Source organism: Azospirillum humicireducens (genome assembly GCF_001639105.2).
GTDB classification, from domain to species: Bacteria; Pseudomonadota; Alphaproteobacteria; order Azospirillales; family Azospirillaceae; genus Azospirillum; species Azospirillum humicireducens.
Genome location: NZ_CP028902.1, coordinates 508,956 through 618,542, shown reverse-complemented (window position 1 = coordinate 618,542; position 109,587 = coordinate 508,956). Strand labels below are relative to the sequence as shown.

114 protein-coding genes, 1 pseudogene and 2 riboswitches (2 of these 117 running past the window's edge) are annotated in these 109,587 nt (G+C 68.6%); of the genes and pseudogenes, 43 read left to right on the top strand and 72 right to left on the bottom strand.

Annotated elements, in window-relative coordinates; all coding sequences use genetic code 11:
• On the bottom strand, positions 1-351 hold the 5' portion of the coding sequence (locus A6A40_RS17365) for a superoxide dismutase (RefSeq protein WP_108547147.1). The gene continues 279 nt to the left of window position 1, outside the view; 351 of the gene's 630 nt are visible here — the first part of the coding sequence; the start codon lies at positions 349-351; its stop codon lies beyond the left edge, outside the window.
• Between the two features lie 97 nt (positions 352-448).
• On the opposite strand from A6A40_RS17365, the gene A6A40_RS17360 reads away from it, so the two are divergent.
• Positions 449-1,147: a helix-turn-helix transcriptional regulator gene (locus A6A40_RS17360; protein ID WP_108547146.1), complete on the top strand. Its 699-nt coding sequence runs from the start codon at positions 449-451 to the stop codon at positions 1,145-1,147.
• 177 nt (positions 1,148-1,324) lie between these two features.
• Here A6A40_RS17360 and A6A40_RS17355 read toward each other — a convergent pair whose 3' ends face one another.
• The 3 genes from A6A40_RS17355 to maiA all read right to left on the bottom strand — a co-directional run bounded on the left by A6A40_RS17355 (position 1,325) and on the right by maiA (position 3,718).
• A complete protein-coding gene (locus A6A40_RS17355) occupies positions 1,325-1,996 on the bottom strand; it encodes a TerC family protein (RefSeq protein ID WP_108547145.1) in 672 nt (223 codons plus the stop codon).
• A 355-nt stretch (positions 1,997-2,351) separates the two neighbouring features.
• Positions 2,352-3,050, bottom strand: a complete 699-nt coding sequence (locus A6A40_RS17350; RefSeq protein WP_108547144.1) for a fumarylacetoacetate hydrolase family protein — start codon at positions 3,048-3,050, stop codon at positions 2,352-2,354.
• A gap of 29 nt (positions 3,051-3,079) precedes the next feature.
• Positions 3,080-3,718 (bottom strand): maleylacetoacetate isomerase, encoded by a 639-nt coding sequence (gene maiA / locus A6A40_RS17345; RefSeq protein WP_108547143.1) that lies wholly within the window; start codon positions 3,716-3,718, stop codon positions 3,080-3,082.
• Positions 3,719-3,840: 122 nt separating this feature from the next.
• On the opposite strand from maiA, the gene A6A40_RS17340 reads away from it, so the two are divergent.
• Entirely contained in the window at positions 3,841-4,608 is a 768-nt protein-coding gene (locus A6A40_RS17340; RefSeq protein ID WP_108547142.1) for an IclR family transcriptional regulator, read from the top strand.
• On the opposite strand, the gene A6A40_RS17335 is transcribed toward A6A40_RS17340, so the two are convergent.
• A complete protein-coding gene (locus tag A6A40_RS17335) occupies positions 4,568-5,848 on the bottom strand; it encodes an NAD(P)/FAD-dependent oxidoreductase (RefSeq protein WP_108547141.1) in 1,281 nt (426 codons plus the stop codon). The genes A6A40_RS17340 and A6A40_RS17335 overlap by 41 nt on opposite strands.
• Before the next feature lie 175 nt (positions 5,849-6,023).
• Here A6A40_RS17335 and A6A40_RS17330 point away from each other — a divergent pair, with 175 nt between their 5' ends.
• The 5 genes from A6A40_RS17330 (at position 6,024) to A6A40_RS17310 (ending at position 10,717) form a co-directional block, all read left to right on the top strand.
• Entirely contained in the window at positions 6,024-7,295 is a 1,272-nt protein-coding gene (locus A6A40_RS17330) for an aromatic ring-hydroxylating dioxygenase subunit alpha (protein ID WP_108547140.1), read from the top strand.
• The gene (locus A6A40_RS17325) at positions 7,292-7,810 is read left to right on the top strand and encodes an aromatic-ring-hydroxylating dioxygenase subunit beta (protein ID WP_108547139.1); all 519 of its coding nucleotides are present in this window, start codon (positions 7,292-7,294) and stop codon (positions 7,808-7,810) included. Before A6A40_RS17330 ends, A6A40_RS17325 begins: the two co-directional genes overlap by 4 nt.
• Before the next feature lie 13 nt (positions 7,811-7,823).
• Complete coding sequence (locus tag A6A40_RS17320; protein ID WP_014189174.1) at positions 7,824-8,162, top strand: non-heme iron oxygenase ferredoxin subunit; 339 nt, start codon at positions 7,824-7,826, stop codon at positions 8,160-8,162.
• Between the two features lie 4 nt (positions 8,163-8,166).
• Complete coding sequence (gene gtdA / locus A6A40_RS17315) at positions 8,167-9,231, top strand: gentisate 1,2-dioxygenase (RefSeq protein WP_108547138.1); 1,065 nt, start codon at positions 8,167-8,169, stop codon at positions 9,229-9,231.
• Positions 9,232-9,352: 121 nt separating this feature from the next.
• Positions 9,353-10,717, top strand: a complete 1,365-nt coding sequence (locus tag A6A40_RS17310) for an MFS transporter (RefSeq protein ID WP_108547137.1) — start codon at positions 9,353-9,355, stop codon at positions 10,715-10,717.
• Positions 10,718-11,382: 665 nt separating this feature from the next.
• Here the strand turns inward: A6A40_RS17310 and A6A40_RS32315 are convergent.
• From A6A40_RS32315 to deoC, 9 genes are all read right to left on the bottom strand, one after another.
• Positions 11,383-12,050, bottom strand: a 668-nt coding sequence (locus A6A40_RS32315) for a HAMP domain-containing protein (RefSeq protein WP_335645194.1), incomplete at its 3' end; no start/stop codon positions are given.
• 935 nt (positions 12,051-12,985) lie between these two features.
• Entirely contained in the window at positions 12,986-14,626 is a 1,641-nt protein-coding gene (locus A6A40_RS17300; RefSeq protein WP_108547135.1) for an FGGY-family carbohydrate kinase, read from the bottom strand.
• 22 nt (positions 14,627-14,648) lie between these two features.
• Positions 14,649-15,572 (bottom strand): ribokinase, encoded by a 924-nt coding sequence (rbsK, locus tag A6A40_RS17295; protein WP_108547134.1) that lies wholly within the window; start codon positions 15,570-15,572, stop codon positions 14,649-14,651.
• Positions 15,573-15,587: 15 nt separating this feature from the next.
• On the bottom strand, positions 15,588-16,673 hold the full coding sequence (locus A6A40_RS17290; protein ID WP_108547133.1) for an aldose 1-epimerase family protein: 1,086 nt from the start codon (positions 16,671-16,673) through the stop codon (positions 15,588-15,590).
• A 23-nt stretch (positions 16,674-16,696) separates the two neighbouring features.
• A complete protein-coding gene (locus A6A40_RS17285; protein ID WP_108547132.1) occupies positions 16,697-17,689 on the bottom strand; it encodes an ABC transporter permease in 993 nt (330 codons plus the stop codon).
• 12 nt (positions 17,690-17,701) lie between these two features.
• Positions 17,702-18,679, bottom strand: coding sequence for an ABC transporter permease (locus A6A40_RS17280; RefSeq protein WP_108547131.1), 978 nt, complete (start codon positions 18,677-18,679; stop codon positions 17,702-17,704).
• Positions 18,680-18,690: 11 nt separating this feature from the next.
• Positions 18,691-20,193: a sugar ABC transporter ATP-binding protein gene (locus A6A40_RS17275; RefSeq protein ID WP_108547130.1), complete on the bottom strand. Its 1,503-nt coding sequence runs from the start codon at positions 20,191-20,193 to the stop codon at positions 18,691-18,693.
• Between the two features lie 85 nt (positions 20,194-20,278).
• Positions 20,279-21,325 (bottom strand): autoinducer 2 ABC transporter substrate-binding protein, encoded by a 1,047-nt coding sequence (locus A6A40_RS17270; protein ID WP_108547129.1) that lies wholly within the window; start codon positions 21,323-21,325, stop codon positions 20,279-20,281.
• Between the two features lie 183 nt (positions 21,326-21,508).
• Positions 21,509-22,180 carry a deoxyribose-phosphate aldolase gene (deoC, locus tag A6A40_RS17265; RefSeq protein ID WP_108547128.1) on the bottom strand — a complete coding sequence of 224 codons (672 nt, stop codon included), beginning with the start codon at positions 22,178-22,180 and terminating at the stop codon, positions 21,509-21,511.
• Positions 22,181-22,471: 291 nt separating this feature from the next.
• Between deoC and A6A40_RS17260 the strand changes: the two genes are divergently transcribed.
• Positions 22,472-23,239, top strand: a complete 768-nt coding sequence (locus A6A40_RS17260) for a DeoR/GlpR family DNA-binding transcription regulator (protein ID WP_108547127.1) — start codon at positions 22,472-22,474, stop codon at positions 23,237-23,239.
• 15 nt (positions 23,240-23,254) lie between these two features.
• On the opposite strand, the gene A6A40_RS17255 is transcribed toward A6A40_RS17260, so the two are convergent.
• A complete protein-coding gene (locus A6A40_RS17255; protein WP_236783852.1) occupies positions 23,255-24,151 on the bottom strand; it encodes an EamA family transporter in 897 nt (298 codons plus the stop codon).
• Positions 24,152-24,262: 111 nt separating this feature from the next.
• On the opposite strand from A6A40_RS17255, the pseudogene A6A40_RS17250 reads away from it, so the two are divergent.
• A pseudogene (locus tag A6A40_RS17250) lies at positions 24,263-24,705 on the top strand (Lrp/AsnC family transcriptional regulator); the annotation flags it as partial.
• An 82-nt stretch (positions 24,706-24,787) separates the two neighbouring features.
• On the opposite strand, the gene A6A40_RS17245 reads toward A6A40_RS17250, so the two are convergent.
• The 17 genes from A6A40_RS17245 to A6A40_RS17175 form a co-directional block, all read right to left on the bottom strand.
• Positions 24,788-25,282: a DUF4376 domain-containing protein gene (locus A6A40_RS17245; RefSeq protein ID WP_108547125.1), complete on the bottom strand. Its 495-nt coding sequence runs from the start codon at positions 25,280-25,282 to the stop codon at positions 24,788-24,790.
• A gap of 9 nt (positions 25,283-25,291) precedes the next feature.
• Entirely contained in the window at positions 25,292-27,217 is a 1,926-nt protein-coding gene (locus A6A40_RS17240; protein ID WP_108547124.1) for an SPRY domain-containing protein, read from the bottom strand.
• Positions 27,214-28,083, bottom strand: a complete 870-nt coding sequence (locus A6A40_RS17235) for a hypothetical protein (protein ID WP_108547123.1) — start codon at positions 28,081-28,083, stop codon at positions 27,214-27,216. The genes A6A40_RS17240 and A6A40_RS17235 overlap by 4 nt, the downstream gene beginning before the upstream one ends.
• Before the next feature lie 4 nt (positions 28,084-28,087).
• On the bottom strand, positions 28,088-29,629 hold the full coding sequence (locus tag A6A40_RS17230) for a hypothetical protein (protein ID WP_108547122.1): 1,542 nt from the start codon (positions 29,627-29,629) through the stop codon (positions 28,088-28,090).
• Positions 29,626-36,252 carry a tape measure protein gene (locus A6A40_RS17225; RefSeq protein WP_108547121.1) on the bottom strand — a complete coding sequence of 2,209 codons (6,627 nt, stop codon included), beginning with the start codon at positions 36,250-36,252 and terminating at the stop codon, positions 29,626-29,628. The genes A6A40_RS17230 and A6A40_RS17225 overlap by 4 nt, the downstream gene beginning before the upstream one ends.
• A gap of 54 nt (positions 36,253-36,306) precedes the next feature.
• Entirely contained in the window at positions 36,307-36,537 is a 231-nt protein-coding gene (locus tag A6A40_RS30745; RefSeq protein WP_158279308.1) for a hypothetical protein, read from the bottom strand.
• A gap of 164 nt (positions 36,538-36,701) precedes the next feature.
• On the bottom strand, positions 36,702-37,208 hold the full coding sequence (locus A6A40_RS30445; protein ID WP_146191580.1) for a hypothetical protein: 507 nt from the start codon (positions 37,206-37,208) through the stop codon (positions 36,702-36,704).
• A gap of 27 nt (positions 37,209-37,235) precedes the next feature.
• Positions 37,236-38,537, bottom strand: coding sequence for a hypothetical protein (locus tag A6A40_RS17215; protein WP_108547119.1), 1,302 nt, complete (start codon positions 38,535-38,537; stop codon positions 37,236-37,238).
• Between the two features lie 6 nt (positions 38,538-38,543).
• Positions 38,544-38,717 carry a hypothetical protein gene (locus A6A40_RS30740; RefSeq protein ID WP_158279307.1) on the bottom strand — a complete coding sequence of 58 codons (174 nt, stop codon included), beginning with the start codon at positions 38,715-38,717 and terminating at the stop codon, positions 38,544-38,546.
• Positions 38,714-39,187 carry a phage tail terminator protein gene (locus A6A40_RS17210; RefSeq protein ID WP_108547118.1) on the bottom strand — a complete coding sequence of 158 codons (474 nt, stop codon included), beginning with the start codon at positions 39,185-39,187 and terminating at the stop codon, positions 38,714-38,716. Before A6A40_RS17210 ends, A6A40_RS30740 begins: the two co-directional genes overlap by 4 nt.
• Positions 39,184-39,783 carry a phage virion morphogenesis protein gene (locus A6A40_RS17205; RefSeq protein WP_108547117.1) on the bottom strand — a complete coding sequence of 200 codons (600 nt, stop codon included), beginning with the start codon at positions 39,781-39,783 and terminating at the stop codon, positions 39,184-39,186. Before A6A40_RS17205 ends, A6A40_RS17210 begins: the two co-directional genes overlap by 4 nt.
• Positions 39,783-40,208, bottom strand: a complete 426-nt coding sequence (locus A6A40_RS17200) for a gp436 family protein (RefSeq protein ID WP_108547116.1) — start codon at positions 40,206-40,208, stop codon at positions 39,783-39,785. Before A6A40_RS17200 ends, A6A40_RS17205 begins: the two co-directional genes overlap by 1 nt.
• Positions 40,209-40,273: 65 nt before the next feature.
• Entirely contained in the window at positions 40,274-40,540 is a 267-nt protein-coding gene (locus A6A40_RS17195; RefSeq protein WP_108547115.1) for an HI1506-related protein, read from the bottom strand.
• Between the two features lie 14 nt (positions 40,541-40,554).
• Positions 40,555-41,448, bottom strand: a complete 894-nt coding sequence (locus A6A40_RS17190; protein WP_108547114.1) for a Mu-like prophage major head subunit gpT family protein — start codon at positions 41,446-41,448, stop codon at positions 40,555-40,557.
• A gap of 10 nt (positions 41,449-41,458) precedes the next feature.
• Complete coding sequence (locus tag A6A40_RS17185) at positions 41,459-41,875, bottom strand: hypothetical protein (protein WP_108547113.1); 417 nt, start codon at positions 41,873-41,875, stop codon at positions 41,459-41,461.
• A gap of 3 nt (positions 41,876-41,878) precedes the next feature.
• Positions 41,879-43,066 (bottom strand): phage protease, encoded by a 1,188-nt coding sequence (locus A6A40_RS17180; RefSeq protein ID WP_108547112.1) that lies wholly within the window; start codon positions 43,064-43,066, stop codon positions 41,879-41,881.
• A 354-nt stretch (positions 43,067-43,420) separates the two neighbouring features.
• Positions 43,421-44,722 carry a phage minor head protein gene (locus tag A6A40_RS17175; RefSeq protein ID WP_108547277.1) on the bottom strand — a complete coding sequence of 434 codons (1,302 nt, stop codon included), beginning with the start codon at positions 44,720-44,722 and terminating at the stop codon, positions 43,421-43,423.
• A gap of 51 nt (positions 44,723-44,773) precedes the next feature.
• Between A6A40_RS17175 and A6A40_RS17170 the strand changes: the two genes are divergently transcribed.
• Positions 44,774-45,022, top strand: a complete 249-nt coding sequence (locus A6A40_RS17170) for a hypothetical protein (RefSeq protein WP_108547111.1) — start codon at positions 44,774-44,776, stop codon at positions 45,020-45,022.
• Between the two features lie 6 nt (positions 45,023-45,028).
• Here A6A40_RS17170 and A6A40_RS17165 read toward each other — a convergent pair whose 3' ends face one another.
• The 30 genes from A6A40_RS17165 to A6A40_RS30435 all read right to left on the bottom strand — a co-directional run bounded on the left by A6A40_RS17165 (position 45,029) and on the right by A6A40_RS30435 (position 61,603).
• A complete protein-coding gene (locus A6A40_RS17165) occupies positions 45,029-46,606 on the bottom strand; it encodes a DUF935 domain-containing protein (protein ID WP_108547110.1) in 1,578 nt (525 codons plus the stop codon).
• Positions 46,607-46,614: 8 nt separating this feature from the next.
• Positions 46,615-48,225: a terminase large subunit domain-containing protein gene (locus A6A40_RS17160; protein ID WP_236783851.1), complete on the bottom strand. Its 1,611-nt coding sequence runs from the start codon at positions 48,223-48,225 to the stop codon at positions 46,615-46,617.
• Positions 48,222-48,800: a DUF3486 family protein gene (locus A6A40_RS17155; RefSeq protein WP_108547109.1), complete on the bottom strand. Its 579-nt coding sequence runs from the start codon at positions 48,798-48,800 to the stop codon at positions 48,222-48,224. The genes A6A40_RS17160 and A6A40_RS17155 overlap by 4 nt, the downstream gene beginning before the upstream one ends.
• 3 nt (positions 48,801-48,803) lie before the next feature.
• A complete protein-coding gene (locus tag A6A40_RS17150) occupies positions 48,804-49,100 on the bottom strand; it encodes a VpaChn25_0724 family phage protein (RefSeq protein WP_108547108.1) in 297 nt (98 codons plus the stop codon).
• Positions 49,097-49,399, bottom strand: coding sequence for a DUF2730 family protein (locus A6A40_RS17145; protein WP_108547107.1), 303 nt, complete (start codon positions 49,397-49,399; stop codon positions 49,097-49,099). The genes A6A40_RS17150 and A6A40_RS17145 overlap by 4 nt, the downstream gene beginning before the upstream one ends.
• Positions 49,399-49,521: a TraR/DksA family transcriptional regulator gene (locus A6A40_RS17140; RefSeq protein WP_108547276.1), complete on the bottom strand. Its 123-nt coding sequence runs from the start codon at positions 49,519-49,521 to the stop codon at positions 49,399-49,401. Before A6A40_RS17140 ends, A6A40_RS17145 begins: the two co-directional genes overlap by 1 nt.
• Positions 49,522-49,608: 87 nt before the next feature.
• Entirely contained in the window at positions 49,609-50,112 is a 504-nt protein-coding gene (locus tag A6A40_RS17135) for a hypothetical protein (protein WP_108547106.1), read from the bottom strand.
• Positions 50,113-50,122: 10 nt separating this feature from the next.
• Entirely contained in the window at positions 50,123-50,659 is a 537-nt protein-coding gene (locus A6A40_RS17130) for a hypothetical protein (protein ID WP_108547105.1), read from the bottom strand.
• Positions 50,660-50,767: 108 nt separating this feature from the next.
• Positions 50,768-51,340 carry a hypothetical protein gene (locus tag A6A40_RS17125; RefSeq protein WP_108547104.1) on the bottom strand — a complete coding sequence of 191 codons (573 nt, stop codon included), beginning with the start codon at positions 51,338-51,340 and terminating at the stop codon, positions 50,768-50,770.
• Positions 51,337-51,786, bottom strand: a complete 450-nt coding sequence (locus A6A40_RS17120) for a regulatory protein GemA (protein WP_108547103.1) — start codon at positions 51,784-51,786, stop codon at positions 51,337-51,339. The genes A6A40_RS17125 and A6A40_RS17120 overlap by 4 nt, the downstream gene beginning before the upstream one ends.
• Positions 51,783-52,049 (bottom strand): SIR2 family protein, encoded by a 267-nt coding sequence (locus A6A40_RS17115; RefSeq protein ID WP_108547102.1) that lies wholly within the window; start codon positions 52,047-52,049, stop codon positions 51,783-51,785. The genes A6A40_RS17120 and A6A40_RS17115 overlap by 4 nt, the downstream gene beginning before the upstream one ends.
• The gene (locus tag A6A40_RS17110) at positions 52,049-52,324 is read right to left on the bottom strand and encodes a hypothetical protein (protein ID WP_108547101.1); all 276 of its coding nucleotides are present in this window, start codon (positions 52,322-52,324) and stop codon (positions 52,049-52,051) included. Before A6A40_RS17110 ends, A6A40_RS17115 begins: the two co-directional genes overlap by 1 nt.
• A complete protein-coding gene (locus A6A40_RS17105) occupies positions 52,324-52,770 on the bottom strand; it encodes a hypothetical protein (RefSeq protein WP_108547100.1) in 447 nt (148 codons plus the stop codon). The genes A6A40_RS17110 and A6A40_RS17105 overlap by 1 nt, the downstream gene beginning before the upstream one ends.
• Positions 52,771-52,773: 3 nt before the next feature.
• Positions 52,774-53,019: a hypothetical protein gene (locus A6A40_RS17100; RefSeq protein ID WP_108547099.1), complete on the bottom strand. Its 246-nt coding sequence runs from the start codon at positions 53,017-53,019 to the stop codon at positions 52,774-52,776.
• The gene (locus A6A40_RS17095; protein ID WP_108547098.1) at positions 53,016-53,429 is read right to left on the bottom strand and encodes a hypothetical protein; all 414 of its coding nucleotides are present in this window, start codon (positions 53,427-53,429) and stop codon (positions 53,016-53,018) included. Before A6A40_RS17095 ends, A6A40_RS17100 begins: the two co-directional genes overlap by 4 nt.
• On the bottom strand, positions 53,426-53,797 hold the full coding sequence (locus A6A40_RS17090) for a hypothetical protein (RefSeq protein WP_108547097.1): 372 nt from the start codon (positions 53,795-53,797) through the stop codon (positions 53,426-53,428). The genes A6A40_RS17095 and A6A40_RS17090 overlap by 4 nt, the downstream gene beginning before the upstream one ends.
• Before the next feature lie 4 nt (positions 53,798-53,801).
• Complete coding sequence (locus A6A40_RS17085) at positions 53,802-54,014, bottom strand: hypothetical protein (RefSeq protein WP_108547096.1); 213 nt, start codon at positions 54,012-54,014, stop codon at positions 53,802-53,804.
• The gene (locus A6A40_RS17080) at positions 54,011-54,343 is read right to left on the bottom strand and encodes a hypothetical protein (protein WP_108547095.1); all 333 of its coding nucleotides are present in this window, start codon (positions 54,341-54,343) and stop codon (positions 54,011-54,013) included. Before A6A40_RS17080 ends, A6A40_RS17085 begins: the two co-directional genes overlap by 4 nt.
• On the bottom strand, positions 54,340-54,720 hold the full coding sequence (locus tag A6A40_RS17075) for a hypothetical protein (protein WP_108547094.1): 381 nt from the start codon (positions 54,718-54,720) through the stop codon (positions 54,340-54,342). Before A6A40_RS17075 ends, A6A40_RS17080 begins: the two co-directional genes overlap by 4 nt.
• Positions 54,710-55,114, bottom strand: coding sequence for a hypothetical protein (locus A6A40_RS17070; protein WP_108547093.1), 405 nt, complete (start codon positions 55,112-55,114; stop codon positions 54,710-54,712). The genes A6A40_RS17075 and A6A40_RS17070 overlap by 11 nt, the downstream gene beginning before the upstream one ends.
• A gap of 9 nt (positions 55,115-55,123) precedes the next feature.
• The gene (locus tag A6A40_RS17065) at positions 55,124-55,759 is read right to left on the bottom strand and encodes a DUF3164 family protein (protein WP_108547092.1); all 636 of its coding nucleotides are present in this window, start codon (positions 55,757-55,759) and stop codon (positions 55,124-55,126) included.
• Between the two features lie 7 nt (positions 55,760-55,766).
• On the bottom strand, positions 55,767-55,940 hold the full coding sequence (locus A6A40_RS30735; RefSeq protein WP_158279306.1) for a hypothetical protein: 174 nt from the start codon (positions 55,938-55,940) through the stop codon (positions 55,767-55,769).
• Positions 55,940-56,332, bottom strand: a complete 393-nt coding sequence (locus tag A6A40_RS17060; RefSeq protein WP_108547091.1) for a hypothetical protein — start codon at positions 56,330-56,332, stop codon at positions 55,940-55,942. The genes A6A40_RS30735 and A6A40_RS17060 overlap by 1 nt, the downstream gene beginning before the upstream one ends.
• On the bottom strand, positions 56,329-56,799 hold the full coding sequence (locus tag A6A40_RS17055) for a helix-turn-helix domain-containing protein (RefSeq protein WP_108547090.1): 471 nt from the start codon (positions 56,797-56,799) through the stop codon (positions 56,329-56,331). Before A6A40_RS17055 ends, A6A40_RS17060 begins: the two co-directional genes overlap by 4 nt.
• Positions 56,796-57,155: a hypothetical protein gene (locus A6A40_RS17050; RefSeq protein ID WP_108547089.1), complete on the bottom strand. Its 360-nt coding sequence runs from the start codon at positions 57,153-57,155 to the stop codon at positions 56,796-56,798. Before A6A40_RS17050 ends, A6A40_RS17055 begins: the two co-directional genes overlap by 4 nt.
• Positions 57,152-57,505, bottom strand: coding sequence for a hypothetical protein (locus A6A40_RS17045; RefSeq protein ID WP_108547088.1), 354 nt, complete (start codon positions 57,503-57,505; stop codon positions 57,152-57,154). Before A6A40_RS17045 ends, A6A40_RS17050 begins: the two co-directional genes overlap by 4 nt.
• On the bottom strand, positions 57,502-58,098 hold the full coding sequence (locus A6A40_RS30440) for a hypothetical protein (protein ID WP_146191579.1): 597 nt from the start codon (positions 58,096-58,098) through the stop codon (positions 57,502-57,504). The genes A6A40_RS17045 and A6A40_RS30440 overlap by 4 nt, the downstream gene beginning before the upstream one ends.
• Positions 58,098-58,859 (bottom strand): AAA family ATPase, encoded by a 762-nt coding sequence (locus A6A40_RS17040; RefSeq protein ID WP_108547087.1) that lies wholly within the window; start codon positions 58,857-58,859, stop codon positions 58,098-58,100. The genes A6A40_RS30440 and A6A40_RS17040 overlap by 1 nt, the downstream gene beginning before the upstream one ends.
• A gap of 75 nt (positions 58,860-58,934) precedes the next feature.
• Positions 58,935-61,124 carry a DDE-type integrase/transposase/recombinase gene (locus A6A40_RS17035; RefSeq protein ID WP_108547086.1) on the bottom strand — a complete coding sequence of 730 codons (2,190 nt, stop codon included), beginning with the start codon at positions 61,122-61,124 and terminating at the stop codon, positions 58,935-58,937.
• Between the two features lie 5 nt (positions 61,125-61,129).
• Positions 61,130-61,603, bottom strand: coding sequence for a phage regulatory CII family protein (locus A6A40_RS30435; RefSeq protein WP_146191578.1), 474 nt, complete (start codon positions 61,601-61,603; stop codon positions 61,130-61,132).
• Between the two features lie 68 nt (positions 61,604-61,671).
• On the opposite strand from A6A40_RS30435, the gene A6A40_RS17025 reads away from it, so the two are divergent.
• Positions 61,672-61,863, top strand: coding sequence for a hypothetical protein (locus A6A40_RS17025; protein WP_108547084.1), 192 nt, complete (start codon positions 61,672-61,674; stop codon positions 61,861-61,863).
• On the opposite strand, the gene A6A40_RS17020 is transcribed toward A6A40_RS17025, so the two are convergent.
• Positions 61,860-62,135, bottom strand: a complete 276-nt coding sequence (locus tag A6A40_RS17020) for a helix-turn-helix domain-containing protein (protein ID WP_108547083.1) — start codon at positions 62,133-62,135, stop codon at positions 61,860-61,862. The two genes, A6A40_RS17025 and A6A40_RS17020, sit on opposite strands and share 4 nt — an antisense overlap.
• 176 nt (positions 62,136-62,311) lie before the next feature.
• On the opposite strand from A6A40_RS17020, the gene A6A40_RS30430 reads away from it, so the two are divergent.
• The 5 genes from A6A40_RS30430 to A6A40_RS17010 all read left to right on the top strand — a co-directional run bounded on the left by A6A40_RS30430 (position 62,312) and on the right by A6A40_RS17010 (position 66,939).
• Positions 62,312-62,830: a helix-turn-helix domain-containing protein gene (locus A6A40_RS30430; protein ID WP_211112038.1), complete on the top strand. Its 519-nt coding sequence runs from the start codon at positions 62,312-62,314 to the stop codon at positions 62,828-62,830.
• A gap of 267 nt (positions 62,831-63,097) precedes the next feature.
• Positions 63,098-63,304, top strand: a complete 207-nt coding sequence (locus A6A40_RS30425; protein ID WP_146191576.1) for a hypothetical protein — start codon at positions 63,098-63,100, stop codon at positions 63,302-63,304.
• A gap of 56 nt (positions 63,305-63,360) precedes the next feature.
• The gene (locus tag A6A40_RS30420) at positions 63,361-63,648 is read left to right on the top strand and encodes a hypothetical protein (RefSeq protein WP_146191575.1); all 288 of its coding nucleotides are present in this window, start codon (positions 63,361-63,363) and stop codon (positions 63,646-63,648) included.
• A 297-nt stretch (positions 63,649-63,945) separates the two neighbouring features.
• Positions 63,946-65,832 carry a diguanylate cyclase gene (locus tag A6A40_RS17015; RefSeq protein WP_108547082.1) on the top strand — a complete coding sequence of 629 codons (1,887 nt, stop codon included), beginning with the start codon at positions 63,946-63,948 and terminating at the stop codon, positions 65,830-65,832.
• Between the two features lie 120 nt (positions 65,833-65,952).
• A complete protein-coding gene (locus tag A6A40_RS17010) occupies positions 65,953-66,939 on the top strand; it encodes an aldo/keto reductase (protein WP_108547081.1) in 987 nt (328 codons plus the stop codon).
• A gap of 43 nt (positions 66,940-66,982) precedes the next feature.
• Here A6A40_RS17010 and A6A40_RS17005 read toward each other — a convergent pair whose 3' ends face one another.
• Positions 66,983-67,957 carry an MBL fold metallo-hydrolase gene (locus A6A40_RS17005; protein ID WP_108547080.1) on the bottom strand — a complete coding sequence of 325 codons (975 nt, stop codon included), beginning with the start codon at positions 67,955-67,957 and terminating at the stop codon, positions 66,983-66,985.
• Positions 67,958-68,134: 177 nt separating this feature from the next.
• On the opposite strand from A6A40_RS17005, the gene A6A40_RS17000 reads away from it, so the two are divergent.
• From A6A40_RS17000 to A6A40_RS16970, 7 genes are all read left to right on the top strand, one after another.
• Positions 68,135-69,352: an ATP-dependent DNA helicase gene (locus tag A6A40_RS17000; RefSeq protein WP_108547079.1), complete on the top strand. Its 1,218-nt coding sequence runs from the start codon at positions 68,135-68,137 to the stop codon at positions 69,350-69,352.
• Between the two features lie 178 nt (positions 69,353-69,530).
• Entirely contained in the window at positions 69,531-70,559 is a 1,029-nt protein-coding gene (locus A6A40_RS16995) for a YeiH family protein (protein WP_108547078.1), read from the top strand.
• 197 nt (positions 70,560-70,756) lie between these two features.
• Positions 70,757-71,125, top strand: coding sequence for an HPF/RaiA family ribosome-associated protein (locus tag A6A40_RS16990; RefSeq protein ID WP_108547077.1), 369 nt, complete (start codon positions 70,757-70,759; stop codon positions 71,123-71,125).
• 263 nt (positions 71,126-71,388) lie between these two features.
• Complete coding sequence (locus A6A40_RS16985) at positions 71,389-72,033, top strand: helix-turn-helix domain-containing protein (protein WP_108547076.1); 645 nt, start codon at positions 71,389-71,391, stop codon at positions 72,031-72,033.
• A gap of 17 nt (positions 72,034-72,050) precedes the next feature.
• Positions 72,051-73,025 (top strand): alpha/beta hydrolase, encoded by a 975-nt coding sequence (locus A6A40_RS16980; protein ID WP_108547075.1) that lies wholly within the window; start codon positions 72,051-72,053, stop codon positions 73,023-73,025.
• Between the two features lie 77 nt (positions 73,026-73,102).
• Complete coding sequence (copM, locus tag A6A40_RS16975) at positions 73,103-73,585, top strand: CopM family metallochaperone (protein ID WP_108547074.1); 483 nt, start codon at positions 73,103-73,105, stop codon at positions 73,583-73,585.
• Between the two features lie 90 nt (positions 73,586-73,675).
• Entirely contained in the window at positions 73,676-74,482 is an 807-nt protein-coding gene (locus A6A40_RS16970) for an alpha/beta fold hydrolase (protein WP_108547073.1), read from the top strand.
• A 19-nt stretch (positions 74,483-74,501) separates the two neighbouring features.
• On the opposite strand, the gene A6A40_RS16965 is transcribed toward A6A40_RS16970, so the two are convergent.
• Positions 74,502-79,508 carry a trifunctional serine/threonine-protein kinase/ATP-binding protein/sensor histidine kinase gene (locus A6A40_RS16965; RefSeq protein ID WP_158279303.1) on the bottom strand — a complete coding sequence of 1,669 codons (5,007 nt, stop codon included), beginning with the start codon at positions 79,506-79,508 and terminating at the stop codon, positions 74,502-74,504.
• A 215-nt stretch (positions 79,509-79,723) separates the two neighbouring features.
• Positions 79,724-80,110: a response regulator transcription factor gene (locus tag A6A40_RS16960; protein ID WP_108547071.1), complete on the bottom strand. Its 387-nt coding sequence runs from the start codon at positions 80,108-80,110 to the stop codon at positions 79,724-79,726.
• Positions 80,111-80,426: 316 nt separating this feature from the next.
• On the opposite strand from A6A40_RS16960, the gene A6A40_RS16955 reads away from it, so the two are divergent.
• The 4 genes from A6A40_RS16955 to A6A40_RS16940 all read left to right on the top strand — a co-directional run bounded on the left by A6A40_RS16955 (position 80,427) and on the right by A6A40_RS16940 (position 84,849).
• A complete protein-coding gene (locus A6A40_RS16955) occupies positions 80,427-81,083 on the top strand; it encodes a response regulator transcription factor (RefSeq protein ID WP_108547070.1) in 657 nt (218 codons plus the stop codon).
• Positions 81,084-81,378: 295 nt separating this feature from the next.
• On the top strand, positions 81,379-82,335 hold the full coding sequence (locus A6A40_RS16950; RefSeq protein ID WP_108547069.1) for a helix-turn-helix transcriptional regulator: 957 nt from the start codon (positions 81,379-81,381) through the stop codon (positions 82,333-82,335).
• A gap of 184 nt (positions 82,336-82,519) precedes the next feature.
• On the top strand, positions 82,520-84,190 hold the full coding sequence (locus A6A40_RS16945) for a sensor histidine kinase (protein ID WP_236783849.1): 1,671 nt from the start codon (positions 82,520-82,522) through the stop codon (positions 84,188-84,190).
• Between the two features lie 5 nt (positions 84,191-84,195).
• Complete coding sequence (locus tag A6A40_RS16940) at positions 84,196-84,849, top strand: response regulator transcription factor (RefSeq protein WP_108547067.1); 654 nt, start codon at positions 84,196-84,198, stop codon at positions 84,847-84,849.
• Between the two features lie 16 nt (positions 84,850-84,865).
• Here A6A40_RS16940 and A6A40_RS16935 read toward each other — a convergent pair whose 3' ends face one another.
• The 5 genes from A6A40_RS16935 to A6A40_RS16915 form a co-directional block, all read right to left on the bottom strand.
• Positions 84,866-87,025, bottom strand: a complete 2,160-nt coding sequence (locus A6A40_RS16935; protein ID WP_108547066.1) for a TonB-dependent receptor — start codon at positions 87,023-87,025, stop codon at positions 84,866-84,868.
• A gap of 127 nt (positions 87,026-87,152) precedes the next feature.
• Positions 87,153-87,938 carry a (2Fe-2S) ferredoxin domain-containing protein gene (locus A6A40_RS16930; protein ID WP_108547065.1) on the bottom strand — a complete coding sequence of 262 codons (786 nt, stop codon included), beginning with the start codon at positions 87,936-87,938 and terminating at the stop codon, positions 87,153-87,155.
• Positions 87,939-87,954: 16 nt separating this feature from the next.
• Positions 87,955-88,983 carry a FecCD family ABC transporter permease gene (locus tag A6A40_RS16925; RefSeq protein WP_108547064.1) on the bottom strand — a complete coding sequence of 343 codons (1,029 nt, stop codon included), beginning with the start codon at positions 88,981-88,983 and terminating at the stop codon, positions 87,955-87,957.
• Positions 88,980-89,966, bottom strand: a complete 987-nt coding sequence (locus A6A40_RS16920) for an ABC transporter substrate-binding protein (protein ID WP_108547063.1) — start codon at positions 89,964-89,966, stop codon at positions 88,980-88,982. Before A6A40_RS16920 ends, A6A40_RS16925 begins: the two co-directional genes overlap by 4 nt.
• The gene (locus A6A40_RS16915; RefSeq protein ID WP_108547062.1) at positions 89,963-90,802 is read right to left on the bottom strand and encodes an ABC transporter ATP-binding protein; all 840 of its coding nucleotides are present in this window, start codon (positions 90,800-90,802) and stop codon (positions 89,963-89,965) included. Before A6A40_RS16915 ends, A6A40_RS16920 begins: the two co-directional genes overlap by 4 nt.
• Before the next feature lie 123 nt (positions 90,803-90,925).
• Positions 90,926-91,144, bottom strand: a riboswitch (cobalamin riboswitch).
• A 428-nt stretch (positions 91,145-91,572) separates the two neighbouring features.
• Here A6A40_RS16915 and A6A40_RS16910 point away from each other — a divergent pair.
• The 4 genes from A6A40_RS16910 to A6A40_RS16895 all read left to right on the top strand — a co-directional run bounded on the left by A6A40_RS16910 (position 91,573) and on the right by A6A40_RS16895 (position 93,552).
• Positions 91,573-91,791 carry a hypothetical protein gene (locus A6A40_RS16910; RefSeq protein WP_108547061.1) on the top strand — a complete coding sequence of 73 codons (219 nt, stop codon included), beginning with the start codon at positions 91,573-91,575 and terminating at the stop codon, positions 91,789-91,791.
• Positions 91,792-91,806: 15 nt separating this feature from the next.
• Positions 91,807-92,142 carry a hypothetical protein gene (locus A6A40_RS16905; protein WP_108547060.1) on the top strand — a complete coding sequence of 112 codons (336 nt, stop codon included), beginning with the start codon at positions 91,807-91,809 and terminating at the stop codon, positions 92,140-92,142.
• An 81-nt stretch (positions 92,143-92,223) separates the two neighbouring features.
• The gene (locus A6A40_RS16900; RefSeq protein WP_108547059.1) at positions 92,224-92,757 is read left to right on the top strand and encodes a sigma-70 family RNA polymerase sigma factor; all 534 of its coding nucleotides are present in this window, start codon (positions 92,224-92,226) and stop codon (positions 92,755-92,757) included.
• Positions 92,758-92,760: 3 nt separating this feature from the next.
• Complete coding sequence (locus A6A40_RS16895) at positions 92,761-93,552, top strand: anti-sigma factor family protein (protein WP_236783848.1); 792 nt, start codon at positions 92,761-92,763, stop codon at positions 93,550-93,552.
• A gap of 69 nt (positions 93,553-93,621) precedes the next feature.
• Here the strand turns inward: A6A40_RS16895 and A6A40_RS30730 are convergent, their stop codons facing one another.
• A complete protein-coding gene (locus tag A6A40_RS30730; RefSeq protein WP_158279302.1) occupies positions 93,622-93,786 on the bottom strand; it encodes a cyclic nucleotide-binding domain-containing protein in 165 nt (54 codons plus the stop codon).
• 203 nt (positions 93,787-93,989) lie between these two features.
• Positions 93,990-94,122, top strand: a riboswitch (TPP riboswitch).
• A 152-nt stretch (positions 94,123-94,274) separates the two neighbouring features.
• On the opposite strand from A6A40_RS30730, the gene A6A40_RS16890 reads away from it, so the two are divergent.
• The 12 genes from A6A40_RS16890 to A6A40_RS16835 form a co-directional block, all read left to right on the top strand.
• Positions 94,275-95,327 carry a LuxE/PaaK family acyltransferase gene (locus A6A40_RS16890; RefSeq protein ID WP_167562493.1) on the top strand — a complete coding sequence of 351 codons (1,053 nt, stop codon included), beginning with the start codon at positions 94,275-94,277 and terminating at the stop codon, positions 95,325-95,327.
• Between the two features lie 14 nt (positions 95,328-95,341).
• The gene (locus A6A40_RS16885) at positions 95,342-96,808 is read left to right on the top strand and encodes an acyl-CoA reductase (RefSeq protein ID WP_236783847.1); all 1,467 of its coding nucleotides are present in this window, start codon (positions 95,342-95,344) and stop codon (positions 96,806-96,808) included.
• A complete protein-coding gene (locus A6A40_RS16880; RefSeq protein WP_108547057.1) occupies positions 96,798-97,580 on the top strand; it encodes an ABC transporter ATP-binding protein in 783 nt (260 codons plus the stop codon). The genes A6A40_RS16885 and A6A40_RS16880 overlap by 11 nt, the downstream gene beginning before the upstream one ends.
• On the top strand, positions 97,577-98,326 hold the full coding sequence (locus A6A40_RS16875; RefSeq protein ID WP_108547056.1) for an ABC transporter permease: 750 nt from the start codon (positions 97,577-97,579) through the stop codon (positions 98,324-98,326). The genes A6A40_RS16880 and A6A40_RS16875 overlap by 4 nt, the downstream gene beginning before the upstream one ends.
• 6 nt (positions 98,327-98,332) lie before the next feature.
• Entirely contained in the window at positions 98,333-99,331 is a 999-nt protein-coding gene (locus A6A40_RS16870) for an ABC transporter substrate-binding protein (protein WP_108547055.1), read from the top strand.
• Between the two features lie 10 nt (positions 99,332-99,341).
• Positions 99,342-100,115 (top strand): 3-oxoacyl-ACP reductase, encoded by a 774-nt coding sequence (locus A6A40_RS16865; RefSeq protein ID WP_108547054.1) that lies wholly within the window; start codon positions 99,342-99,344, stop codon positions 100,113-100,115.
• A gap of 76 nt (positions 100,116-100,191) precedes the next feature.
• Positions 100,192-101,589 carry an ABC transporter substrate-binding protein gene (locus A6A40_RS16860; protein WP_108547053.1) on the top strand — a complete coding sequence of 466 codons (1,398 nt, stop codon included), beginning with the start codon at positions 100,192-100,194 and terminating at the stop codon, positions 101,587-101,589.
• Positions 101,586-104,072 (top strand): ATP-binding protein, encoded by a 2,487-nt coding sequence (locus A6A40_RS16855; RefSeq protein ID WP_108547052.1) that lies wholly within the window; start codon positions 101,586-101,588, stop codon positions 104,070-104,072. Before A6A40_RS16860 ends, A6A40_RS16855 begins: the two co-directional genes overlap by 4 nt.
• An 11-nt stretch (positions 104,073-104,083) precedes the next feature.
• Entirely contained in the window at positions 104,084-105,439 is a 1,356-nt protein-coding gene (locus A6A40_RS16850; RefSeq protein ID WP_108547051.1) for a sigma-54-dependent transcriptional regulator, read from the top strand.
• 165 nt (positions 105,440-105,604) lie between these two features.
• Complete coding sequence (locus tag A6A40_RS16845) at positions 105,605-106,972, top strand: extracellular solute-binding protein (protein ID WP_108547050.1); 1,368 nt, start codon at positions 105,605-105,607, stop codon at positions 106,970-106,972.
• An 87-nt stretch (positions 106,973-107,059) separates the two neighbouring features.
• Positions 107,060-108,772 carry an ABC transporter permease gene (locus tag A6A40_RS16840; protein ID WP_108547049.1) on the top strand — a complete coding sequence of 571 codons (1,713 nt, stop codon included), beginning with the start codon at positions 107,060-107,062 and terminating at the stop codon, positions 108,770-108,772.
• Between the two features lie 14 nt (positions 108,773-108,786).
• Positions 108,787-109,587, top strand: partial view of an ABC transporter ATP-binding protein gene (locus tag A6A40_RS16835; RefSeq protein ID WP_108547048.1) — the 5' portion only. The gene runs 336 nt beyond the window's last position; only the first 801 of its 1,137 coding nucleotides appear in the window; it begins with the start codon at positions 108,787-108,789; its stop codon lies off the right edge, out of view.

The window sequence follows — 109,587 nt, the reverse complement described above, 5'->3', positions numbered from 1 at the left end:
GCCGTTCCGGAATGCCTCGACCGAGCCGAAGCTGTCGATCAGGCGGCGTTCCAGTGTGCCGGGAACCGCCCCGCCGCCGCCCGGCTTCATCCAGGACCAGAAATGGATGTGGTTCCAATGCTGGCCGGCATTGTTGAAAATCGCCTGGGCCTGCGGATCGGCGAAGGACTTCCGCACGACCTCTTCCAGCGGCAAGCCGGCGAATGCCGATCCCGGAACCAGCTCGTTCAGCTTGGCGACATAGGCGGCATGGTGCTTGCCGTGGTGGAGATTCATGGTTTCCAGCGACATCGCCGGTCCGAGCGCATCGGGAGCATAGGGCAGATCGGGCAGAACGAACGCAGCGGTCATCGGTTCCTCCTTCGCCAAGGCCGCCCGGCCATTGCGTTGGCAGTGCCGAGCGGCTAAAAATCAAAGTACGAACTTGGTTTATTGGGTGGCGGGTAATATGTCAAGCCGCAGCTTGGAAAATCATGCGTGGTCGCCGAGGACCGTGACCGACAAGCTGTTGACGGTCTTGAAGACGCAAGGCCCGCAAACCACGGCGGATCTGGGGCAGGCGCTCGGCACGACGGCGGAGAACATGCGCCAACAGTTGAGCCGGCTCGCGGCCGAAGGGCTGGTCGAGGCCCGTTCCCGCCCGCGCGGGGTTGGGCGGCCGGCCCAGGTCTGGCAGTTGACGGCGGCCGGTCACGCCCGCTTTCCGGATTCCCATGCCGATCTGGCGGCACAGCTGATCCGGAGCATCGCCGAAAGGCTGGGGCAGGAGGCGCTCGACAGTCTGATCGCGGCGCGCCGGGCCGACACCGAGGCCAATTACCTGGCCGAGTTGAAGGATGTGGTGCAGGTGAGGGACCGCGTTGCCCGGCTCGCCGCCATCCGCAGCCGGGAAGGCTATATGGCCGACTGGTGGGAGGAGGCGGACGGCTCGCTCCTCCTCGTCGAGAACCATTGCCCGATCTGTGCCGCCGCCAGTGCCGACCAGGGCTTTTGCCGGTCCGAACTGGCTGTCTTCCAGCAGGTGGTCGGATCCGATGCCCCGGTGCGGCGGGTGGAGCATATCCTGGCCGACGCCCGGCGCTGCGCCTACCGGATCGGGCCGGTTGCGGTTCAGGTTGCGGTTCCGGGGGATGCGGAGGACCGCTGACGGCGCGAAGAAAAGGCGCCAAAGAAAAAGGCCGCAGCCAAGACGGCGCGGCCTTCAGGTTTGGTTCAGGAGGAAGCGGATGAACCTATGGCCACTCTGGACCCGGCGGATTAACGCGGGGTGAATGGCCGATCAGGTCCGGTCCTGAACCGATGTCTTCATGCTCCCGTGCCGGCGTCACGCCAACTGGCGGAGAACCTCGTTGCTGCCGCGCCAGATCATGTCGAGGGCGACGTAGGTGATGATGACGAGGCCGACCCAGCCGATCCAGCGGTGCTTGTGCAGCGCATGGGCGATCATGTTGGCCGCCGCACCCATCAGCACGACCGACAGCACCAGCCCGATCACCAGGATGGTCGGGTGCTCCTTGGCGGCGCCGGCCACCGCCAGCACATTGTCCAGCGACATCGACACGTCGGCGACCACGATCTGCCAGATGGCCGCACCGACCGTGGTGGCGCCTGCCGCCGCGACGGCCGCGCCGCCGGCCGTACCGGCGACGCCGATGCCGCCGGATTCGGGCATGCTCATGGCTTCGTCCGGCGCCACCTCGTCCTCACCATGGCTGCGCAGTTCGCGGAACATCTTCCAGCACACCCACAGCAGCAGCACGCCGCCGGCCAGGGTCAGGCCGATGATGGCGAGAAGCTGCGTGGTGATGAGGGCGAAGAAGATGCGCAACGCGATGGCCGCGGCGATTCCCCAGAAGATGACTTTGCGGCGCTGGGCCAGCGGCACCGCGGCGGCGGCCATGCCGACGACGATGGCATTGTCGCCGGCCAGCACGAGATCGATGGCGATAACCTGAAGCAACGCCGCGAGGGCGTCGGCCGTGAACAGATCGGTCATAGATGCAGTCCTCTCACATCGGGCAAGAGAGTGGCATCCACGGGCCGATCCGGACATACGGTAAGGAACGCTGCCGGCAGGCACGGGGCGGGGCCACTCTGATCGTCTTTCCAGTCCGACATCACAGTTCTGAGAACTGTCAGAGGGGCCCGGCCTGGCAGGGCCGACCTTTAGACGAACGCTCCCGACATCGCAACTTCGGTTTCGCGGCAACTGGCATGCAGTGGACGGGGGCAGCGGACGGGGGCCGGCGCATGCCTGCCGGTCGTCGGTGTGGAGGACGGCGTGACAGCGGGGACGGGTCGGCGGGAAGCGGCTTTTTCCGCCCGATCCCGCCCCTGCTTCGGGTCCGCCGTCAGGCCGGCTCGCCGACGGTGAGGGCGATGCCGCCCAGCCCGGCGATGCTGCCCTCGATGCGGTCGCCCGGCTTGACGGCGCCGACGCCCTCCGGCGTGCCGGTGTAGATCAGGTCGCCCGGCTGCAGGTGGTAGAGGGTGGACAGGTGGGCGATCAGCTCCGGCACCGACCAGATCAGCAGGGTCAGGTCGGTGGACTGCTTCGTCTCGCCATTGACCCGCAGCTCCAGCCTGCCGCTGGCCGGATGGCCGCACTGCGCCACCGGGACGATCTCTGCCAGGACGGCCGATTCCTCGAAATCCTTGCCGATGTCCCAGGGCCGCTGCTTGGCGCGGGCGGCGAGCTGCAGGTCGCGCCGGGTCATGTCGAGGCCGCAGCCATAGCCATAGACCACGTCCAGCGCCTCGTCCCGCGCGATGCGGAAGGCCGGCTTCCCGATGGCGACGACCAGCTCCATCTCGTAATGATAATTCTCGGTCGCCGGCGGATAGGCGACGGTCGCGCCGCTCGGCACATAGGTGCTGGGGGACTTGGTGAAGTAGAAGGGCGCCTCGCGGTCGACCTCCACGCCCATTTCGCGCGCATGGGCCTCGTAATTGCGGCCGACGCAGAAGATGCGGTTGATCGGGAAACGGGCGTCGGTGCCGCGGACCGGTGCGGCGGGGATGGCGGCGGGGGCGAAGACGTAATCGGTCATCTCTGGATTTCCTCCGGTTTCGAAGACGGTCATTCGGCGTCGGGCTGGCGGCCGGGTTCGGCGGCCTGGAAGGCGGGCAGGGCTCGGGCCGCCGCGGCGATGCGGCGGATGGTGGGATAGTCGTCGAGCGGGCAGTTCATCCGTTCGGCGTTGAAGACCTGCGGGGCGAGGCAGATGTCGGCGATGGTCGGCGCGTCGCCGAAGCAGAAGGCGCCGACGCGGTCGTCGCCGGCCAGCATCGCCTCCAGCCCGCGGAATCCCTCCGCCACCCAATGGGCGTACCAGCCGTTGCGGGCCGCCTCGTCCTGGCCCAGCGCGTCGCGCAGGTGGTTGAGGATGCGCAGGTTGTTGACCGGATGGATGTCGCAGGCGACGGCGAGCGCCAGCGAGCGCACCCAGGCGCGGTCGAGCGGATCGCGCGGCAGCAGCGCCGGGTCGGGGTGGGTCTCGTCGAGATACTCGATGATGGCGAGCGACTGGGTCAGCGTCCGGCTGCCGGTCTCCAGCGCCGGCACGAGGCCCATCGGGTTGACGGCGAGATAGTCCGGCGCGCTCTGCTCCCTGCGGCGCAGGTGGATGAAGTGCCGCTCGGCGCTCAACCCCTTCAGGTTGAGGGCGATCCGCAGCCGGTAGGCCGCCGAGGACCGGAAATAATCGTAGATCTTCATGCTGGTTCCCTCCTCGATGATCGGTTCCTGGTCCGGAATGGGTGTTCCGCCGCCCGCCGGCGCGCTATGGTGCCGGCCCCCCGGCGGACGGGACGCCAGGGATTTCGGATGGGGCGGGCGGCATGACGACGAAGCGCAAGGGCATCCAATCGGTGGAGATCGGCATGGGCGTGCTCGACGCCGTGGTCCGGCTGGGCCGGCCGAGCAGCCTGACCGAGATCGCCAAGGCCAGCGAGATGTCGGTCAGCCAGGCCCACCGCTATCTCGCCAGCTTCGTGAACACCGGCTTCCTGCGGCAGGACCCGGCGACCACGCTCTACGATATGCACAGCGGCGCCCTGCGGCTCGGGCTGGCGGCGATGGCGCGGCTCGACGTGTTCGAACAGGCCGCCCTGATCGCGCAGGAGCTGGTGGCGGAGACCGGCCGCACCCTGCAGCTTGCGGTGTGGGCCGATCTGGGGCCGACCATCGTGCGCTGGTTTCCCGGATCGCCGCCGATCTACACCACGCTGACCATCGGCTCGCGCCTGCCGCTGACCCAGTCGGCGACGGGCAAGGTCTTCCTCGCCTTCCAGAACGAGAGTTTCGTCTCCGACGTTCTCCAGCGCGAGCTGGTGCGCGACCGCACCGACGGCCCGATCGACATCGACGCCATCCGCCGGCAGGTGCGGCGCGACCTGATCGCCGGGGTCGACGGCACCACCGTGCCGGGGCTGCGCGCCTTCGCCGGGCCGGTCTTCAACCTGCAGGGCCAGCTGGTGATGGTTGTCTCGGTCATCGCCTCGCAGACCTTCAAGACCGACGAGGACCCGGCGGTGAGGGAGCGGCTGATCGCCGCCTGCCGCGAGATCACGCATCGACTGGGCGGGCGCTGGCCGGAGCCGGCGTGAGCAGGGCGCGGGCCGCCCGCGCGTCGAACAGCTCGGCCCCGATCATCGTGGCCGGCAGCCTGACCCCGGCGGCGACCAGACGGCGGCAGACGCTCATGTCGCGGCCGGCATTGATCGCCGCCGCGCCGACCAGCCGGTCGTCGCCGTCCAGCATCAGGTAGAGCCGCCCGCCGGGCACCGCGGAGCGCTGCTCCACCACCCGGCCGGCCCCGCCAATCATCGTGTTGCCGATCATGGTGTCGCCGGTCAGCTGCACGTTCAGATCGTACTGGTCGGTCCAGAACCAGCCTGCCTCTCCCGGCGGGATCGCCTCGCCCAGGATGGTGGCCACGGCCCGCTCGGCGGTGACGTTGGCGTTCTGCCAGGTCTCGCAGCGCATCGGCCGTCCGTCCGGTCCCGGAATCGCCGCCATGTCGCCGACCGCCAGGATGTCGGGGTCGGAGCTGCGCATCCCGGCGTCCACCACCACCCCGTCGTCGGTGACCAGTCCGCAGTCCTGCGCCAGCGCCGTGTCGGGGGTGATGCCGATGCCGGCGACCGCGAAGTCGGCGCTGATCGTGCTGCCGTCGGACAGGGTGGCGTGCAGCCCGCCGGCATCCTCGCTCACCGTGCGCACGCGCACCCCGGTGCGGACCACCACCCCTTCCGCCGCGTGGCGTTCGGCGATGGCGGCGGCGACCGGTTCCGGGAAATTGCGGCCGAGCAGGCGTGACCCGACCTCCACCACCGTCACCGCCAGCCCACGCCGGCGCAGGGTCGCCGCCACCTCCAGCCCGATGACGCCGCCGCCGATCACCAGCACGCCGGCCGCCTTTTCCGCCCGCGCCGCGATGGCGCGGACATCCTCGACCGTGCGCAGCACCTGCAGGCGCTCCAGCGCGAAGGGCAGCTGTCGCGGCCGTCCGCCGGTGGCCAGCACCAGCCGCCCGTAAGGCAGGCTCCGGCCGTCGTCCAGCGCAACCACCCGGCGGGCGCGGTCGATGGCGGTGACCCGGCGGCCCAGCCGCAGCGCGATCCCCAGCCGCTCATACTCCTCCGCCGGGACCAGCAGCGGCAGCGGATGCTGTGGATCGGCCAGCATCTCCTTCGACAGCGGCGGCCGCTCGTAGGGAGGCAGCGTTTCCGCGCCCACCAGCGTCACCGGACCGGGAAAGCCGCGCTGGGCCAGCAGCAGCGCCACCCGTCCGCCGGCCTGGCCCGCCCCGACGATGACCACGCCCGCATCCATGCCTGCACTCATGCCCGTCTTCCTCCTTCGTGCTGTGAACCCCGCCTCCGCAGGCGGCTGGAGCCCTTCGTGGACGAACTGTCGCTGTCGCTGATGGTTCGCCCTTGACGCATCGTTCGTGTTGCGCAATATACAATTCATCGCACGATATGCAATACGCTTTGCCAACAAGATGCGCGGAGGAGCGATGAGCACGGCCAGCAGTCCCGCCAGCCGGGACTCCACACAGCAGGACCGCCCGGCACCCCGGCGCTGGGCCACCGATGGAGCCTCGCAGGTTCCCTATTGGGTCTATTCGGACGAGGAGACCTACCGGCGCGAGTTGGAGCGGATCTGGTACGGCCCGCACTGGCTCTACTGCGCCCTTGAAGCCGAGATCCCGAAGGTCGGCGACTTCAAGACCACCACGCTGGGCGAAAAGCCGGTGATCGTGGTGCGCAGCGCCGAGGACGAGATCAGCGTGGTGGAAAACCGCTGCGCCCACCGCGGGGTGAAGTTCTGCCAAAGCCGGTCCGGCCACGCCAAGGACCTGCTCTGCCCCTATCACCAGTGGGCCTACGACCTGCGTGGCGAGCTGATCGGCGTTCCCTTCCGCCGCGGCGTGCGGCGCCAGGGCGGCATGCCGGCCGATTTCGATCCGTCGAAGCACGGCCTGCGCCGCCTGCGGGTCGAGGTGGTCAACGGCGTGGTGTGGGCCACCTTCTCCGACGACACGCCGCCCTTCCGCGAGTATCTCGGCGAAAAATTCTGGAAGCATTACACGCGCGTCTATGACGGCCGGAAGCTGGAGGTGCTCGGCTACAACCGGCAGCACATTCCCGGCAACTGGAAGCTGATGATGGAGAACATCAAGGACCCGTACCATGCGGGCCTGCTGCATGTGTTCTTCGTCACCTTCGGCCTGTTCCGCGCCGACCAGAAATCCGCCGTCGACATCGACGAGACCGGCCGCCACGGCGTGCTGATCAGCCGCAAGGGCGCGCAGGAGGTCAACGACGTCACCGCCGACATGCGCAATTTCCAGGGCGACCTGAAGCTGGCCGACCCGCGCATCCTCGACGTGGTGAACGAGTTCCCCGGCGACGAGACGGTGGGCATGATCACCATCTTCCCCAGCGTCATCCTGCAGCAGCAGGTCAATTCGTTGACCACCCGCCAGATCGTGCCGGCCGGGGCCGGCGGCTTCGATTTCCACTGGACCCACTGGTGCTATGCCGACGACACGCCGGAGATGAAGCTGCGCCGCACCCGGCAGGCCAACCTGTTCGGCCCGGCCGGCTTCGTGTCGGCCGACGACGGCGAGGTGATCGAGATGTGCCAGCAGGGCTTCGCCGCCTCTCCCGATGCCGAGGCGCTGGTGACGATGGGCGGGCACGACATCGCCCCGACCGACCACATGGTCACCGAAACCGCGATCCGCGGCATGTACCGCTACTGGCGCGAGGTGATGGGGCTATGAGCACGCCGACGATGGACCGCCCCGACGATGTGGCCGCGGCGATGGCTGCGGACGCGGCGCTGCGCGCCCGGGTCCGCGACTTCTACGACGCCTATTACGATGCGCTCGACGATGTGCGGCTGGAGGACTGGCCGGACTTCTTCACCGAAGAGTGCCTCTACCGCGTCATCCCGCGCGAGAACCACGAGCGCGGCTTCATGCTCTGCACCATGCAGGCGGAAAGCCGCGGCATGCTGCAGGACCGGGTGACCGGCCTGCTCAAGACCCAGATGTACGCTCCGCGCTATTACCGCCGCTTCCCCGGCCCCCTGCGGGTGACGGTGGGCGCCGACGGCATCCGCACCCGCCACAACCTGCTGATGGTCCAGACGCTGATCGACCGGCAGCCCAGCATCGTGCTGTGCGGCGTCTGCCACGACCGTCTGGTCGAGGATGAGGGGCGGCTGCGATTGGTGGAACGCGTGGTCGTCTTCGATTCCGAGATGATCGCCAACAGCCTGATCTATCCGGCCTGAGGAGTATTCCCCCATGACCGTGACGACACCCGTGACGACGACCTGGTTCAAGACCATCCCGGCCGCCGCCGTCGAGCAGGACGGCGTCGCCCGCGCCCAGGCCGGCGGCCAGCGCGTGGCGCTCTATGCCGTGGAGGGCGAGTATTTCGCCACCTCCGATGTCTGCACCCACGGGCAGGCCTTCCTGTCCGACGGCTATCTCGACGGGCACCTGATCGAATGCCCGCTGCACCAGGGCCTGTTCGACGTCCGCACCGGTGCGGCGGCCGGCGCGCCCTGCACCGTGCCGGTCCGCAGCTTTCCGGTGAAAATCGAGGATGGAGTCCTCTATGTCCAGATCGAGGAGGCGTGACGCCATGGCGCCCGACACCCACGGACTTCTCAGCAACGACACCGACGCCCAGCTGCGCCAACTCTACGAGGCGATGCGGCCCCAGCATCTCTATCCCCTGTGGGAGGTGCTGGGCGCGCTGGTCACCCCGACGCCGCGCGCGCCGACGGTTGCGGCGAAGTGGGAGTACGACATCGCCCGCGCCCATCTGATGCGGGCCGGCGACCTGATCAGCGCGGAGAAGGCGGAGCGCCGCGTGCTGATCCTGGAGAATCCCGGCACGCCCGGCACCGCCGGCATCACCACCAGCCTCTATGCCGGGCTGCAGATGATCCTGCCCGGCGAGGTGGCGCCCTGCCACCGTCACAGCCAGTCGGCGCTGCGCTTCGTCATGGAAGGCCATGGCGCCTACACCGCGGTGGACGGCGAGAAGGCGGTGATGAACCCCTTCGACCTCGTGCTGACGCCGAACTGGCAGTGGCACGATCACGGCAACACCACCGACCATGCGATGATCTGGCTCGACGGGCTGGACATCCCGACCGTTCGCCATTTCGACGCCAGCTTCGCCGAGCATCTCGGCCAGCCGGCCCATCCCGAGACGGTGCGGCCCGGCGACAGCAGCGCCCGCTACGGCCACAACATGCGGCCGATGCGCGGCACCGCCGCCGACCGCCGGCCGGCGCACCAGCCGCTGTTCCACTACCCCTATCCGCAATGGCGGGCCAGCCTCGACGCGCTGGCGGCGGCGGAAGCGCCCGATCCCTGGATCGGCCATGCGCTGGAATTCATCAACCCGGCCGACGGCGGCGCGATCATGCCGACCATCTCGGCCCATGTCCGTCTGCTGCCGACGGGCTTCGAGACGAAGCCGCGCCGCTCCACCGACGGCACCGTCCTCGTGGTGGTGGAGGGGCACGGCCATGCCAGGGTCGGCGACAGGGAATTCACCCTGTCCGAGCGTGACGTGATCGTCGTGCCGAGCTGGGACGAGGTGACGATCCAGGCCGGCAGCGACCTGGTGCTGTTCGGCTATTCCGACCGCACCGCCCAGGAGAAGCTGGGCCTCTACCGCGAACGGCGCGCCTGAGCGCCACCCCGTTCGCCCAAGCCCTTCGCCGAAAAGGGCAGACGGCCGGCGGTCCAGAGACGGCCGCCGGCCGGCCGGACAACGATCCGGACCGGACACCGAACATCAATGGGAGGGGCACATGCCCGGACAGCAGCACGTCATCGACGTGACCGCGGCGATCGAACGCGCGCGGTTCGGCCGGTTCCAGTTCCTGATCACCGCGCTCTGCGCGCTGATCGCGCTTCTGGACGGCTTCGATACACAAGCCATCGCCTATGTGGCGCCGGTCATCGCCGAACAATGGGGGATGAGCGTCGCCGGCTTCGGCCCGATCTTCGGCGCCGGCCTTGCCGGCCTGACGGTCGGCGCCTTCATTCTCAGCCCGGCGGCCGACCGTTTCGGGCGCAAGAGCATCATCCTGCTGTCCATGCTGATCTTCGGCGTCTTCTCGCTGGTGACCGCCTGGGCAGGCACGATGAACGAGCTGCTGATCTACCGCTTCCTGACCGGCGTCGGGCTGGGCGGGGCGATGCCGAACATCATCGCGCTGACCTCCGAATATGCGCCGGCGCGGCTGCGGGCGACGCTGGTCACCGTCATGTTCTGCGGTTTTCCCTTCGGCTCGACCGTCGGCGGCGTCATCAGCGCGCCGCTGATCGCCGCCTATGGCTGGCAGTCGGTCTTCATCGTCGGCGGCGTCGCCCCGCTGGCGGTGCTGCTGGTGCTGATCGTCTGGCTGCCGGAATCGCTGCGCTATCTGGTCGCCAGCGGCGCCCCGCGCGAGAGGATCGGCGGCATCCTGAAGCGGCTGGATCCGGAGCACGCATCCCGCATCGACGCCGGGACCGGTTTCATCCTGCATGAACCGAAGGCAACCGGCTTCACCGTCGCCAAGCTGTTCCAGGAGGGGAGGGCGCGCACCACCCTGCTGCTGTGGGCGGCCTTCTTCATGAACCTGCTGGTGATGTATTTCCTGGTCAACTGGCTGCCGTCGCTGCTGCGCGCCAGCGGCATGCCCATCGGCACCGCGATCCTGTCGACCGCCGTGCTGAATCTCGGCGGCGTGGTCGGCGCCATCGCGCTCGGCCGCATGATCGACCGCATGAACCCGCATCTGGTGCTGGGCAGCGCCTATGCCGCCTCGGCCCTGTTCATCGTCGGCGTCGCCTTCGGCTCGCACGACCTGTGGCTGCTGATGCCGGCCGTCTTCCTGGCCGGCTTCGGCGTTGTGGGTGCGCAGATCGGCATGAACGCGCTGGCCGCCGGCATCTATCCGACGGCGATCCGCTCCACCGGCGTCGGTTGGGCGCTGGGCATCGGCCGCATCGGCTCCATCATCGGCCCGGTGGCCGGCGGCGCCCTGCTGGGGGCCGGCTGGAGCGCGCAAGGGGTGGTGCTTGCGGCGGTCGGCCCGGCGCTGCTGGCGTCCCTGGCGGTCTTCGCCCTACGCCGCCATCCGGTCCCGTCCGGTGCGTTGAAGGCGTCCGCCACGCTGGCGCATTGACCGCCGGCACCGCGTCGCCAGTGAAAGGACGGCTGCCCCGGCGGCCGTCCTTTTTTCATCCCGTGCTTAGCGCCGGCCGGCGACGGTGGTAGGACTGGATGAACCCCTTTGTTTCATCGGCCGGAGGGAAGGCATGGCGCGGTGGCGGCGGTCCACTCGCCCCTCTTCTGAAACAATCGAGCGAAACTGCCGCTTTCATGGCATGAACCCGGTGCTGCGCGGCCCTGCGGCCTTCGGATGGAACAGTGGAACCGGCCCGGAAAACCGTTCCATGGCGTTTCAAACGTTCCATCCGGCGCCGGTCCGGCCGTGCACGTCAGGCCGCGCGCACCTCGGCGATGAAGGCCTGGATCCGCTCGCGCAGGCGGTCGGAGTCGTGCGACAGGCTGTCGGCGGCGCCCAGCACCTCCGTGGCCGCCTGCCCGACCTGCCCGGCGGAACTGCTGACCTCGGCGATGTTGCCGGTCACCAGCTGGGTTCCCAGGGCCGCCTGCTGGATGTTGCGGCCGATCTCCTGGGTGGCGGCGGTCTGTTGTTCCACCGCAGCCGCGATGGCGCCGGCGATGGAATCGACGTCGTCGATGGTGCGGCCGATGGTCTGGATCGCCGTCACCGTGCCGTCCGTCACGGTCTGGATCTCGGCGATCTGGCTGCCGATCTCCTCNAGGTTGGTCTGGCTGGCGATGTTCTGGATCAGGCTGACCACGTCGCCGATCTTCTGGGCCGCCTGCACCAGCCGGGCGACCAGCGCGTTGGTTCGTTCGCCCTCCTCGACGGCGTTGCGGGCGATGGCGGCGGCGGCGTTGACCTGCCGGCCGATCTCGCCGATGGAGCCGCCCAGCTGTTCCGACGCCGCGGCGACGGTGGCGACGTTGGCGGAGGACTGCGCTGTGGCGGCGGCGACGGTCGAGGCCTGCTCCGTCGTCTGCGAGGCGATGGCGGTCATGGTCTCGGCATTGCCGCGCAGATGGCGCGCGGCCGACGCCACCGCCTGCACCATGTCCTGCACGTCGGCGTCGAAGCGGTCGGCCAGCGCCCGCATGGCGGCCTGGCGGTCGCGCTCCGCCTGCAGCTTCTGCGCCTCGCGTTCCTCCTGCAGGCTGCGCATGGCAAGGCCGTTGCTCTTGAACACCTGCAGGGCGCGGGCGAGCAGCCCGACCTCGTCCTTGCGCCCGGCACCCTGGATGTCGACCGCGAGCTTGCCGTCGGCGATGGCCGTCATGTCGGCGACCAGCCGGTGCAGCGGCCGGACGACGAAGACCACGATGATGGAGCCGAACAGGCCGAAGGCGATCAGCAGGCCGACGCCGGTGACCGTATAGAGCCGGGCCATGACGCTGGCGGACAGCGCCATCGCCCGCTCCTCGGCGCGCTTGGTCTCTTCCAGGCTGTGCTCCACCCGCTCCGACAGCGCCATGGTCAGTTTCTGCCGGACCGGACGGCCGACGTCGATGGACACGCGGATCGCGCTGTCGGTGTCGTAGGCCCGCGCCAGATCGACCGCCTTCTGCGATACCCGTTCATACTCGCCGACGATGGACTTGATCCCGGCGATGGTCTCGCGGTCGGCCGGGGCGTCATAGGCCGCGGCCAGCCGGTCGATCGCGGTCAGCGCCTTGCCGATGTTGTCCTTGTAGGTGGCGAAGGCGGCGTCGATGCGCTCGCGCGTGCCGGCGACCAGCGCGTTCGACTCCGCGTCCATCGCATCGCTCATGGCCGACTGGATCGCCAGTGCCGCCGACAGCCGCCCGGCCACCACATCGGTCACCCGGCTGGTGGAGGCGGTCAGGTCGATCAGTGCCGACCGGGCGGTCCAGACCACGCTGCCCATGACGGCAAGCAGCAGGACTGCCGGGATCAGCAGCTTATGGACCAGTTTCCGGTCGGAAAACCAGCGGTGCAGGGCCATGGCGTATCTCTTTCCGAGGATATGGTGGGGGCCGAGTGGGGGCTTTCTGCCCAAGGCAACCGGCTGCAGCGGGAGCAGGAAATCCCCGGCCCGAATAATTGCTATACGATTGCATTGACTGAAATATGATAGACAATAGTTTGTGTCCGAACAAACGATTTTTCTTGCCGACGGAATGGCCGATTCAGCCGGATTGTGTTCCGCCGCTGATCCGGAGAGGCCAAGGTGATTGCGTTTGGGCGGGCGCGGGATTTGCGCCAATGCATGCACGTCCGCGCAAGGTCGTGCATGACCTTGCCCCGCCCGAACTCAAGCGCGGCGCCGTCGAGATTGTGCGGAGAGAGTGCGGCGGCGGGGGGTCAGCCTGCTGCGGCCATCAGGGCGCGGTAGGCCATCTGGTCGTCGTGAAGCCGCAGGAAGACGCTGTATTTTGCGTCGTGATAGGCGCGCAGCCGGTCTTCGGCCGGTGCGATGCTGCGGCCGGCGCGGGTCATGCCGGCCATGCCGGCGGCGATGTCGGGGAAGGCTCCCGCGGCGACCGCACCCAGAACCGCGGACCCCAGCAGCACCGCCTCCGGCTCCTCCGGCAGGACCAGCGTGCAGCCGGTGGCGTCGGCATGCGCCTCCAGGAACACCGGATTCTTGGTGCCGCCGCCGCAGGCGAGGATGGTGTCGATGGCGTAGCCGGTGCCGTTCATCGCCGCGACGATGTGTCTGGTGCCGTAGGCGACGGCCTGCACCGTCGCCAGATAAAGCAGCGCCAGATCCTCCAGCCCGTCCGACAGGCGAAGCCCGCTGACGGCACCGCGCAGGCTGGCGTCGGCGCGCGGCGAGCGGTTGCCGTGGAAATCGGGCAGCACATGCAGGTCGCGGGTCAGCATCGCCACCGGTCCGCTGCTGCGTTCGGCCAATGCGGCCAGTTCGTCGTTCAGCAACTGGTAGACCGTGGTGCCGCGCCGCTGGGCCTCAAGGGCGAGGTCCGCATGGCGGGGATGGCCCTGCAGCACATGGTCGATCAGGGCACCGGTCGCCGACTGCCCGCCCTCGTTCAGCCAGAGACCCGGCAGCATGGCGGAGTGGTAGGGGCCCCAGACGCCGGGGATGAAGCGCGGCGCTGCCGGGCTCATCACCATGTGGCAGCTCGACGTGCCGCCGATCAGCGCCAACCGCCGGTCGTAATCGATAGAAGCCGATGCGGCGAGCGGCACGCCGATGACGCCGATCCCGCCGGCATGGGCGTCGATCATGGAGGTTCCGACGGCGATGCCGGGCGTCAGCCCAAGCTCGCGGGCCGCCTCGACGGTCAGACCGCCGCCGATGGCGCTGCCGACCGCGCCGACATCGGTGCCGATGCGCGCATGACCCTCGTCCACCAGATCACCCAGCCCGATGGCGCTGAGATAGGAGTCGTCCCACCGCCCCTCATGGCCCAGATAGGTCCATTTGCACACCAGCGAGCACAGCGACCGCCGGGCCGATCCGGTCGCCCTCCAGGTCAGGAAGTCGGGCAGGTCGAAGAAATGCGCGGCGCGGCTCCAGCTCTGCGGCAGCTTTTCCTTCAGCCACAGCAGCTTGGGCGTCTGCATTTCCGGCGACAGCCGGCCGCCGACATAGCGCAGCACGTCATGCCCGCCTGAATTGATGCGGTCGGTTTGGTCGATGGCGCGATGGTCCATCCAGACGATGACGTTGCGGGAATCGTCGCCCTTCGGATCGACCGTCACCGGCCGCCCGGCGGCGTCCAGCACCACCAGCGAACAGGTGGCGTCGAAACCGATGCCGACCACCTTCGGCGTCTCGGCGCAAGCTGCCAGCGCCTCCTGCACCGCGGCACAGACGGCGGCCCAGATGTCGTCGGAGGACTGCTCCGCCCATTCCGGATCGGGCTTCCACATCCGGATCGGGCGCGATGCAGCGGCCAGCCGGCGGCCGGCAAGGTCGAAGATGCCGGCACGGGCGCTGCCGGTCCCCACATCGACTCCGATCACGGCGCGTGTCATGGCGTGTTCCTTCGTCCGACGTTTAGAGGCTGGCGCAGAAGGCCTCGAACGCCTCGCGGCTGGCGTAGGATTTCTGGGTGCCCGGCCGGGTGATGCTGTCGGCGGCATAGCGCACCGCCTTGTGCAGGGCGGCATCGAGGTCGCGGTTCTCGACATAATAGCGGGCGAAGCTGCCGATGAAGGCGTCGCCGGCCCCGGTGGTGTCCACCGGCGTCACCCGCACCGGCTCGATCCGCCGGGTCTCCTCGCCCTTGCTCACCAGCAGGGCGCCGCGCGCGCCCAGCGTGACGATCACCGTGCGGATGCCGCGCCCGATCAGCGCCCGCGCCGCCGTCTCGGCCTCCGCCTCCGAATTCACCGGCAGACCGGAGATGGTCGCCAGTTCGGTCTGGTTCGGCACCAGGAAGGTGACTTGCTCGATCCGCTTCGGGTCGAGATCGGTTGGCGCCGGGGCAGGGTTCAGCAGCGTCTCGATGCCGTGCCGCGCGCCGAACGCGATGGTGTGGTAGATCGTCTCCAGCGGGACTTCCAACTGCATGACAATCAGGTCGCAGCCCTTCAGATCCTCGGCGGCGCGGTCGATGTCGGCCGGCGACAGCAGGGCGTTGGCGCCCTTGATGATCAGGATGCTGTTCTCGCCCGACGGCTCGACGAAGATGGGGGCGACGCCGCTGGAGGTGCCGGGCACCCGCTCCACATAGCGGGTGTCGATGCCGGACTCCTTGAGGTTGCGGATGGTGTTGTCGGCGAAGATGTCATCGCCGACCTTGGTGACCATCATCACCTCGGCCCCCAGCCGGGCGGCGGCGATGGCCTGGTTGGCGCCCTTGCCGCCGCAGCCCATCTCGAAGCGGGGCGCCTCGATGGTCTCACCGGGGCCGGGCATGCGGGCGGTGTAGGTGATCAGGTCGACCATGTTGCTGCCGACCACGGCGATCTTGCCCATCTTCTGCTACTCCTCTCACAGCGCCCGGATGGCGCATTCCTCGGCTTCGGCCTCGTCGGCGGTCAGGTAGCCCAGCCGCACCGAGAAGCGCCGCGTCTCGCCGCCCGCCAGAGTCTGGACATTGCCCTTTGCGCTCTCCGCGGTGTAGCCCTCCGGCTCGCAGGTGGAGGGCAGGGCGAAGGCGCAGACCTTCTGGTCGCTGTTGACCAGCACCCAGCGCACCGTCTTGGGGAACTCCCGCGTGCTGTAGGCGATGTGGAAGGCGTCGCCCTCCCGCCGCCGCATCATCACCGCGGTGCCGCCCTCCTCGTCGGTGCGCAGGCCGCGGATGTAGAAGACCTGCTCCGGGTCGTAGCGGTGCGGTTCGTCGAGCACCTCCATCACCGCCGGATCGCGGGCGAGGTCGGCCAGCAGCGCGTCATAGGCCGGGCTGCGCGGCACATGGGCCGGAACCGCCGTGCGCACCGCCGTCGCCTCCGGCGTGAAGGGAGCCGGCTGGACGATGCGGGCGCCCTCGGCGAAGGCGAAGTTGACGTGGCACATGTACATCAGGTCCATGGCCGCGCCAGACAGGTTCTCGACCTCCATCCGGATGTCGAACAGGGCGGAGCCGGGGCGCAGCACCACGCGCGGGCGGGCGGCGTAATGGGCACCGAAGCCCATCACATAGTTGCGCAAGCCCGTCACCGCCATGTAGGGGCCTTCGTCATCCTCCCCCACCTCCAGCCCGGCGGAATCCATCGGTGCGCAGGGCATCTCGCCATGCAGAAGATGGCTGTCCTGCGGACCGGGGCAGCCGTTGCGCAGCAGCCCGGAATGGAAGGCGAAGCAACCGTATGTGCCGACGATCTCGCTGGCCGGGCGCGGCATGTCGAACATGTTCGCCATGGTCAGGTCGACGCCGTCGAACACGGCATCCCACACCATCTGGCCGTAATAGGGCAGCACCACCAGATGGCCGCGCCGGTTGGACAGCCGCACCGCCTCGATCCCGCTGTCGTAGCGGAACAGGCTGGCGGTCATGCCGTGCGCCTCGGCGATCGGGCGCTCCGCCTCGCCGAAGAAGCTCTTGCGGAAATGGATCGCGGTGCGGACGTTCATCGGTGGTCCTCCCGGAAAACAGGCTAGCGGGTGCGGTTCTTGTAGGCGTTGATCACGATGACCAGCAGCAGGAACGCGCCCCAGATGAAGTCGATCAGGTGGTTGGAGAAGCGCAGGATCTGGAAGCCGCTCGACAGCAGCATCAGCGCCGCCACGGCGATGGTGATGCCCAGAACCGTGCCGCGCCCGCCAGCCGGGTTGGTGCCGCCCAGCACGGCGATCAGCACCGCCTGCAGCAGATAGGAGTTGCCGTAGTCCGACTTCGCCGCGTTGGTCCGCCCCGACAGGATGATCCCCGCGACCGACGCCAGAACGCCGGTCAGCATGTAGCTGTACAGCACCATGCGCTCCCGCTTCAGCCCGGCGAACAGCGCCGCCTTCGGGTTGGTGCCGATCAACATCAGGTTGATGCCCAAAGCGGTGCGGGTCAGCATGAAGGCGATCAGCGCGGCGATCACCGCGAACAGCACGAAGGGTGTCGCCAGCCCCAGGATCTTGCCGTTGCCGAGGAAGGCCCAGGCGGCTGGAAAGCCGACGATGGCCGGCCCGCCGGTCAGCACGATGGCGAGCCCGGTGAAGACCTGTCCCGTTCCCAGCGTCGCCAGGATCGGCGTGATCCCCATCCGGGTGATCAGCAACCCGTTGACCGTCCCCGCCACCAGTCCGGTCCCGAGGGCGACGACCCCGCCCAGCAGAACGGTCATGATGCCGGCGTCGGCGATGCCGGCGGCCCCTGCCAGCTTGTGGAACAGCACGCCGGCCAGAATACCCGACAGATTGGCGACACCCACCACCGACAGGTCGATTCCGCCGGTGAGCATGGCGATCATCATGGCGATGGAGAGCAGGCCAAGCTCGGGGAAGATGTAGGTGATCGACTCGAAATTGTAGTAGCGCAGGAACTTGTCGGGGCTGAGCGCCGTCATCACGGCGAAGATCAGCACCGTCATCACCAGAAGCTGGACGATGTTGTTGTCCCGGTTGATCAGGCTGCGGATGTTCATTTGCGTCTTCATGCTCCGCCTCCCTCACGCCGCCCGGCGGCGGTCGCGCCACGCCGACAGGGCGGTCGCGGCGATGACGATCAGACCTACGACGACGAGCTGCCAGGTGGTGTCCACTCTCATGATGATCAGGCTGTTCTTGACCATCACCAGCATGAAGACGCCGAGCATGGTGCCGAGAACGCTGCCCCGCCCGCCGAAGATCGACGCCCCGCCCAGCACCACCGCGGCGATGACGTCCAGCTCAAGGCCGACGAAGTCGCGCGGGTTGGCCAGCCAGATCATGCCGCTGTGCAGCAGCCCGGCGAAGCCAGCCAGCGCGCCGGCGACGCAATAGATGAAGAAGATGGTCTTGCGCAAATCGAAGCCGGCGCGGCGCGCCGCCTCGGGATCGCCGCCCAGCGCGTAGGCGCTGCGGCCGATCATGGTGTGGCGCAGCACCAGATGCATGGCGAGCGCCAGCCCGAGATAGATCAGCACCATCGCCGTCAGGCCGTAGGTGGTGCCGTCGGCCTTGGTCACGCTGACCACGTCGGTGCGGGCGAAGTCGATCAGCGCGGTCGGCATCTTGTTGATGTTGATCATGCTGGTGCCGACGACGCCCAGCAGGAAGCCGCGCACCATGGCGCTGGTGCCCAGCGTCACGATCAGCGGGATCATGCGGAACTTGTAGACGAAGAAGCCGTTCACCGCGCCGAACGCCAGCCCCATCAGGGTGGCCGCCAGCAGCGGCAGCACGACGCCGTTGTATCCCAGCGCCAGCATGCCCTTGATCGTCAGATACATGGCGGCGACGGCGAAGGCCGGGAAGGACACGTCGATGCCGCCGGAGATCAGCACCAGCAGCACGCCCAAGGCCATGATGCCGATGATGACGTTGCTGCGCATCAGGCTGAACAGGTTGTCGAGCTGCCAGAAGGCGGGGTTGATCGTGCCGATGAGGACCATGGCGAGCAGCAGGATGCCCGCGATGACCGTTTCCGACCGGCGGAGCAGGGCCATCGGTTCCTCCCTCAGGTAAAGGTCTTGAGCCGGTCGCTGACCGACTCCTCGGTGACGTCGGCGGCGGGCAGATCCTCGATGAAGCGCCCGCGATGCATCAGCACGATGCGGTTGCAGTTCTGCACCAGCTCCAGCACGTCGTCGGAGATCATCAGGACGGCGAGGCCGTGATGCTGGGCCAGCTCCCGGATCTTGGCGTGGATTTCCGCCTTCGACCCGACATCGACGCCGACGGTCGGGCCGTTCAGGATCAGCACGCGGGCATCGGTCAGCAGCCAGCGGGCCAGCACCACGCGCTGCTGGTTGCCGCCCGACAGCTGCATCACCGGCTTCTCGGCGGTGGGGGTGGCGATCTGCATGGCGCGGACCATGCCCTGCGTCATCTCCTCCGCCCGGTCGCGGTCGATCACCAGCTTGGACGCCAGCCGTTCGTAGGAGGTGGCGAGCATGTTGCGCTTGATGCTCTGCGGCAGGAACAGCCCTTCGGTCAGCCGATCCTCCGGCACATAGGCGATGCCGGCGCCGATGGCCTCCTGGGTCGTGCGCAGCCGGACCGGTGCGCCGTCGATCAGGATTTCGCCCTCATAGCGCGGAACCATGCCGAACAGCGCCAGCGCCAGATCGGTGCGGCCGGAGCCCAGCAGCCCCGACAACCCGACGATCTCGCCCGGCCGGATGGCCAGATCCAGCCCCTCGCACTTGCCGGGTACGGTCAGGCCGCGGATCTCCAGCCGGGGGACCGGCGGCGGGCCGGGGGGCGGGGTCCAGACATAGGGTTGGTTGAGGATGTCGCTGCCGGTCATGTGGCGGGTGATCGACGCCTCGTCGAAGTCGCCGGTCGGCCCCTCCGCCACCTTGCGGCCGTTGCGGATCACGGTGATGCGCTCGCTGATCTCCAGCATCTCGCGCATCTTGTGGCTGACGAACAGGATGGCGATGCCGCGCGCCTGGATGTCGCGGACGATGCGGAACAGCGTCTCGACCTCCTTGCGGGTCAAGGCCGTGGTCGGCTCGTCCATGATGATCAGGCGGGCGTCGGACATCAGCGCGCGGGCGATGGCGACCAGCTGCTTGCCGGCGGTCGGCAGCGACGCCACCTCCGCATCCAGGTCAAGCTCGACGCCCAGCCTGTCCACCGCCTCGCGTGCGATGGCGCGGGTGCGCCGCCAGTTCATCAGGCGCCGTTTCTCGCCCAGATGGACGTTCATCGCCAGATTCTCGGCGACCGTCAAATTCCCGAACAGGGAGAAGTCCTGGTAGATGACCTGGACGCCGTGGGCGATGGCCTCGATCGGCGACATGCCGGGCATCGTCCTGCCGTCGATCAGGAGTTCGCCGCCGTCCGGCTGGTAGACGCCGGACATGATCTTGATGACGGTGGATTTGCCCGACCCGTTCTCTCCGGCCAGGCAATGGATCTCGCCGGGCTTGATGACCAGGGACATGGCGTCCAGCGCGACGACGCCGGAAAACACCTTCCGGATGTTCCGGAGTTCGATGAAACCGTCTGACATGACGTCCGCCCGGCGGTTCGAGGAAAGGATGGAGACACGGGCGCCGACAGCCGTCCTCCGGCCAGCGGCGCCCGTCCCCAGGTCATCAGAAGTCGTAGGAGCCCATGTTCTCCTTGGTCACGCCGACCCAGCCCTGGCCGTACAGCAGGTTGGCCTTGGCGCCCTGCGGCGTGGTCAGGGCGGTGTAGCCGGGCAGGCCCAGGTTCAGGCCGGCCTTGATCTGGTCCTTCTTTCCGTCAAGCGCCATCACCGCCATCATGTTCATGGCATAGCCGGCGACCGCCGGATCCCAGAACTGGATGTACTGGATGTCGCCCTGGGTCAGATACTGGCCGGCCACCGAAACCAGGCCGGTCCCGGAGAAGAACAGCTTGTTCTTCAGGCCGCGTTCGGCCACCAGACGGCCGGCGCCGGCCGAGGTCGGCATCGGACCGCCGATGATGCCCTTCAGGTCCGGGTAGGTGGTCAGGACTTCCTTCAGCTTGTTGTAGTCGGTGTTGGCGTCGTCATAGGTCTCCAGACGGTTGGTCACCATCTGCATCTTGGGGAAGTTCTGCTTCTGGTAGGCGATGGCGCCATCGATCCATTCGTTCTGCGACTTCGAGGTCAGGCTGCCGACGGTGCAGACATATTTCCCCTCGCCGCCCATCGCCTTGCCCAGCACTTCCATCAGCTTGGCGCCGTAGGCGAAGTTGTCGAAGGCTTCCAGCACATAGTCGGCGTTCTGAATGTTCGACGCCTCATGCGCGATCACCACGATGCCGCGGTCGCGCGCCTTCTTCAGCACCGGCTCCACCGCCTCGACGGAGAAGGGGACGATGGCGATCGCATCCACGCCCTGGGCGATCAGGTTCTCGACCAGCTGGACCTGGGCCGCGGCATCGGCCTGGCTCGGCCCCACCATCCAGGTGTCGTGGCCGGTGTCGCCGGCGAACTGCTTCACGCCGTCGCGCATGCGGTCGAACCAGGCGATACCGTCGACCTTCACAACGGTGGCGATGGAGTATTTCTTCTTGGTGGCGTCGGACTTCAGCGTCTTGACGGCATCCGGGGTCGGAACCGGATCGGCCGCCATCGCCGGCACGGCGACCAGCGACGCGGCGACGATGAGCGAGGACAGCAACTTCTTCATGTTGGCGTGACTCCCATTGCAGGCGATGAGCGCCGCAGGTCGGAGGGCGGAAAGCCACATCCCACCGGCGCCGCCGGGGTGTTTGCCACCCCCTTCCGCGTTCCGTTTTTGTGGATGCCGTGCCGGCTGGGACGGACGGAACACCCGCCCGGCCGGCACGCTGTACAGCGTGGACCTGCGGCGTCAGCCGCCGACGATGGCCACGCTGGCGCTGGCGCCGATGCGCGAGGCGCCGGCCGCGATCATGCGGAAGGCATCCTCGGTTGTCCGCACGCCGCCCGACGCCTTGACGCCCATGCCGTCGCCGACCGTGCGGCGCATCAGCGCAACATCCTCGGCGGTGGCGCCGCCCCCGGCGAAGCCGGTGGAGGTCTTGACGAAATCGGCCCCAGCCTCCTGCGACAGGCGGCAGGCCAGAATCTTCTCGTCGTCGCTGAGCAGGCAGGTCTCGATGATGACCTTCAGCAGGGCGTCGCCGCAGGCCTTCTTGACCGCGGCGATGTCGTCGCGGACCTCGGCGGCCCGTCCGGCCTTCAGCAGGCCGATGGGGATCACCATGTCGACCTCGCGGGCGCCGTGGCGAACCACCCATTCGGCCTCGTCGGCCTTGATCGCCGTGGGGTCGGCGCCGAAGGGAAAGCAGATCACGGCGCAGGGCGCCACCGGCGATCCGGCCAGCCGCTCCGCCACCAGCGGGATGAAGATCGGGTTGACGCAGACCGCCTTGAAGGCATGCGTGCGCGCCTCGTCGCACAGCCGCTCGACATCGGCGGGCTGGGCGTCGGGTCGCAGGATGGTGTGGTCGATGAACGGAGCCAGGCCGGCCGACTCCGTCGGGACGCTGGGAACAGGCATCTTGGTCCTCCCGGGGAGACCCTTTTCCCGGGCCTCTCCTCGATTGCCGCCAGAACGTCAACGCCATACCGTTGGTGTTAACATTCTAACATTTTCTGAAAGGATAGTTCCACGCTGCCGCGGCATGTGTCAAGATCAATGCATGCGTTTGTGAGCGTGGCGACGGCACCACCGGTTCAGGCGTCGCGCCATCGGGATTAACCCGTCTGGATTGCGGGCTGCGGCCGTGTCTGGGTCGGGTGGAAGGAGCCGGGTGGAAGGGGCTTTGCGGAAGCGCTACGGGATGCGGACATGTCGATGAGAAAGGCCGATCGCCTCGACCGATTACAGACCGCGCTGGATGCCGGCGGCTATCTCCGGCTGAAGGATGCGGCCCGGTTGCTGGGCGTTTCCGAGATGACGGTGCGGCGGGACATCGCGTCCTGCGGCGGGCGTTTCGCCTATCTCGGCGGCTACATCGCCGGCGGGCAGGAGAACAGCGGCGGCATGGGCTACATGCTGGACCGGGAGCGCGACGCCCATATCGAGATGAAGCGGGCCGCCTGCGAAGCGGCGGCGACCCTACTGAAACCGGGGGAGACGGTCTTCATCGATTGCGGCACCACCACCACCCATCTCGCCAGCCGCATCCCGGCCGACAGCCAGATCACGGTGGTCTGCTACGCCATGAACATCGCGGAGATCGTCTGCCGCAAGCCGGGCGTGCGCGTGGTCATGCTGGGCGGCCTCTACCATGCCTCGTCGGCATCCTTCTCCAGCCCTGAGTCGCTGGAGATGCTGCGCGGCATCGGCATCAACACCGCCTTCATCTCGGCCGGCGGCGTGCACGAGGCGCTGGGGATCAGCTGCTCCAACTTCCACGAGGTGGAGATCAAGCAGACCGCCATCGCCAACGCCCTGACCAAGGCGCTGGTGATCGACAGCAGCAAGTTCGATCAGGTGAAGCCGGCCTTCTTCGCGAAGCTCGACAGCTTCGACATCCTGTGTTGCGACGGTGGACTGGAAGCCGGGCGGGCGGCGCGGCTGTCCGAAGCCGGGATCCGGATCCTGCGGTCCTGACCCGTCGGACGCCGGTCAGCCCGCCTTCGCATCGCCGGCCGCCTTGCCCAGCGCGCTGCCGGCGGACGCGCACATGATGCAGGCGATGGCCGCCCACTGCACCCAGCTCAGCCGTTCGCCCAGCATCAGGAAGCCGATCAGCGCCGCCACCGCGGGCGACGCGCTGACGGCAAGGCCGAACACCGCGCCGGGCAGGCGGCGCAGCGCCATCATCTCCAGCGTGTAGGGCAGCATGCTGGACAGCGCCGCCACCGCGAGGCCTGCCGCCAGCACCGACGGCACCAGCAGGCCGCCGCCGGCATGGGCGATCCCCAGCGGAACCGTGAAGCTGGCGGCGACCAGCATGCCCCAGGCCACCGCCTGCCCGCCGGGGAGGGACGAGGCGCGCTTGCCGAACACGATGTAGAGCGCCCAGCACAGCGCCGCCGCCGCCGCATAGGCGACGCCGACCGGGTCGAGCGCGGTCGCCGCCTGTTGCAGTGGCAGCAGCAGCGCAAGGCCGACCGCGGCGCAGGCGATCCACAGGAAATCCTTCAGCCGGCGTGAGCCGATCAGCGCCACCGCAAGCGGTCCGGTCACCTCGATGGCGATGGCGATGCCGATGGGGATCAGCTCCATCGCGCGGTAGATCGACAGGTTCATCGCCCCCAGCGTGGTGCCGTAGACCAGCAGATTGCGCAAATCCCCGCGGCCGGGGCGGCTGCGCCAGGGCCGCAGGATCGCCGCCAGCATCAGAGCCGCCAGCCCGACCCGCAGCGCCGTGACGCCCTCCGCCCCCACCAGCGGGAACAGCGACTTGGCCGATGCGGCGCCGACATATTGCGACAGCAGCGAGGCCAGAAGAAGCAGGAGGGGAAGCACTGCGGGATCCGCCCTGCCGGCGGTCGTCGGATCGGTGGAGGTGTTCGCCACGCTCGGGGCTCCGGTCTGAGGCTGGGTCCGGACGAAAAGATACTGTGACGGACTGGCGCCGGGCGCTTAAGTTTCGCCCCATCGACGCATCGTTATTTCGCAAGAGCCCCCATGCGTTCAACAACCGCTCGCCCGCCAGACCAGCTCGACGACCAGGACCGCGCGATCCTGCGCATTCTCCAGCACGACAACAAGACGTCGCAGCGCGTCATCGGGGAGGCCGTCAACCTCTCCGCCCCGGCGGTGCAGCGCCGCATCGCCCGGATGGAGGCGGCCGGCATCATCCGCCGCAACGTCGCGGTGGTCGATCCGGTCAGCGTCGGCCAGGGCGTGACCGTGGTGGTGGAGGTCCAGACGGTCAACGACCGCTCCCCGGTGATCGCCGCCGCCAAGCGCCTGTTCCGCGAGGCGCCGGAGGTCCAGCAATGCTATCTGGTCACCGGCAGGGCCAGCTTCATCCTGATCCTGCTGGTCCCGGACATGGCGAGCTACGAGGTTCTGTCGCGCCGCCTGTTCGCCGACAACGAACTGGTGCAGGCCTTCCAGACCCTGGTNGCGGCGGCGGCCCATGCCGCCGATGTAGCGCGCAAAATGGTTTGACGTGACGCGCAGGATGGTTTGACGTGGACACTGGCATCAGTCAGGCCAGCCGCTGGCAATGTCAACGGCCATAACGGCTTCAGCGGTTTCAGCCGCGTCGATGGCTTCGTGCAGCGCCCGCTCGGCGCGGAAGCAAGCCTGGACATGGAGGGCCACAGCTCGGCCGATGGCAAGCATAGTCGCCGGCTCAATCTCCGCCCATCCGTCAGCGCCCTTGAAGTCTATGGGCATCGTCTGGACATCACCGGCCAGCATGTCGCGAGCGAGCGAATAGGCACCGTTGATTAAGGATTGGCTCTCCCGGTCGGTCCGGATACTCGCCCCAGCCACGATGATACCGCCGGTCTCCACTTCGTGGCGTTTGGCGGTTGCGGCGGCCTTGCGGGCCACCTTCACTTCCGTCAACGGGATCGGCTCCACGGCCCACACTCGGACGATGCGGTTCCGCTCCGGGTCAGGCGTATCGGTGTAGGTGGACGCCATCCGATGCGTGGTCGCGTCGAAGGTCGGGACCGTGTTGATGATTTCCATTACGTCACCTCATCCAAAGGCAGAGAAACCGGCAGGAGCGGCGGCGACCTGTTGCGCCGCTGCGAACGCAAACGTCACGGCGGCGCCTTGGCCATTAAACGAGTAAGCCGGGTACATGGTCCCCGACGTTATGAACATTGGGTTGTCGCCTGAGGTCGGGTCGCCGCCGCCGCCCCACACCGCAACGCCTCCAGACACCTGTCCAGCCCACAGCTTCCCGCTGGCCGGGTCGAACGCGAAGCAAAGCCGTGAGCCTGCGCCCCAACCTGCACCAAACGAGTACGGGGTGCTGTTGGTCGCCTTTTGACCGCCGGGGATGTAGGCGTAACCAGCCGGATTGTTGCTGATGTAATCGGTCAGGCCTACCGAAGCGCTCGCGATACCGAAGCCCATAACCCCAGGCATGACATCAATCATGACCTCCCAGTAGACCGGTGAACTCATGGAAGATAGCGCCCTGCCTGCCAGAACGCCGCCTGCCGAGTTCGTCGCAGTGAGGCCGTTGTTGCTGATTGTGATGCCAGATGCTTTGTCGGTCGAGCTGAGTGCTTGCGCAGTCGCGCCATTCAGCGCGCGTCCAGTGGCCCGCTGGTAGGACAGCATCTTCCAGTTTCCAGCACCCAGGCTCTCCATCCTGCATGTGTCGCCTGCGACAGTCGTAATGTTGGTCCCGCCCGTCAGAATGGCGCTGGTGGCGTTGTAGGTCAGTACCACACTGGTGGCGAAGGTGATGTCTCGATGCGCGCCGGCCGGAGCGACGCCCCATGCGGTGATAGGCCCGGCCCCGGCGGTGATCCGGATTGCTTTCGCGCTGGTGCTTCCGAGGTTGACGGTCGCTGCGGCGGCAATCGACGCAGCTGTGTCCTCTCCGCCGCCGATAGGAGCGCCGTTGACCAACACCTCACCTGTGGCGCTGGTCAAATTGAGCGCGCCTGCGCTTGTGCTGATCTCCGGGGTGGTGGTCGATGCACGAAACCGCAGATTTCGGGATGCCCCGGCAGTATCAATAAATTCACCGACGATACCTTGTGCAGTCCGCACGATGACAGAACCACCGTTTCTCGTGTTGTCCAGGTAGACGTTGCCGTCACTCCACACCTGCAACCGCATTGCGCCATAAGCCCCGGTAGCGCCGATCAGGTAAAGGTATGCCGCCCCGCCATTAACCTCTGCGCGAATTGCTTCCGCACCCCCCGTCACCAGCGACAGCGTGTTAGGCCCGGCGACCTGCGCCAGACCGGTGTCGGAGTCTCCAACAAAGGCCAAGCCCGGCACTGCTGATAACCCGATTGGCACGCCTACCTGCCCGGTAAAGCCGCCGCCAGTCTTCGGCACATAGTTGGCAGGGTTCCAGGTCTGCGCCGCAGCGGCGGCCACTTCGGTGGCCAGCCGGTCGGCATGTACCGCGGCCTTGTCCTGCGCCACCGCTTGCCGGTCGGCCGCCGTCGCCTGTGCGTCGGCATCAGCGGCCTGTCGGTCGGCGTGGACGGCGACCTTGTCGGCGGCAACCGCCTGTCGGTCAGCCGCGGTGGCTTGCGCGTCTGCATCGGCGGCAAGCCGGTCGTTGTGGACGGCGACCTTGTCGGTGGCGACGGCCTGTCGATCGGCAGCGGTCGCCTGCCGGTCCTGCCCGGTGGCCTGCCTGTCGGCCGCGGTCGCCTGGGCAATCAGCTGGGCGCTCTGCGCGCTGCCAGCTGCAGCTGTTGCCGACGCCGCCGCGTTCACCTCGCTGGCGATGACATCGAGCGCTACATCACCGACAAACTTAACCACCGTCCCGACCGCCTGGAGCGCGTCCGGAAAGTTCGTGACGTGGCCGGCCGTCAGGCCGTCGTCACTCTCATCCAGCCCGCCTGGGTTCTCCGCGCTGTAGGGGTTCTCATTGTAGTAGCGGTTCGACAAACGGTCGATCTCTGCGGTTGGACGCATGGTCATCCGATGATCTCCAGCAGCTTCAGGGTGGCCGACCACAGGTCGCCTTCGGTTTGAGTGACCGGGATCGTGCCGTCTTCAAGCGTGGCGAGCTTGACCCGCCGCCACTGGTGGCGGCCTTGCGTCACGTCCTCGATCATCAGCAGCGGGTCCGTCTTGCTGGCGCGCAGGCCGAGGTCATGGAAGCGCATCGCTTCGTCCTCGGTCAGATCGTCGAAGCGGACGGTCTTGCGAACCGGCGCCAGCCGGCGGTCCGGGATGCGGCGGCCGCCCGGCGTGGCTTCGACCGGGCTGTTGTCCACCGGTTCCAGGACCATGCCCCAGTTGTGGGGCCAGTCCGGCCGGAAGGCCCGAGCCACGAACAGGTGCCCGAGGTCGAGCGGCCGTCCACGGTTGTCGATCTCGATCCGCAGGGCTCGGCACCGCGGTGATAGCGGCGGCCGGTAGAACAGCTGCGGCGTCTTGCCGGCCAGATCGCGGGCGGTCTGGCCGCCGGACAGGTAGTTGCCGGCGTAGTAGCTCCGGTCCCGGCGGCGGTCGGGCGACGGGTAGACGCGCAGCCATGCCGCGTCCGGGCCGCCCTGCAAAATGGACGCGGCCGAGCGGTCTGTGCGGTGGCTGTACCACGTCACCCTGAACGTCGCGCGCGGATGGATTGCCCCGCCGGCGAGGACGATGGTGTCGAACTTCGTGCCCGGTCCGGTCCAGACGACGTCAAACCAAGCGTCGGCGGGATCGCCGCTGACGCACCGGGCGACCGTCTCGCGCACGGTCGGCTCCAGCAGGTTCTCCAGCGGCAAGGCCCAGTTGCCGCCGGTCAGGGAGGCGGTGAGTGCGAGGTTTTCGTCGAGGATTGCAGCGGTGCCCATCACGTCAACCGAAGAAGCGCAGTCGCATGAGGTGGCGCGACGGCGCTGCCGGCTGCATGCCCAGCAGCAGCATGTCGTCGGCGATGCCCTCGCGCGGGTAGCTGAGATGCAGGGTCCGGCCCAGCTGCCAGCCCAGCCGGGCGGCCGTCAGCGGCACCACGACGAACAGAGACCGGCGCGGCGTTCCGTCCGGACGTGGACCGAACAGGGTCAGCAGCCGGGCGGCCAAAGCCTCCATGTCCGACTGGTGGGTCAGCGCGGTGTCCACCTCGACGGCGCGGGCATCGTCGCCCCAGCGCGCCTTGACCCACTCGGCCTTGGCGACGGCCTTGCGCCATTCCTCCTTCAGCCACACCTCGCGGTCGGTGTCGTAGAGCGCGCCGGCGATCCGGCTGCGGTCAAGTACCAGGTGGTTGCGACGCCCCTTCACCGTCACCTGCCAGACCGGCACGGCGAGATCCTGGTCGTCAACGCCGATGTCGAGGATTTGGCCCTCGCCGATGCTGTCGATCGGCGCGGACGGCACGTCCAGCCGCGCGACCTGCCAGCGGCCGAGAGCGTCCGGCAGAACCGCCGCCCCTTCAGATCGCGCCATCAGGTCGACCAGCTCGCGGTACCTGACCGCACCGGGCCACCAGGCGCCGATGGTGGCTGACGGCGCCCAGCTCGCGAGCGTGTCGCCGATGCTGCCCGCCCCGCGCTTGGTCAGCGCCCAGCGGATGGCCGTGGCGGCGGTCTCGCCGGCATCGGTGCGGCCGACCGGGTCCATCGACAAGTCGCCGCCGATGGCGCCGCCCAGCTTCACCAGGCCGCGGGACAGGTCGCGGGCATATTGCGTAGCGGTCAGCGCCACGGCGTCGAAGGCGGCCGGCGTCGAGGTCCCCACCAGCGTGAGGTTCGCAAGGTCGCCACGGTCGTAGAGCGTGCCCGCGCTGCCGATGGGACCGTCGTCGATCTGCCACGTCCGGCTGACCGTGTTGACCGCTTTGCCGGGCACGTTCAGCGGCCGGCCGATGCACAGCGGTACGGTGTCGCCCTTGCCGGCGTCCGGCGTGCCGTCATAGCCGACGGCGCCGACGTTGCCGCCGCCATAGGTCCGTGTGACGATGTCGCTGTCGAGGCTGGCGCGCAGGTCATAGAGCGGCAGCGTCACCTTGCCGGCCGAGCGGGCGGACAGCGTCGGCTGCGGCGGCTCGGCCCGCACGGTCAGCACCGCCGACCACTCGCGCCAGTATTGCCCCTCGCGACCCATCCGCACATGAACCGTCCCGATGGCGCAGCCGGACAGGTAGGACACGGCACCATCCCCATTCAGCAGCTCCAGCTGGCCGGCCCCCACGTCGCCGGCGAGCCGCGACAGGTCCGCATGGGTGCCGACCGAATAGGAGGGCGGCCCGGCCAGCCGCGACCGGTAGACGACATTCGGCCGGTCGGGGTCGTTGTGAGGAAACGGTCGGATCGGCGTATCGGTGACGAACAGCGTCTCGGCGGTGCCATTCGGTCGAGTGATGCCAATCTCGGCGATCCAGGCGGTCGGCTCGGTCATCGGATCACCAGCTTCGACAGGCGGTTGCCCAGCATGCGGATCTCGGCCGATTGGTTGTCGATGGCGTCCTCCACTCCGGCCAGCCTGGCGGCCATGGCTGCGATCTGGCCGCCGATCTCCAGCACCGCCGAGCGCACGGCGCCGACCGCCGTCACCACCGGCGCCATGTCGATGACCGTGGCGGCGGCCTTCGGAGCAGCGTCAACCCAGCCGCTGTCGCCGACCACGCCACCCGACTGGTAGGCGCCGACGACGGTCGGTAGCGCACGGTGCCGGTTGATCCATGCAATCGTCTCTTCGCCGCCGATGGCGGCGGTGGCATCGGCGGTCAGAATGCCCTCGCGTCCGGCCAGCCAGATGCGGCCGCCGCCGGCATACTCGGCGGACACGCTGTCGACGCCGCGAATGCCGTTGGCCACCACGCCACCCGTCGCCGATCCGGACGCCCCGACCACCCCACCGCGCTGGTAGGCCCGCCCTTCGGCAGCCCCGTGCTGCTGGTAATGGGAGGCCGCGCTGCTCACGTCGCCGCGGGCGTAGGCCGCGGCGACGTCGGGATAGCGCGCCAGATATGCCTGATCGCGGGTCAGCGTCATGCCGAAGCTGTTGCGGCCCTCACGGGCGCCATGGATGGCGTAATGGTCGGCGGCGCTCATGCCGGCGGCGGCAACATCGGGATAGGCGGCCAGATACTGCTGCTCTGGTGACAGCGGCGGAGGCGTGGGCTTGGCCGGCGCCCGCGCCGCCAGCAACGCGTCGAGCCGACCGCCCTGTGCGGTCGCGACGACGAAGGCGTTGAAGGCCGCATCATCCACGCCGCCCTGCCATCCCAGCTCACGGGCGACGGCGGTGCGCTGATCCGCCGACATCGCCTCCCAGCCGGCCATGCCGGCGCTGCTGGCGCGGAAGGGTGTCGCGACGGCCGACGCCATGCCGCGAACCAGCGCCTCGAAAGAAGCGCCCTTGCCATTGGCGACCAGGAAATCGTTGAAGCCGGCGTCATTGGCCGACCCGTTGTAGCCCAACTGCTGGGCCAGCGAATTGCGGGCAGCGGTCGACAGGCCGTTCCACGTCGCCTGCACATCCGCAGGAGCCGCATAGCGCTGGTAGCCTGGCAGGTTCCGCACCAGGCCGACCAGCTGCGCCATGTCCGTGTTGCCTGTGCCGATTGCAGCCTTGATCTGATCGAGCAGCGCCCTCTGGTCGCTGCCGATGCCGGTCAATCGCTCCAACCGGTCGATGGTCGTCTGCGCGTCTTCGGCCCGCTTGGTCTCGGCCGACTTCAGGGTCAGGCCGAGCGCGCCGGTGCTGTCCCACGCCGCCCGGACATCCGTGAGCGTCTGATCGTAGGCGCTGCCGTCGCCGCTATAGGCTCGCTGGGCTTCCAGGTACTTCTTGCCGATCGCATCCAGCTGGCCGGCGGCGTCCAGGGCCGCGGTGCGCTGCGCGTCGGTCGCCTTGCCCTCCTTCTGCGCGTCAGCGTAGGTGGCGATGACCTTTTGCAGTCGCTCGAATTCCTCCTTGGCCGCGTCACGCAAGCCCTTCGAACCGAGGTTCGACGTGCTGGTGTCGAGCATGACGTCGCGGCTGGCCCGCGACATGGCGTCGGCGACATTCGACCATGCACTCGCCGCCTGCTGCGCGTCCGACGCGACGGTGCGCCATTTCTCGCCGACCTGCTGGACGGCGGTGGACAGCAGGCTCGACCATGTCGACGCGACCTGCTCGGCCCGCGCCGCAGCGGCTTGGGTTGCTGCCTCGGCGGCCTGGGTTGCTGCCTCGGCGGCCTGGGTTGCTGCGGTGGTGCTGTCCTGCCAAGCCGCAGTCAACACCGCGACAGCTGACTTGTGCTGGTCGGCGGTGATGGTGCCCGTCTTCAGCTGGCTGTCCAGTGCCGCCAGGGCGGTGCGCATCTGGCCGGCACTGACGGCCCCGTTCGTCGCGCCGTCTATCACGGCCTGCCACGTCGGCCGCAGCGCCTCGATGGCGGCACCTGACAGGCCGGCATCCGACAGCCGGGCGTCGAGGGTCGGCCGCCAACCGGCGTCGATGGCCTGCTCCACCGCGATCTGGCCCTGCCGGAGCGCGGACATCACACCCTGCGCATTTGACCATGCGCTGGTCAGCGTTGCGATCAGCGACGTGTACTGCTCTCCCGTCACCACGCCGTCCATGAGCGCGGTGTCCAGTTGCGCCAGGGCCGCGCGCAAATCGCCCATGGTCAGAGCGCCACGGACGGCCGACGCCTCGACTGCCTGCAGTGTCGTCACCAGTCCGGCCACGCCCTTGATCGTCGGGTCCAGACCCAGCGCGGTGCGAAAGCGGTCCGACATCGAGGCGATGGCGGACGGATCGGTCAGGCCGCCGATTGCGGCGGCGCCCTGCCTCTGCACCAGCTGGACCGACGCGGTGTAGTCGTCCTTCAGCTTTTGGGTGTAGCGGCTGACGATGTCGGCCTGCTCGGCCGCCGTGTAGCCCAGCGTCGCGAGCGCGGGCCGGAAGGTCTCGACATTGATCTCGGCCTGCTTGGTGACGGCCGCCAGACCGGTCAGCGGGTCGGTTGTGGCGCCGAGCCCAAGCATGGCCTGCATGCCCTTGCGGGCAGCGCTGGTCAGCTCGGTCTCGGTCGCCAACCCCAGTTCGCTGGCCTTGGTGCGCCAGTCGACGATGTTGGTGGCGATCTGGTCGCCAAGCGTCTTCGCCTGTTCGGTGAAGCTGCGGATCTGATTGCTGGTCGGATCCAGCGAAAGATTCATCGCGTCGAACTGCGACCGGAAGTCCTTGGCGAACGACACGTCGGCCAGGAACTCGTTGATGTCCGTCTTGGTGCTGTTCTTGACGGCCTTCAGCACGTCGTCCGACGCGGAAATCAGACCCTTGCTGACGTTGTACCGGAAGCCGGCGATGACGGCTTCGTCGAGCGTCGCATAGTCGCCGGCCAGCTGACCGGCGGCACCGCCTTCACGGACGCGGAAGCGGCCCTCCTTTGCCTCGACGCCGATCCCGAACTCGCCCGTCGTCTTGCCGCCGACCAGCGCCAGGAACTTCGAGGTCGCGGCGTCGAGCGACTGGAGCAGCTGCTGGGCCTGCTCGGCCGACCCCTCATTGTCGGTCGCTGACCCGGCGTAGCTCTGCTTCGTACCGTTGTAGCCGACAACCGCGGCGGCAGCCGGTTCGCCGCGGTTCTTGCCGAACAGGCCGCCGAGCAGCTGGCTGCCGAGGGCCACGAAGGGGGCGAACTCCTGCAAGCCGGGGATGAAGCTCATGACGGTGGCGGCCGTGTTGCCGATGCCGCCGACCACATTCCCCGACTTGAAGTTCATGAACGCGTTGATGCCGTAGCCGACGCCGGACAGCATGTCGCCCGGCGTCACGCCGCCGGAGCCCGGCGACCCGGCCAGCGGCATGCTGTTGGACGCCAGTTCGCGCGCACCGGTCCCCAGCTGGGCCGCCTGCTGAGCGACCTGACCCGTGTTCAGCACCTCGCTCATGCCGTAGACCGGGGTGTTGAGCCAGCTGGCGGCGCTGGAGATGCCGCCGCCGAGCTGGCGGTCGAGCCATCCGCCCGACGCCTTGGACACCAGCCCGCCCAAGCTGAACGGGCTGGAGCCGCCGGAGCCGAGAGTGATGCCACCAGCCCCCGCCGTGCCGCCTGCTTGGGCGTCCTGCCCCGACGACGACCACAGCGATGGCGCATTCGATCCGGTCGCCCAGTTCTTCAGCGGGTTGACGACCGCCAGCTGCATCGCCGCCTGGATCACCTCCGACATGACCGCCTTGGCGACCGATCCCCAGCTGATCGTGCTGGATTTGCCCTGCGTGAAGGCTTCCGTGATCGCCGACCCGATGCGGTCGAAGGCGCGCTCGCCCAGCCGCCCCAGCTCGTCCCACAAGCCGCGCTGCTGGGCGATGTCCTCGCGCAGCCGGATCGCCGTCTCATGCTTGCGCAGCAGCGCCGCGACTTCGGCCTCGGTCGCCGTGGGGAACTGATGGCGGATGTCCAGTTCGGCCCGCGCCAGTTCCAGCGTGCGGCTGCGGATCGTCTCCCCTTCGCCCTGGAGCGCCAGCTCGCGCTGCAGCAGGGCGATGTCGTCGTCGGCCTCACGCAGCGAGCGCTGGTAGTTCTGCCGCTCCTGCCACTTCAGCAGCTCGGCCGTCTTGGCGCCGATCGCCTTGGCGCGGGCGCCGTCGACCTCGACGCCCTCCTTCTCGACCTGTGCCGCAACCTGGTTTGCCGTCGTCGCCTCGGCCACTGCCTTGGCCCCGCGCCCTTCCGCTTCGGCAAGCGACTTGGCCGCCTGGATCTGCAGATCCATGTCGCGGTTCCATTGCGCACCGGCCAGCTTGCGGCGGGCGGCGTCTTCCTCGGTCAGCCGGCGGGCCAACTCGCCATGGGCGCCGGCGCCGACCTTCAGCGTCTCGTTCTCTATCTGGTGACGCAGCGCGGCAGCAGCAGCAGCGGCGCCGCCCTGCTCGGTCGCGGCGGCCAGCTCCAGCGCCTGACGGGCCTGACGGCTCGACGCGGTCGCGGCCTCTCCCGCCTGCCCGGCCAGCCCCGCCATGTTCTCCTTCAACTTCGCGGCGTGGTAACTGGCCTTGTCGGCCTGCACGATCACACCGTCGCGCAGCGCCTCTGCCACCTGCAGATCGGCCCGCGCCGCCGCCACCGTCGCCGGTCTGCCACTGTCCTGTGCCTGCGCCAGCCGGGTCGCGGCGGCTGCGGCCTCATTGGCGAGCCGGACCTGCTCCGCGCTGTCGGCGTTGCGCTTCTTGCGCCATGCCGCAGTAAGGTCGGCGCTCTCGTTTACATCCAGCGGTCGACCCTTCTCTTCGGTCGCCTTGTCAAAGAGCGTGTATAAATCGCGATATTTTGGAAGGATCGCTACTGTGGTCGCCTCACGGTTCAGGTCGGCTATCGCTGCAGTAACTGGGTCCAACTTCTCCTTCAGCTTGTCGAGCACCATGGTCAGGGTGCTCGCGTCAAGCCCAATTTCCTTCAATGCCGATGGCGACTTCGCTAACAGCTCATTTACTGCCTTGACCGCCTGACCGAGTTGAGCTTGACCGGTTGTGAGCAGCTTTCCCTTGTCATAATTCAAGCCAGCGGCTTGCGCAGCAGCAGTAAACGCCGCGATCTGATCACCGGTAACCTTGGTACCAATGTCGATCTCTTTCCAAATCTCCGACATTCCGCGATGGGTGTCTTCGGCGGTCGCGCCCAACTCGGACAGCCGCTGCTCAACCGCGGCAATCTGGCGGTTCAAGCGGTCCAGGCGTTCCGAGTACTTGGTCGCGTCATCGGGCGACGTAGCTCGCTCCAACTGATAGGTCGCGTACTGTCGGTTCTTATAGAGCGCGGTCAGCCGATTGATATCCAGGCTACGGCTGTTCCCCTGGAGATAGCTGGCGGCCCAGTTGGCACCGTCCGCAATGATGTCATTCGCATCATTCCAGGCTCCGGCCAGCTGACGGCCGCTCTCGTTTTTCAAACGCCGTAGCGCATTGTCGCGGCGGGTTTCTGCCGCCGCGATTGTGTTGGCAGCCTTCTCAGCCGCTCCAGCATACTCTTGCAGCGCCTTGATCAGTACGTCTCTGAACATGGACGATGTCACGCGACCGTCATTGACCAGTCGCCGAAACCCGCCGGCAGTGTTCCCTGACGCACGATCCAATGCCTGCATGAGACCAGGTAAGGGCTCAGTTACCTGTGCGAGTTCCTCAGCATGAAGCACCCCGGCACTGAAGCCTTGCGCCATGCCGACTAATGAGAGCTTCAGTTCATCCGTTGATGCTCCGGTCGCCTTTTGAATGTTGACGAAGCCCTCCAGAAGCGTCCTGGCTTGCCCGGTGGTGACCAAGTCAGCGCGCTTCAGTTCCAGTAGCTGGGCATAAGTCTGAGTAAGCGTTAGCTGATCAGCGCTTAAGCGGTTGGCTGCGCCCGAGAGAAATGTCTGCGTCTCGCCATAGTCTGCGGTCGATCCCGTCAAGGACCTCAGGCGAATATCGAGAAGTTCAATTTCCTTTCTCGTCTCGATCGCCTGAACCGCGAACCGGCGGAGCATCTCCCCACCCGCAAGGCTGCCGAGGAGGCTGAAGGCACCCCTTAGACCACTCAGAGCACCGCTCAAAGTGAGCGTGTTGTCGTTCGCGCCCTCCAGATCCCGGTTGAAGCCTTTGATAGCCTCGCTGTGTTTGCCGGTTGCGGATGCGGCCGATGCATGAGCGGAGCCGGTGCCATTAACCGCTTGTTGTAGAGCGTTCGCGCGCGCACCGACGGCGCCCATGTCATCAGCAAGCCCTTTCGTTGCCTGACGCTGCCGGTTAATCCCAGAGACCGTGTTCCCGCCCACGGCCCTGTCCAAGCTCTCGCCCGCCTCGTTCGCGGCTTTGCTGACGCGGCTGAGTTCACGGGCAACCCCCTTCGACGCCTCGACCGCGGTTCCGGTGGACGAGCGCATGCCCTCGGCCGCGTCTGCAGTGGTCTTGCCCAGCCGGTCCAGCTCGTCACGCGCCACGCGGATGCCGCCGACCAGGCCGGAGGCATCGGCGACGAACTGGAACGCGACCTTCATGCTGCTGGAAGACAAGTTACACACCACAAACGGGAATAGCGCGATGGTCATTTTCGACCATCACGCCAAACCCTGCCCCGTACCGAGTTATGGCCGGTCAGTGCCCTATCGGCCCCGCTTCGGCGGGTTCTTCCGCTTCCATTCGGCCGTCCAGATACGGGCGGCCTCGGCCTCAGCGGCCTGCATCAACGTCAGCGTCTCCCGGTCCCACGGCACCCCGTACCCATCGGCCAACGCCCGCACCTGCGACCAATCCAGGCCGATGGGCGGGCCTCCCAGCGCCGGATAGCGCCACACCCGTTCGGACGCGGTGAACAGCTCGAAGATGGGCCACACACCTGACCACACCCGTACCACGTCCGGCACCGGCTCGGCCGGTTCCTCCCTATCGGCCCCCGCCTTGCCCGTCAGTTCCTCCCAATCGGATGCGCTTGGCCGGGGAGAGACGTCGCGCTGACGGGCCGGGGCATCGCCGCCCGCCCAACGGTGGACGGCGGCGATCAGTTTCCCTTCTTGGGGTCTCCGTTCAGCACCACCATGAAGGCCGACCAGAGGGCATTCCGGACCGGACGGAATTGGCACAGCCGCTCGATCAGCTCGGGCGAATACTCGCACGCGCGTCCGTCCTTTTCGGCGAAGCCGTGGCCGGTCGGCAGACCGACGATAACCGCTTTCAGCTGTTCCACCTGAGCAAGGCGGGCAGTCCGGCGCAGCTCCGTCAGCTTGCGGTCGATGGCTGCTCGGGCTTCGTCATCGGCGGCCTCGGCACGCTCCCGCTCGACCTCCGAGATCTGACGGGTCAGCTTTTCGTTGTGCGCCGCCACCTCCTCCAGAACGGCGTCCAACTCGTCCTCCGTCGGAAGGATCCGGATGGTGACGTAGGCCGTCTTGGTGACGAAGGTCTGGCGTGCGTTGCCGCCGCTGACGCGGGTGGATTGGGGCACCTGGATCAGAACGGGGGCATCGACCGTCAACTCGTCGTCCAGGACAAAGGCGACTTTGCTCATGTGGTGGGTCTCCTAGTGGATGGGAGGTCAGGCGGCGGCCGAGGCGAAGATCGACCAGTCGGTCCCTTCGGTCAGCGGCACTGCCTTGCCCGACAGGTCGAACATGAAGTCCTTCTTGCTCTCGCCCGGCTTGGGCGGGTCGAGCTGCCAGCGGCCGGTGGACAGAACCACCGCCTCGCCGGCGGCGACGCCGTGCTGAACCATGAACTCGCCGAAAGCGCGCGAGGTGCAGAGGGCGAAGAAGTCGACCGACGACATCGAGGGCGCTTCGATCTTGGCGGTGAAGGACGCCTTGGCGTCCTGGATGCGGGCGCCCTTGCGGCCGACGCGGGACACGTACTCGACCGTGTTGCCGGCGTCGAAACCGAAGGTCTCCAGCACCACGTCATTGCCGAACAGGCGCGCGACCGGCGTGTTCTCGGTCCCGACCACCAGCGGATCGGGCCAGGCCGTGTAGACCGGCTCGATCTCGATGCCGAGCACCGGTGCCGCATAGTCGGCCGTCACCTCGACTTCCCAGTACGGGTAGTCGTCGGCGGCACCCGTCGCCTTGATCGCGCAGCGACCGCCCAGCATGCGCCAGCGTTGCGCCTTGGTGTCGTCCTCGGGATCGGGCAGGGTCAGCAGCAGCTCCAGGCTCTTGTGGCCGGCGCGGTCGCTCGACGGCGTGTAGGTGCAGCCGGCCGGCGTCAGGGCGATGGTGAAGATGTCGCCGGCGGCGAAGGGCGTGCCGATCGCGCTGGGCGTGATGACCGCCCCGCCCGGCAAAGCGAAGGGAGTGCCCGTCGTCATGACGACGCCGACCTGATTGTACGCCGGGGTGGCGCCAACGGCCGGGGACGATACGGTGAAGGCCGCGACGCCGCTGCCGCCGCCCGTCGTGCAGGTCAGCGTCGCCACGCGCGGCAGGACGCCGCCGAAGGCCGTGGTGCGGGCGAAGGTGAAGGCGCCGGCGCCCGACGTCTTCGTCGCCGTGGCGGCGATGGTGGCGGCCGGCGTGGCGGCGACCTGCGCCCGCACCGCACCGGCGGCGCGCATGAAGGGGTCCCAGCAGGGAATGCCGGTGCCGCCCGTGCCGGCGCCGACCAGCGCCACCTTGAACGACAGCTTGCTGCGCCTGTTCAGCAGGATGGAGGCGTTGGCACCGTTGAACGGCTTGACGTAGGGCAGTTCCTTGCTGTCCGCCTCCAGCGGCGTCCACGTCACGTCCCACAGCCGGACGGCGTCGGCCCCGGTCAGCCCGGCGGAACCGGCACCGAAGGCGGTCTCGACGGCCGCCAGGATGGTCTTATGGTCCCAGTGGACCGGATATGAGGGCAGCGTCGTCATGCAGGCTTACTCCCCGCCGCCGCGGCGGCGCTTGATGATGGTGGACGTCTCCGCCGGCCCGGCCGCCGGTGCATCGGCGGCCGGCGCGGTCTCCGGCGGCGGGCTCTCCAGCGCCGGCTTGTCGGCCGGCACCGGCCCGTCGGCCTGGTCGTGGACGATGGTGTCGATCGCGCGCTTCATGGGCGGGCTTCCTTGGCGTGCAGTTTCCACTCGGTGACGAAGGACAGGGTGCTGGCGACCGCGCCGGCCGCGCCGGCGCTGCCCAGCCCCTGCAGGCGGCTCTCGGTAGCCGCGAAGGCGAGATAGCCTTCCGCGGGCGACCAGCCGGCCAGGGCGGTGACGACGGCCAGCTCCAGCGGCCAGACCGACGCGCGGGCCAGGGCTCCCGATGCGTCGCCGGCATGGCTCTGCACCAGCACCACCGCCACGCCCTGCGTGATGTCGTGGCTGACCGCGCCGACCCGGCGCTGGTAGTTGGCGTTCCAGCCCGGCGCCACCACGAAGGCCGCCGGCATGCGCGCCGGCAGCCGCTTCTCCGCGATCAGCCGGGCGAAGTCGGTCTCGCCCTTGATGTCCGGCAGCGTCGCCTCTGGAATTTTGTCGCGCAGTCTGGCCTGGACCGCCGCGACCAGATCGATCGGCGTGGTCATGACGCGGCTCCCAGCCCGGCGGCCCCGGCAAGCCAGTCGCGGGCGATCTCGCCCAGCACGGCCATGCCGGCCTCATTGATGCCGAGGAAGGGACGGGCCGGCATGGTGATGCTGTGCGCCTTCACGGTGTGAACCTCGCTGTAGTTCGCCCGCGACCTCTTGCTGAATTTCCAGTCCTTGAAGGTCCGCGACGACTGCCAATCGGCGCTGCCGGTGTCGCCGCGATGATGCCAGTAGAGCGTCTGCTGACGCTCGGGCATCTGGACCGTCCCGCCGAACTGGTGGATGGCGGCATAGACGACGTTGGTGCCGACCTCTGCAGTGTTGCGTGTGACGCGGCTGCCGATCGACTGGCGCAGCCGCGCCGTGTCGGTCAGCGTCTCGCCGTTCTGTGTCAGCGCGCGGAGCGACGGCGGCCAGGGGTTGCCGTCGGGTCCGCGCTGCTCCTCGAAACGGCGCTGGGTGTCCAGTTCCATCTGACCGGCCAGCTGGACCATCAGGTCGGTCATGTCCTCGGCCGACGCCGCCAGACCGCCCAGTAGCCGGCGAAGGGCGGCATCGTCGATCCTGATGCTGGCGCCGGTCGGATCGGCCATCACCAGCTCCTCAGATTGTCGCGGCCGAAGACGCGGTCGGAGGCGGCCACCTCGACCGGACCGCCAGACACCTCCGTCGACGCGACGGCGCCGGCATCCAGCTGGACCGTGCCGGCGGCGATGTCGCGCAGGCTGCGCATGGCCGCCTGGTAGTCGGCGGTGACCTTGTCCGGGCAGGTGTCGATGAACAGGGCGGCATAGGCCAGCCGGGCGGCGATGTCGGTCAACAGCGCCGGCACCTGCGCCAGCGGCAGCGTGTAGCGCGCGGCCAAGTGCCCGTCGATCACGCTGGCGGCCGACGCGATCGCCTGGTCGAGCACCGCGTCGACGATGTCACCCTGATAGGGCGCCTCGCGGTCGGTCAGCTCGCGCAGCCTGGTTTGAGTGTAGCGGGCAATGAGGTCGGATTTGGTGACGTAGGGCATCGGCTGGCGCAGTCTGGTTTGACGTGATCGGCGGGCGGGCACCCAAGGGATGCCCGCCCGTCAGATCAGGCTTCGGGGGGCGGGGACTGCCGGGGCGGCGCCTCGGCCGGGGCGTCCTTGCCCTTGCCGGCCTTGCGGGCCGGCTTCTCCGCCGCGTCAGCGCCGCCGTCCGGCTCGGCCTCGATGACGATCAGGTTGGGCTCGGCCTTCAGCGCCCGGACCTCGGCCTCGGTGAAGGCGCCGGCGGGGTGGCGCACCTCGGCCGGCGGGTGGTGCAGGCCGCAGCGGCGGAAACCGGCGGCGGGGCGGGCGGCGATCAGCAGGTCTTTCATCGACGGTTCTCCGGTCAGGCGAGCCACGGCACGACGACGAGCTTGGCAGTGCCCTTCCACTCGTTGTCTTCGCCGTTGGCCTTGCGCTGGTTCTCCACGACCTGGCGGGCCTTGCCCTCCAGCGACGGCGGCACCACCAGGTGCGTGGGGTTGACGCCCAGCGGATCGCCGTGATCGCGCTTGAAGCTCTGCATGGCGGCGCGGGCAGCCGAGTAGTTGTCGTGCGTCAGGTCCGCCTTCGACCCGAAGGCGAGCTGCCAGAAGCCGAAACCCACGTTGGCCCGGCCGTCGACGCCGTACTCGTACTTCTTCTGACGGAACACCACCTCGCTGGTCGGCGCGTCCATCCTGGTGAAGGTGAAGGGACGACGCTTCTGGTAGACCATCGGCTTGATCATGCGGCTGAGGTCCATCAGGAACCACGGGTCGCCGCTGCCGGACTGGACGTTGGACACGGACACCGTGCTGCCGTCCTTCGCGATCACGGGATGATCCGTGTCGAAGAAATACTGGCCGTCGTAGCAGGCCGTATTGAAGCCGGCCTTCAGCAGCGGGAAGACCTTCGTGTCCGGGAAGGACGCCGTCTGCCGGCCCATCTCCGAGAACAGCGGCGTGAAGATGCCGAACTTGTCGTCCTCGATGGCGTCGCGGTCGACGCCGATGGTCAGTTCCCAGGGCAGGTTGGTGATGGTGTAGCCGGCGGCTTCCAAGTTGTGGACGACGCGCTGGCCGACCCATTCGCGGAAGCCGGGGATGTCCTTCATCCAGCCGTAGGTCTCGGACGCCGTGGTCGACGGCGCCTCCATGGCGACCAGGTTCCACTGCGGCTGGACGCCGGCGAAGCCCTGCTGGTAGGCGGTCTGGAAGCCGGTAAAGAGGGCGTTGAGGGCGGGCGGGGTGATGAGCATGGAGCCCTCCTTAGAACTCGACCCAGACGCCCTGGGCGTCCACGTCGCGGATGATGCCGGCGACCGGCCGTGCGCCCGAGCCGTTGGTCTTCGCGACCGTCTGGTCGTCGACCGCGTAGCAGGGCTTGCCGTAATCGGCGATGGTGATGGCGTCGGAGCTGGCCGAGTTGGCGAAGCGGAAGACGCCGCGCTCGATGCGGACCACCGTCCCCATCTGAATGTTGCCAGCGACGGTCGACGCCCGGTTCGCCGCCCGGCCGAGCACGGTCAGCGTGTTGGTCGCCGCCGCCGGCACGGCGTCGCCGGCCGAGTTCTGCGCCACCATGGAACCGGCATAGATCGTCGTGGAGGCAGCGAGATCGCGCTCCATCGACTGGAAGCCGCCGGAATAGGCCGGGGTGTTGCGGTCGTTGCTCAGTGCGGCCATCGTTTAGCCCTCCTTGCCGGACGGGACGCCCAGCGACTTCTTGTAGGCGTCCTCCGACAGCCCCATCGCGGCGCAGACCGCCTTCTGCTCGGCCGTCAGGCCGCCGTCGGGCGACGGGTTGCCGGACAGTTGCTCGCCCGGCTTCACCACCGGCACCGCACTGGCGACCAGCTTGTCGAAGATGGGCTTGTTGGCCGATGCGAGGGCCAGCAGCTCGGCCCGCTGGGCGGGCACGAACTTGCCGGCCTTGATGGCATCGTCGACTTCGGCCGACAGCTTGTCGCCCTCCAGCGCCTGCAACCGGCCGGACAGGGTGGCGACCTGCGTTTCGAGCAGGGTGGCGGCGGATGCGTTCGCCTTCAGCGTGGTGACCGCGGCGGCGATCTCCGCCGGCGTGGCGGTCTCGGCCAGCCCGGCGGCCGAGGCGATGGCCTTGACCTGACCGGCGGTCGCCTTCAGCGCCGTGACGGCGGTGACGACCTGGTCGGCCGTGGCGCCGGCATCGACACCGGCCGCGGAGCATAGGGCGGTGGTGGAGGCGGCGGTGGCCTTCAGGCCGGTGACCGCCGCAACGGCCGTCGCTTGGTCGGCATTCTGGGGCAGCCCCAGCGCCTCCAGCAACGCTTTGAGGATCGGATCCATGTGATGTCCCTGGTGGGCGAGTGCGGGGAGGTGGGACAGCGCCGGCCGGTTGGTAAGGCCGGCGCCGATGATGCGGGTGACCTGACGATCTTCGGTGTGCAGGAACGACGGGCTTATGAACCGGTATTCCTTGCTCGCGATGGCGCGGGCGCCGGCCTCGGTCCATTCGACGTCGGCTTCGATGCCATAGGCCGTCACCTGCAGGCCGGTGATCCAGCCCGCCGCCGGTGCGGTCCCGCCCTTCGGCGCGGCCAGATCGGCGGCGTGGTCATAGTCGATGGCGAGCAGCCCATGGGGGGCCGTCGCCAGCGAGGCGGCGACCACCGCCGCCGCATCCTTCACCGTCCAGCCCGCCCGGCCGTCGTTCGGCTGCACCGCGCCGGCCGGCAGCAGCCGGATGCGGCGGGGCGGCGTGCCGCCGGTCGAGAGGTCGGAGAAGACCGCACAGGTGGCGACCGTTTCGGCCAGGCCGGCGGCACACAGAGCCGGCGCCGGCACGTTGCGGGTGCCGGCGCCGATGGGCGGATGGAGCGTTGTCGGGATCGTCATGCCGCCATTCTGGCGGGTCCGCACCCGCCAGAAACCGGAGCAAGTTGCGGGTGGGTTCAGGGCGATTTCGGGTGAAGGCGTCGCCGGCAGGGCACCCCATCGGAGACGATGGCCCCGCGCCGCCCGTTTAAACCGGTTTTTAAACCGGTGCGGACCTGTTCCGCCCCGTCCGTGCCTCCCGGACAGTCGGACGCACCAGCGGCGATCTGGCGGGCTTCCCGTTCCGCCCGCGTCAGCCTATATTCTGAAAGAGCCGCCGGACGACCGGGTAAACACCGCAACCGGCTCGCTGTGCCCATCTTCGGATGGGTTCGGAACACGGAGGGGGTGGCGTCCTCCCCGGCGGCTCACTGCTCAGATCGCCCCTTCAATCAGCTCATATGTGATCCGGTCGCGCAGAGCCTGCGGATCGACCAGATACCCCGTGTGCAGCGGATTGGTCACCACACGGATGCGGGCGCCATCGGCCGCCCGGCCCTTGCTTGAAACATCGACATACACCACCAGCTTGCCTGTCGGCTTCGCTCCACCCGGCACCGCGTCGAAAACATAGACCAGATGGTCCTGATTGCGGTCCCACAGGACGGCGCTGGGCTTGGCAAGGTGGACAGGCAGGCGGCGCATCACCTCGTGCGGGATCATGATCCCGTCCTCCTCGTGCCCCTTGCGCTGGGCGTGCTGCAGGTCCTTGTCCTTGACGGTGATGGCCGCGCTCTCAGGGGCGATCCCCTTGGCGGCCAAATTGTCGAGCACCCGGCGGGACAGCATGCCGGCGACCCGGACCTCTCCCTTCGGCCGTGAGAAGTCGATGCCGTCATACCATTCGGCGAAGCTGTCGGCGAGCGGACCGGCCCAGCGCTGAGGGTTGAAGGAGGCGGTGGCGATGTCGGGCGGCAGAACGGCCGCCTTCTCCATCAACTGCCGGGCCGCTTCGGCTTCCCGCGACGCCTTGCCCTTGTGATAGGCAAAGCCCGGATCGACGCCGGCCGGCACCTCGACCGTCTCGCCGGTCCGGTTGTTCAGCCAGGGGCGCGGGTTCTCGGCCGGGGCCTCGGCCGTCTCGGTCCAGCCGTTCCGCTCCAGGTCCTTGGCGGACAGCTGCTGCAGGGTGCAGCGGCAGCTCCAGCCGCAAGGCGGGCTGTGGGTGTTCCACCACGGGTCGCCGACCTTCAGAATGGTCCCGTGCCACGCCAGATGTTCGGGTCTGGTGCGGTCGTCGCGGACGGCGACATAGCGCAGATAGGGCCGCGCAGGCGCCAGCCGCTCGATCCGCTCCCACTGGCCGGACGCCATGGACATCCTGACATTGACGTCGAAGATCGTCTTCAGCCGGCGCGGGCTGCCGAGTTGCACCACCTGCTCCTCGCCGGTCAGCGGGTCGGTGTCGATCGCCTTGCCCCACCAGCCGCGCGCCTTCAGCAGCGGCTCAAGCCCGGCGCGCCACTGTTCGAAGGACTGGCCGTCCTTCAGCGCCGTCACCAGCGAGCGGTGAACGTCGGCCAGCAGGTCGACCTCCATCATCTTGGCGACTGTGAAGGCGACGGCATGCTCTTCCTGCCAGACGTCCTTCCAATTGAAGCCAACCCGGTAGCCCTTGGCTTCCAGGAACTTGATCGCCTGCTCGGGCGGAAGGGGAGAAAGGGTCGGCGTCGTCATGCCCACACCGCGCCACTTGACCGGTGACAGGAGCGGCTCCATCCTCTCGGCATGACTGAACAAAAGAAGAACATAACCGTCATTCCGATGTACGCCGTGCACCTTGAGGACCTGGTGCGGCCGGTCGCGGTTGTCTCCGTCTCATGTGTGGCATGCGGGCATACGACCGACGTCGACCCGCTGGACATGATCGCCAAGCACGGCAAGCACGCTTGGCTGAAGGAGGTGCAGCACAAGCTGCGGTGCGGGAAGTGCAAGGAACTCGGACTGGTGACGGTCCGCCTCACATGGCAGGGCTGAGAACGGTCAGGCATCGCCGGCCGCGCCAACCCGCGCCGCGACCCGCGCCATGAACTGGCCGCGCGCCAAAGCCTCTCGCAGTGCGCCCGTGTGATCGTCGCCGGCTACCGCGACCAGTCGGGACACAAAGTCCTCGGCGCTGGTCGCATCCTCTGCGGCCGACAGGATGGCCGTCACCAGCGGCGCAGCCATCGGCTGCCAGTCGCCCAGCAGCTCGTCCACCAGTCCGTCGACCGCATCCGGTTCCGCGGCCTGCTGGGAGGCCAGAGCCTTGGCGCCGGGAGCCGTCGTCGGCTGGCCGACTGGCGGTGACGTCTGGGCCGGTGCGCCCAGCAGTTCGTCCGCCTTGTCGGGATCCGCAAAGCCGAACTTGTCGCGGACCTCGCTTGCCGAGACCCGCAGCCCCAGCGGCACCAGCCCCTTCAGGGCCTCAAGCTGCAGTTTAAGATCATCCTGCGCCGGCCGACCGATCCGGATGGTCGGATAGGCGGCGCGTGGCCCCATGTTCAGCGCGACCAGCGGCACCACCAGATCGCGCTTCAGCGTCACCGCCAGCTGGCGGGCGTCTGCGCGCTCGATGTCCTCTTGGACCTGCCGGTGTTCCTGCCCCACCGCATGGCCGCCGGCGATCGCGTCGGTCGTCGCGGTCTGCCCCAGCACCAGCTTCGACGTCTGCCGCTCGAAGAACTCCACCAGCCCCTGGAAGATGGCGGCGTTCGCGGTCCCCTTGCTGGCCTCGACGAACTCCAGCTGCATGGAGGCCGGGATGATCGCCGCGGCATCGCTGGCGATGTTGCGGACGGCGCGCAGCAGGGCGGCATGGTCCGCCTTCGATGCTTCCGGACCGTACTTGCCGACCCGGATGGGCTGGCCGTAGGTCTCGACGAAGGATAGCCAGTCCTTCGTGCCGAAGGCGGTAAACAGCCACGCCCAGCAGGCGGGGCGGGCCAGACCGCCGCGGATCGGAATGCCGGACTTCGTCTTGGGCCGATGGACCATGTACTTGAAGGGCGCCAGATCGACGCCGTCGACCGCGCCGCCATCGCGCAGGCGCAAGGTGGTGCCGTCGATCCGGTCGAAGACGAACCAGCGCGGATCGCGCCAGACGATGCGGGCCGGCATCCACTGGCGCCCCGACGTGTCCCAGATGATCTCCGCGACGCTGAAGCCCTTGCCCAGCCCATCCAGCAGGTCATAGAGCACGTCGGCGAAGGCATCGTCGGCAATGGCCAGCCGCACCAGGTCGGCGGCCTCGATGTCGTCCGGGGCGTCGCTGGCGGCCTCGACCGTCACGTCCAGCTGGGCAACGGCCAAGCGGCGCGTCGCCAACACGGACCGGTAATGGATGAACTTCTCCTCGATGTCCTCGGCCAGAGCCAGATAGGAGGACGGGTCACCCTGCTCCGCAGCGGCCAGGATGCCGCCCAGCTGCAGCGGCGTCAGGCCCTGCGACGGGTGGTCGGCCAGCACCTGGCGCACGCCGGTCACGGTGGGACCGGAAATCTCCTCGGTCAGCACCTCGCGGACGATGGGCTTGCCGGTGTTCGGGTCGAGGATCGGGGAGGTCACGCGGATCGCGGGCATGGGTCGCCTCAGTAGCCGCCGGCGCCGAACAGGCCGTGGCGGTCGTCGTCGTCGGAGAAGTCAGGCAGGTCGCGGCGCTTGGTCGCCTCGGCCGTGCGGGCGGGGGTGTAGTCGTATTCGGCCGTGGGCAGCCGGCTTGCATAGTGGGCCAGCACCGCTGCGATGGCGGCGTCGCCGTGCCGCTTGTTGCCGTCGGCGCCGGTGGTGCGGGCCTGCGTCCGCTTCAGCTGCGCCACGCCGTCGCGCATCTCCAGCTGGCCGAAGTCGACCAGCACGTCGGCATCCTTGGGCAGCAGGATCGACGCGCCTTCCAGCGCCGCCTTGAAGGGCGGCATGTTGACCCGGTACCACTCGGTCGAGAACTTCACCTCTTCGATCCGGGCGGCGCCGAACAGCTGGCGCATACGCTCTGCCAAGCTGGCGCCGTTGCCGCCGGCGTCGATCGCGCCCTTCACAAAGCGCGGCAGCCGATCCAGGATGAAGCGGACGATCAGTTTCTGCTCCTCGTCCGGGACGTTGCGCAGCTCCATCAGGAATGCCGCGCGCAGGGTCAGATCGGACATGATCTGAGCCGGGATGCCGACGGAGGCGTCGCGCAGACGGGCATAGTCGTGGCCGTAGACCGACATGCGGTCGGGGTCGAGCCGCGTCAGCAGCGGCTCCAGCGTCTCCTTGCACCAGTCCATGGCGACGGCGGTGCGGGCATAGTCCGGCAGATCGACGAAGCCCGGCTCGCACTCCCACCGCACCACCGGGATCTCGGCCGACATGCGCGCCAGCACCAGTTCGCGCGGCAGCCAGACGCCGCCCTTGTTCTTGGGGATGACGTGCAGCTCTTCGTCGGCCGCGTCGCCGTAGCTGCCGACGATCTCGGCCCGCCAGGCGGCCTCCTTCGCGGCCGTCCATTCTTCGCCCTTGACCAGGCAGATGCGGCGATAGAGGCCGTCCTTCAGCGCATCGTCGAAGGTGACACGCAGCACGGCATAGGGCTTCTTGCCGGCGCGGCAGTCCTCGATCAGCTGATTGAAGGGGTGGGCGGTTCCGTTGTGCGTGCTGATGACCGCGACCTTGCCGCCCCAGATCAGCAGCGCCATGGCCGACTTCAGCAGCTCCGCCAGATCGTCGTGGAAGGCCGCCTCGTCGATGATGACGAAGCCTTGCCGGCCGCGAAGCGAGCGGGGCCGCGACGCCAGGGCGACGATCTCGAAGCCGCTGGCGAAGGTGATGCGGAACGCCTTGATGCCGTCGTCCGACCCGTCGTCGAACAGTTCCTCCGACATGGCCGAACAGGCGCGGTCGAACAGCCGCGCCCATGCGCCGCAGGTGTCGATGAACTCCCGCGCCATGTCGAGGTTGTAGCCGATGTACAGCGTGTCCATGCCCTTGGCCGACTTCTCGGCGGCAGAGGTCAGGACGGCGTCGGCGGCGATGGCCCATGTGTAGCCGATGCGGCGGGACTTCTCGACGACCACGACCGAACAGATCGCGGTCGTTTCCAGCAGCCGCTTCTGATAGGCCAGCAGCAGGTCCAGCTCCGAACCGCCAGTGGCGACCAGTCCGGCCGGGATCTCGCTGGGCAGGCGCTTGAAGTCTTCCTCGACGGCCGGGCGCAGCTTCATGACGCCTTCCGGATGCCGAGGAAGTCCTTCTTGATGTCGGCGATGGTGTCGGCCGACAGGCCCTTGCGCTTGGCCGTCGCCTCCATGGCGGCGATCGCGCGCTTGTCCGCCTCGGTCTGCAGCCGCAGGATCAGCTCCGCGTCGGTCTTTCGGGCCGATGCCAGCTTCTGGATCGAGCTGGTCAGGAACATGACCTGTTCGGGGTCGAGCTGGACGGACTGCTGGCCGTCTTCGCCTTCGGCCCCGCCGCCGGCCATGCCGGTCATCAGGTTCATGATCAGGCTATGGCCCAGCTCGATGTTCAGCCGGGCGACCTTGGTGTCGGGCTCGTCGCCAAGCTGCCGCACCAGAGCCTCGGCCATCGCTCGGGATTGGCGTAGCTGCTCGCCGACCTTGTCGATGCCCTGCACATAGCGGCCGACCGCCGACCGCGACACGTCGAGGTCGTGGCGGCCGGCGGCGCGCAGCTCCTGCAGCTTCGACAGCAGTTCGTCGATCGTCCAGCCGTCTTCGCGCAGCCGCCCCAGTTCCTCGCGGATTTCCTTGGGCAGCTTGTCCAGTGTCGAGCGGGCCATGGGTCAGCCCAGCGACGGCAGCTTGACGCCCGGCAGCGGCGTGCCGAGCCGCCTCAGATGATCGTCGCCGGGCTGCCCCAGCGTCACCACCAGCACGGCGCCGACCTGATCCTTGGTGACAGCCGCAAGGTCGGACAGGTAGCCGATCTGCTGCTCCACCTGTGCGCGGGTCACATGGTGTCCCAGCGCGTTGGCCGCGGTCTGGATGATGCTGCTGTTGGCGCGATGCCCCGGAGCCTCCGACAGGATCCGAAGGATGACCAGGCGCAGGTCCTCGGTGAGATGATCTTTCCAGCTCATGCGTTGGCCCTCATCATGTAGTCCTCAATGCGCCGCACGCTGGCGGCGATGCCGTTGACCACCTGTTGCTGCGCGTCGCCCTGTCCCTTCACCTGTGCCAGCACGTCGCGCACCGCAGCCATGTCGGTCTGCGTCGGCAGATGCTTGACCTCCTGCTCGATCAGCGCGACGCGGGTGTCGAGCCGCTGGAACTCGGACCGCGGCACGAAGCCGGCGCGGAGCGTCCACACGATCCAGGCCAGCAAGAGGTTGAAGACCAGGACGATCGCCCAGCCCCATTTCCACAGATCGTCCAGCATCACTTCCCCCGTTCGTGTTTCTCTTGGCAGTCCACGCACCGGGTCGCTGACGGCAGGGCCGCGCGGCGGGCTGGCGGGATCGCCGTGTCGCAGTCGATGCAGAGGACCGAGCCGGCCTGCATCAGACGGCCGCGCACGGCGGAGATGGCCCCCGCCGTGAGAAAGGCGCTGCACGCCTCCCCTTCGTCACCGAAGTCCACGGCCGGCCCTCATAAGGGGGCGGACGACGGCAGCATTGCCGGCGCCTCGCCCGGCGCCCGCACCGGCGCCACCAGATCGACCCGGCCGATCAGCCGCTCGCGCAGCCCCTCGGCGTCGATGTTCAGCTCCCGCATCACAGCGGGCATCTTGGGCAGCAGGTAGCCGGCCGCGACCGCCACCAGCTCGGACCGCGTCTCGATGCTGGTCAGCGAGGCGCCCTTCTCCAGCGCCTTCTCGCGGGCATACATCAGGGCGTAGCCCATGCCCTGTTCCAGCCGCTCGACCAGCAGGCTTTCGCGCCGGACATGAAGCAGGTCCGCGCCGCGCTTGATCGCCCAGCCGAGCAGGCTGGACAGCGCCAGGAAAACGATGTCGACCAGGCTGGACACCAGCTCGGGCGGCAGGGCCACGCTGGGGCCGTCGGCCGCCAATGCCAGGGCGATGCGGTTGGCGAGAAAGAAGGCGACGCAAAGCGCGAACAGCGCCCATTTGAACCATCGGAAGAAGCGCAAGGCAGGGTCCTCAGAGATACGGCGCGACCAGGCGCCGGTAGTTGGCGACGAAGTCCTCCGGCCGCCCCTTGCCCTTCGGGGTGTTGTAGACCTGCTTCCAGACGCGCGCGTGCCCCTCGATGTCGCCAGGGTTGGCGAGACGGACCGGCGAGCGGTAGTAGAGCAGGCGCGCCACGGCCGTCGCATAGCTGAGGTTCGTGACCAGCTGCATGGTGGTCGACGGCCAGCTGGCGGCGAGCCCGGCCAGGCGGGCGGCCAGACTGGGCCGGAAGCGCAGGAAGTTGTCGTACAGATCGTCGAGCGTCGCAGGCTCGATCTGGTACAGGCCATAGGCCGGGCCGATGGTCCGGTCGGCGGCGCTGGTGATCTGGTCCAGCGCCCGGAACCCGCTTTCTTGCGCGATGGTGCCCATCAGCAGCTCGACGGCCGCGTCGGAGGCCATGCCGGGCACGTCGGGACCCATCAGGGTGGCGACGGTCGGGCGCACCACGTAGAGGAACAGGTGGCGGGGGGAGAGACCGGGCGGGGGGGCGGGGGCGTTCGTCATGCCCCTATTGTGCCGCCACTGACGCGGGTGGTTTAGGGAGGGAGTTCCCGCCGCAAACGGCAACGGCGCCCCGTATGGGACGCCGCTCCGAAGAAGCCGAATGACACGTTACGCGCGCCCGCTCTCCAACCGTCTCAGGTCCTCGATGGTCAGATCACCCGCGGAGACGGCCGCCTGCAGAAGCGGCGGCTGGGCAGCCAGGAAGGTGGCATCGTCTTCCACCGGCTCCTCCTTCTCGACCCGTTCAGGCGGCGGCGTCAGCTTGTAGGGGCGGCCACAGCAGGGGCAGGTCAGCTTGACCGGCTGGGGATCGGCGACGGCGGGCTGAAGATCGGCGGTCAGCCGATCGACGGTATCCTCGCGCAGGGCCAGGGCACGGGCGATCGGCCGCGGCTGCCAGCCATTCAGGCGCAAGACACGGGCATTGTGGTGGCTGATGCTCCAGCGGCCGGTGGGCACGGTGTACTCGTTGCCGCCCAGCCGCGACGCGAGCAGCCGGGCGGTCTGACGGCCCAGCACCTGCACCAGCGGGTGATCGTCACGCAGGCGCGCCAGTTGGGGGATGTAGAGCTTGCGGTCGCCGAAATGGGCGGCGAAGCGAACGGCGGTGTCGTCGCCGCACAGGCGCTGCACGTCGGCCAGGACGCCCGGCAGGTTGCGGATGGGCAGGCGCAGGCTCATGGCTGGAGCGTCTCCTCTAAGCGGTCCATCCAGCGCTTCAGTTGCTCGATGGCGCGGCCGGCGTCGGCGGGTTGGAGCCATTGCAGCGCTTCGACGCCGATCCGGCTCTTCAGCCAGGCCGCCAAGGCCGTCTCGCTGCGATCCGTGACGGCGCCGCGGTCCGCCAGATCCAGCCACATGGCGCGGACCTTCCGCTGCTGTGCCGTCAGCGCCGGCCGGGCCGGCCGGCCCCGGCGCTTCTTGCCGGCGCCCAGCCCCTTCAGTTGCTCGATCAGCTTGGCACGCTCCGGCGCACGGAGATTGCCGGCGCTGTCCGTCCGACCGTCGGACACCTGGGAGACGCGTGCGCGATAGCAGTCCTCGGTCAGCGCCAGTTCGCGGCGCATGGCATGGATCGCTCTCAGGTCTGCCGACCGGCGGGCGTCGGATTTGACGGCGGCGGTCATGCTGGGCTCCTTTCGCCAAAGCCGGCGCTGGATGGTTTGACGTTGGCCGGGTTCCCTTTGCAGACGGGGCAGACGCGGCCCTTCTGCTCTGCGGTGACGCTGCGTTCCGGCAGCCAGTCGGTTTCGTGACCGCAGACGCTGCACCGGAAGCGGCAATAGGCACGGCCGCTGTAGGCACTCGGATGACCCGCGTCGATGACGAACATCGTGCGCGGGTTGGGCTGGGCCGGCCGACGCACCTTGCGGAAGAAGTCCAGCTGCATCAGCGCGCCCTCCTTTCGACCGCCTCGTTGAACCGCGCGGCCATGTCGAGGCCGGACATGCCGGCGGAGCGGCACAGGCTGACCATCAGGTCGATCACCTCGCCGGCGTCGGCCTCGGACTGGGCGGCGGGCCGGCCGGCCGCGACGGCGACCATGCCCATCAGCAGCGCGACCAGCTCGGCCCGGAAGGCGCCGACGACCGCCTCGCCACGGCGCAGGCGCCGGATGGTCGCGGCGGCGGCGACCGCCAGATTGACGGTGTCGGCGGCGCGCATCAGCCCCTCCTTCTGACCGGCGGGTCGCCCATGATGCTGTCGACCGGCCGGATGGCCATGAAGGCGTCCGGCATCCGGACGATCAGGCGTTCCGGAATGAGCTGCACCGGCGCGGCGATGGTCGAAGCGTTGGACGCCAGCTTCAGCGTGGGGTGGAGCGTACGGGTCCGCACCTCCAGAGACTTGCCGCCGAGCAGACGGAAATGGCCGTCCGCGTTGGGCATGATCGCCAGCTGCCCGCGTTCCGGCGTCGCTTCGCGACCGAAGGCGATGTTGACACGCTGGCCCTTGGTCCAGCCGAAGCGCTTGACCAGCGCGGAGCCGATCACGATCCGCAGTTCCATGGCAGGTGACTTGCCGCCGGTCTTGCCCATGGTGACGCGGACCTGGTCGGCGTCGGCTCTCTGCAAAGGGGCGCGCGTGGGCACGATGATGTCGAAGGACATGATTCACACCTCGGGGGCTTGGGTGATGGCGTCGCGCAGAAGCGACGCGAGACTGGGGAGACCCGGCGCCATCGGGCGCTCGGGGAGGCGCGCGGGGAGGCCACGCAACCGCCGGAGCGTCCGGACGTGCGGGCCGTCGATCAGGAACTCCACCTCTTCCTGGTGGCCGGGGATGCCGGCCACCAGAAGGACGGGAACCCCGCCGTCGTCGTAGAGGGAGATGGACAAGGCCACACGGACGGCGGTCACAGGGCACCGCCTTTCCGCCGGCTCTGGACCGGCCGGGGCGCCTTCGGCTTCGCCGCCGCCCAGTCCTTCAGCCGTGCATGGTAGCGGCGGGCCTTAACGACGGTCGCCCAACCGGTCACTTCCCCCAGCAACCGGTTCATGTCGGAGCGGACATATTCAGCCCGATCCGCGCCATCGTTGGGAGGAAGATGACCAAGGCGATCATAGACCATCGCGAGCGCCAGGGCTTCGGCCGGGCCGACCTTCGCGATCCGCGACGCCAGCTCATGCAGCTCTTGGTGCCACTCGACGTTTACGGAGCTGCCGACGTCCAACAGACACAGCCGCACAGTGACTGCGTCCTCTAAGGCGCGCAGCTGCTCGATCAGCGACCACGTAGCCTGGGGTGGAAGAACCGGAAGGGCACTCATGCGTTGCCTCCCGTGCGCTTTCCCCATGCGGCAGACACTTCGGAGGGAACGCCGACGGCGCCGACGATTGCGGTATGCGGAAGCGGCTTGCCGGAGCGCAAGGCGTCTCGGACGCCGGTGACCTGGTCGAGGATGTCGGTCACCCACTCCACGGCCAGATCGGCATCCAAAGCGCCATTGGCCGTCAGCGTCGTGGCGGTGGAGGCGAAGGCTCCCAGCAAGGCCGACATCGCCTTGCGGGTGCCGTGCTGCTGTTCCACGCCGCCAGCAGCCTTCAGCATGGCCAGGGTTTCGGGCCGGACCTTGTCACTGCCTTTCGCGGCATGGGCCAGCACGAGCATGATGCTGGGGTGACGGTTCTTGCTCATCGCCTCAGCCCTCCAATTCGGTGCTGTCGAAGGTGTTGGTGGGGCAGTCCGCGTAGTTCCTCGGTTCGTCCCAGTCGATGCTGTGCCACGTCATGTGGACCGGCACCGCACCCACTCCGCGATCGGACCACTTGCACCAGTCGCCTTCATGGTGGTCGCAGAGGCGGCAGGGATGTTCGCTTCTGGCCTTCTCCAGGATGCTGTCGACAATGCTCATGCCCGGCCCTCCCGATGTCCGGAGGGCGCGCCCAGCTTGACGACGACGCCGTCCGGCACGCGGCCGGCGTTGAGGCTGGCCTTGGCGTTGCGGAGCTGCCCGGCAGCGGTCTCCAGCATCAGGACAGCGGCGTCGAAAGCCGTGCCGTCGTGGCGGGCGCCCAGCGTGGCGGTGATGGTCATGAAGACGGACAGCGTCGCCTCCACCGCCTTCTCGGTCCCGTGTTCGCGCTCCACGCTCACCAGTCCCGAGAGGACGGCGGACACCTCAGGCCGCACGCCGGGCATGTCCAGGCCGCTGCGGTGGATCAGGCCGATGATCCCGCTCATGCCATGCCCTCTGTCACACTGGTGACCGTCAAGGCCGGGATGGAGGCGTCCGCTTCGTGCTGGTGCGACGACGCCAGCAGGTCCATGGCGGCAACCCAGGCCAGCAGGCAGGCCGCAGCATCGACGATGTCCGACCGTTCCGCCTTTCGGGACGACGCCGCATCAAGCTGTCCGATCAGGGCGTCAAGACGTGCACCGACGCGGTCGAGGATGGTCTGCCCATTGCCGGCGACCTGCGCCGGATATTGCCGTGCGACGCGGGCGCCGACTTCACCCAGAAGTTTCTCCAGCTTGACGACGCTTTCGTCATTGAGTCGAAGACCGGTGGCCTGAACGACCTCGACGACGAGAGAAGAACTGATCTTCTTAGAGGACATGAGGGACGGTCTCCGAAGCGGGAGAATTGGGCTGCAGGCAGTTGGTGTCGATGGCGCGCTCCCGGTTGGCGATCATGCGGGCAGTGCGGCTGCCGACGCGGTCGCCGCCGTCGTTGATGTCCTTCGCCATCGCCGCGCAGCAGTGCTGACAGAACCAGTATTCGGTCCGGCGAATGCTCTCGGGCTCGTCGCCCTCGTCCTCGTCTCCGACCTGCTCGACCAGGTGGCGGCAGCGGGTGCCGGGGGTCAGCTTGCCGCCGCAGGTGTGGCAGCGCGGCGGTTCCTGGACGGTGACGATCTCGTTGACGATCTCCCGTTCGCCGTCGCCGTAATCGCCCTCGAACGGGTTGTAGAGAAGGGCTTCGGTCTCGTTGAAGGCAATGATGTTGGCCATGTCTTCACCTCACGCGCTGGCAAGGTCGATGGTCACCGCTTCCCAGCGCGCCTCGGGCGACGGGCGGCGGTAGAAGCGGACGTAGGTCTTGGTGCCCTCGATCCGGACGCTGTCGGCGATGGCTGTCATGGCCTGTTTCCACCGTTCGTCCTCAATGGCGACGCGGCGCAGGGCGAAGATGGCGTCGCGGCTGACCTGTCCTTCCTGGTCGACACGGAAGGCATGCTCGACCAGGGCACGGATGTTGTCGTTGGCGCCGGTCGACCAGTCGGCGATGCAGGCGTCGATCAGGTTCTTGGCGATCTGCAGCTCGGGGCCGAAGGTCATGTGGTCGGCGACCGCCACCTGCACCTTCATCGTGCCGTCGAAGCTGGTCAGGGTCATGTTGCCCTTCTGACCGCCGCGGCTGTCCTGGTACTGCTCGGCCAGCAGCGCCAGAAAGACGCCGACGTCGTCGAAGGTGTGCGCCTTGAAGCGGGCGATCTGGGCCGACAGGTCGTCGGCGTAGCCCATCAGCTTGCGCACCAGCTGGTCCTGCAGCTTGTCGGCCGGCTTGACCAGGGTCTCGGGGACCAACCGGCCCTTGGCGTCGGCCATGTAGCCGGCCGGGATCGCGGGCGTGGTGGTCGGGGTGACGGCTTCCATGTGTGGCTTACCTCTCGGGGGTGTCGGTGGCCCCATCTGCGGGGCGCTGGGGGGAAGGGGCAGCCGGCGGGGCCGGCCGGGGGAAGATCGGGAACCGGCCTGGATCGGCCGGCGTTGGCGGGATGGCCGGCGGGTCGAGGCCGAAGGCGCTGTAGAGCGCGGCGGCGATGGCGGCGGACATCAGCGCCCCCGCTCGATGCGGGCCGGGGCGATGGGACCGGACGCGCGGCTCTGCCCGGTCAGGAACAGGACGGCCTCCGACAGGACCCGCATCTGTTCGGTTACGCTCCGGTGCAGCGTCACGCCGGCAAGCACGCTGCGGGCGATGTGCAGCGCCCCGTCGACCGAGACCGGCGGCTGGACACACACCCATTGCCCGTTTTCAGCCGGTGCGATGGTGGCGGTCGACAGGTCGCCGCTGTCCGGGTCGGACAGCAGGCAGGTCCAGCGGCCATCGCCATGATCGCGGGTGGTGACGATCCGGCGGCTGATCGTCCGAACCGCACCGGCCACGCCGGCCGGGATGTCGATCTCGACCAGCAGGTCGGCGCGCGGGGGCGGGCGGTAGCTCATGGCAGCACCGCCCTGAAGGAGGACACATCGCCGGAGCAGTAGACCTCGGTCGAGCGGCAGCGGTTGCAGATCCGATTGCCGGGACCTTCGGAGGCGAAGCCATTGCCACAGCACAGGCATGTCCGGATTTTCGCTGCCGAGGCAGCCTGCATCCGGTCGCGCTTCGGATGCGATGGGGTGCGAGGCGTCGGCGACTGCCTGGTCGGAAGGGCAGTGCTGCGTGCCGCGTCGATCCCGGCGGGCGTCAGGCGCAGGATGCCGGGGCTGTTGCCATGCGGCGGCTGCACCACCTCCATCCAGCCGCGGGCGATGCACTCGGACCTTGCGTAGAGACCCGAAGTCTCGCTGTAGCCCAGCCGCTCGGCGAGCCTACGCGCTGACGGGGTTCTGCCGTCATGGGCCAACGCCTGCGCATAGCCGTGGAGAAAGACCATCAGAACGGTCTCGGAGAAGCCGCGCTTGCTCATGCCGCGTCTCCACCGCCCCAGTGTCCGGCGAGCGGGCGCTGTTGCCGCTGGGCGGCCTTGCGGGCAAAGCCGGCGGCGGTCTGCAGGGTAACCACCAGTTCCGTCAGTTCATCGGCGCTGAAGGAGAGATAGGGGCGGGCCATGGCGCGGCTGGTGACCCGCTCGGCCGTCTGGTCCAGCCAGACGCCACGACGGAAGTCGACCGCCTTCAGCATCCGCGCCAGATCGCGGATGCGGTCGGCAAGGGCGGCAGTCTGGGCCGCGGCCTGCTGAGTGGGACGGTTGCGCAGCTCCAGCAACTGGGCGGCCAGTGCGTCCAGCGCGGACGCCAGGGGAGTGGGTGCGATGCGGGTCATGCGGTCCTCCGCGGGCAGGTCCGGCAGGCGTTGCGCAGCATGCCGGCGAGAAGGGAGCGGGAGCGGTTGGCGGCCTGCTGTTCCCGGCCGCAACGGGTGGCGTCGATCTCGCCCAGCACCGGGCAGGGCTGGGAGACGCCCAGCCGCTCCGCCACGGCGGCCTCGACGCGGTCGAGGTTGGCGCCGTAGCGGCCGGCGATGATCAGGCTGACGGTCGTCTTGCTATAGCCGCCGATGGCAGCGCCGGCGGCGGCGAGACCGTCACGGTCGGCGCGCTCGGCCAGGGCGACCACGAAGGCCGGCGGTGCGCCATTCCAGGCGGCGCGGGCCTTGTCGAGGTGGACGGTCATTCTGACACCTCCTCGACCAAACGGCCGAGGTTCGGGTCCCAGACAGGCTTTCCGGCACCACGCAAGACATGAGGCGCGTCGGGGCCGGTGTTCATGCTCCGCTTGAGACGATAGCGGCCTTCCCGATGACCACCGCTCTTCACCAGGACGTCCAAGTACCCGTGCCGCCGCAACGCGTTGACATACTGTCCGACGCGATCCTCAGTGCATCGCGTCAGGCAAGCCACCTCGCGCACGGTAAAGCCACCGCGAAGCGGCTTGATGGCGGCCCATATCCGCTCAGTCGGAGTGGGGGTTTCGTTTAGGCGACCATCTGCAGTGAAGCGCGGACACCGACGGCCGACATCACGAACGAGGCGATACACCGCGCCGCGCCAACCACCATCACCCGGCTTCTCGACAACCACGAGGCCGGCCTGGATCGCCTTCCGCAAGAAGGCGTTGGCGATCTTTCTGGTGGTGCCTTCCACAAGCAAGTCAGCGGTTTGGAACGTCTTCAGGCGACGGACCTCAGCCCAAACCACGCCAGAACCAATGAAGCGTTGCGTGCCGGGTGATGGTTTGCATTCGGCTTTGACTTCGACCAGCGTCATCAGAACCTCCGGACCGCCGGGGCGGCACCAGTGTTGATCCGCTGGCCTGCATAGCCGGCGGCATCGATCTCCCGAAGCCCCTCGCCGGCGGCAAAGTCGGCGACCGACACAAGGTTCAGGGTGACGCGGCCGGTCGACCGATAGGTCTGGTCGAGCAGCAGCTGCAGCAGGTCGTCGGCGACTGCGACGCGCGGACAGTAGAGCTTCGCCAGCTGGCGGGCGTCGTCGAGGTCGCAGGGCTCGGCCTGGACGAAGTCGAGGATGCGTCGGTGGAACCGCTCGTAGCGCTGGAGCTTCTGCGGCAGCCCTTCCTCGCCGATCAGGACGATGCTCGCGGTGCCGGGCGACGCCATGTCGTGCAAGGCCCTGACCTTGTCGATCATGTCCTTCTTCGCCAGGTGGTCGGCTTCGTCGATGATCAGCGGGCGGCGGCTGGTCTCCAGCTCCTCAGCGATCTTGCCGGCCAATTCGTTGTTCGTCGCATGGGGCGGCATGGCGATGCCCATGGCGTCGACGATGGCGCGCAGCATCGCGCGCGGAGTCCAGAAGTCGTTCGCCTCGACGTAGTAGGCCATGTGATCGCTGGCGCCGACCCAAGCGGCGGCACGGCTCTTGCCGTCGCCTGAACGGCCATGGAAAACGCCAAGGCCGGGCACGTCGGGGCTGCGGCCCTTGAGTTTGATGACCAGTTCCTCCAGCAGCGTCAGATTGCGGAGCGGGGCGAAGGATGCGGACTTGCGGACGCGGGTCGTTTTCGACATGATGGAACCTTCAGTTGGTTGTGTTCCGAACGGCTCTACGCGCCCCACGCGTGGGGCCGTTCTTTTTGGAGGCCGTCACTCGACGGCTCGGGCGAAGGCCGCTTTGCGGGCGGCGTCGTTCTTGCGGGCGCGGTACCAGGCAGCGCTTTCGATCGAATGGAGCCATTCCAGTTCGTCCTCGCTGACGTCTGCGTCGGCGGCGATCCGCGCCTCGATGTCCTGTGCGCGCCGCCACCAGCGGTCCTCGGGCTTCTCGGCCGGCTGGGACGGGGCGGCGATGCGGCGGGCGATGTCGGCCGTCCGGGCCTGCTCGGTCGCGTCGCGCGGACGCGGCGTGGCGGGGGTGGCGGCGGCGATGGCGCGCTGTGCGGCGATCAGGCCGGCCGAGGGCTGCAACGCGGGGGCTGACGGTGCGGGCAGGGCCGGCGGCGGGGCGGCGGTGGGAAGGGCGGTGACGGTGGCGGCCGGCTTGCCGATCAGCGCGTCGGCCAGTTCGTGAGGCTGGAACCGCTTCTTTGCCGCGCGGATCGCTGCCTTGCCCGCCGCAATGAGGCGCTTCTGCAGTTCCGCCGCCTCGGCCGCAAGGGCGGCGCGGGACAGACCCATGCGCTCCGGGTTCTCCGCGATGCAGAGGAAGCTGAAGGGTTCGGAGTGGTAGACCCACACCCTGCCCATCTCTTCCGGATCCAGGCGCACGTCGAAGCGGTCGCCGGTGCCGATGTAAGGGATCAGGTCGACCGACCAGAAGTCGGCGCCCTCGACGCGGATGCCCTTCTTGCCGACGGTACGGGTGCCGCCGTCCGGAACAGGCATCAGCAGCAGGTCAAGTTGGCGTTCGTCGGTCAGGCGGGCTTCGCGGCCGGCGCATTCAGCGGCCAGCGCATGGGGCGTGCGGTCGCACAAACCTTCATGCGGAGCGTGCTGATAGACGTTTCCGACCCACTCGTCGGCCAGCGCCTGCAGCTCTGGACCGGTCAGGCGGGCGCGGAAGATGTCGGCGTCGCTCTCCCCCAGCCTATTGGCGAAGGTTTCGCGGCTGCGGATCGCCTGACGAACAGCGACATTATGGCCGGTGTAGCCGGGCAGCAGAGGCATGAAGCCATGCTGCACAGTGCCGATCGCGCGCTCGACGTGGGGCTTCTGCTCGGGGCTATAGGGCGTGCAGGTCAGATGCCGGGCACCGATCAGGTGATAGGCGCGCTCGGCCTCGCGGCTGGTGAAGTCGGACCCGTTGTCGGTCTTGATCGTCTCCGGCATGCCCCACGCCAGGATGGCGCGGCGGATCAGCAGCAGGACGGCCGAGGTGCGCGGCACCTTCGTGACCAGGATCATGATCCTGCGGGTGTAGACGTCGACCACGACATAGATGCTGTGTCGGCCGTCGGTCAGCAGAACGTCGGACGGGCTGGCGTCGATCTCCCACAGCTGGTTCGGGCGTTCGATGCCTTCGGAGTACGACCCGATGGCCGCACGGTGCTTGTTCTTCCAGTCGTCCGGATTGGTGAGCGCAAGATGCAGCTGGCGGTTCTTCGCCCTCCAGTCGTTCCAGAGGTCGAGCAGCCGACGCTCGGACGGCATTGCACGGGTGGATCCGTCGAAAAGCTCGACATCGTGGCCGAAGCGCTGGATCAGCACCGTGCGCACTTGGTGCATGGCGAGATGCGGGTTCTCCACCAGCATGGCGACCATGAAGCCCTTGATGTCAGCGACCGCGCTGTCGAGGACACCGCTGCCCTTGCGGTTGCCGTAGCGCCCGGAAAGTGCGGTGGCATCGCCTGAAGCCCGCACACGCGCCCAGCGTTCCAGCGACGACATGCTGATGGTCGGGCATGCGGCCCGTACCCAATCCGGCACGTCGATCTGGCGGGCGTTGTAGAACCCGACAAACTTGTGGCGGGCCGGCGTGAGGCCGTCGCCGCTGGCAGCATGGAAGCTGTCGAAAGCGGTCAGGATCGCGAGCTTGTAGTCCTGGCGCAGCCGGGCCTGGACCGTCACCGGCAGTGCCGGGGAGGAGTCCTTCGGTGGCACCGGCAGAGCGGGGGTAGCTGTGACCACGGCGTCAGCGGCGGCGCGTCGCGCCAACTCAATGCGAGCGTCCTCCGGCAACGAGGAGATGTGGTACTCCCGTCCGCCACCACGGCCAGACCGCTCGCGATGATGCCAGCACTCATCAGTGGCGCGGAGATTAATCCCGCGCTTGGAAGTCGGCAGCTTCGGCAAGGCTAGAGCTGCGATTTCGGCTGCGGACAACCAGTCTTCCGCCATGGCGTTCAGCCCCGCGTCCGGTCGGTCAGCGCCGGCCGCAGATGCATGTACTCGCGCAGCATCTCGTCGCCGGCTGACAACATTTTCCCGGCTTCACCCGCGTCAATGGCCCCATCGGAGTAAGCGGCTGCGAACTCCGCAAACAGCTTGCTCGCGTGTTGAGCGATCTCGGCCACGTTCTTGGGAATTGCTTCTGCGGCTGGCTCGACCGTCACAGGCAGCAACGCGCAACCTGCCTCAACGGCCAGCCACTCAGTAACTGTTGGTTGACCGCAGTAGCGCTCCAAAGCCGCCGCGATATCTGCAGGCATATGACAATTGGCGTCTTCTTCGCTGTCATTACTGTACCTGAACAGCTGGGATCTTGACACGCGCGCTACTTCAGCAGCGCGCTGCAGACCGCCACAGTGTTCGATCAGGTCGGCGACAGCGGCTTTCAGGCTGCCGGGCCGACGATGTTTGTATGGAGATTTGGCCATCTCTATTCCCGTTGTGGATGCGCCTATTGCTCTGCGAGCGTCATCGGAGTTGAGGAAATGAGGCAAAAATGAAACTCTCTGAGGAACTCTTTAAGGACACTGCTCAACGTCATGTGACGGTGGCGTCTGCCGCCTTAGCTGCGGCCTTGGTCGACGTAAGCCGGCCGTTTTCTGCGGCCTTGATTGATGTCGCCGACGTCCACTTGGGCTGGGCCTCGTCCTCGCTGGCAATCGGGCGGCTGTATCGCCGCCGCTATTAGGCCGCTTTGCGATCTGGCAGCCGAGTGCGACACAGCCGTGTTCCATCTGCCCGATACCGCTCAGGAAAGAGGTCCTGCACCGCGAGTTCGAGCTTTTCAGCCAGCGCGGCTTCGATGCGGGCAGATGGCAGGTGCAGCGCCTGCGCGACAGCTTGAGGGCAGACGCCAATCTGAAAGGCGATCTGGCGCATGCTGCTGCCCTTACGACGTAACGCAGATATCACCCAATCACGGCGATCAGCAGGGTCCAAGGGAACTACGGGTTTTGCCATTGTCTCGCCTACGACTATCGATATTTCTATCGTATTACCACGAGTTTTCGACGGATAACAACGAGAAAAATCAGGGTGGGAAGGCTTCCCAGTTCGCTTCACGCTAGAGGTCGCCCGCAATGGAGATTATTTGTGTGAATTCAATGGCTTCCAAGACACGAACCGGAGAGCGTGAAGTGGGAAGCCAGGATCCCACTTCGTTCGATGAACTGGGATCTCGCATTTCTCTCGTGGTTGGCCTCTACAAAACGAAGACCCAGGCCGCCCGCAGCGCTGGCAGCACACTGGAGATGCTGAACCGGTACATTCGCGGGGAGCACAAGCTGCCACTAGAAAAAGCGACAGGGTTGTGTGAGCCAGTGGGCGTTAGTATGAACTGGCTGGCTTGGGGCATAGGCCCAATGTTGCTTGGCGATTGCACACCAGCGGCGCCATCCGCTCTGGGCAGGATGGATGAGGCATTGCTGGCTAATCTGGTGGAAGGCGTTGACCTCTTCTTGGAAGCAGAGGACCTGCAGCTGCCGCCGCGACACAAGGCGCGGGTTACCGTGTTGTTCTACCGATTGCTGGAACGGCGCCGTGCGCGGCTCCAAACGGAAGGAAGCGATGTTCCTCCCGAACTATGTATTGCAGGCCATCCGGTTGACATTTCAGCAGACCCGGACTTGTCAGACATTGTTCGCCTTGCCGAGTGAAAAGCCCTATACGATTGCAAGCGCGAAACATTGAATCAAATAGCCGCGCAAATCTTGCGCATGGATACCCTCTGGTGGCACACTATCCATAACGCTGCAACCTCAGAGGCATACGATAGTATGCCGCCGAGCAGCGGGGGCCAGGGCTGGGAAACCCTGGTCACGGGATTGGCACAACCCGTTTGAGGAGCAACATCGACCCGGTCTCGATGAGACCCCTCCCCCCACCGGCCACGCGGCTTGAGTGGGATAGCACGGAGTGTGCCAATGTGTCGTTACCCCGCGGTTGAGGATTTCCCTGAGGCCGCAGAACTTCGTCAGATTTTTGCAATGGCTTTGGCCAATCGAGAGCGGCGTCGGAAACTGAAGATCATCACCAATGCGGGCGATATATCCGATCATTTCTCTTCGAAGAGGCTGTTCTTTTATGATATTCAAGCGGCAGCTGCAATGAACGACAACGCCAGTCGATAATCGCGGCGCTTTGTCAATCCCAATTTGGGGCAGCATTTCCGATATTGAGAGGCATAATGAAAGATCTGCGAGAAGACACCCTGCGCTATCCATCAGCGTCCGCTACTTTTCTTCGCATTTTTGGCACTGTAATCAGTGTTGTCGGAGTAATTCAGATAGTCGTTATCTCTGGTGATTTTATCATTGGTACGATTACAATTATCGGTGGATTGATCGTGTTCGCCCTTGGAAGCCTTCGGAAGGCATTGGCCGATATCATCTACGAACTCCGCTCCGTTTCCGACGCACGAACGTCAAACCATCCTGCGCAGACTGAAGCTAATCCACCGCGTCAAATGGATTGACGTTCTGGGACGCAACGCTGCTGAAACCCTTGTCCGGCAACGATTCGCGTCCCATTCGATCCCGGAAAATCCCACTAGATCCCGGCCGTNCAGGTCAGGATCAAGAGCCGCTGGTATGATACCAGCGGTCATCATCAACAACCGCTGGCATCGGCCGGATGTCCGCACTCCGCCCATGAACGGGCCGATGATGGCCGGGATGGCGTTCGGTCCGTCTGCAACTGCGGTGGGTCCCAATTGCGTGGCTGGCACTCTGCGAAGGATGCTGGCCGTCCCGGCACTGTGGCGTGTGTGGACATGAAGCGCGCATGGGTCCTCGCGACCATCGGACTGATCGGCCTGCTCAACGGGGTGCTCGGCGCTCTGCTGGCGGCGGAGCGCGAGGCCGCCCTCCGCTCCATGGTGGATGTCGCCGCCCTCGCCGCCGCGAACAATGCCAAGCACATGGACGAGGTGCTGGAGATCGTCAATCGCAGCATGTCCATGGTGTCGGAGTTCATGCGCGCGTCGGAGCGGATCGCCGGGCTCGATGACGTGGACATTCACCGGCTGCTCGTTCATCAGCACCGGATCACGCCCATCCTCCGCAGCATGTTCGTCGTCTCGGCGGAGGGGCACCTGCGCTACGATTCCCGGAGCAACTCCCCCGCTCGCATCGATCTGTCCGACCGGGATTATGTCCACCACCATCTGTCAGGCAACGCCGACACCCTGTTCATCGGCAAGCCCGTCATCAGCCGCGTCACCGGCGAATGGGTCGTGCCGGTGAGCCGGCGCATCGAAGATCGCTTCGGCAGGTTGATCGGGATCATCGCGGCTGCCATCGATCCCGAGCTCTTCTTCGCCACCCTGCACGCCTCGGCGCTTCCCGAGGGAATGAAGGCGGCCATCCTGTCCCCGTCCGGCTACGTGTTCGGCTGCCTGCCCAAGACCGATTGCCTGGGCCAGCCGGCCGCCGAATGGCCCCTTTTCCGTCAGCAATCGACGGCACCCGGCACCGTCGCAGCATTCCAGCGCGTTTCGGTGATGCCTGATGTGGTCGGACCTGGCGCCTATGAGGTGAGCCCCCGCTACGGTATCGTCGCGGCCGTTGCGATCCGCACGCCGGATGCGATCGCAGACTGGATCAGCCGGTTGCCGGCCTATTTCGCCCTGGATGTCGTGCTCAGCGGCGGCGGCGCGGTCCTGTCCGTGGTGCTCTACCGGCAGGTCGCCCGGCGGCGGCACGCCATGCAGGATCTGGCCGAGGCGAACGCCCGGCTGGAGCAGCGGGTGGCGGAGCGGACAGCCGCCCTGCGGCGCAGCGAACAGCGGCTGACCACCTTCCTGGCGACGGCACGCGACGCGATGCTTGTGATGGACGGCAACGGCACGGTGCAGTTCCTCAATCCGGCGGCGACCGCCCTGTTCGGCTATCCGGCCGACGATGTGATCGGCAGGAACGTCGACCTGATCCTGCCGGGGCTGCCGAACGATCCGTCCACCCTGTCCGGCTCCGGCCGCTTCGACACCCTTGGCTGGTCGAGACAGGGCGCCAGCCACGAACTGGTCGCCCGGCACCGCAGCGGCGTCGAATTCCCGGTCGAACTCACCCTGGGTCGCTCGGAGAGCGAGGGTGAGGCGATCCATGTCGGCGTCCTGCGCGACATCCGCGAGCGCAAGCTGCAGGAGGAGAGGCTGTGGGAACTGGCGAATCTCGACGCCCTGACCGGCCTTCTGAACCGGCGCGCCTTCATGGAGCGCGGCAGCGCCCTGCTCGAGGCTGGTTGGCGCCAGGGCAGCCCGGTCAGCGTGCTGATGATCGACGCCGACCATTTCAAGGCGATCAACGACGGTTTCGGTCATCAGGCCGGCGACGACGTTCTGCGCGCTCTCGCCGGCATCCTGGGATCGGCGGTGCGCAGCGGCGACCTGCTGGGGCGCCTGGGGGGCGAGGAGTTCGCCATCATCCTGCCGGGGACCGACGGCAGCGGTGCCGAGCATGTGGCCGAACGGCTGCTGGCGGATGTCCGCGAGGTGCGGGTGCAGGTGCCGGGGAGCAGGCGGGAGCTGACCGTCACCGTCAGCATCGGCATCGGTGTGTCCGGGCGGCGTTGCAGGCTGGACGACCTGCTGGCGCAGGCCGACCGCGCGCTCTACCTTGCCAAGAGCGCCGGCCGCGACCGCCAAGCCTCGGCCGCCTGACATCGGGTTCGGAACGATCGGGTTCGGAACGGTGCGGCGAATGGCGGTGTTGACGGTGGGCAACCAAAGGCATCGGCACCCCGCCCGGCGGCGGGAGCGCCGGACATGATGAGGGCTCCCATGCCAGACAGCGCGCATTTCGCTCCGCCCGGCCCGCTCGGCTTCGGCGGCGCTCCCCTGGGCAACATGTTCGAGGAGGTTGCGGACGACATCGCCGAAGCCACGCTCGACGCCGCCTGGAATGCCGGCATCCGCTATTTCGACACCGCTCCCGAATATGGTCCCGGCATTTCCGAACACCGGTTCGGCCATGTGTTGCGCAACCGTCCGCGCGACGGGTTCGTGCTGTCCACCAAGGTCGGGCGGCTGCTCCGCGCGGACGGGAGCAAGGGCGGACGCCATGGCCCCTTCGTGAAGGGGCTGCCGTTCCGCGTCGATTACGACTATACCGCCGACGGCGTCCGCCGGTCGATCGAGGACAGCCTGCAGCGGCTGGGCATGGCGCGCATCGACATCGCCTACATCCACGACTGCGCCGAGGACGCCCATGGCGACCGCTGGCTGGAGGTGTTCGACACCGCCATGAGGGGCGCCGCCGTGGCGCTCACGCGGCTGCGCGAGGAGGGTGTGATCCGCGCCTGGGGCCTGGGAGTCAACCGGGTGGAGCCCTGCGTCATGGCGCTGGAACGCGCCGACCCCGACGTGTTCCTGCTGGCCGGCCGCTACAGCCTGCTGAACCAGCCGGCGCTGGATGAATTGTTCCCGCGCTGCGCGGAGCGCGGCGTGCATGTGGTGGTCGGCGGCCCCTACAACTCCGGCCTCATCGCCGGCGGCAACACCTTCGAGTACCAGGAGGCCTCATCCGACAAGGTCGCCGCCCGCGACCGGCTGGCGGAGGTCGCCGGCCGCCATGGAGTCGATCTGCGTGCGGCGGCGCTGCAGTTCTGCGCCGCCCATCCGGTGGTCGCCTCGGTCATTCCCGGAACCAAGAACCCGGCGCGCCTGCAGGAGAATGTCCAGCTGATGGCGCAGCCGATCCCCGCCGATTTCTGGCGGGAGCTGAAGGCGTCGGGCGTGTTGCCGGAACAGGCGCCGACACCGGCGTGATGTGTCCGGCTTGATGGGGGGCGGGTGAGCGCCGGCCCGCCCGTCAGGCGCTCACCACCATTCCCGGAAAGGCCGCTTCGAACCTGCCGGGTTCGACGCCATGGGCGGCCAGCGTGGCGCGCAGCCGCTCCGGCGGCTCCTCGCGCGGCTCGTCTGTCAGGGCGAAGGTGCCCCAATGGATGCCGACGGCCTTCCGCGCTCCGACATCCAGCATGATCCGCACCGCCTCCTCCGGGTCGCAATGCTGGGCGGACATGAACCAGCGCGGATCGTAGGCGCCGATGGGGATCAGGGCGAGATCGCAGCCGCCGAGCCGCCGGTGGATCGCCTTGAAGGCCGCCCCGGTGCCATAGCCGGTGTCGCCGGCGAAATAGAGCGTGCCGGCCGGCGTGCGCAGGAAGAAGCCGCCCCACAGCGCCATCCGCCGGTCGCGCACCGTCCGCGACGACCAGTGGTTCGCCGGTACGATGTGGACCTCGGTGTCCGCGGCAATCTCGAACCGGCTCCACCAGTCGCCCGCGGCCGTCCTTATCCCGGGCATATGCTTGCGCAGGATGGTGTCGTTGCCGAGCGGCGTGACGACCAGCGGCGCGTCACGCTCCTGCAACCGCCTCAGCGTGTCGATGTCCATATGGTCGTAATGGTTGTGCGACAGCAGAACGGCGTCGATCCGCGGCAGGTCGTCGAAGCGGATGCCCGGCTCCGTTGCCCGCTTCGGCCCGGCGAAGCGCACCGGGCTCGCCCGCTCCGACCAGACCGGATCGGTCAGGATGTTCAGCCCTGGCGCCTGGATCAGCGCGGTCGCATGCCCCACCACCGTCACGCGCAGCGCGTCGGCCTCCGGGTTCGGCACGGCGGGGGTGACAGGCACCTCGCCCGGCCATCTGACCTTGCGGCGGCCGAACTGCCAGCGCAGCAGCTGGCGCAGCGAGCGGTCGGTGTCCGGCTCTCCCGGATTGAAGAAGCGCACCCCATCGAAGTTCGAGGAGACGGGTCCTTGCCAGTAGGGGTTACGCATGCGGGACGAATCCTCTTCAGTGGCGGCGAGGGGGAGCACAGCATGTGCGCAGTCGCGCTCACGCTTGAAAGGGGAGGGGCTGCATATCGGCATCGAGGCGGATCGCCACTGGACCGCCGGCGGGTGGGCAGGCTAATGTGCCGCCTTGATTCATGGTTTGATCCTGGTTTGGACCCGATGCAATCCGACACGCCGACCGACGAGCAGCACCGCGCGATCCAGGCGATCGATGCATGGTACACGGACGACCGGGCGCCGCAGGTCTTCTGGCTCGCCGGAGAGGCGGGAACGGGAAAGAGCAAGACCACCGCCTTCGTGCTGGAGCATCTGCTGGACCGTCGTCGGTTGACCGATTATGTGGTCGGCGCGCCGACCGGCAAGGCCGCCCAGGTCCTGCGCCAGAAGGGGATCGAGGGGGCGGCGACCCTGCACTCGCTGCTCTACGCCCCGCGCAAGGACGGCGACACCGGCGAGCTGTTCTTCTCCCGCCGCAGCGACGGCCCGATTGCCGATGCCGACCTGATCGTCTGCGACGAGGGGTCGATGATCGGCGACGACGTGGCCCGCGACCTTCTGCGGACGGAGAAGAAGATCCTGGTGATCGCCGACGATTACCAGCTGCCGCCGGTTTCCGGCCAGGGCCTGTTCACCAGCGGCGAGCCCGATTTCCGCCTGACCGAGCCGCACCGCACCGCGCGGGAAAGCCCGGTCATCCGGCTCGCCCACCTGCTGCGCCGGCATGAGATGCCGCGCCGCTTCGGCGCCGTCGGCAAGGTCCATGTCCTGCCGCTGGAGCGCAGCACACAGTCGCTTGTGATGCGGCCCTCGTCGCAGGCGATCTGCGGCACCCACCGTGTCCGCACCACCTACACCAAGCGGATGCGCGCGCTGCTCGGCCATGAGTCGGTGATGCCGCAGACGGGGGAGCGCGTCATCTGCCGGCGCAACCAGAAGGACGAGGGGCTCTACAACGGCATGATCGGCACGCTGACCCGTCCGGCGGCCGAGGCCCAGGGCCGCGACGCCGGCCTGTGGTCGCTGGGCGTGCAGATGGAGGACGAGGTGCGGTCCCGCGGCAAGCTGATGGTCCATCCCTGGATGTTCCAGGCCCACTATACCGAGGGCATGGTCCAGCCGCGGGTGGGCAAGGACATCCAGCTCTATGACTGGGCCTGGCTGATCACCTGCCACGCCGCCCAGGGCTCGGAATTCCCGTCGGTCACGGTGGTGGACGACTCCGCCGCCTTCCGGGAACACCGCTGGCGCTGGCTCTACACCGCCGTCACCCGGTCGCGCGACGAGCTGGTTCTTCTTCTGCGCAACGCCGCGCTCGGCGGTCCCTGGCAGCTCCCGGATTTCGACGACTGCCTGCCGGACCGAGCGGGCGTTCCATAAATTGAAGTGATCGAATACATCAGGTTATTGCGTTGGATGTGATCGGTCTGGGTCTCCATAGTCCCTGTACCGGAGCGGCACCGTCCTTCCCCGCCGCCCGCCTTTGGAGACCCCGACCATGCCCCCTGACGCCATGGCACCGGCAAGGCCGGCGCCGGGACGTTCCGTCCTTTCCCTCATGTTCGGCCAAATCGGCAGCGTTCTGCCCGGCATCGCCCTGTGCGCCGCGGTCACGGTCCTGGCCTTCGCCGCCGGCTGGGGGGAGGCGCGGCTGTTCGGCGAGCCGTGGATCGAGGCGCTGGTGCTGGCGATCCTGATCGGCACCGCGCTGCGCACGATGTGGACGCCGTCCGCGCTCTGGCGTCCGGGCATCGCCTTCTCGGCCAAGACCCTGCTGGAGGTGGCGGTCGTGCTGCTCGGCGCGACGGTCAGCGCCGCCACCATCCTGTCGGCCGGACCGGCGCTTCTGCTGGGCATCGCCGCCGTGGTTCTGGTCGCAGTCGCGGCGGGGTTCGGCATCGGCCGGCTGCTCGGCCTGCCGGTGCGGATGGCTCTGCTGGTGGCTTGCGGCAACGCCATCTGCGGCAATTCCGCCATCGCCGCGGTGGCGCCGGTGATCGATGCGGACAGCGAGGACGTTGCCGCCTCCATCGCCTACACCGCCGTGCTGGGGGTGGCCGTCGTGCTGGCCCTGCCCGTGATCGGCCTCGGGTTGAAGCTGAGCGGCGTGCAGTATGGCGCGCTGGCGGGGCTGACCGTCTATGCCGTGCCGCAGGTGATCGCCGCCGCCGCCCCGCTGGGCAGCACGGCGGTGCAGGTCGGCACGCTGGTGAAGCTGGTGCGCGTGCTGATGCTGGGCCCGGTCTGCCTGATTCTGTCGCTGCTGGCGCCGCAGCTGGACAGGACTGCGTCCGCCGCCCGCCGTCCGGCCGCGCCGCCGGTCCGTCGTCTGGTGCCGTGGTTCATCCAGGGCTTCCTGGCGATGATCGCCCTGCGCTCCCTCGACCTCATTCCGCAGCCAGCCCTGGTGCCGATGGGGCATGCGGCGACGCTGCTGACCGTGGTGTCGATGGCGGCGCTCGGGCTGGGGGTCGATGTGCGGACGGTGGCGCGGGCGGGCGGGCGGGTGACCGCGGCGGTCGTCCTCTGCCTTCTCATGCTGGGCGCGGTCAGCCTGGGCCTGATCCATCTGATCGGCCTGGCCTGAAAACGGGCGGGAGTCTACATCCGGCAACCGAAGGCCGCATTGACCCAGATTAATGCGTGATTTTTCAGATGTGCGATCCTGGCCTCATCAAGTCCCCGCCACCCCAAAGGCCCTTGAGCGGCACCGGGGGTCGCGCCGGGCCCCGCGGGAGAGCGGCCGTTCAGGTCCATTCCGCGCGCCGAACAAGGAGTTTGGTCATGCGTCAACCGTTGCAGATCGCCTTCCGCAACATCGACCCGTCTCCCGCCCTGGAGCATCTGATCCGCGAGCATGCCGAAAAGCTCGACCGCTTCTTCGGCCGCATCCTGGCCAAGCGCGTGGTCTTCGAGGTTCCCCACCGCCACCAGCATCAGGGCAAGCAGTTCACCGTCCAGATCGCCATGACCGTCCCCGGAGAGGAACTGGTCGTCCGCAGCGACAAATCCGGCGGCCATGGCCACGAGACCGCCGATGCGGCCATCCGCGATGCCTTCGACGCCGCCCGCCGTGTCCTGGAACGCTTCGCCGAGCGGCACCGGCACGAGGTGAAGTCCCACACTCCGGAGCCTGACGCCGCCCTGACGTAAGCGCCGGTCCGGCCCCATCCGCTGCGATACGCCCAGCGCCACGCCCGTCCGGCCATCCCGGACGGGCGTGGCGTTTTGTCGTTCGGATCATCGCAAAATTATACATGAAAATATAGTATATAAATGCGATTACAGGATTAATTCACAACATGAAATCAATTTTCCTACTTGATGAGTAGGTATAATTGATGTTCAATCATCCCGACTCCCGTCGGGCGCGGTCCGCGTCGCCCCGCTCATTCCTGTCGAAGGAGCATGGATCCATGACGATCGGCACCGCCCCCGCTTTCAGCCGGACAGTCCGCGACCCGGCGGTTCTGTCGGACGAGAAGGCCGCTGCGCAGACTTCGATCGACCAGCTGGTTGGGGTGATCGGCGACAATCTGCGTGGGTTCCGCCGGCGTCAGGGCCTGTCGGTGGACGGGCTGGCGCAGCTGTCCGGGACGGACCCTGCGTTGCTGACGGCCATCGAAGAGGGGCGCCAACGCCCCGACATCGGCACCTTGTGGACGGTCGCCAAGGCGCTGGACCTATCCTTTTCCAGCCTGCTCAGCACCGGCGGCGACGCCGGGACCACGGTGATCCGGCGGGCGGAGCAGCGCAGCCTGACCTCCCGCGACGGCCGCCTCACCTCGCGCGCGCTGTTCCCGCTCAAGGGAGAGCGGCAGGTGGAGTTCTACGAGCTCCGCCTGTCGCCCGGCGCCGACGAGTCCTCCGACGGCCATTCCCCCGGCACGGTGGAGAACATCCTGGTCGGCAGCGGCCGGGTGGGGATCGCCACCGCCGACGGCGAGCACCGGCTGGAAGAGGGCGACTCGATCCTGTTCGAGGCCGATGGTCCTCACCGCTACCGCAATGCCGGCGATGGCGAGGCGGTGCTGTATCTCGTGATGTCCTACATTCTCTGAGCCTGGGGAGATCTCGGATGCCGGATACCCTCCTGCCGCTTCACCGTGACCCGCTCGACCCCCAGGTCGTCGAACTGGGCGAACTGGCCGCCCGCGCCGGACTGCTGGCGGCCGATCCGCTGCGCCTGCCGCTGGCCGACGCGCGCGACGCGGCGGAGCGCTATCACCTCTTCCTCAACGGCCCGGCCTTGCCGGCCGATGTGCGGGAGGTCGAGTGCGCCGGTCCCGCCGGCCCGCTGCGCCTGCGCCTGGTCCGGCCGCCCTCCGATCCCGGCGCTTCCCTGCCGGTGCTGATCTATTTCCACGGCGGCGGCTTCGTCCTCAACTCCATCGACACCCATGACCGGCTTTTGCGGCTGCTGGCCCGGCACAGCGGTGCGGCGGTCTGCGCCGTCGCCTACAGCCTTGCCCCGGAACGGCGCTTTCCCCATCAGAGGGGCGAGGCGCTGGCTGCCCTGCGCTGGGTGGTGGGGAGTGGTGCCGCTCATGGGCTGGACCCGGAGCGGATCGCCGTCGGCGGCGACTCGGCGGGGGCCAATCTGGCGCTCGGGCTGGCCCTCGATGCGCGGACCGAGCCCGGACCGCCACTGTCCTTCGGCCTGCTGCTCTACGGCATGTTCGCCCATGATTTCGATACGGAATCGCACAGGCTGTTCGGCGGCGGGCGCTATGGCCTGACGACCGAGCGGATGCGCTGGTACTGGCGGCAGTATCTCGGCCATGGCGGGATCGCCCGCGATCCGGCCGCCGCCCCGTTGCTCGCCGATCAGCAGGGACTGCCGCCGCTGCATGTGGCGGCTGCCGGTCTGGACTGTCTGCGCGACGACAGCCTGCGTCTCGCCCGGCGGCTGGAGACGGCGGGGATCCCGCACCGTCTGGTGCTGCACGACGCGCTTCCCCACTCCTTCGCCAGCATGACCCGCCATGTCCGAAAGGCCGAGGCGGCGGTGATTCTGGCCGCCGAGGCCGTCCGCCGTCACCTGCTGCGGTGAACCACCCGTCGGATGGGCTGTTGTCTGCTCCAGGTCCCCGCATGCAGCGGGGTGCCGATACCACGGGAGAGCAGACCATGACGACCATCCGATGCTGCCATGTCCTGGCATCCTGCGCCGCGGCGCTGGCCCTGATCGCAGGCACCGCACTGGCCCAGTCCGCCAATCAGCCCGCCAATCAGTCAGCTGGCCAGCCGGGGGAAGAGCGGATGCAGGGCCATCCCATGCCGTCCGATCAATTGCCTCAGGACCAGTTGATCCGGGATCCGGCCTCGCAGGCCTATATGGACGGCATGCGCAAGATGAACCGCGACATGCGCAAACCAATGACCGGCGATGCCGACCAGGATTTCGCCCGCATGATGCTGCCCCATCACCACGGGGCCGTCGACATGGCGAAGGTGCAGCTGAAATACGGCAAAGACCCGGAGCTTCGAGCCTTGGCCCGGAAGATCGTCGACGACCAGGCCAGGGAGATCGCGCAGTTGCAGGATTGGCTGAAGCGGCATCCGGCCACGCCGGCACAGGCTGAAGGGGGTGCCGCAAAGACGCCGAAATGATGTGAATGCTGTCGGGCCGGGCGATCCTGCTTGCGCGTGCGATGCACAGTATGGCTGCATTCGTTGGCGATTGGAGCAGGCCATCCGAAGATGATCGAAAGCGGCAACGCTATTCTGGAGCGGCACAACGCCACCTTCGTCGGATCGGGGGACGAGACGCTCGTCCTTATTCCCGGCTTCGGCACCGAACAGTCCGCCTGGCGCCACGTCGTTGATGCCTTCAAGGACCGCTACCGCATCCTGTCGTTCGATCTGGCCGGCGTGGGGCCGGCCAACCAGATCCATTACGATCACGCCCGCTACGGCACGCTGGACGCCTATGCCCGCGACGTCGCCATGGTTCTCGGTGCCCTCAGGGTGGAGCGCTGCGTCTGCGTCGGCCATTCGGTCGCGGGCCTGGTGGCGGCGCTCGCCTCGGTCAAGGCCCCCCACCTGTTCCGCAAGCTTGTCCTGCTGGGGGCGTCGGCTTGCTACCGCAACATCGGCACCTATCGCGGCGGCTTCGAGCGTGCGGACATCGACGGCCTGATCGAAAGCGCGACGCGCGATTACCTGCGCTGGACCGCGCAGTTCGGACAGATGGTGGTTTCCGCCCCGGCGGAGGATCCCACGGTGAAGGAATTCGTCGCGGCGCTGAGGGCGATGCGTCCGGACATGGCCCTGTCCCTGCTGCTGACCATTTTGCAGAGCGACCTGCGCAGCCGCCTGACCGAGGTGACGGTTCAGGCGGTCGTCCTCCAGACCCGCGAGGATTCCGCGGTCACGCGGGAAGCGGCGGAGTATCTGCGCGACCATCTCGCCGGCAGCGTCCTCGAAGTGCTCGACGCATCGGGGCATCTGCCGCACCTGTCGGCCCCCGGAACCGTGATCGACGCGCTGAACCGCCACCTGCCGTGAGGCTTGCCGGCCGGGTCCGTCACTCCGTTTCGATGGGCAGGGTGAAAGTGAAGCGGCTGCCGCCGCCGCCGCTGTCCGCCGACAGAGTCCCGCCATGGGCGGACATGACCGAGCGGCAGATCGACAGTCCCATCCCCATGCCGCTGTCCTTGGTGGTGAAGAAGGGATCGAAGATTCGTGCCAGGATGTCGGGAGAAATGCCGCTGCCGGTGTCAGTGACGCTGACCGCGAGCACGCCGTCCGCCGCGCGGCTTTCCACCAGAAGCTCGCGCGCTCCGCCGTGGCCGGCCATCGAATCCAGCGCGTTGGTGACGAGATTCAGCACCACCTGCTGCAGCTGGGTGCGGTCGCCCCGCACCTGGATGCCGCCGCCGCGGAGATCGGCGGTCAGGTGGACGCCGCGCTTGCCGATCTCGTCGGCGGTGAGGGTCAGCACCTCCTCCACCAGGGGATCGACCGCCAGCGGTTCAAGCACCAGCGGGGCCTGTTTCGCGAGCGCCCGCAGCGCCCGCAGGATGTCGGCGACGCGCAGGCCGGCGGTGCGGATGTCCTCCAGGTTCGACAGGGCCTCTGCCACGTCGGGGGTGGGGGCCTTCAGCCAGCGCAGGCTGGCCCCGGCACTGGCGACGATGCCGGCGAGCGGCTGGCTGATCTCGTGGGTGATGGAGGCTGCCAGTTCCCCCATGACCGTCAGATGGCTCGCCCGCGCCAGATCGGCACGCGCGACGCGCAGCGCCGCCTCCATTTCCTGGCGGCGGCGGTTCTCCAGCATCAGGTCGGTGTAGAGCCGGGCCGCCTCCAGCGCGTTGGCCGCCTGCGGAGCCAGAACCTCCAGCATCGCCGCCTTGCGCGGGGTGAAGACGTTCAGCGCAAGGTCGTTCTCCAGGTAAAGGACGCCGACCAGCCGGCCCTGCTTGATCAGGGGCTGGCACAGGAAGGAGCCCGCCGTCCCGCCGGCCGTCGCGGCATCGCCGGAGGAAAACGTCCGCCGGGTGCGCAGCACGGTGTGCAGCACGGCGGCCGGCACCCGCTCCTCCGCCGGGACGTCGTCGGTAAGCCGGACCACGATGTCGCTGTCGATCAGTGTCGCGGTCGCCTCCACCCGCGGCTCGTCCCCGCGCATCAGCAGCAGGGAGCCGCGGCGGGCGCCGGCATGGACGATCATGGCGGTCATCAGCCGCTCGACCAGCCGGTCCAGCAGGATCTCCTCCGACAGGGCATGGGCCGTCTTCAGCACCAGCTCCATGTTCGGATCCTCGATGCCGTGCCGTGCGTCGGAGGGGCCATCGGCGGCCAGGAAGGGGAACTCGGCCTCCAGCCCCTTCACCTTGGCCAGCGCTCCCCAGCGCCGGTAGGCGGCCATGGCCAGCCTCAGCTGGTCGCGGGCGGCGTAGCCGAGCTGCAGCGACCGGGCATGGCGGCCGGCCAGCTCGTGGGCCAGAGCCTGTTCATGGGAAAAGCCGGCCGCCGCGGCGGCGGCAGCGGAATCGTCATAGAGGCGCATCGCCTCGACGTCGCGGCCGTCCAGCCGCGCCGTCTCCGCATCGACCAGGGCCAGCTTGTTGCGGAAGGTCAGCGGGTTGATGCCCGCCCACAGGGCCAGCCGCCGCCGGCAGTGCGCCACCTCGTCCCGTGCCGCCGCCGGATCCGTTCCGGGGTCCTGGGTGTGCAGCACGGCGTTGTAGAAGGTCAGCTCGCCGACGGAGATATGGGCCGGCGCCGCCCAGGTCATGCCGAAGGCCGGCGCCAGGCTGGCCCGCGCCAGGGCGAAGTCGCGGTGGTACAGGGCAGCCTGACCGCGCAGCTGCCAGGTCCAGAAATACAGCGCCGACATCGGGGTGCGGCCCGGCGCCGTCGCGGGGTCGAGGAAGGCGGCCTCCCAGGCGCCGACCGTCCGGCCGGCATCCTCCTGCAGCGACAGCACATACTCCTGCTGGGTCGACATCAGATCGACGATGTCGTCGAATCCCGCGTCCCGCGCGATGGCGATCAGCGGGTCCGTCTCCTCCCGCACCGCGGACAGCCGCTCCCCCATCGCCAGCAGGTCGGAGACGATGTGGTTGCAGCTGTAGCAAAGCATGCGCAGCTCGGCGCTCCGGTGCCCGACCTTCTTGGCCTCGCGCACATGGGCAAGGCCGTAGGACAGCGGCTGCGTCCAGGGGCCGACCTGATCCAGCGCCACCAGCACCGGGGTGCGGTAGCGCTCGAAACCATGGCGGTCCACCAGCTCCAGCGCAACGGAGGCGTAGGCGAAGCCTTCCTCATACTTGTCGAAGACGGTTGCGAGGGAAACGCCGAACCACGCGATCCCCTGGGCAGAGGCGGCGGTCACGCCATGCGTCAGCGTCAATTCCACCATGATGGCGAGCTGAAGATGCACCAGATCGCCCGCCGGGTAGAAGTAGGCCGCCTCCAGCGCCGTCAGCAGCGCCATGGCGGCTTCCATCCGCGGGTCGTCCATGGGCGGCAGGTCGGCCAGGATCGAGACCGGCCGTCCGTCCAGCAGGCGCCTGATCCTGTCGTAAGTGGCGGCGACCGCCCCCGGCGGCGGGTCGGCGGGCAGGTCGATCCCCAGCAGCGCCAATCCGTCCAGCGCTACCCGTACCGCGCCGCGGAAATCCGACGCCACGGTCAGCCGTGCCGCCTTCAGCCGGTAGGCTTCCGCGCCGTCGATGGCGCCATCGGCATGGCGGAACAGCCCGTCGATGCTGCGATCCGCTCCAGCCGCGTCGCCGCTCGCCAGCTGGCATTCGGCAGTCAGGACAGCCGTCCGCCAGGCCAGCGGGTAGGACCGGGTCCAGCGCTCCTCCCCCAGGATGCGGTCGGCTCCTGCCAGATAGGTCAGCGCCCGGCCGCGCGCGGCTGCGGCCACCGCCTGACCTGCCGCGTCGATCAGGGTGCCGGCGAAAGCGTCGGCCCGACCGGCGCACAGCGGGGCGCCGAACGACAGCTCGATCTGCGCGGCGATCCTGAACAGCTCCTGCGGGCCGCGGTCGGGCCACAGATCCAGCATGGCCGAGGCGATGGCCGCATGCTGTGCCGGGCGATCCTCTTCCGGTGTCAGCCCGTAGGCGGCCTCCTGCACGCGGTCGTGCACCAGCGTCCAGCCGCCTGCGTCCCCATGCAGCACCAGACCCGCCGCCGCCGCCGGGGCGAGTGCGGCCTGCACCGCGGCGGGCGGCAGGCCGGCGACCGCTGCGAGGAGCCGGTCGTCGGCGCCGCTTCCGATGCAGGCAAGCAACCGCATCGCGTTCCGGCCGGCAGCCGCCAAACGCCGCAGCCGGACGACCAGCAGGTCGGTGACCGTATCGCCGCCCGGCAGCAGGGCCGCCCCGCCGTCCGTCCAGGTCCAGGCCGATCGGCCGGCATCGTGGCGCAGCGTCCCGTCATCCGCCAGTGTGCGGAGAAGCTGCAGGATGTGCAGCGGGTTGCCGCCGGTCCTCTCGCCGATCAGCCGCAGCAGCTCCTCCGACCGGTCGACCGGCTCGTCCAGCACCGCGGCGACCAGGGCGGCGGTGGCCTGCGGGCCGATCGGCGGAAGGGCGATCCAGGCCGGTGCCGTGACGCCATCCCGCAAGGATGTCAGGAAACCGCCGAAGCCCGGCCGGATATCGGCACTGGTGTCCCGGTAGGCGGCGATCGCCATAAGCCCCGGTGGCGGGGTGTCGGCGATGGCGCGGATGAAGGCCAGCGTGGCCTCGTCGGCCCATTGCAGGTCGTCCAGGAACAGCAGGACCGGTGCGCCGGGGCGGGCGAACGCCTGCAGGACGTCGGTCAGCATGCGGCGGATGCGCAGCGGCTGCAGGCTGGACGGATCGTCCAGCGTATGGCCGGCAGGGCCGGTCACCGGCTCGAACTCCGGCAGCAGGTGGAGGAACAGCGCCAGTTGCCCGTCCAGCGGTCCGGCCAGACCGGCGCGCAACTCCTCCAGCTCCTCCAGCGGACCGGCGACCGCCACGGCCGCCAGCCGGCGCAGCGCCTGGAGCACCGGAGCGTAGGGAACGGCGGGCTGATACTGGTCGGTCTTGCCGGCGGCGATGCGGGCATCCGCCGGAAGCCGGTGCCGCATGAAGTCGGCGACCAGCGCGGATTTGCCCGATCCGGGAGCGCCACCGACGAAGACCAGCTGCCCACGCCCGCCTGCCGCGGCTCGGTCATAGGCAACCCCCAGCCGGCCGAGTTCCTCCTCCCGCCCCAGCAGGGCGGCGGGTGCGGCCAGCCGGCGGATGCGATCGGACCGCGCCAGTTCGAAGGAGGGGATATGCCGATGGGCGGACCAGTCCCGCAGGCAGCGCGTCAGGTCGTCGGCCAGCGAAGCGGCACTCTGGTAGCGGTCGTCGGGGGCCTTGGCGATCAGCTTCAGGATCAGCGCGTCCACCATCGGCGGAACGTCGGGACGCAGGCTGCTGGGGGAGGGTGGCTGTACCGCCATGTGGGCGTGCAGCCATTGCGCGGGGGACTCGCCGGTCAGCGGCGGCCGGCCGGTCAGCAGGCCGAACAGCACGATCCCCAGCGCATAGAGATCGCTGCGCTCGTCGCCCGGCTGTCCGTCCGGTCCGGCGGTTTCCGGGGCGGTGTAGGCGGTGGGCCGCCGTCCGGTCTCGCCCCGACCGGCAGGGTCTGGCTGTCCCGTCTCGAAGCCGGTCAGGCGGACCCTGCCATCCGGTGCCAGCATCAGCGCCTGCGGCTGCAGGGCGCCATGCTGCAGATGGCGGCGGTGGGCTTCGCCCAAAGCCGCGGCGGCCTGGGCGGCGACCTCCAGGAACCGGATCAGGGGCGGCCGGTGCAGGGTGGACAAGGGCTGCCCGCCGTCGTCGGGGTAGAGAAGTGCCGGCCCGTCGCGGGTCAGCCGCAAATCCAGCGGGACCAGCGCCCAATCCTCGCCCAGCAGGGGCTTCAGGCTCAGTTCATGGTCGAACTGCCGGCCGGCGGCCTCGTTGGCCCAGCCGGTCCGCGCGGCCAGCCAGCTCGCCCCGTCGGCACCGGTCAGCCGCAGCAGGCTGCGGCTTCCGTCCGTGGCCAGCAACTCGGGCCGGGCGTCGTCCAGCCACGCCGCGGCCGGCGCCGCGGGTCGGGTGGGAGCAGGCGTTTCCCTGTCCCGGAGAGGATCGTTTCCGGACGCCATCGGACCTTGCCGGCTGTGTGATGAGGGGAGCCCGATCCGGTGATACATCAGTCAACGGCGGACGCATAACCGCCAAACGGCTTATGTCCTACCCCGAAACGGATAGGAACGATGCGTCAGGTCTGATCCCTTTCCCGAAGGATGCGCTGCAGGATGGTCTGGAGATCGTCGGGATCGACGGGTTTCTCCAGGAACATGCGGGCGCCCGATGCCATCGCCCGGTCGCGGATCCGGGGGTCCGGGAAGGCCGTCAGCAGAAGGACCGGCATCTCCGGCATGCGGGCCTTGACAGCAATCTGCAGGTCGAGCCCGCTCATCCCCGGCATGGTGATGTCGGAGATCAGGCAGCCGACGCCCTCGGGCGGAGAGCCCAGGAAGTCCTCGGCACAGGCGAACAGCGAGATGCGATAGCCGAAGGAGCGGATCAGGCTTCCCAGGCTGTTGCGGACGATGGGGTCGTCCTCGACGATCGCGATGGTCGCGCTGGCGGGGGCCGGACGCATGGCGGCTAGCGGCCGGCGTCCCCGGCCGGAGAGGCTGCGGCCGGTGCGTAAGGGAATGGGCGGCCCGATGGGCTCATGGTGGCGGCCTTGCTGACGGAGGGAAACGCTGCCTTCAATATGGGCGACCTTGCCGTCCGGCAGAACCATACGTCGAAAGGGCGGCTGCGAACCTTGGGTGGGGGGACCCCATACCAAAGGTTAGGTGCCGGGGGCGGGGGCGCGGTTCATCATGGGGCCGACCCGTCCTACGCCAGCCTGACCGCCGGTTGACCGGGCGTCGGACCCCTGCCGCCGCAACAGCGAGTGACCGTAGACCATGCACCCCGCCACGGCCGGCCGGCCGGCCGAGCAGAGCCCGTCGGACCGCAGGATCGTGCTGATCGTCGATGACGATCCGCTGCTGCGCTCGTCGCTGGACAGCCTGTTCCGCTCGGTCGGGCTGGAAACCCGCCTGTTCGCCTCGGCCCAGGACGTGATGGACGCCCAGTTCTCCGACGCGACCTGCTGCATCGTGATGGACATCCGCATGCCGCGGATGAGCGGGCTGGAATTCCAGGCACAGCTGAACGCGCGCGGCATCCGCGTGCCGATCATCTTCATCACCGGCCATGGCGACATCCCGATGTCGGTCAAGGCGATGAAGGCCGGGGCCTTCGATTTCATGACCAAGCCCTTCCGCGACCAGGAAATGCTGGACACGGTGGAGGCGGCGCTGACGCGGGACGGCGAACGGCGCAGCCAGGACCGGGTGCTGGCCGACGGCCGTGCCCGCTACGACAGCCTCACCCCCAGGGAAAGGGAGGTGCTGGCGGGGGTGACCCGCGGCCTTCTGAACAAGCAGGTGGCTGCCGAGCTTGGCATCAGCGAGATCACCGTGAAGCTCCACCGCTCCAGCCTCATGAAGAAGCTGGGGGTGCGGGCGGTCGCCGATCTCGTGCGGCTGGCCGAAGCGCTCGGCATAAACCGCGGCTGAGACGGCAGCCGACAGGCATGCGGGGGAGTTGGCGAGGTTTGCCCGGTCTTTGCTAATTTAGCGTCGTCCGAGCGGACGGTTTACGTCGACGGGTGAGAACCTAAACCAAGGTCTAGGGACGGTCTACCTAAACACTGCCGTGGTTTATCTGTGTCTAGTGGTGTGCGGCATGTCGCCGCGCCTACCCTGTGTGCAGGCAAGTCGGGGGGCCAAGCCGGCCGTTCCGACATGGCTCGCCCGCCGGTCTTCCCGATGATGGAAGCGGCAGCCTGCACGCAAGCCAACGGAGACACCCATGGCCACGGCCTTTCAGAGCAATCTCCACCTGCGCTACGTCCCGATGCCGGAAAAGCCCGACGTGCTGGTCCTTCGGTCGCCCCGCGGAACGGTGGGGGTGGCGCGGGTCCGTTGCCAGATCGCCGGAATCGGCCGCTTCGGCAGTCCAGAGCCCGAGGATGCGTTCCTGGTGAGCCATCACCTGTCGAACTACCGGTCCGATATCCGGGTCGACGGCGTGCCGGTGGAGAAGCCGGCCAACATCGCGGGGCTGACCAGCATCCACGATTACCGCCGCCGCATCGACTGCCACATGCATACCGCCTTCGACACGCTGATCTTCCATCTTCCCCGCTCGCTGCTGGAAAGCGTCTGCCCGGACGTCCGCGGCAGCCGGCTTGAGGATCTGGCGATCGAGCCCAGCCGACCGGTGAAGGACCCGACCGTCACGGCGCTGGCGTCCGCCATGCTGCCGGCCCTGGCCTTTCCGGAGCGGATCAGCCTGCTGTACCACGATCATCTTTGCTCGGCGCTGGCGACCCATCTGGTCACCGCCTATGGCCGGACCAACGAGGTCAGGAGCGGCGGAACGCTGGCGCCCTGGCAGGAAAAGCGGGTGAAGGAGATGATCGCCGCCAACCTCGACGGGGAAATCCGGCTGGCCGACCTCGCCGCCGAATGCCGGCTGTCGGTCGGCCATTTCGTCCGCGCCTTCCGGCGCACCGCCAACACCACCCCCTACCAGTGGCTGTTGCAGCGGCGGATCGAGCATGCCAAGACGCTGATGCGCGACGGTTCGCAGACGCTGGCCGACGTGGCGCTATCCTGCGGCTTCGCCGACCAGAGCCATTTCACCCGTACCTTCAGCCGTATCGTCGGCGTCTCCCCCCGTGCCTGGCGGAACCGCAATGCGGTGGCAGACGCCATGCCCCAAGCTCCCGCGCTCTGCCTGATGGCGGGTGTGCCGATCGCCTGAGGCGCCGGTCCATCGGCTTCGACCAGCCCAACGGGGTCGGGCGGGACGGCCGGTTCAGATCCGGCAATCCGCCGCCAGAACCTTCAAGAGGCGGGCGCCGCCCGCCGTTAGGATGCCGGGATAAGGAACGATGTACGGTGGGGCTGGGGGCGGGCGCATGGGAGCGAGGGGAGGAGCGGGCGCCGTGCCGGGCGGTTCGCACATGGCCGGTCGGCCGGACGAGCTGCGGCTCGGCGTCCTCGCCATCCCGCTGGCGCTTGGGGTGTTCGTCGTCGATACCTTCACCGACATCGAGAGCGCCATCGCCGTCCTCTATGTCCTGGTGCTCCTCCTGGCGGCAACCATGCTGTCGCGCCGGGGCATCCTGCGGGTGGCGGCCGGCTGCGGATCGCTGGCGGTGCTGTCCTTCCTGCTGTCGCACCGGCACGACATGGACCTGTCGGCGGTTCTGCGCTGCGGCGTGTCCCTCTCGGCCATCCTGATCACCGGTGCGCTGCTGGTGCGGGACCACGACTCGCGCGTGCTTCTTGTCCGGGCCAATGGGGCACTGGCGCGCAGCGAAAAGCGCTACCGCGCCATGTTCGAGCAGACGCGCGTTTCCCTCTGGGAGCAGGATTTCACCGCTGTGACCGCAGCTCTCGACGCCCTGCGGGCCGGCGGCGTGACGGACCTCGCCGCCCATGTGCAGGCCCATCCCGGCTGGGCGCGGGAGATTGGCGCGCTGATCGTCACCACCAACGTCAACGACGCCACCCTCGAACTGCTGGGTGCAGCCGACCGGGCGCAGGTGCTGGGGCCGCTCGAGCGTTTCCTTCCCGAAGACGACCCGGCGATGCCGCAGGTGCTTCTGGCTCTTTGGGAAGGGCGCGACCGGCTCGAAGGGCGGGCGCAGATGATCGCCGTCGACGGCCGCGTCCTGACGGTGCTGCTCGGCATCAGCTTTCCGGACGACGGGATCGGCTTCGATCAGATCGTGGTCGGCATCGTCGACATCACCCAGCGCGAACGCACGCAGGAGGCGCTGCTGGCCGCCCAGGCCGAACTCGCCCGCGCCGCGCGCGCCGCCACGCTGGGGGCCCTGTCCGCCTCCATCGCCCATGAGCTGAACCAGCCGCTGGGCGCCATCGTGCTGAACGCGCAGGCCTGCCTGCGCTGGCTGCGCCGCGACCCGCCCGACATCGAGACCGCCGCCAAGGCGGTGGACCGCATGATCCGCGACGGCAAGCGGGCCGCCGAGATCGTGCAGCGGACGCGCGGCATGCTGGTCAAGGACGCCCGCTGCGACGAGACCATCGATCTGCGCGAACTGGTGGAGGAGGTGGCGCAGTTGCTGGAGCGCGAACTGTCGGCCGCGGCGGCTGTGCTGTCCACCGACTTCGCATCCGATTTTCCGCCGGTGCGGGGAAGCCGGGTCGGGCTGCAGCAGGTGCTGATCAATCTCGTCACCAACGGCCTGCATGCCATGGCGGAAGCCGGCAGCCCCCGGCGCGACCTGACCGTGAGCGTCGACAACAGCCCGGAGGACATCCAGGGCATGGCGCAGGTTCGGGTCTCCGTGCGCGACCGCGGTCGGGGCATCGACGAGGGCAACCGCGCCCGCCTGTTCGACCCTTTCTTCACCACCCGGCCGGACGGCATGGGCATGGGGCTGGCGATCTGCCGCTCAACGGTCGAATCCTGCGGCGGCACTCTGAGCGTCCACAACCATCCGGAGGGCGGCGCGGTGTTCGAATTCACCATTCCCGCGGCGGCGCCTGCGCCATCCATCCCATCGCCGCCAACCCCATCGCCGCCAACCCCATCGCCGCCAACCCCATCGCTGGGCGCGCCGCTGGCGCCGGCACGAAAGGACTGACCGCCATGCCGCCGACCCCCGCCGCGCAACATCCCCCGTCGTCGGCCACGGACGACCCGCTGGTTCTCGTCGTGGACGACGACGACGGCATGAGGGAGGCGGTGGTCGACCTTCTGCGGTCGGTCGGCATCGAAAGCCGCGCCTTCGGCAGCACTGCCGAACTGCTGGCGGCGACGGTTCCCGACCGGCCCGGCTGCCTCATCCTCGACGTGCGCCTTCCCGGTCTGGGCGGGTTGGAATTCCAGACGAGATTGACAAGCCTGGGCATCGCGCTGCCCATCGTCTTCATGACCGGCTTCGCCGACGTGCCGATGTCGGTACGGGCGATGAAGGCGGGAGCCGCGGATTTCCTGATCAAGCCCTTCCGCGACCAGGACATGCTGGACGCGGTGGAGGCCGCCATCGCACGCGACCGTGCCCGGCGGCGTGAGCGGACCGCATCCATGACGGTCGAGGCGCAGGCCGCGACCCTGACCCCGCGGGAACGCGAGGTGATGGCCGCGGTGGTCAAGGGCCGGCTGAACAAGCAGATCGCCGGCGATCTCGGCATCAGCGAGGTGACGGTGAAGCTTCACCGCGGCAAGGTGATGCGGAAGATGCAGGTCCGCTCCGTCGCCGATCTCGTCCGCAAGGCCGAGATGCTGACCCTGGAGGAGTGACGGCCGGCGCCCGAGGTCAGAAGGTCATCGAGAAGGCCAGTTCGGCCGAGCGCGGGCGGCCGAGCACCCAGCTGTTCGTGCTGCCGGCCACCGCATAGACCTCGTCGAACAGGTTGAAGGCGCGCAGGCTCAGCTTGGTGTTGCCGGTCGGCCGGTAGTCCAGCCCGGCATTGACGACGGTGTAGGCGGGCCGGACGCTGCTGTTTGCAGCGTCGGCGTAGGTCTTGCCGACATATTGCAGGCCGGCCCGAACCTCCCAGTCCGGCAGGAAGGCCCAGTTGGCCCAGACATTGGCGGTGCGCTCCGGCACGCCGGTCGGCACATTGCCGGCATAGGACACCGCGCGGCCCGAGACGGACTGGGTGAAGTCGTCATATTTGGCCCGCAGCAGCGCGCCATTGACGTCCACCCGCACGCCCTCCCACAGGCCGAGCGACAGGGACGCTTCCAGCCCCCGCGACGATTGCCGGCCGACCTGCATCGTCACGCCGGGCCGGTTGGGATCGGTGGTGAGCAGCTTGTCCTTGACGATGCGGTAGGCGGCCAGCGTCCACTCGCCGCGCCCCTCCAGGAAGGATTGCTTGACGCCGATCTCCACCTGCCGGCCGGTGGACAGGTCGAAATCCTTCTGCGTCGGCGACAGCGAGATCAGATTCCCGACAGGATCGACCGCGGTGGCATACTGGCCGTAGAGAGCGAGGCCGGGCACCACCTCGTACACGGCGCCGGTCCGCCAGCTGGTGGTGCGGAAGTCCTTGGTGTAGCTGGTTCCCGTCACCAGATCCCAGCGCTCCACCGTCGGCGCGTCATAGCGGATGCCACCGACCAGCGACAACTGCGGCGTCAGCGACAGCCGGTCCTCGGCGAACAGGGAATATTGGCGGGTGCGCGACCGGCTGCGTGGGGTGGTTCCGGCGCTGTTGAGGAACAGGCCGGGCGCCGGGTCGAACGGATCGACCGTGCTGGAGCCGCCATAGGGTGAGTTGTTGGTGTGCTTGAACTCGATCCGGTTCAGGTCGAAGCCGCCGACCAGCTCGTTCTTCATGCCGAAGAGGCTGCTGCGCCACGTCGCGTCGAAGCGGTCGCCCACCTGCCGCTGGTCGTGGTAGATCTCGATGTAGCTGCTGCGGTCGATTCGCCGGCTGGCGGCGTTCCAGGCGTAGCTTTCCACATCCTTCCAATGGCGGTGGCTGGTCAGGTGATAGGCGGTGTTGCGCAGGGTCAGCGCGTCGGACACCGCCCATTCCGCCTTCAACTGGGTCCAGTTGTCGCGATAGCGGATTTCGCTGTCGGCGACGTTGAAGTTGCGGTGCCGCAGCGCGCGGTCTAGACCGCCGGCGATCAGCGGCGTCCCGAAATACTCCTGCGGCTGCTGGTCGCCGTAATCGTTGGACAGGGTGACGGCGAGGTCCGGCGTCGCCTGCAGCTTCACGGCCCCCGATACCGCGAGATTCCTGGTGTCGCCGCGGTCTACCCAGCCGTCGGAGCGGTTGCCGCTGACGTCCAGCCGGTAGGACAGCTTCTCGCTGACCGGACCGCCGCTGCCGATGGCGGCGCGCCGGGTGCCGTCGGTGCCGACGGCGGCCATCGCCTCGTTGCGGAACTCCGTCGTCGGCCGCTTGGGCACCACATTGACCACGCCGCCGATGGCCCCCTCGCCATAGAGGACGGAGGCGGGGCCGCGCAGCACCTCGATCCGCTCCGTCGACCATGTGTCGAACGGGAAGGTGACGGTTCCCGACCCGACATAGAGCCGCGTGCCGTCATAGAGCTGCATCACCGAGCCATGGCCGGCGAAGCCGCGCGTCGCCAGCGATGACCCCCCATTGCCGGGTGCCGCCAGCGTGGTGAAGCCGGTGGCGTTCTGGGTGACGGCCTCGGTCACGCTGGTCTGGCCGCGCTCGCGGATGGCCCGGCCGGAGATCACCTCGATGCTGGCCGGGGTCTCCAGCGGGGTCAGGTCCAGCCGGCTGCCGCCGCTGTTCGGCCTGTCGAGCGCCAGCCCGGCGGGGGCCGCATCTGCCGAACGTCCGGTCACCGTGACCGGGGACAGGCTGAGCGGCGCATCGCCCTCCTCGGCACTTGCGGCCGCCGGTGCGACGGTGGCGGCGACCAGGAACAGCGTCGCCAGCGGGGCCGGGCGGCGGCGATGGCGGCGGGAACGGGCAGGCGGCATCGATGATCCTCCAGTTTGACTTGGAAAGGGCGTGGAAACGCCTTCCGCGAAGGCGGTCTTCGCGGGGGCGGTCGGCTCTGGTCTTGTTGGGAAAGCGTTCCGGGATTTACCGGGCGGTGCGGCGGCGTCAGCCCATCGGGGCGTCCTCCGCCGGCCGGTTGCAGTGAAGGATGTCCGCGGCGCTCGGGCTGTCGGCCAGCAGATGCCGCTCGACGATGCGGTCGATCCGCTCCGGCGTCAGCCCGCCGTACCAGACCGCGTCCGGCTGGATCACCAGCAAGGGCCCGCGGTTGCAGGGATAGAGGCAGCTGGTCCGCGCGCACATCACCCGGCGGGGACCGGCATTCAGCGCGCGGTGGGGCTTCATGGCGGCGCGCAGATGCTGGTACAGCGCATCGGCGCCGCGATGCAGGCAGCGCGCGCCGGTGCAGAAGAACAGCTGACGGCCATGCTCGGGGATCTCCGACCAGCCGGGCTTGCCGAGGCTGGGCTCGACTTTGCGCACATCGTCCATGCTGTCGGCCTGACCGCCGGCGATGCGGTCGAGGGCCGCCGGCAGGTCCAATGCGCTCTCTACCGGCGGGGCCAGCCGCACCGTCATCCGGAAATCGCGCGTCGCGGCCCAATGGCTGAGCGCGCCCGGCAGCCAGGCCGACAGGCTGGGGTCGGCCGGCACCATGCTGGGGATAACCAGCGCCTCTTCGATGCCGGTGCGTTCCAGCTCCGCCAGCACGGCGGGCAGGGCCGGGCCGGACAGATCGGCATAGGCGGTCGCCACCGCCGCGGGAACGCCGCGCGCGGCCTGAAGGGCGGTCAGGGCAGCGGCCAGCGCCTTCAGGTTCTGCCCATGGTCGAAGGAGGCGCGTCCGTAGAGCACGATGGCGCGCGGCGGCAATCGAAGGGGGGTGGTCATCGCTTTCCGGCTTTCGTCAGGCCGCCGCGCGGCGGCGCATGAGCCACAGGAAGAAGGCGCCGCCGACCAGGGCCGTGGCCACGCCGACGGGGATCTCGCGCGGGGCGAACAGGGTGCGGGCGGCGACATCCACCCACAGCAGCAGCAGGGCGCCACCGAGCGCCGCCACCGGCAGCAGCGTCCGCAGATGCCCACCCACCAGCAGGCGCGCGATGTGGGGCAGCACCAGCCCGACGAAGCCGATGCCGCCGCAGGCCGACACCAGCGCGCCGGTCATCAGCGCGGTGACGACGAACAGCTCCAGCCGCAGCCGCTGCGGATCGGTGCCGAGCGAGCGGGCGGCATCGTCGCCGAGCGCCAGAGTGTTGACCGTCTCCGCCCGCAGCCACAGCCAGCCGAGCCCGCACAGCGTCAGCAGGGCGGGGGCGGGCAGCACGCTCCAGCGCGCGGTGCCGAAGCCGCCCATCATCCAGAACAGCGCCGCGTCGGCGCTGCGGTCCGCCGTCGCGACGATCAGGGCGTTGGTGACGGCGTGCAGGATGAAGGCGACCGCGACACCGGTCAGCACCAGCCGCTCGCTGGTGACGCTGCCATCGCGTCCGCGCGCCGCAGCGAAGACGGCCAGCATCGCGGCGAGCGCGCCGAGGAAGGCGGCGGCCGGCAGGCTGAGCGTTCCGGCCACCACGCCGGCGAACAGGATGACGCTCACCGCGCCTACCGAGGCGCCGGCCGACACGCCGAACAGGTAGGGGTCGGCCAGCGGGTTGCGCGTCACCACCTGCAGCACTGCCCCCACCGCCGCCAGCCCGGCACCGGCCAGAGCCCCCAGCAGAACGCGGGGCAGCCGCAGTTCCCAGACGATGTTGCGCTCCGCCCGGCCGAAGCCCTCCGCCGGAAAGGCCGCCGGCCAAAGCTCGTGCGAGACGACCGACCAGACGGTGGCCGTGGGAATGCGGGCGGCGCCGAAGCCGACCGCGGCGAACAGCGACAGGACCAGGGCGGCGGCCAGCAGCAGGGACAGACGCAGTGTGCGGGCGCGGTTCATGGCGTGAACAGCTCCGGGTGCAGCGTCCGCGCCATCCGCTCCAGCGCATCGACGTTGCGCGTCGAGGGGGTCTGTTCGGCATAGGTCAGGACGATGAACTGCCGCTTGCGCACCGCCTCGACGTCGGCCAGCTGCGGGGCCGACAGCAGGTAGCGGATGGCGGCCTCGGCCGGGATGCGGTGGTCGCTGACGATGATCCATTGCGGGTCGCGCCGCGCCATCTCCTCCCAGCTGACCCGGACATAGCTGTTGGCGATGTCGTCGAAGATGTTGCGGCCGCCCGCCAGTTCCATCAGCAGGCTGGTCATGCCCTCGCGCCCCACCGACAGCGGGGCTGCGTTGGTGTGGCAATCGTCGCAATACATGACGCGCGGCCGCTGGGCGGCAGTGCCGGTCAGCCGGGTCACGGCGGCGACGCGGCGGCGGAAGTCGGCGACCATGGCCTCCGCCCGGTCGGCGATGCCGAAGATCCGGCCCAGCGCCAGCAGGTCGGCGTAGAGCGTCTCCATGCCGATCGGCTCACGCGGGCCGATGCGGATGCAGCTTTCCCGCAGCGTGTAGGTCGCGACGCCCATCTCCGCAAGGCGGGCGGGGGTGAGGCCGCGCGCCTCGTTGAAGCCATAGCTCCAGCCGGCGAACAGGAAATCCGGGTCGGCGGCCAGCACCGCTTCCAGCGTCGGGGCGCGGTCGGGCAACTGGGGCAGGGCGGCGACCGCGCCGGGCGGCGCGATCAGGTGGCGCTCGGCCCCGGCGATGCCGGAAACCGCGACCAGCCGGTCAGCCAGTCCGAGGTCCAGCATGGTCTGTGTCATGTTGACGTCATGGACCATCGGCCGCTTGGGTGGAGCGGTGAAGCGGGCGGTCCAGAAGCAGTTGGCAACCTCGACCGGATAGCTCTGCGCAAGGGCGGGAGCGGTTGGCAAGGCAAGCCCGGCGGCGAGCAGGGCGCTGCGGAGAATGGGGCGGAACAGGGCCGGGATCATGCGTGGTCCAGTCGGCGAGGGGCCAGCGGTGACAGGTCGATGCGCAGCCGGCCGTCGCACGGGCGGCGATCCACGGCGGCGGCGACCCGGTAGACGGCGGTGAGCCGTTCCGCCGTCAGTGCCTCTTCCGGCACGGCGTCGGCCTGCAGGCGGCCGTCCTTCAGCAGCAGCAGGCGGTCGCACCAGCGCGCCGCCAGTTCGATGTCGTGCAGCGTCATCACCACGGTGATGCCCAACGAGCGCACCAGATCGAGGACTGCGAAGCGGTGCTGGATGTCCAGATGGTTGGTCGGCTCGTCCAGCAGCAGGATGCGCGGGCGCTGCGCCAGGGCACGGGCGATCATCACCCGCTGCCGCTCGCCGCCCGACAGCTGCTCGACCGGCCGCTCGGCCAGCGCCTCCAGCTCAAGCCGGGTCAGCGCATCCTCGACGATGGCGCGATCCTCCGCCCCGTTTCCCGAGAAGACCGAGCGGCGGTGGACCAGCCGCCCCATGCCGACCACGTCGCGCACGGTGAAGCCGAGCGCCGCGGTGGAGTCCTGCGCCTGGAGCGCCAAGCGGCGCGCCAGTTCAGCCGGGCGCAGGGCGCGCGGATCGGCACCGTCGATGCGGATCCGCCCGGCCGAGGGAGCCTGCAGGCCGGCGAGGCAGCGCAGCAATGTGGTCTTGCCCGAGCCGTTCGGGCCGAGAATGCCAAGGATCGCCCCTTCCTCAACGGCGAAGCCGATGTTCGACAGGACCTTGCGGCCGGCCAGCTCGCAGCTCAGCCCCTCCACCACGACGGAGGAGGTCTGGCGGGGGCGGGGTGCCCCGGTGGGGGAAGGCGCTGGCGTCATCCGTGCATCCTGCCGTTGCGGGCGGGAAGGTCGAGGCGGACGCATTGCGGATTACGCAGGCAATCCGGCGCGGAGTCCGGACGTGCGCAGGCAAGCGTTCCACCGGGACACCCCGCCCGAGGACGTTTCGTTTTGGTGCTGGCAGGTCTCCTGGCTTGCGGGTCATCACCGGTCCGTCCGGCCTTCCCAGCGCCGACGGGCGCCAGTGGCAGGAAATGACGGAACGGCTCACCGCTCACAGTTGCGGGGACAGCTCCGGTCTCGCCGCGCGACGCGGCTCACCGGATTCCCTCTTAGCTTCCGGCGGATGCCGCCGGAAGAACCAGTACCAGGCCCATTCATGTGCGACCCGGCCGCAGAGGTCAAGGTTCGAAACGGAATAGCCGCAGGAAATCTCTTTGCGGGATGATGCCGGTTCCAGCGTCGATGTCGGTCTCGGTCATGTTCCAGGCGGTGCAAAGGTCCGGGGAGCGGCTCCGCAGGTGAGGGCGCTGTCGTGTCATCGTCATGGCCGTAATGTTATGTTATAACATAACATATCTGGTCATCGTGTAGTCCGCAAGAGGAAGATTGGCATGGATGGGGCTTCGACGCAGAGGGTTGGATCCGGTCCCCGGCATCCGCTGTGCCCGACGCTCACGATTTTCGGCGGCTCCGGTGGATTATTCCGGGCGCCCGCGCGTAATCAAGGAAATGAACGATCGGCACGGACGCCGCCCTGCGGTGGCGCGAGGTGGCCGGATCGAGCCATCCGAACCGCGGAGGCCACCATGACCTATCCCCGCTGGGCCACAGGCCTTGCCATCGCCGTGATCGCCGCCATCGGCGTCCTGCTGGCGCTGGACTGGATCGCCGACGAACGGCTCGGCGCCTGGGCGCCCTACTCCATCGGGGCAGCGCTGATCCTGCTGATGCTTCTGTCGTTCGGGGCCATGCCGCGGGCGGCTGCGACCCGTGCATCACGGAGCCGAGACGGTGGGGACCTTTGACAGCGGAGGGACATCATGAGCCTGCACACCGATCCCGACGAGCGCACCGGCCTCTTCGCCGAGGGGTTCGAGGTCTATGTCGCGCGCGAACATTGGGCGCCGATCCTGATCCAGGCGCTTCTTTATGGAACCACGCTGGTGGTCGTCGCGCTCCTGCTGGGCCTGCCGGTCCTGAATGCGCTGGCGCTGGTGCATGTGGTGGCCTCGGTGTCCGGCTTCTTCGGCGGCCTGCTGGCCATGCGGCTGGAAGAGATGGAACCGGGGACGGCCTCCGTCGTCATCGCGCGGCGGAGCCTTGCGGCATTGCTGGTGTCGGGCGCCGCGCTGCTCCTCGTGCCGTTCGCACAGTGAGGGCGGGTCCGCATCGGCCGGGGGATTAAAATGGCCTGCCTCGCGTACACATAGAAGCAGCCCCATCCATGGAGCGACGATGTGACGTTCAGCCTGCGAAGCCAGTTGTCGGATCACGTCCGCACCTTGCGCCGCTACGCGATGACCCTGGTGCGCAACCGGGACGACGCGGAGGATCTGGTGCAGGAGACGCTGGTGCGGGCCATTGCCGGCGCCCGGACCTACCGGCCGGAGGCCAACCTGCGCTCCTGGCTGTTCGGTATCCTGCACAATGTCCATGTCAGCGACCGCCGCCGCGATCAGGTGCGGACCCGTGCGGCGGCGTCCATCGAGCCGCTCGTCCGCAGCGACATCGCGCCCAATCAACCCGATCAGGTCGAACTTGCCCGCACCATGGAGGCCTTCGCCCGGCTTCCCGAGGATCAGCGGCGGGCGCTCATGTTGGTTGCGGTCGACGGAATGAGCTACCAGGAGGCCGCCGGGATTCTCGGCATTCCGCTTGGAACGCTGATGTCGCGCCTCGCGCGCGGGCGGGAGGCGCTGCGCGCCGACGTGCGTGGAGATGGGAGCCGGGCGGATGACGGCAGGCCGGCGCCTTTGCGGGTGGTGAAGTAAGCCATGATGGGGACCGGGATGAACGGTGAGTGGCAAGCCGACCTGCACGCCTACATCGATGGAGAACTGGATCCCGCGCGCCGGCTGGCGTTCGAGGCGTTCCTCGCCTCCAACCCGGCGGCCGCCGCCCGGCTGCATGACTATCTTCATCAAAGGGAGGCACTGCGCCAGGGCTTTGCGCGGATGACCGGCGACCCTCCCCGCCACACGGAGAGCCTGACCGGGCGCCTGTACGGCCGCCTGCGCACGGAGCGGGTCATCCGGCGCTTCGGTCCGCTCGCGGCGGCGATCCTGCTGCTGGTGGGCGGCGCCAACATCGCGGCACTGGTCCATCACCAGCAGAAGACAGCCTCCTACAGCGTGCCGGACTTTGCGGAGCAGGCCGCCGAGATGCATGAAACGGCTGTCAGCCAAAGCCTTGCCCTCTCGGACCAGTCCCTGGCCGACCTGAATGCGATGGCCGAGGGGCTTCCCCACCGGCTCGGCGCCGTCACGGTCAACCTGCCGGCCTTGGACCCGAACCTGCTGACTCTGTTGCGGGCGACCCTGGTGCCGATGAGCAGCGGCGTCGGCCTCCAGTTCGTCTACCGCGAGAAGGACGGCGAGATGCTGACGCTTCTGGTCGTCGCCGGGGATCCGATCGACGACAGAGGTCTGCACGCCGTCGAGCAGCGCGGGCTTCAACTGGTCTATTGGCGCAACGGCGCCACCGCCTACACGCTTGCGGGCAGCCGGTCGGACGGCGACCTGCTTCTGGTCGCCAAGAAGATGGCCGACAGCGTGAGGCGGTCCTGACCGGGCCTGGGCGGGGCGAAGCCTTTCAAGCCGACAATGTGGCCCGGACCACAGCGGGCGCCGCACCGGTCACTTCACCTCCGGCGAGATGGCCCGCGTGGTGCAGCAGCCGAAGACCCCGGCCGTCCGCACCGGCATCAACTGCGACCGGTCGAGCGCCAGCAGGTCGGTCTCCTCCAGCGCCACCGCGTCGGCGGTGCGCGGCTCGCCGTCCAGAAGGGAGGTGCGGATCATGATCTGGTCTCCTGTCTCGGGGCCGCGGGATGCGGCGTGTTGCCGATGGACAGACCCTACCCAAGCCCCGGAATCCGGGATGTGAGCCGCCCCACATTCGTCCTGCTTTCGTCGGTCGGCCCCAGTCCGCACCGCCGTTTCCGCTGTCCGCAAAGCGGGCATCCCCGCCGTTGACAGACGGCGCGATGGTCTTCTAGGCTCCGTCCCGTTCCCAGGGGAGCCTCGTTCAGGAGGCTGAGACACCCGCCGGCCCGGTGCTTCGCGTCCGGGCGACGCGGCAACCCTTCGAACCTGATCCGGGTCATGCCGGCGTAGGGATGCGGGACGAGAAGGCCTTCGTGGCCGACGCGCAAATCCATACCCCCACAGGCTCATCCCGGATTCGTTTGTTGCTCCATCGGTCAGTGCCGCATGGAGAAAACGGGGCGGGGAGTGTGGCGGTGAGCGCGATCTACGACAGCGTGATCTACGACAGGGTTCTGGCCTTCATGGCGGCCGGCATCGGAGCCGGGGCGGCGGCCGACGAGGCCTTCAATGCCTTGGCGTTGGAGGTGTTCGCCCACCAGTTCGAGCACAACCAGCCCTATCGCCGCTTCGCCATGCAGCGCGGCCGGACGCCGCGCGGGGTGAAGAGCTGGCGCGACATCCCGGCAGTGCCGATCAACGCCTTCAAGGACCTGACGCTCAGCTGCCAACCGGCGGAGGAGTCCGTCCGCATCTTCATGACCAGCGGCACGACCAAGGGCGGCATCCGCGGCCAGATCCACCACACGACCCTGACGGTCTACGACCGCTCCATGCTGCTGAATTTCCGCCGCCGCTTCATGCAGGATGCGGAGCGGATCGCGATGGGCATCCTGTTTCCGACCGAGGCGGCGATGCCGAACTCCTCGCTCGCCCATTACCTGGAGCTGGCGCGGGCCGAATGCGGCACGCCGGACAGCCGCCATTGGATCGGCGAGGCGGGCATCGACATCGCCGGGCTCTATGACCGGCTGGACGCCGCCGAACGGTCGGGGCAGCCCTTCGCCCTGTTGGGCGCCAGCTATGGCTTCGTGCATCTGATGGACGCCATGGCGCGCGACAGCCGCCGCTTCGCCCTGCCGGAGGGGAGCCGCATCCTCGACACCGGCGGCTTCAAGGGCCAGTCGCGCGAGCTGGAACCGGACGAGTTCTATGGCCGGTTGTCGGACGTCTTCGGCGTCCCACGCGAGCGCTGCATCAACATGTACGGCATGACCGAACTGAGCACGCAGTTCTACGACGACGGCAACGCGGTCTGCCCGTCGCTGAAATCCGGCCCGCACTGGATCCGCAGCCGCGTCGTCGATCCCTTGTCCGGCCGCGATGTTCCACCCGGCAGCATCGGCGTTCTGGTTCACCATGATCTGGCCCACGTCAACTCCGTCGCTGCCATCCTGACCGAGGACGCCGGTATCCTGGAAGAGGGCGGATTCCGCCTGCTGGGCCGCGTCGCCGGGGCGCAGGCCAAGGGCTGTTCGCTGGCGGTGGAGGATTTCCTCGCTGCCGCGCGCGGTTGAGCGGGAGCGCGGCCTTGGCCTTCGGCGACGAACCGGAACTGGCAGGCCATCTGCCCGGCCTGCCGCCGGATGCGGTGGAGCGGCGCGTGCTGACCTTCGGGTCGGGCGCCGAGGCGTTGCGCGTGGCGGTGCCGGTGCTGGATTCCGGGCAGGTGGAGCGGGTGGCGGCGACGGTCCGGGCCGCGGCGCGCGGCTATCTGAAGACGCTGCCGACAGCGCACATCGTCGCGGTGATCGATGCGGCGATCCAACGGCTGCTCGACCGCGGGGATCCGTGGCGCCAAAGGGCGGAGCGGCTGCTGCCCATCGTCACCGGCTATGATGCCGAGATGGTCAGGCTGGGGCTGACCGGTTATCTGAAGACCTTCCGCGCCCATGAGCTGCGCCGCTTCCTGGCGGAGGATTTCGCCAACCCGCTGGTGCTGGACGAGTTCCAGCCGGCGGCCAAGGGCGGCTTCACCCGCGCCTTCGGCCCCGACCTGCTGCTGCATGTCTGGGCGGGCAATGTGCCGGGACTGCCCCTGTGGAGCCTGATCTCCGGCCTGCTGGTCAAGTCCGGTACGGTCGGCAAGCTGCCCAGTGCCGAGCCGCTGTTCGCGGGCTGGTTCGCGCAATTGCTGGCGGAGATCGATCCCCGGCTGGGCGAGTGTCTGGCCGTGGTGTGGTGGAAGGGCGGCGATGCGGCGGCGGAGCGGGCATGGCTGGCCCAGGCCGACACGGTGGTCGCCTATGGCGGCACCGCGGCGCTGGCGGCGATCCGCGACCGGGTGCCGGTGACCACCCGCTTCCTGCCCTACGGCCACAAGATCAGTTTCGCGCTGGTGTCGCGCGCCGCGCTGGACCCGCGGCGGGCGGGGGAGACGGCGCGGCTGGCCGCCCACGACATCGCCCGCTACGACCAGCAGGGCTGCTATTCGCCGCAGACCCTGTTCGTCGAGCGCGGCGGCCGGCTGTCGCCGCAGGATTTCGCCGTCCTGCTCGCCCATGAACTCGCGGTGCAGGCCCGCAAGCACCCGCGCCGCCCCCTGTCGATGGCGGAGGGCGGGGAGGTTGCCGGCTGGCGCGACGGGCAGGCGATGCGCGGCCTGGACGGGTCCGGCCATCTGCTGCTGTCCGATCCGGCGGGCGGCTGGTGCGTGTCCTGCACCGACGCGCCGGACGGGCTGGCGCCGACCGCGCTGAACCGGACGGTTGCCGTTGTCGCGGTGGACGATCTGGCGGAGGTCGCGGGCCGCGTCGCCCCGCACCGCGCCGTGCTGCAGACCGCCGGCATCGCCGCATCGCCGGAGGAGCTGTTCCGGCTGGCCGGGCCGCTGGGGGCGGCGGGGGTCACGCGGCTTTGTGCCTTGGGCGGCATGACCGCGCCGGAGGCGGGCTGGCACCATGACGGCCGGTTCAACCTGCTGGATCTGGTGACGGTGACGGAGATCGAACGCTCGGCGGAAGCGCTGGCGGAGGGGTTGGCCCGCTATGCCGATTGACCCGCCGGCCTTCCTGAGCTTCGAGAACGTGCGCTTCGACTACGGCGGTTCGGCCATCGTCGACGGTGTCGACTGGACGGTCGGCCGGGGTGCTGTCCACTGCCTGCTGGGGCGCAGCGGCTGCGGCAAGACCACGCTGCTGAAGCTGGCCGCCGGGCTGCTGCCCCCCGCCGCCGGGCGGGTGCGGCTGGGCGGCGTGCCGGTGCGCGGGCCGGGCGATGCGGTTGGCTTCGTCTTCCAGGCGCCGACGCTGCTGGAATGGCTGACGGTTCTCGACAATGTGCTGCTGCCGGTGACGCTGCACCGCCGCGCCAGCGCCGACGACCGCGCCCGCGCGCTGGACCTGCTGGAGCGGGTCGGGCTGGCCGGGCTGTCGGGACGGGGACCGCGGGCGCTGTCGGGCGGCCAGCAGAGCCGGGTTGCGCTGGCCCGCGCGCTGATCGCCGATCCGGCGCTGCTTCTGCTCGACGAGCCCTTTGCCGCGCTGGACGCCCTCACGCGCGAAGAGTTGCAGGAGGATCTGCTGCGGCTGTGCGCGCAGCGCGGCACCACCGCCCTGTTCGTCACCCACGACATCGCCGAGGCGGTCTATCTGGGCGACCGCGTGGCGGTGATGGCGGACGGGCGGCTGCGCCACAGCCTTGCCATCGACCTGCCGCGCCCGCGCCCGCGCGACCTGCGTTACGATCCGCGCTTCAACGTGCTGTGCCGCGAGCTGCGCCATGCCATGGACGGCGGGTCCGGGCTGCGGCGGGCGGAGGCGGCGGAATGACGGCCCGCATCGCCGCGATCCTGTTGCCGCTGCTGCTTCTGGCGGGGTGGGAGGGCTATTGCCGCTGGTCGGGGATTCCGGCGCTGGTGCTGCCGCCGCCCTCCGCCGTGGTGGCGGCGCTGTGGAGCGGTCTGGCGAGCGGACGGCTGCTGCCGCATCTGGCGGTGACCGCGGCGGAGATGGCGCTCGGGCTCGGCATCGGCTGCGTCGTCGGCTTCGTCGCCGGGGTGGCGCTGGCGGAGGTCGCGGGGCTCCGCCGGCTGCTCTATCCCTACGTCATCGCCAGCCAGGTGGTGCCGAAGCTGGCGCTGGCGCCGCTGTTCATCCTGTGGTTCGGCTTCGGCATGGCCTCCACCGTCGCGATCACGGCGCTGATCTGCTTCTTCCCGCTGCTGGAGAACACGCTGACCGGGCTCGACCGCGTCGATCCGGCCAAGCGGGAGCTGTTCCGCATGTTGCGCGCCGGGCGGTGGCGCACCCTGACGCGGCTGAAGATTCCCGCGGGCCTCCCGGTGATCCTGGCCGGGCTGCGGGTGGCGGTGGTGCTGGCGCTGGTCGGTGCCGTGGTCGGGGAGTTCATCGGCGGACGCCAGGGGCTGGGCGCCTCGATCATCGCCGCACAGGGGATGATGGACACTCCGCTGATGTTCGCCCTGTTCGCGGTCATCACCGCGCTGGGCATGCTGGTGTATCAGGCCACGCTGCTGATCGAGCGGTGGCTGTTGTCTCGACAGGCGAAAGGATAGCAGGGAATGGGTCTGTTTTCTCGTGTGGCGGGAGCGACCGCCCTTGTCGGGGCGCTGCTGCTGGGCGGCATGTCCGGCGCGCTCGCCCAGGTGATGGACAAGGTGACGGTGGCGGGCTGGAGCCAGCCGATCAGCGAGATCACCAACCTGCTGGCCGAACCCGACAAGGGCTTCTTCAAGGCCAAGGGCATCGCGCTCGACTATGTGCCCGGCACCGGCGGCGGGTCGGCGATCCAGACCATGCTGACCGGCAAGGCCGACATCGCCTTCACCGATCCCGCCGCCCTCTATCTGGCGCTGGACAAGGGCGAGAAGCTGGTCGCCATCTACAACATCTACCCGCAGAACGTCTTCAACGTGGTGTCGCCCAAGGCCAACGGCATCGCCAAGCCCGCCGACCTCAAGGGCAAGCGCGTCGGCGTCTACAGCCTGTCGAGCGGCACCCGCCAGAATCTGGCCGTGCTGCTGCATCAGGTGGGCCTGAGCGAGAAGGACGTGACCATCGAGGTGACCGGGCTGCTGAACTTCGCCCCGGTGATCCAGGGGCAGGTGGACGCCACGGCGGCGACCGACACCGGCCTCTACGTCGCGAGGCTGAAGGGCCTGCCCGAGGTCAATGTGATCGAGGTGCGCGACAGCCTGAACCTGCCGAGCGACATCTTCGTGGTGACGGAGGAGACCTACCGCAACAGGAAGCCGCTGCTCGCCCGCTTCCTCGCCGCCTACCGCGACAGCGCCGCCTGGATGATCGCCAACCCGGAGGAGGCGGCCCGCCTCGCCGTCACCCGCGCCATCAACGGGTCGGACGAGGCGGTCAACCTGGGCATCATCAAGCTGCGCAACGCCTCCACCGTGTCGGAAACGACGGAGCGCGAGGGGCTGGGCGCCTTCGATCCCGGCGTGATGCAGAAGGGCGCCGACACTTTCCACCAGTTGGGGCTGATCGCCCGCCCGCTCGACATGGGCGCGGTGGTGCGTACCGACCTGATCCCACCCAAGCAGTGACGGGACCGTCATGGATTTCCAGGGCAAGGCCATCCTCGTCACCGGCGCCGGGCGCGGCATCGGCGCCGCCATCGCCCGCGCTTTTGCCGCCGAAGGGGCGATGGTGGCGGTCAACTACCTGCGCAACCAGTTGGCGGCGGAGGCGGTGGCGGCGGAGTGCCGGGCGCTGGGCGGCGACGGGCTGCCGCTGCGCGCGGACGTGACCGACGCGGCGGCGGTCGCCGGGATGGTGGAGACGGCGGTGGCGGAGTTCGGCGGGCTGGACGTTGTCGTCAACAACGCCTTCGCCCCTTATGTCTTCGATCCCGACCGGCGGCGGCTGTTCTGGGAAACCGAATGGGACGACTACCAGACCCAGATCGACGGAGCGCTGAAAAGCACCCATGCCGTCTGCCGGGCGGTGCTGCCGGCGCTGCGGCGGCGGGGCGGAGGCAGCATCGTCAACATGGCGACCGACCTCGTGGCGCGGCCGACCGTGCCATATCACGACTATACCACCGCCAAGGCGGCGCTGATCGGCTTCAGCCGCACCCTGGCGGCGGAGCTGGGGCCGTTCGGCATCCGCGTCAACTGCGTGGCGCCGGGTCTGGTCTATCCCACCGACGCCAGCCGCTCGACACCGGAACCGGTGAAAGACCGCATCACCGCCCTGACGCCGCTGGGCCGTATCGCGGCGCCGGAGGATGTCGCCGGGCCGGTGCTGTTCCTCGCCTCCGACTGGAGCCGCTTCATGACCGGGCAGACACTGACGGTGGATGGCGGGCTGGTGATGGGCGGCGCCTGACCCGCGCACCCGTCGCCACCGGAACCGGCCGGTCGCAGGACCGGGGAGCTTGAACGCGGCTGATGATGGGAGCGGCATGAAACGGAATTGGCGCAGCCTTGGATCGTGGCTGCCGACGCTGGTGGCGGTCTGGTTGCTGCTGCCGGCGTCCGTGACGGCCGGGGCGGGCAAGCTGCCGGTGGCGGCGGAAACGGTCACGGTCATGACGTCCTTTCCCGCCGGCTTCTACGAGCCGGTGCGGGAGGCGTTCGAACAGGCCCATCCCGGCCTTCGCCTCCGGGTGATCAATGCCAAGACGACGGCGGCCGTGAGCCAGCTCCAGGACCGTGTGGAGGATGTCGACCTCTTCTGGGCGTCCGCCCCCGATGCCTTCGAGGTGCTGAAGGCCGCCGGGCTGCTGGCGACGGTCGGCGCGCGCCCGACCGGCGCCCCGGCGACCGTCGGCAACCAGCCGATCGACGATCCCGACGGCACCTATCTCGGCTTCGCGCTGTCCGGCTATGGGCTGGTCTGGGATCAGTCCTATCTCGACCGGCACGGGATCGCCGCTCCGCGAAGCTGGGAGGATCTGCGCAAGCCGGCCTATGTCCGTCATCTCGGCATCACCGCGCCGTCGCGCTCCGGCACCATGCACCTGATGGTGGAGACCGTTCTGCAACTCCATGGCTGGGAGCGAGGCTGGGCCATGTGGTTGGAAATCGCCGGCAACATCGCGACGGTGACGGCGCGCAGCTATGGCGTGGTGGAGGGCGTGGGCAAGGGGCGTTTCGGCATCGGGCTGGCGATCGACTTCCTGGGCCAGGGAACCGGGCAGGAGGCGCAGGACGGAGAGGCGTTGCGCTTCGCCTATCCCGCCGACAGCGTGTTTCTGCCGGCCAGCGTGGCGGTGCTGCGCAGCGCGCCCAATCAGGCGGGAGCGGACGTCTTCATCGATTTCCTGCTGTCGCCCGCCGGGCAGGCGCTGATGCTGCGGCCTGACATCGGACGGCTGCCGGTCCGCCCCGACGCCTACGCCGCCGCGCCCGCCGGCTATCCCAATCCCTATGCCCGCGAAACCGGCGACGACCTCTTCCTCTTCGACCGGGCCTTGTCGAGCCGCCGCTACGAACTGGTCAACCTCCTGTTCGATGAGTTGATCACCTTCCGGGTGAAGACGCTCAACCGCGTCTGGCAGCTGATCCACGAGGGGGAGACCCGTCTGGCGGCCACTCCCGACCCGGTGGCCCGCGACCTGTTGCGCACGGCCCGCACGGCGGCCACCGCAGTTCCGGTCGGCGCTGCCGAGGCCGTCGACCCCGCCTATTCCGCGGCGTTGCGGCGGCCGGCCCGCGGCATGCGGGTCTCGGCAAGGCAGGAGGATCTGGCGGCGGAATGGCGGAGCTTCTCCAAGACCCAGCTCGACGCGGCGTTGTCGGCTGCCGAACGGGCACTGGTCATCCTGCGGGTGGCGGCCGGCGAAGGGGGCTGGCCATGAGCGCTCCGGCGCGACCGTCCGTATCGGCCGGCGGGGCAGGCAACGGGCCGGCGAGCGGGTGGGGACCGTTGCGCTTCGGCATCCGCGCCCGGCTGTTTCTGGCCTTCGTCGCGGTGGCCGTTCTGTCGGTCGCGGCCTGCGTGCTCGGCTGGCTGTCCTATGACCGGCTGGGCGGAACGCTGGACGAGTTCGCCGAAAGCCACCTGCCGGCCCTGGGGCTCGCCGCCAAGCTGGCGGAGGAGGGCGGCGCCATCATCGCCACCGCTCCCATCCTGGCCGGCAGCCGGACCGAGGCCGAGATGGATGCGATCCGCGACACGCTGGGCCGCCGCCTGACCGCGCTGCGGGCGCTGACCGGCTCCATCGAAGGCGGTGTTCCCGGTCTGCGCCCGGTGGTGGATGCGCTCGGCCGCAATCTGGCGGAGCTGGACGGCACGGTGCGCCAGCGGCTGGCGCTGGCCCGCCGCAACCAGGAGGCCATCGAGCGGCTGCGCTGGCTGCACGCCGATTTCCTCGACGAAATCGACCCCCTGGTGGCCGACGCCCGTTTCAACATCCAAAGCGCGCTGGCCTCCGTCGAGAGCGGGAAGGCGTCGCCCGATGCCGTCCGCATCCTGAGGGAGGAGAATCGGCGGAGCGAGGCGGTGCTGCAGATCGGCGCCAACGGCAACCTCGCGGTCGGGCTGATCGCGCGGGCGGCGACGCTTGCAACGCCCGAGATGCTCGACGACAACGCCGGCTTCCTCGACGAGACCGCCGACCGGCTGCAGCGCGACCTCGCGGCGCTGGCCGATTGGCCGGACGGGGTGTCGCTCGGGCAGGTGGTGGCCCAACTCCTGGGGCTTGCGCGCGGGGCGGAGGGCAGCGTGCCGGCGCTGCGCCGGGAGGAGCTGGAAACCGCCGCGCGCGGACAGGCGCTGCTGGCGGGGAACCGCGACCTCGTGGCCCGGCTGAACGGGCTGATCGCCCGGCAGGTCCTGGCGGTCGAGCGCGATTCCCGTGCCGCCGCCGCACGTTCGGCCCAGGCGGTCGCGTTCGGCCGCTCCGCCCTGCTGGCGAGCGCGGTGGTCAGCCTGCTGGTGGCGGTGCTGGTGGCGTGGCTCTACGTCAACCGCAATCTGATCTCCCGCCTGACCCGGCTGGGCAACGCGGCCCGCGCCATCGCCGCCGGCGATCTGAAGGCGGAGATCCCGCTGGGCGGTCGTGACGAGCTGTCGGACATGGCGGCGGCACTGCTGGTCTTCCGCGATACCGCCATCGCGGTGGAGGAGGCGAACGCCCAGGCGATCATCGACAACGCCCAGGCCGGTCTGGCGATCACCGATGCCGAGGGTGTGATCGAGTTCGTCAACCCGCTCGGCGCCGCGCTGATCGCACCGCCTGACGGGGTCGGCAATGGAGAGGACGCCGCCGCGCGTCTCGCCGACCGCCTGGATGCCGACGGCGCCGGCCGCGTCGCGGCGTTCTTCGCTCAGGTGTCAGCCGGAGCCGACGGCGTCGCGCCGACCCTGTCCATCCTGGCGACCGGGCGGCGCCCCGATGGCGGTGCGGTGCCGGTGCAGGTCGGCGTCCGCCCCTTCCGGCGGCGCCAGCAGCAGCGCTTCATCGTCACCCTGACCGACATGACCGAACGGCTGGAAGCCCAGCATCTTCTGGAACGCACGGTGCGGGAGCGCACCACCGACCTGCAGGCCACCAACGACCGGCTGGAGCGCGCCATCGCCGAGCACCAGCGCACCGAGCGCGACCTGCGCGAGGCCCAGGCGGAACTGGTGCAGGCCGGCAAGCTGGCGGCGCTCGGCCAGCTGGCGGCCGGTGTCGGGCATGAGCTGAACCAGCCGCTGGCCGCCATCCGCTCCTACGCCCACAATGGCCGCAAGCTGATCGGGCTTGGCCGGGTGGAGGAGGCGGGCGCCAATCTGGGCAAGATCGCCGACCTGACGGCCCGCATGGCGAACATCACCAACCACCTGAAGCGCTTCGCCCGACGCCCCGACGCCCGTCTGGGCGCGGTGGAGCTGGAGCCGGTGATCCAGGGTGCCCTGTCCCTGTTCGGCAACCGCCTGCGCGAGGAGGCGGTCGAGGTCGAACTTCAGTTGCCCGACGCCGCTGCGCCGCTGCGGGTCCGTGCCGAGGAGGTGCGGCTGGAACAGGTTCTGGTCAACCTGCTGAGCAACGCGCTGGACGCCGTGGCCGGCGCGCCGGTCCGCCGCATCCTGATCCGGGCCGAGGCCGTGGAGAAAGGAGAGGGGGAGGAGGGCGATGCCGTCCGCATCGAGGTGCGCGACAGCGGCTCCGGCATCGCCGCCGATCCGGTCGAGCAGATCTTCGATCCCTTCTTCACCACCAAGCCGGTTGGGACTGGGTTGGGGCTCGGCCTGTCGATCTCGTACAACATCGTCCGCGACTTCGGCGGCGTGCTGTCGGTGGCCGAGAGCGGCCCCGACGGAACCGCCTTCGTCCTCACCCTGACCCGTGCGTGAAAGCCTCTGCCATGACCGTCCTGCTGATCGACGACGATTCGGAAGTGCTCGATTCCAGCCGCCAGACGCTGGAGCTGGAGGGCTTCGCGGTCGAGGCGGTGACGGAGCCGGAGGCCGGGCTGGCCCGGCTCGGCGCCTCCTGGCCCGGCGTGGTGGTGACCGACGTGCGCATGCCGGGGATGGACGGCTTCGCCCTGCTGGAGCGGGTGCGCGCGGCGGACGCGGAGGTGCCGGTGGTGCTGGTCACCGGGCATGGCGACATCGCCATGGCGATGCGGGCGGTCCGCGAAGGCGCCTACGACTTCATCGAGAAGCCGGCCGAGCCCGACCATCTGGTCGAGGTGGTGCGGCGCGCCCTTGCCCATCGCAGGCTGGTCCTGGAGAACCGCCGCCTGCGGGCGCAGCTGGCCGAAGGCGGTTCGGAAGGGCGGATCATCGGACGGTCGCCGGCCATCGAGCATCTGCGGGCCGCCGTGGCGAACCTCGCCGACGCCGAGGTCGACGTGCTGCTGTTCGGCGAGACCGGGACGGGGAAGGAGCTGGTCGCGCGCAGCCTGCATGAGGGCGGCCGGCGGCGCGCCGGCAATTTCGTGGCGCTGAACTGCGGCGCCATGCCCGACACCATCATCGAGAGCGAGCTGTTCGGCCACGAGCCGGGCGCCTTCACCGGGGCGCAGGGGCGGCGCATCGGCAAGCTGGAATATGCGGCGGGCGGCACCCTGTTCCTCGACGAGATCGAGAGCATGCCGATGCATCTCCAGGTCAAGCTGCTGCGGGTGTTGCAGGAGCGGGCCATCGAGCGGATCGGCGGCAACCGGACGATCCCGCTGGATCTGCGGGTGGTGGCGGCGACCAAGGTGGATCTGCTGCGGCTGGCGGCGGAGGGGAAATTCCGCGAGGATCTCTATTACCGGCTGAACGTCGTCACCGTGCCGCTGCCGCCCTTGCGCGAGCGGCGCGGCGACGTGGCGCTGCTGTTCCGCCATTTCCTCGACGCGGCCCTGGCGCGGTCGCGCCGGACGCCGCCGCCGCTCGACCCCGTCCTGCTGGCGCGGCTGGCCGCCCATGGCTGGCCCGGCAATGTCCGCGAGCTGCGCAACGTCGCCGAGCGGGTGGCGCTCGGGCTGGGCGACGGGCTGGCTCCCGTCGGCGTTACGGCTGCTGCTGCCGGCATGACGGGATCGGCGGAGATCGAGCCGCTGGCCGACCGGCTCGACCGCGTCGAGAAGCAGCTGATCGAGGACGCGCTGGCCCGCTGCGGCGGCCGGGTCGGCGAGACGGCGGAGCGGCTGGGGATCACCCGCAAGACGCTGTACCTGAAGATGCGCCACCACGGGCTGAGCCGGGACGATTTCGCGGAGGAGTGAAAAACGGGGGGCCGTGGATGTTCCCCGCATTACCCAGGAAAGCCGGGCGATGTTCCCGTCCTGACCCATCGATGCCGTGCAAAGCCAGAGCGTGCAAGGGCTGACTGTCTGGCACGCCGATTGCTGATAGGGCGAGCATAAGACATCAAGGGAGGGACAACACCCATGCTCCGCACCTCGCGCACCGTCGCACGCACCCTGCGCAACGCCGCCGCCGCCCTGGCCGTCCTGCTGCTGTCCGGCACCGCCGCCTTCGCACAGGATGCCAGCGGCAAGCTGGTCATCGTCACCTCCTTCCCGAAGGACATGACGACCGCTTTCCAGCAGGCCTACCAGAAGGCCAACCCCAAGGTCACGGTCGAGATCCTGAACCGCAACACCAACGCGGGCGTGAAGTATCTTCAGGAAACGGCGTCCAACAACGGCGTTGACCTGTTCTGGGCGTCGGCCCCCGACGCCTTCGAGGTGCTGAAGGGCGCCGGCCTGCTCCAGCCCTACAAGCCCAAGGTGGAAGGCATTCCCGAGAAGGTCGGCGCCTATCCGGTCAACGATCCCGAGGGGATGTATGCCGGCTTCGCCGCATCCGGTTACGGCATCATGTGGAACAGCCGCTACATGAAAGCCAACGGCCTGCCGATCCCCAAGGAATGGGCCGACCTGACCAAGCCGGCCTATTACGACCATGTCGCGATCTCCGCCCCGTCGCGCTCCGGCACGACGCACCTGACCATCGAGACGATCCTCCAGGGCGAGGGCTGGGAAAAGGGCTGGCGCACCAACAAGGAGATGGCCGGCAACTACCGCACCATCACCGAGCGCAGCTTCGGCGTGCCGGACGGGGTGAATTCCGGCGCCTTCGGCGTCGGCATCGTCATCGACTTCTTCGCCCTGTCGTCGCAGGCCTCGGGCTTCCCGGTCGAGTTCGCATATCCCACCGTCACCACCATCGTCCCGGCCAATGTCGCCGTCGTGAAGAACGCCCCCAACAAGGCCGCCGCCGAGGGCTTCGTCGATTTCCTGCTGTCGCCCAAGGGGCAGGAGGTTCTGCTGGAACCGGCGATCCGCCGCCTGCCGGTCAACCCGGTCACCTACGAGAAGGCCCCCGCCGGCTATCCCAACCCGTTCAAGGACAAGTCGCTGGGCTCGCAGGTCAACTTCGACGTGAACGTCTCGCAGGCCCGCTACAATGTGGTCGACGCGCTGTTCGACCAGCTCGTCACCTTCCAGCTCGACGACCTCAAGGCGGCGACCCAGGCCATCCACAAGGCCGAGGCCGCACTCGCCAAGAAGCCGAACGACAAGGCCAAGGCGCTGCTGGCCGAGGCGCGCGACCTCGTCGCCGCCATGCCGGTGACGGCGGAGCAGGCCGCCGACCCGCAGCTGGCCGGCGCCTTCACGGTGGAGCGCAAGTCGGCCAAGGACGCGGTGCCGGAGCGTCAGGCGCAGGTCGAGCAGAAGTGGGCCGCCTTCGCCAAGGAGAACTACGCCAGCGCCCGCAAGAAGGCCGACGAGGCGGCTGCCCTGGCGCGCTGATGCCGTTGCGCTGACGCGTCGGCACGCCGTGCATGGGGGACGCGCCGGTCGCGTCCCCTCCCTCCTCCCCAGTTCACGGGCCTTTCCATGACCTCACTTGCGCTCACGCGCGACCGCATCGCGCGCGTGCGGCCGGGGCCGGCGCTGGCCGCGCTGCTGATCGCCGCATTCCTGCTGCTGTTCCTGGTCGTTCCGGTCGTCCAGGTCATCTTCGTCGCCTTCCAGGACAAGACGACCGGCGCCTTCACCCTGGTGAACTTCGCCGACTTCTTCCAGAACGACCTGTTCATGCGGTCGTTCGGGAACTCCTTCTACGTCTCGGCGATGTCGGTGGTGGTGGCGAGCCTGCTGGCGCTGCCGCTGGCCTACCTGACCACGCGCTTCGAGTTCCGCGGCTCGGTGCTGATCCAGAGCCTGGGCATCATTCCGCTGATCATGCCGCCCTTCATCGGCGCGGTGGCGATGCAGCTGCTGTTCGGGCGCAACGGCTCGGTCAACCTGCTGCTGCGCGACCATTTCGGCTTTTCGATCCCCTTCATGGAGGGGCTGAACGGCGTCATCTTCGTCCAGAGCATCCATTATTTCCCCTTCATCCTGATCAACCTGTCGGCCAGCCTGAAGAACATCGACCGGGCGATGGAGGAATCGGCGCAGAATCTCGGCTGCCACGGCTTCCGCCTGTTCCGCCGCATCGTCTTCCCGCTGGCGATGCCGGGCTATGTCGCCGGCGCCTCGCTGGTCTTCATCAAGGTGTTCGACGATCTCGGCACGCCGCTGCTGCTGAACGTCAACGACATGCTGGCGCCGCAGGCCTATCTGCGCATCTCCTCCATCGGCATCGCCGATCCGATGGGCTACGTCATCTCCGTCGTGCTGATCGCCTGCTCGCTGCTGGCGCTCTGGGTGTCGGCGCTGGCGATGCGCGGCAAGGACTACGCCACGGTGCAGCGCGGCGGCGGCGGTCTCGCCAAGCGGCGCCTGAAGCCGCTGGAGATGGTGGCGGCCTATGGCATCGTGCTGCTGATCCTGGTGCTGGTGCTGGCGCCGCATGTCGGGCTTGGCCTGCTGTCCTTCGCCACGATCTGGTCCTTCAGCCCGCTGCCCGACGCCTTCACGCTGAAGCACTACCACACCGTCTTCTCCGAGAGCGGGCAGTACATCACCAACACGCTGCTCTACGCCTCGCTGGCGGCACTGCTCGACGTGGTGATCGGCACCGCCATCGCCTATCTGGTCCTGCGCACCAAGCTGCCGGGCCGGCAATGGCTGGACTACATCGCGATGGCGGCGCTGGCGGTGCCTGGCGTCGTGCTGGGCATCGGCTATCTGCGCAGCTTCTACGGCGTGCCGATGCCCTTCACCGGCCAGCCGCTGTCCAACTTCTGGCTGATCCTGGTCTTCGCGCTGGCGATCCGCCGCCTGCCCTACGCGCTGCGCGCCTGCACCGCCGCCTTGCAGCAGGTCAGCTCCTCGCTGGAGGAGGCGGCCGAGAATCTCGGCGCCACCAAGCTGCGCACGGTCGGGCGCATCGTCGTGCCGCTGATGTCCGGCGGCATCCTCGCCGGCTTCGTCACCAGCTTCGCCACCGCGGCGGTCGAGCTGTCGGCCACCATCATGCTGGTGCATTCGCAGAGCGACGCGCCGCTGGCCTACGGCCTCTACGTCTACATGCAGTCGGCGGCCGGGCGCGGTCCGGGGGCGGCGCTGGGCATCTTCGCCGTCATCATCGTCGGGCTCGGCACCTACCTGTCGCACGTCGTCATCGAGCGCGGCCGCCGCGACCGCGGCCAGGACCAGTGAGGGAAACCATCGTCATGAACCACCAGTTTTCCGACCAACGGTTTTCCCCGGCCGCGCTCGCCGCGCAAATCCAGAGCGTCGGCGTCGACATCGCGGGCGTCAACCTGTCCTACGGCAGCAACCATGTGCTGAAGGACGTGAACCTCGCGATCAAGCCGGGCGAGTTCTTCGCCTTCCTCGGCCCGTCCGGCTGCGGCAAGACCACGCTTCTGCGGCTGATCGCCGGCTTCAACACCGCCCAGCGCGGCGAGGTGCGCATCGGCGGGCGCGACATCTCCGGCCTGCCGCCGCACCGGCGCGATGTCGGCATGGTGTTCCAGAGCTACGCGCTCTGGCCGCACATGACCGTGCGCCGCAACGTCGCCTTCGGGCTGGAGGAGCGCCGCGTCCCCCGCGCCGAGATCGAACGGCGGGTGGACGCCGCGCTGGAGCTGGTCGGGCTGAAACATCTGGCCGACCGCCGCCCCTCGCAGCTGTCGGGCGGCCAGCAGCAGCGCGTGGCGCTGGCGCGCACCGTGGTGATCGAGCCGAAGATCCTGCTGCTCGACGAGCCTTTGTCGAACCTCGACGCCAAGCTGCGCGTGCAGATGCGCCAGGAGCTGCTGAGCCTGCAACGCAAGCTCGGCCTGACCACCATCTTCGTCACCCACGACCAGGAGGAGGCCAACACCATCTGCGACCGCATCGCGGTGATGGAGGACGGGCGGGTGCAGCAGGTCGGCACCCCGCAGGATCTCTACGACCATCCGGCCAACCTGTTCGTCGCCGGCTTCCTCGGCACCGCCAACGTGCTGGACGGCGCCGTGCGGGACGAC

Bases quoted from the DNA above. Each gene is read 5' to 3' on its own strand.
- A6A40_RS17115 (WP_108547102.1), bottom strand. From the start codon at position 52,049: ATGCAGCTGGACTTCTTCCGCAAGGTGCGTCGGCCGGCCCAGCCCAAC.
- A6A40_RS30425 (WP_146191576.1), top strand. From the start codon at position 63,098: ATGTGTCGTTACCCCGCGGTTGAGGATTTCCCTGAGGCCGCAGAACTT.
- A6A40_RS17005 (WP_108547080.1), bottom strand. From the start codon at position 67,957: ATGCGTAACCCCTACTGGCAAGGACCCGTCTCCTCGAACTTCGATGGG.
- A6A40_RS16840 (WP_108547049.1), top strand. From the start codon at position 107,060: ATGACCTCACTTGCGCTCACGCGCGACCGCATCGCGCGCGTGCGGCCG.
- A6A40_RS17200 (WP_108547116.1), bottom strand. From the start codon at position 40,208: ATGCCCTACGTCACCAAATCCGACCTCATTGCCCGCTACACTCAAACC.
- A6A40_RS17055 (WP_108547090.1), bottom strand. From the start codon at position 56,799: ATGAGCAAGCGCGGCTTCTCCGAGACCGTTCTGATGGTCTTTCTCCAC.
- A6A40_RS16940 (WP_108547067.1), top strand. From the start codon at position 84,196: ATGCCGCCGACCCCCGCCGCGCAACATCCCCCGTCGTCGGCCACGGAC.
- A6A40_RS17130 (WP_108547105.1), bottom strand. From the start codon at position 50,659: ATGACGAACGCCCCCGCCCCCCCGCCCGGTCTCTCCCCCCGCCACCTG.
- A6A40_RS17045 (WP_108547088.1), bottom strand. From the start codon at position 57,505: ATGACCGTCCACCTCGACAAGGCCCGCGCCGCCTGGAATGGCGCACCG.
- A6A40_RS17105 (WP_108547100.1), bottom strand. From the start codon at position 52,770: ATGTCCTTCGACATCATCGTGCCCACGCGCGCCCCTTTGCAGAGAGCC.
- A6A40_RS17330 (WP_108547140.1), top strand. From the start codon at position 6,024: ATGAGCACGGCCAGCAGTCCCGCCAGCCGGGACTCCACACAGCAGGAC.
- maiA (WP_108547143.1), bottom strand. From the start codon at position 3,718: ATGAAGATCTACGATTATTTCCGGTCCTCGGCGGCCTACCGGCTGCGG.
- A6A40_RS17360 (WP_108547146.1), top strand. From the start codon at position 449: ATGTCAAGCCGCAGCTTGGAAAATCATGCGTGGTCGCCGAGGACCGTG.
- A6A40_RS17190 (WP_108547114.1), bottom strand. From the start codon at position 41,448: ATGCTCATCACCCCGCCCGCCCTCAACGCCCTCTTTACCGGCTTCCAG.
- A6A40_RS16855 (WP_108547052.1), top strand. From the start codon at position 101,586: ATGAGCGCTCCGGCGCGACCGTCCGTATCGGCCGGCGGGGCAGGCAAC.
- A6A40_RS16995 (WP_108547078.1), top strand. From the start codon at position 69,531: ATGTTCGGCCAAATCGGCAGCGTTCTGCCCGGCATCGCCCTGTGCGCC.
- copM (WP_108547074.1), top strand. From the start codon at position 73,103: ATGACGACCATCCGATGCTGCCATGTCCTGGCATCCTGCGCCGCGGCG.
- A6A40_RS17225 (WP_108547121.1), bottom strand. From the start codon at position 36,252: ATGACCATCGCGCTATTCCCGTTTGTGGTGTGTAACTTGTCTTCCAGC.
- gtdA (WP_108547138.1), top strand. From the start codon at position 8,167: ATGGCGCCCGACACCCACGGACTTCTCAGCAACGACACCGACGCCCAG.
- A6A40_RS17080 (WP_108547095.1), bottom strand. From the start codon at position 54,343: ATGAGCGGGATCATCGGCCTGATCCACCGCAGCGGCCTGGACATGCCC.
- A6A40_RS17110 (WP_108547101.1), bottom strand. From the start codon at position 52,324: ATGCGCGCCGCCGACACCGTCAATCTGGCGGTCGCCGCCGCCGCGACC.
- A6A40_RS17205 (WP_108547117.1), bottom strand. From the start codon at position 39,783: ATGGCCGATCCGACCGGCGCCAGCATCAGGATCGACGATGCCGCCCTT.
- A6A40_RS30435 (WP_146191578.1), bottom strand. From the start codon at position 61,603: ATGGCCAAATCTCCATACAAACATCGTCGGCCCGGCAGCCTGAAAGCC.
- A6A40_RS17325 (WP_108547139.1), top strand. From the start codon at position 7,292: ATGAGCACGCCGACGATGGACCGCCCCGACGATGTGGCCGCGGCGATG.
- A6A40_RS16970 (WP_108547073.1), top strand. From the start codon at position 73,676: ATGATCGAAAGCGGCAACGCTATTCTGGAGCGGCACAACGCCACCTTC.
- A6A40_RS16865 (WP_108547054.1), top strand. From the start codon at position 99,342: ATGGATTTCCAGGGCAAGGCCATCCTCGTCACCGGCGCCGGGCGCGGC.
- A6A40_RS17085 (WP_108547096.1), bottom strand. From the start codon at position 54,014: ATGAGCATTGTCGACAGCATCCTGGAGAAGGCCAGAAGCGAACATCCC.
- A6A40_RS16950 (WP_108547069.1), top strand. From the start codon at position 81,379: ATGGCCACGGCCTTTCAGAGCAATCTCCACCTGCGCTACGTCCCGATG.
- A6A40_RS17275 (WP_108547130.1), bottom strand. From the start codon at position 20,193: ATGTCAGACGGTTTCATCGAACTCCGGAACATCCGGAAGGTGTTTTCC.
- rbsK (WP_108547134.1), bottom strand. From the start codon at position 15,572: ATGGGCAAGATCGCCGTGGTCGGCAGCAACATGGTCGACCTGATCACC.
- A6A40_RS16860 (WP_108547053.1), top strand. From the start codon at position 100,192: ATGAAACGGAATTGGCGCAGCCTTGGATCGTGGCTGCCGACGCTGGTG.
- A6A40_RS17160 (WP_236783851.1), bottom strand. From the start codon at position 48,225: ATGAAGCTGCGCCCGGCCGTCGAGGAAGACTTCAAGCGCCTGCCCAGC.
- A6A40_RS17165 (WP_108547110.1), bottom strand. From the start codon at position 46,606: ATGCCCGCGATCCGCGTGACCTCCCCGATCCTCGACCCGAACACCGGC.
- A6A40_RS17290 (WP_108547133.1), bottom strand. From the start codon at position 16,673: ATGAACGTCCGCACCGCGATCCATTTCCGCAAGAGCTTCTTCGGCGAG.
- A6A40_RS17015 (WP_108547082.1), top strand. From the start codon at position 63,946: ATGAAGCGCGCATGGGTCCTCGCGACCATCGGACTGATCGGCCTGCTC.
- A6A40_RS30730 (WP_158279302.1), bottom strand. From the start codon at position 93,786: ATGATCCGCACCTCCCTTCTGGACGGCGAGCCGCGCACCGCCGACGCG.
- A6A40_RS17285 (WP_108547132.1), bottom strand. From the start codon at position 17,689: ATGAAGACGCAAATGAACATCCGCAGCCTGATCAACCGGGACAACAAC.
- A6A40_RS16875 (WP_108547056.1), top strand. From the start codon at position 97,577: ATGACGGCCCGCATCGCCGCGATCCTGTTGCCGCTGCTGCTTCTGGCG.
- A6A40_RS17090 (WP_108547097.1), bottom strand. From the start codon at position 53,797: ATGAGCAAGAACCGTCACCCCAGCATCATGCTCGTGCTGGCCCATGCC.
- A6A40_RS17300 (WP_108547135.1), bottom strand. From the start codon at position 14,626: ATGACACGCGCCGTGATCGGAGTCGATGTGGGGACCGGCAGCGCCCGT.
- A6A40_RS16920 (WP_108547063.1), bottom strand. From the start codon at position 89,966: ATGATCCCGGCCCTGTTCCGCCCCATTCTCCGCAGCGCCCTGCTCGCC.
- A6A40_RS17180 (WP_108547112.1), bottom strand. From the start codon at position 43,066: ATGACGATCCCGACAACGCTCCATCCGCCCATCGGCGCCGGCACCCGC.
- A6A40_RS17150 (WP_108547108.1), bottom strand. From the start codon at position 49,100: ATGAGCTGGAAAGATCATCTCACCGAGGACCTGCGCCTGGTCATCCTT.
- A6A40_RS16990 (WP_108547077.1), top strand. From the start codon at position 70,757: ATGCGTCAACCGTTGCAGATCGCCTTCCGCAACATCGACCCGTCTCCC.
- A6A40_RS17040 (WP_108547087.1), bottom strand. From the start codon at position 58,859: ATGTCGAAAACGACCCGCGTCCGCAAGTCCGCATCCTTCGCCCCGCTC.
- A6A40_RS16850 (WP_108547051.1), top strand. From the start codon at position 104,084: ATGACCGTCCTGCTGATCGACGACGATTCGGAAGTGCTCGATTCCAGC.
- A6A40_RS16915 (WP_108547062.1), bottom strand. From the start codon at position 90,802: ATGACGCCAGCGCCTTCCCCCACCGGGGCACCCCGCCCCCGCCAGACC.
- A6A40_RS17340 (WP_108547142.1), top strand. From the start codon at position 3,841: ATGACGACGAAGCGCAAGGGCATCCAATCGGTGGAGATCGGCATGGGC.
- A6A40_RS17240 (WP_108547124.1), bottom strand. From the start codon at position 27,217: ATGACCATGCGTCCAACCGCAGAGATCGACCGTTTGTCGAACCGCTAC.
- A6A40_RS16935 (WP_108547066.1), bottom strand. From the start codon at position 87,025: ATGCCGCCTGCCCGTTCCCGCCGCCATCGCCGCCGCCCGGCCCCGCTG.
- A6A40_RS30445 (WP_146191580.1), bottom strand. From the start codon at position 37,208: ATGAGCAAAGTCGCCTTTGTCCTGGACGACGAGTTGACGGTCGATGCC.
- A6A40_RS17075 (WP_108547094.1), bottom strand. From the start codon at position 54,720: ATGTCCTCTAAGAAGATCAGTTCTTCTCTCGTCGTCGAGGTCGTTCAG.
- A6A40_RS17175 (WP_108547277.1), bottom strand. From the start codon at position 44,722: ATGACGACGCCGACCCTTTCTCCCCTTCCGCCCGAGCAGGCGATCAAG.
- A6A40_RS17140 (WP_108547276.1), bottom strand. From the start codon at position 49,521: ATGCAGGCCGGCTCGGTCCTCTGCATCGACTGCGACACGGCGATCCCG.
- A6A40_RS16880 (WP_108547057.1), top strand. From the start codon at position 96,798: ATGCCGATTGACCCGCCGGCCTTCCTGAGCTTCGAGAACGTGCGCTTC.
- A6A40_RS17195 (WP_108547115.1), bottom strand. From the start codon at position 40,540: ATGAAAGACCTGCTGATCGCCGCCCGCCCCGCCGCCGGTTTCCGCCGC.
- A6A40_RS16870 (WP_108547055.1), top strand. From the start codon at position 98,333: ATGGGTCTGTTTTCTCGTGTGGCGGGAGCGACCGCCCTTGTCGGGGCG.
- A6A40_RS17320 (WP_014189174.1), top strand. From the start codon at position 7,824: ATGACCGTGACGACACCCGTGACGACGACCTGGTTCAAGACCATCCCG.
- A6A40_RS16930 (WP_108547065.1), bottom strand. From the start codon at position 87,938: ATGACCACCCCCCTTCGATTGCCGCCGCGCGCCATCGTGCTCTACGGA.
- A6A40_RS30735 (WP_158279306.1), bottom strand. From the start codon at position 55,940: ATGTCCGCCGCCATCGCCGCCGCGCTCTACAGCGCCTTCGGCCTCGAC.
- A6A40_RS17245 (WP_108547125.1), bottom strand. From the start codon at position 25,282: ATGGAAATCATCAACACGGTCCCGACCTTCGACGCGACCACGCATCGG.
- A6A40_RS16890 (WP_167562493.1), top strand. From the start codon at position 94,275: ATGGCGGCCGGCATCGGAGCCGGGGCGGCGGCCGACGAGGCCTTCAAT.
- A6A40_RS17215 (WP_108547119.1), bottom strand. From the start codon at position 38,537: ATGACGACGCTGCCCTCATATCCGGTCCACTGGGACCATAAGACCATC.
- A6A40_RS17185 (WP_108547113.1), bottom strand. From the start codon at position 41,875: ATGGCCGCACTGAGCAACGACCGCAACACCCCGGCCTATTCCGGCGGC.
- A6A40_RS17270 (WP_108547129.1), bottom strand. From the start codon at position 21,325: ATGAAGAAGTTGCTGTCCTCGCTCATCGTCGCCGCGTCGCTGGTCGCC.
- A6A40_RS16985 (WP_108547076.1), top strand. From the start codon at position 71,389: ATGACGATCGGCACCGCCCCCGCTTTCAGCCGGACAGTCCGCGACCCG.
- A6A40_RS17070 (WP_108547093.1), bottom strand. From the start codon at position 55,114: ATGGCCAACATCATTGCCTTCAACGAGACCGAAGCCCTTCTCTACAAC.
- A6A40_RS16905 (WP_108547060.1), top strand. From the start codon at position 91,807: ATGAGCCTGCACACCGATCCCGACGAGCGCACCGGCCTCTTCGCCGAG.
- A6A40_RS17125 (WP_108547104.1), bottom strand. From the start codon at position 51,340: ATGAGCCTGCGCCTGCCCATCCGCAACCTGCCGGGCGTCCTGGCCGAC.
- A6A40_RS17155 (WP_108547109.1), bottom strand. From the start codon at position 48,800: ATGGCCCGCTCGACACTGGACAAGCTGCCCAAGGAAATCCGCGAGGAA.
- A6A40_RS17035 (WP_108547086.1), bottom strand. From the start codon at position 61,124: ATGGCGGAAGACTGGTTGTCCGCAGCCGAAATCGCAGCTCTAGCCTTG.
- A6A40_RS17020 (WP_108547083.1), bottom strand. From the start codon at position 62,135: ATGGCAAAACCCGTAGTTCCCTTGGACCCTGCTGATCGCCGTGATTGG.
- A6A40_RS17050 (WP_108547089.1), bottom strand. From the start codon at position 57,155: ATGACCCGCATCGCACCCACTCCCCTGGCGTCCGCGCTGGACGCACTG.
- A6A40_RS17235 (WP_108547123.1), bottom strand. From the start codon at position 28,083: ATGGGCACCGCTGCAATCCTCGACGAAAACCTCGCACTCACCGCCTCC.
- A6A40_RS16895 (WP_236783848.1), top strand. From the start codon at position 92,761: ATGATGGGGACCGGGATGAACGGTGAGTGGCAAGCCGACCTGCACGCC.
- deoC (WP_108547128.1), bottom strand. From the start codon at position 22,180: ATGCCTGTTCCCAGCGTCCCGACGGAGTCGGCCGGCCTGGCTCCGTTC.
- A6A40_RS16845 (WP_108547050.1), top strand. From the start codon at position 105,605: ATGCTCCGCACCTCGCGCACCGTCGCACGCACCCTGCGCAACGCCGCC.
- A6A40_RS17000 (WP_108547079.1), top strand. From the start codon at position 68,135: ATGCAATCCGACACGCCGACCGACGAGCAGCACCGCGCGATCCAGGCG.
- A6A40_RS17210 (WP_108547118.1), bottom strand. From the start codon at position 39,187: ATGACCACGCCGATCGATCTGGTCGCGGCGGTCCAGGCCAGACTGCGC.
- A6A40_RS17260 (WP_108547127.1), top strand. From the start codon at position 22,472: ATGTCGATGAGAAAGGCCGATCGCCTCGACCGATTACAGACCGCGCTG.
- A6A40_RS16960 (WP_108547071.1), bottom strand. From the start codon at position 80,110: ATGCGTCCGGCCCCCGCCAGCGCGACCATCGCGATCGTCGAGGACGAC.
- A6A40_RS17095 (WP_108547098.1), bottom strand. From the start codon at position 53,429: ATGAGTGCCCTTCCGGTTCTTCCACCCCAGGCTACGTGGTCGCTGATC.
- A6A40_RS17280 (WP_108547131.1), bottom strand. From the start codon at position 18,679: ATGGCCCTGCTCCGCCGGTCGGAAACGGTCATCGCGGGCATCCTGCTG.
- A6A40_RS17230 (WP_108547122.1), bottom strand. From the start codon at position 29,629: ATGACCGAGCCGACCGCCTGGATCGCCGAGATTGGCATCACTCGACCG.
- A6A40_RS16980 (WP_108547075.1), top strand. From the start codon at position 72,051: ATGCCGGATACCCTCCTGCCGCTTCACCGTGACCCGCTCGACCCCCAG.
- A6A40_RS17060 (WP_108547091.1), bottom strand. From the start codon at position 56,332: ATGAGCTACCGCCCGCCCCCGCGCGCCGACCTGCTGGTCGAGATCGAC.
- A6A40_RS16910 (WP_108547061.1), top strand. From the start codon at position 91,573: ATGACCTATCCCCGCTGGGCCACAGGCCTTGCCATCGCCGTGATCGCC.
- A6A40_RS17335 (WP_108547141.1), bottom strand. From the start codon at position 5,848: ATGAGTGCAGGCATGGATGCGGGCGTGGTCATCGTCGGGGCGGGCCAG.
- A6A40_RS17065 (WP_108547092.1), bottom strand. From the start codon at position 55,759: ATGGAAGCCGTCACCCCGACCACCACGCCCGCGATCCCGGCCGGCTAC.
- A6A40_RS16955 (WP_108547070.1), top strand. From the start codon at position 80,427: ATGCACCCCGCCACGGCCGGCCGGCCGGCCGAGCAGAGCCCGTCGGAC.
- A6A40_RS17310 (WP_108547137.1), top strand. From the start codon at position 9,353: ATGCCCGGACAGCAGCACGTCATCGACGTGACCGCGGCGATCGAACGC.
- A6A40_RS17350 (WP_108547144.1), bottom strand. From the start codon at position 3,050: ATGACCGATTACGTCTTCGCCCCCGCCGCCATCCCCGCCGCACCGGTC.
- A6A40_RS17025 (WP_108547084.1), top strand. From the start codon at position 61,672: ATGAAACTCTCTGAGGAACTCTTTAAGGACACTGCTCAACGTCATGTG.
- A6A40_RS30420 (WP_146191575.1), top strand. From the start codon at position 63,361: ATGAAAGATCTGCGAGAAGACACCCTGCGCTATCCATCAGCGTCCGCT.
- A6A40_RS30740 (WP_158279307.1), bottom strand. From the start codon at position 38,717: ATGAAGCGCGCGATCGACACCATCGTCCACGACCAGGCCGACGGGCCG.
- A6A40_RS17010 (WP_108547081.1), top strand. From the start codon at position 65,953: ATGCCAGACAGCGCGCATTTCGCTCCGCCCGGCCCGCTCGGCTTCGGC.
- A6A40_RS16925 (WP_108547064.1), bottom strand. From the start codon at position 88,983: ATGAACCGCGCCCGCACACTGCGTCTGTCCCTGCTGCTGGCCGCCGCC.
- A6A40_RS17120 (WP_108547103.1), bottom strand. From the start codon at position 51,786: ATGACCGCCGCCGTCAAATCCGACGCCCGCCGGTCGGCAGACCTGAGA.
- A6A40_RS30440 (WP_146191579.1), bottom strand. From the start codon at position 58,098: ATGACGCTGGTCGAAGTCAAAGCCGAATGCAAACCATCACCCGGCACG.
- A6A40_RS17355 (WP_108547145.1), bottom strand. From the start codon at position 1,996: ATGACCGATCTGTTCACGGCCGACGCCCTCGCGGCGTTGCTTCAGGTT.
- A6A40_RS17145 (WP_108547107.1), bottom strand. From the start codon at position 49,399: ATGCTGGACGATCTGTGGAAATGGGGCTGGGCGATCGTCCTGGTCTTC.
- A6A40_RS17170 (WP_108547111.1), top strand. From the start codon at position 44,774: ATGACTGAACAAAAGAAGAACATAACCGTCATTCCGATGTACGCCGTG.